General features: G+C 60.9%; 118 protein-coding genes, 4 tRNA genes and 6 pseudogenes (1 of these 128 running past the window's edge). 72 read left to right on the forward strand and 56 right to left on the reverse strand.

The window, feature by feature from the left end; genetic code table 11:
* The first annotated feature begins 341 nt into the window (after positions 1-341).
* Positions 342-530, forward strand: a complete 189-nt coding sequence (locus FQ668_RS12260) for a hypothetical protein (protein WP_003250541.1) — start codon at positions 342-344, stop codon at positions 528-530.
* A 4-nt stretch (positions 531-534) separates the two neighbouring features.
* On the opposite strand, the gene FQ668_RS12265 is transcribed toward FQ668_RS12260, so the two are convergent.
* The 3 genes from FQ668_RS12265 to nhaR all read right to left on the reverse strand — a co-directional run bounded on the left by FQ668_RS12265 (position 535) and on the right by nhaR (position 3,473).
* Complete coding sequence (locus FQ668_RS12265) at positions 535-1,182, reverse strand: YceH family protein (protein ID WP_014591571.1); 648 nt, start codon at positions 1,180-1,182, stop codon at positions 535-537.
* 88 nt (positions 1,183-1,270) lie between these two features.
* Positions 1,271-2,482 carry a serine/threonine transporter SstT gene (sstT, locus tag FQ668_RS12270; RefSeq protein ID WP_019438777.1) on the reverse strand — a complete coding sequence of 404 codons (1,212 nt, stop codon included), beginning with the start codon at positions 2,480-2,482 and terminating at the stop codon, positions 1,271-1,273.
* A gap of 97 nt (positions 2,483-2,579) precedes the next feature.
* Positions 2,580-3,473 carry a transcriptional activator NhaR gene (gene nhaR, locus FQ668_RS12275; RefSeq protein ID WP_003250547.1) on the reverse strand — a complete coding sequence of 298 codons (894 nt, stop codon included), beginning with the start codon at positions 3,471-3,473 and terminating at the stop codon, positions 2,580-2,582.
* A gap of 132 nt (positions 3,474-3,605) precedes the next feature.
* Here nhaR and FQ668_RS12280 point away from each other — a divergent pair, with 132 nt between their 5' ends.
* Together FQ668_RS12280 and FQ668_RS12285 are read left to right on the forward strand one after the other, a co-directional pair.
* Positions 3,606-3,845: a hypothetical protein gene (locus FQ668_RS12280; protein ID WP_003250549.1), complete on the forward strand. Its 240-nt coding sequence runs from the start codon at positions 3,606-3,608 to the stop codon at positions 3,843-3,845.
* A 28-nt stretch (positions 3,846-3,873) separates the two neighbouring features.
* Positions 3,874-4,626: a TerC family protein gene (locus FQ668_RS12285; RefSeq protein WP_003250551.1), complete on the forward strand. Its 753-nt coding sequence runs from the start codon at positions 3,874-3,876 to the stop codon at positions 4,624-4,626.
* A gap of 126 nt (positions 4,627-4,752) precedes the next feature.
* On the opposite strand, the gene FQ668_RS28540 is transcribed toward FQ668_RS12285, so the two are convergent.
* Positions 4,753-4,926: a hypothetical protein gene (locus FQ668_RS28540; protein ID WP_003250553.1), complete on the reverse strand. Its 174-nt coding sequence runs from the start codon at positions 4,924-4,926 to the stop codon at positions 4,753-4,755.
* Positions 4,927-5,092: 166 nt separating this feature from the next.
* On the opposite strand from FQ668_RS28540, the gene FQ668_RS12290 reads away from it, so the two are divergent.
* Positions 5,093-5,827 (forward strand): peptidase C39 family protein, encoded by a 735-nt coding sequence (locus tag FQ668_RS12290; protein WP_014591569.1) that lies wholly within the window; start codon positions 5,093-5,095, stop codon positions 5,825-5,827.
* Between the two features lie 111 nt (positions 5,828-5,938).
* On the opposite strand, the gene FQ668_RS12295 is transcribed toward FQ668_RS12290, so the two are convergent.
* Positions 5,939-7,222: an FAD-binding oxidoreductase gene (locus tag FQ668_RS12295; protein WP_003250557.1), complete on the reverse strand. Its 1,284-nt coding sequence runs from the start codon at positions 7,220-7,222 to the stop codon at positions 5,939-5,941.
* 202 nt (positions 7,223-7,424) lie between these two features.
* On the opposite strand from FQ668_RS12295, the gene FQ668_RS12300 reads away from it, so the two are divergent.
* The 5 genes from FQ668_RS12300 to FQ668_RS12320 all read left to right on the forward strand — a co-directional run bounded on the left by FQ668_RS12300 (position 7,425) and on the right by FQ668_RS12320 (position 9,364).
* Positions 7,425-7,501, forward strand: a tRNA-Val gene (locus FQ668_RS12300).
* Positions 7,502-7,673: 172 nt separating this feature from the next.
* A tRNA-Val gene (locus tag FQ668_RS12305) sits at positions 7,674-7,750 on the forward strand.
* A gap of 172 nt (positions 7,751-7,922) precedes the next feature.
* A tRNA-Val gene (locus FQ668_RS12310) sits at positions 7,923-7,999 on the forward strand.
* 131 nt (positions 8,000-8,130) lie between these two features.
* On the forward strand, positions 8,131-8,700 hold the full coding sequence (locus FQ668_RS12315; protein WP_014591568.1) for an SPOR domain-containing protein: 570 nt from the start codon (positions 8,131-8,133) through the stop codon (positions 8,698-8,700).
* A 238-nt stretch (positions 8,701-8,938) separates the two neighbouring features.
* Positions 8,939-9,364, forward strand: coding sequence for a bifunctional (p)ppGpp synthetase/guanosine-3',5'-bis(diphosphate) 3'-pyrophosphohydrolase (locus tag FQ668_RS12320; RefSeq protein WP_019438778.1), 426 nt, complete (start codon positions 8,939-8,941; stop codon positions 9,362-9,364).
* Between the two features lie 3 nt (positions 9,365-9,367).
* Here FQ668_RS12320 and FQ668_RS12325 read toward each other — a convergent pair whose 3' ends face one another.
* The 4 genes from FQ668_RS12325 to cynS all read right to left on the reverse strand — a co-directional run bounded on the left by FQ668_RS12325 (position 9,368) and on the right by cynS (position 11,840).
* A complete protein-coding gene (locus FQ668_RS12325) occupies positions 9,368-10,060 on the reverse strand; it encodes an endonuclease (RefSeq protein WP_019438779.1) in 693 nt (230 codons plus the stop codon).
* A gap of 6 nt (positions 10,061-10,066) precedes the next feature.
* Complete coding sequence (locus FQ668_RS12330) at positions 10,067-10,309, reverse strand: DUF1654 domain-containing protein (protein WP_019438780.1); 243 nt, start codon at positions 10,307-10,309, stop codon at positions 10,067-10,069.
* A gap of 201 nt (positions 10,310-10,510) precedes the next feature.
* Positions 10,511-11,335, reverse strand: a complete 825-nt coding sequence (locus FQ668_RS12335; RefSeq protein WP_019438781.1) for a formate/nitrite transporter family protein — start codon at positions 11,333-11,335, stop codon at positions 10,511-10,513.
* A 64-nt stretch (positions 11,336-11,399) separates the two neighbouring features.
* Positions 11,400-11,840, reverse strand: coding sequence for a cyanase (cynS, locus tag FQ668_RS12340; protein ID WP_014591564.1), 441 nt, complete (start codon positions 11,838-11,840; stop codon positions 11,400-11,402).
* 201 nt (positions 11,841-12,041) lie between these two features.
* Here cynS and FQ668_RS12345 point away from each other — a divergent pair, with 201 nt between their 5' ends.
* On the forward strand, positions 12,042-13,916 hold the full coding sequence (locus FQ668_RS12345) for a sigma 54-interacting transcriptional regulator (protein ID WP_019438782.1): 1,875 nt from the start codon (positions 12,042-12,044) through the stop codon (positions 13,914-13,916).
* Between the two features lie 124 nt (positions 13,917-14,040).
* Here the strand turns inward: FQ668_RS12345 and FQ668_RS12350 are convergent, their stop codons facing one another.
* Entirely contained in the window at positions 14,041-15,129 is a 1,089-nt protein-coding gene (locus tag FQ668_RS12350; protein ID WP_003250634.1) for an asparaginase, read from the reverse strand.
* Between the two features lie 367 nt (positions 15,130-15,496).
* Between FQ668_RS12350 and FQ668_RS12355 the strand changes: the two genes are divergently transcribed.
* The 7 genes from FQ668_RS12355 (at position 15,497) to FQ668_RS12385 (ending at position 22,434) form a co-directional block, all read left to right on the forward strand.
* Positions 15,497-16,456: a sugar ABC transporter substrate-binding protein gene (locus FQ668_RS12355; protein ID WP_014591562.1), complete on the forward strand. Its 960-nt coding sequence runs from the start codon at positions 15,497-15,499 to the stop codon at positions 16,454-16,456.
* Positions 16,457-16,476: 20 nt separating this feature from the next.
* Positions 16,477-18,030, forward strand: a complete 1,554-nt coding sequence (locus FQ668_RS12360; RefSeq protein ID WP_019438783.1) for a sugar ABC transporter ATP-binding protein — start codon at positions 16,477-16,479, stop codon at positions 18,028-18,030.
* Positions 18,027-19,022 (forward strand): ABC transporter permease, encoded by a 996-nt coding sequence (locus FQ668_RS12365; protein WP_014591560.1) that lies wholly within the window; start codon positions 18,027-18,029, stop codon positions 19,020-19,022. The genes FQ668_RS12360 and FQ668_RS12365 overlap by 4 nt, the downstream gene beginning before the upstream one ends.
* A gap of 4 nt (positions 19,023-19,026) precedes the next feature.
* Positions 19,027-20,049 (forward strand): LacI family DNA-binding transcriptional regulator, encoded by a 1,023-nt coding sequence (locus FQ668_RS12370; protein WP_014591559.1) that lies wholly within the window; start codon positions 19,027-19,029, stop codon positions 20,047-20,049.
* Positions 20,050-20,064: 15 nt separating this feature from the next.
* Complete coding sequence (gene rbsK, locus FQ668_RS12375; protein ID WP_014591558.1) at positions 20,065-20,973, forward strand: ribokinase; 909 nt, start codon at positions 20,065-20,067, stop codon at positions 20,971-20,973.
* Positions 20,970-21,368 (forward strand): D-ribose pyranase, encoded by a 399-nt coding sequence (gene rbsD / locus FQ668_RS12380; RefSeq protein ID WP_003250646.1) that lies wholly within the window; start codon positions 20,970-20,972, stop codon positions 21,366-21,368. The genes rbsK and rbsD overlap by 4 nt, the downstream gene beginning before the upstream one ends.
* Before the next feature lie 64 nt (positions 21,369-21,432).
* On the forward strand, positions 21,433-22,434 hold the full coding sequence (locus FQ668_RS12385; RefSeq protein ID WP_019438784.1) for a nucleoside hydrolase: 1,002 nt from the start codon (positions 21,433-21,435) through the stop codon (positions 22,432-22,434).
* Here the strand turns inward: FQ668_RS12385 and FQ668_RS12390 are convergent.
* Positions 22,406-22,618 carry a hypothetical protein gene (locus FQ668_RS12390; protein ID WP_003250649.1) on the reverse strand — a complete coding sequence of 71 codons (213 nt, stop codon included), beginning with the start codon at positions 22,616-22,618 and terminating at the stop codon, positions 22,406-22,408. The genes FQ668_RS12385 and FQ668_RS12390 overlap by 29 nt on opposite strands.
* Before the next feature lie 274 nt (positions 22,619-22,892).
* On the opposite strand from FQ668_RS12390, the gene FQ668_RS12395 reads away from it, so the two are divergent.
* A complete protein-coding gene (locus FQ668_RS12395) occupies positions 22,893-23,213 on the forward strand; it encodes an I78 family peptidase inhibitor (RefSeq protein ID WP_014591556.1) in 321 nt (106 codons plus the stop codon).
* A gap of 200 nt (positions 23,214-23,413) precedes the next feature.
* Here the strand turns inward: FQ668_RS12395 and FQ668_RS12405 are convergent, their stop codons facing one another.
* A complete protein-coding gene (locus FQ668_RS12405; RefSeq protein WP_003250656.1) occupies positions 23,414-23,626 on the reverse strand; it encodes a cold-shock protein in 213 nt (70 codons plus the stop codon).
* Between the two features lie 162 nt (positions 23,627-23,788).
* Positions 23,789-24,094 carry a hypothetical protein gene (locus FQ668_RS12410; protein WP_012052881.1) on the reverse strand — a complete coding sequence of 102 codons (306 nt, stop codon included), beginning with the start codon at positions 24,092-24,094 and terminating at the stop codon, positions 23,789-23,791.
* 338 nt (positions 24,095-24,432) lie between these two features.
* Between FQ668_RS12410 and thrS the strand changes: the two genes are divergently transcribed.
* The 9 genes from thrS (at position 24,433) to FQ668_RS12455 (ending at position 31,919) form a co-directional block, all read left to right on the forward strand.
* Positions 24,433-26,355 (forward strand): threonine--tRNA ligase, encoded by a 1,923-nt coding sequence (gene thrS, locus FQ668_RS12415; RefSeq protein WP_010953409.1) that lies wholly within the window; start codon positions 24,433-24,435, stop codon positions 26,353-26,355.
* Positions 26,355-26,906: a translation initiation factor IF-3 gene (gene infC / locus FQ668_RS12420; RefSeq protein WP_012052879.1), complete on the forward strand. Its 552-nt coding sequence runs from the start codon at positions 26,355-26,357 to the stop codon at positions 26,904-26,906. The genes thrS and infC overlap by 1 nt, the downstream gene beginning before the upstream one ends.
* A gap of 60 nt (positions 26,907-26,966) precedes the next feature.
* Positions 26,967-27,161 (forward strand): 50S ribosomal protein L35, encoded by a 195-nt coding sequence (gene rpmI / locus FQ668_RS12425; protein ID WP_003250667.1) that lies wholly within the window; start codon positions 26,967-26,969, stop codon positions 27,159-27,161.
* Between the two features lie 27 nt (positions 27,162-27,188).
* Entirely contained in the window at positions 27,189-27,545 is a 357-nt protein-coding gene (gene rplT / locus FQ668_RS12430; RefSeq protein WP_003250671.1) for a 50S ribosomal protein L20, read from the forward strand.
* 109 nt (positions 27,546-27,654) lie between these two features.
* Complete coding sequence (gene pheS, locus FQ668_RS12435; RefSeq protein ID WP_003250674.1) at positions 27,655-28,671, forward strand: phenylalanine--tRNA ligase subunit alpha; 1,017 nt, start codon at positions 27,655-27,657, stop codon at positions 28,669-28,671.
* Positions 28,672-28,702: 31 nt separating this feature from the next.
* Entirely contained in the window at positions 28,703-31,084 is a 2,382-nt protein-coding gene (pheT, locus tag FQ668_RS12440; protein ID WP_019438785.1) for a phenylalanine--tRNA ligase subunit beta, read from the forward strand.
* Between the two features lie 4 nt (positions 31,085-31,088).
* On the forward strand, positions 31,089-31,391 hold the full coding sequence (gene ihfA, locus FQ668_RS12445) for an integration host factor subunit alpha (RefSeq protein WP_003250679.1): 303 nt from the start codon (positions 31,089-31,091) through the stop codon (positions 31,389-31,391).
* A complete protein-coding gene (locus FQ668_RS12450; RefSeq protein WP_003250681.1) occupies positions 31,372-31,728 on the forward strand; it encodes a MerR family transcriptional regulator in 357 nt (118 codons plus the stop codon). Before ihfA ends, FQ668_RS12450 begins: the two co-directional genes overlap by 20 nt.
* Positions 31,729-31,842: 114 nt before the next feature.
* Positions 31,843-31,919 (forward strand) — tRNA-Pro (locus FQ668_RS12455).
* A 69-nt stretch (positions 31,920-31,988) separates the two neighbouring features.
* Here FQ668_RS12455 and FQ668_RS12460 read toward each other — a convergent pair.
* The 7 genes from FQ668_RS12460 to FQ668_RS29155 are packed head-to-tail and all read right to left on the reverse strand — an operon-like array spanning position 31,989 to position 34,769.
* A complete protein-coding gene (locus FQ668_RS12460) occupies positions 31,989-33,167 on the reverse strand; it encodes a tyrosine-type recombinase/integrase (protein WP_019438786.1) in 1,179 nt (392 codons plus the stop codon).
* The gene (locus tag FQ668_RS12465; RefSeq protein ID WP_023389776.1) at positions 33,109-33,435 is read right to left on the reverse strand and encodes a hypothetical protein; all 327 of its coding nucleotides are present in this window, start codon (positions 33,433-33,435) and stop codon (positions 33,109-33,111) included. The genes FQ668_RS12460 and FQ668_RS12465 overlap by 59 nt, the downstream gene beginning before the upstream one ends.
* 37 nt (positions 33,436-33,472) lie before the next feature.
* Complete coding sequence (locus FQ668_RS28545; protein WP_019438787.1) at positions 33,473-33,634, reverse strand: hypothetical protein; 162 nt, start codon at positions 33,632-33,634, stop codon at positions 33,473-33,475.
* Positions 33,635-33,684: 50 nt separating this feature from the next.
* The gene (locus tag FQ668_RS12470; RefSeq protein ID WP_019438788.1) at positions 33,685-33,885 is read right to left on the reverse strand and encodes a hypothetical protein; all 201 of its coding nucleotides are present in this window, start codon (positions 33,883-33,885) and stop codon (positions 33,685-33,687) included.
* Positions 33,882-34,253, reverse strand: a complete 372-nt coding sequence (locus FQ668_RS12475) for a phage protein NinX family protein (RefSeq protein ID WP_023389774.1) — start codon at positions 34,251-34,253, stop codon at positions 33,882-33,884. Before FQ668_RS12475 ends, FQ668_RS12470 begins: the two co-directional genes overlap by 4 nt.
* On the reverse strand, positions 34,210-34,503 hold the full coding sequence (locus tag FQ668_RS12480) for a hypothetical protein (protein WP_014591549.1): 294 nt from the start codon (positions 34,501-34,503) through the stop codon (positions 34,210-34,212). Before FQ668_RS12480 ends, FQ668_RS12475 begins: the two co-directional genes overlap by 44 nt.
* The gene (locus tag FQ668_RS29155) at positions 34,503-34,769 is read right to left on the reverse strand and encodes a hypothetical protein (protein ID WP_019438789.1); all 267 of its coding nucleotides are present in this window, start codon (positions 34,767-34,769) and stop codon (positions 34,503-34,505) included. Before FQ668_RS29155 ends, FQ668_RS12480 begins: the two co-directional genes overlap by 1 nt.
* A gap of 308 nt (positions 34,770-35,077) precedes the next feature.
* On the opposite strand from FQ668_RS29155, the gene FQ668_RS28980 reads away from it, so the two are divergent.
* From FQ668_RS28980 to FQ668_RS12530, 5 genes and pseudogenes are all read left to right on the forward strand, one after another.
* On the forward strand, positions 35,078-35,377 hold the full coding sequence (locus FQ668_RS28980; protein WP_019438790.1) for a hypothetical protein: 300 nt from the start codon (positions 35,078-35,080) through the stop codon (positions 35,375-35,377).
* Between the two features lie 942 nt (positions 35,378-36,319).
* A complete protein-coding gene (locus FQ668_RS12510) occupies positions 36,320-36,691 on the forward strand; it encodes a hypothetical protein (protein ID WP_019438794.1) in 372 nt (123 codons plus the stop codon).
* Between the two features lie 1,113 nt (positions 36,692-37,804).
* Positions 37,805-38,115: pseudogene (locus FQ668_RS12520) on the forward strand (peptidase M48, Ste24p).
* Positions 38,115-38,384, forward strand: coding sequence for a hypothetical protein (locus FQ668_RS12525; protein ID WP_014591546.1), 270 nt, complete (start codon positions 38,115-38,117; stop codon positions 38,382-38,384). Before FQ668_RS12520 ends, FQ668_RS12525 begins: the two are co-directional and overlap by 1 nt.
* A gap of 47 nt (positions 38,385-38,431) precedes the next feature.
* On the forward strand, positions 38,432-38,623 hold the full coding sequence (locus FQ668_RS12530) for a hypothetical protein (RefSeq protein ID WP_019438796.1): 192 nt from the start codon (positions 38,432-38,434) through the stop codon (positions 38,621-38,623).
* 6 nt (positions 38,624-38,629) lie between these two features.
* Here the strand turns inward: FQ668_RS12530 and FQ668_RS12535 are convergent, their stop codons facing one another.
* Positions 38,630-39,115: a GNAT family N-acetyltransferase gene (locus FQ668_RS12535; RefSeq protein ID WP_019438797.1), complete on the reverse strand. Its 486-nt coding sequence runs from the start codon at positions 39,113-39,115 to the stop codon at positions 38,630-38,632.
* A 252-nt stretch (positions 39,116-39,367) separates the two neighbouring features.
* Between FQ668_RS12535 and FQ668_RS12540 the strand changes: the two genes are divergently transcribed.
* The 3 genes from FQ668_RS12540 (at position 39,368) to FQ668_RS12550 (ending at position 41,497) form a co-directional block, all read left to right on the forward strand.
* Complete coding sequence (locus tag FQ668_RS12540; protein ID WP_026031959.1) at positions 39,368-39,601, forward strand: hypothetical protein; 234 nt, start codon at positions 39,368-39,370, stop codon at positions 39,599-39,601.
* Positions 39,602-39,927: 326 nt separating this feature from the next.
* Positions 39,928-40,404, forward strand: a complete 477-nt coding sequence (locus FQ668_RS12545) for a DUF2280 domain-containing protein (RefSeq protein WP_019438799.1) — start codon at positions 39,928-39,930, stop codon at positions 40,402-40,404.
* On the forward strand, positions 40,379-41,497 hold the full coding sequence (locus FQ668_RS12550; RefSeq protein ID WP_230678070.1) for a terminase: 1,119 nt from the start codon (positions 40,379-40,381) through the stop codon (positions 41,495-41,497). Before FQ668_RS12545 ends, FQ668_RS12550 begins: the two co-directional genes overlap by 26 nt.
* A gap of 10 nt (positions 41,498-41,507) precedes the next feature.
* On the opposite strand, the pseudogene FQ668_RS12555 reads toward FQ668_RS12550, so the two are convergent.
* The 3 genes and pseudogenes from FQ668_RS12555 to FQ668_RS12565 all read right to left on the reverse strand — a co-directional run bounded on the left by FQ668_RS12555 (position 41,508) and on the right by FQ668_RS12565 (position 43,893).
* Positions 41,508-42,283 (reverse strand): annotated as a pseudogene (locus tag FQ668_RS12555) (DUF2786 domain-containing protein).
* Between the two features lie 510 nt (positions 42,284-42,793).
* A complete protein-coding gene (locus FQ668_RS12560; protein WP_014591542.1) occupies positions 42,794-43,567 on the reverse strand; it encodes an SDR family oxidoreductase in 774 nt (257 codons plus the stop codon).
* Complete coding sequence (locus FQ668_RS12565; RefSeq protein WP_019438801.1) at positions 43,564-43,893, reverse strand: nuclear transport factor 2 family protein; 330 nt, start codon at positions 43,891-43,893, stop codon at positions 43,564-43,566. Before FQ668_RS12565 ends, FQ668_RS12560 begins: the two co-directional genes overlap by 4 nt.
* A gap of 116 nt (positions 43,894-44,009) precedes the next feature.
* Here FQ668_RS12565 and FQ668_RS12570 point away from each other — a divergent pair, with 116 nt between their 5' ends.
* A complete protein-coding gene (locus tag FQ668_RS12570) occupies positions 44,010-44,924 on the forward strand; it encodes a LysR family transcriptional regulator (protein ID WP_019438802.1) in 915 nt (304 codons plus the stop codon).
* Positions 44,925-44,955: 31 nt separating this feature from the next.
* Here FQ668_RS12570 and FQ668_RS12575 read toward each other — a convergent pair whose 3' ends face one another.
* Positions 44,956-46,395, reverse strand: a complete 1,440-nt coding sequence (locus FQ668_RS12575; protein ID WP_019438803.1) for an HD domain-containing phosphohydrolase — start codon at positions 46,393-46,395, stop codon at positions 44,956-44,958.
* An 89-nt stretch (positions 46,396-46,484) separates the two neighbouring features.
* On the opposite strand from FQ668_RS12575, the gene FQ668_RS12580 reads away from it, so the two are divergent.
* Entirely contained in the window at positions 46,485-47,258 is a 774-nt protein-coding gene (locus FQ668_RS12580) for an alpha/beta hydrolase (protein ID WP_019438804.1), read from the forward strand.
* 671 nt (positions 47,259-47,929) lie between these two features.
* Here FQ668_RS12580 and FQ668_RS28985 read toward each other — a convergent pair.
* Positions 47,930-48,042: pseudogene (locus FQ668_RS28985) on the reverse strand (universal stress protein); the annotation flags it as partial.
* 171 nt (positions 48,043-48,213) lie between these two features.
* On the opposite strand from FQ668_RS28985, the pseudogene FQ668_RS12595 reads away from it, so the two are divergent.
* Positions 48,214-48,471: pseudogene (locus tag FQ668_RS12595) on the forward strand (hypothetical protein); the annotation flags it as partial.
* Positions 48,472-48,522: 51 nt separating this feature from the next.
* Here FQ668_RS12595 and FQ668_RS12600 read toward each other — a convergent pair.
* The 5 genes and pseudogenes from FQ668_RS12600 to FQ668_RS12620 all read right to left on the reverse strand — a co-directional run.
* A pseudogene (locus FQ668_RS12600) lies at positions 48,523-48,738 on the reverse strand (helix-turn-helix domain-containing protein); the annotation flags it as partial.
* Positions 48,739-48,769: 31 nt separating this feature from the next.
* Positions 48,770-49,162, reverse strand: coding sequence for a hypothetical protein (locus FQ668_RS12605; protein WP_014591535.1), 393 nt, complete (start codon positions 49,160-49,162; stop codon positions 48,770-48,772).
* Positions 49,152-49,400, reverse strand: a complete 249-nt coding sequence (locus FQ668_RS29180; RefSeq protein WP_110159594.1) for a hypothetical protein — start codon at positions 49,398-49,400, stop codon at positions 49,152-49,154. The genes FQ668_RS12605 and FQ668_RS29180 overlap by 11 nt, the downstream gene beginning before the upstream one ends.
* Positions 49,401-49,644: 244 nt before the next feature.
* Positions 49,645-49,884, reverse strand: coding sequence for a hypothetical protein (locus tag FQ668_RS12615; RefSeq protein WP_019438806.1), 240 nt, complete (start codon positions 49,882-49,884; stop codon positions 49,645-49,647).
* A 127-nt stretch (positions 49,885-50,011) separates the two neighbouring features.
* Positions 50,012-50,938: a LysR family transcriptional regulator gene (locus FQ668_RS12620; protein ID WP_019438807.1), complete on the reverse strand. Its 927-nt coding sequence runs from the start codon at positions 50,936-50,938 to the stop codon at positions 50,012-50,014.
* Positions 50,939-51,051: 113 nt separating this feature from the next.
* Between FQ668_RS12620 and FQ668_RS12625 the strand changes: the two genes are divergently transcribed.
* Both FQ668_RS12625 and FQ668_RS12630 read left to right on the forward strand, forming a co-directional pair.
* On the forward strand, positions 51,052-51,783 hold the full coding sequence (locus FQ668_RS12625) for an SDR family NAD(P)-dependent oxidoreductase (RefSeq protein WP_014591532.1): 732 nt from the start codon (positions 51,052-51,054) through the stop codon (positions 51,781-51,783).
* Positions 51,784-51,852: 69 nt separating this feature from the next.
* Positions 51,853-52,062, forward strand: coding sequence for a 4-oxalocrotonate tautomerase family protein (locus tag FQ668_RS12630; protein WP_019438808.1), 210 nt, complete (start codon positions 51,853-51,855; stop codon positions 52,060-52,062).
* A 157-nt stretch (positions 52,063-52,219) separates the two neighbouring features.
* Here the strand turns inward: FQ668_RS12630 and FQ668_RS12635 are convergent, their stop codons facing one another.
* Positions 52,220-53,257, reverse strand: a complete 1,038-nt coding sequence (locus FQ668_RS12635) for a sensor domain-containing diguanylate cyclase (RefSeq protein ID WP_019438809.1) — start codon at positions 53,255-53,257, stop codon at positions 52,220-52,222.
* A 367-nt stretch (positions 53,258-53,624) separates the two neighbouring features.
* Here FQ668_RS12635 and FQ668_RS12645 point away from each other — a divergent pair, with 367 nt between their 5' ends.
* Entirely contained in the window at positions 53,625-54,110 is a 486-nt protein-coding gene (locus FQ668_RS12645) for a DUF2165 domain-containing protein (protein WP_014591530.1), read from the forward strand.
* A gap of 44 nt (positions 54,111-54,154) precedes the next feature.
* Positions 54,155-54,871 carry an SDR family oxidoreductase gene (locus FQ668_RS12650; protein ID WP_019438811.1) on the forward strand — a complete coding sequence of 239 codons (717 nt, stop codon included), beginning with the start codon at positions 54,155-54,157 and terminating at the stop codon, positions 54,869-54,871.
* A 171-nt stretch (positions 54,872-55,042) separates the two neighbouring features.
* Here the strand turns inward: FQ668_RS12650 and FQ668_RS12660 are convergent, their stop codons facing one another.
* The gene (locus tag FQ668_RS12660) at positions 55,043-55,306 is read right to left on the reverse strand and encodes a DUF3077 domain-containing protein (protein ID WP_003250694.1); all 264 of its coding nucleotides are present in this window, start codon (positions 55,304-55,306) and stop codon (positions 55,043-55,045) included.
* Positions 55,307-55,455: 149 nt separating this feature from the next.
* Positions 55,456-55,698 (reverse strand): hypothetical protein, encoded by a 243-nt coding sequence (locus FQ668_RS12665; RefSeq protein WP_014860884.1) that lies wholly within the window; start codon positions 55,696-55,698, stop codon positions 55,456-55,458.
* Positions 55,699-56,093: 395 nt separating this feature from the next.
* Here FQ668_RS12665 and FQ668_RS12670 point away from each other — a divergent pair, with 395 nt between their 5' ends.
* Positions 56,094-56,261 carry a hypothetical protein gene (locus FQ668_RS12670; RefSeq protein WP_019438812.1) on the forward strand — a complete coding sequence of 56 codons (168 nt, stop codon included), beginning with the start codon at positions 56,094-56,096 and terminating at the stop codon, positions 56,259-56,261.
* Positions 56,258-56,461 (forward strand): hypothetical protein, encoded by a 204-nt coding sequence (locus FQ668_RS12675; protein WP_230678071.1) that lies wholly within the window; start codon positions 56,258-56,260, stop codon positions 56,459-56,461. The genes FQ668_RS12670 and FQ668_RS12675 overlap by 4 nt, the downstream gene beginning before the upstream one ends.
* Before the next feature lie 589 nt (positions 56,462-57,050).
* Here FQ668_RS12675 and FQ668_RS12685 read toward each other — a convergent pair.
* Positions 57,051-57,245 (reverse strand): hypothetical protein, encoded by a 195-nt coding sequence (locus FQ668_RS12685; protein ID WP_144180263.1) that lies wholly within the window; start codon positions 57,243-57,245, stop codon positions 57,051-57,053.
* 122 nt (positions 57,246-57,367) lie between these two features.
* Between FQ668_RS12685 and FQ668_RS12690 the strand changes: the two genes are divergently transcribed.
* Positions 57,368-58,342, forward strand: coding sequence for a ThiF family adenylyltransferase (locus tag FQ668_RS12690; protein ID WP_026031960.1), 975 nt, complete (start codon positions 57,368-57,370; stop codon positions 58,340-58,342).
* Between the two features lie 15 nt (positions 58,343-58,357).
* A complete protein-coding gene (locus tag FQ668_RS12695) occupies positions 58,358-58,816 on the forward strand; it encodes an HIT family protein (protein WP_080590258.1) in 459 nt (152 codons plus the stop codon).
* A gap of 728 nt (positions 58,817-59,544) precedes the next feature.
* On the opposite strand, the gene FQ668_RS12700 is transcribed toward FQ668_RS12695, so the two are convergent.
* Positions 59,545-59,763: a hypothetical protein gene (locus tag FQ668_RS12700; RefSeq protein WP_014591528.1), complete on the reverse strand. Its 219-nt coding sequence runs from the start codon at positions 59,761-59,763 to the stop codon at positions 59,545-59,547.
* A gap of 176 nt (positions 59,764-59,939) precedes the next feature.
* On the opposite strand from FQ668_RS12700, the gene FQ668_RS12705 reads away from it, so the two are divergent.
* From FQ668_RS12705 to glsB, 5 genes are all read left to right on the forward strand, one after another.
* Positions 59,940-60,656, forward strand: coding sequence for a hypothetical protein (locus FQ668_RS12705; RefSeq protein WP_026031961.1), 717 nt, complete (start codon positions 59,940-59,942; stop codon positions 60,654-60,656).
* Between the two features lie 149 nt (positions 60,657-60,805).
* Positions 60,806-61,219 (forward strand): thiol-disulfide oxidoreductase DCC family protein, encoded by a 414-nt coding sequence (locus tag FQ668_RS12710; protein ID WP_080590259.1) that lies wholly within the window; start codon positions 60,806-60,808, stop codon positions 61,217-61,219.
* Entirely contained in the window at positions 61,204-61,764 is a 561-nt protein-coding gene (folE, locus tag FQ668_RS12715; protein WP_019438814.1) for a GTP cyclohydrolase I FolE, read from the forward strand. The genes FQ668_RS12710 and folE overlap by 16 nt, the downstream gene beginning before the upstream one ends.
* A 35-nt stretch (positions 61,765-61,799) precedes the next feature.
* A complete protein-coding gene (locus FQ668_RS12720) occupies positions 61,800-62,258 on the forward strand; it encodes a DUF3429 domain-containing protein (protein ID WP_019438815.1) in 459 nt (152 codons plus the stop codon).
* A 347-nt stretch (positions 62,259-62,605) separates the two neighbouring features.
* On the forward strand, positions 62,606-63,514 hold the full coding sequence (gene glsB, locus FQ668_RS12730; protein ID WP_014591518.1) for a glutaminase B: 909 nt from the start codon (positions 62,606-62,608) through the stop codon (positions 63,512-63,514).
* Positions 63,515-63,553: 39 nt separating this feature from the next.
* Here glsB and FQ668_RS12735 read toward each other — a convergent pair whose 3' ends face one another.
* Positions 63,554-65,965 (reverse strand): TonB-dependent siderophore receptor, encoded by a 2,412-nt coding sequence (locus tag FQ668_RS12735; RefSeq protein ID WP_019438816.1) that lies wholly within the window; start codon positions 65,963-65,965, stop codon positions 63,554-63,556.
* A gap of 253 nt (positions 65,966-66,218) precedes the next feature.
* Between FQ668_RS12735 and FQ668_RS12740 the strand changes: the two genes are divergently transcribed.
* Complete coding sequence (locus tag FQ668_RS12740) at positions 66,219-66,875, forward strand: HD domain-containing protein (RefSeq protein WP_014591516.1); 657 nt, start codon at positions 66,219-66,221, stop codon at positions 66,873-66,875.
* 29 nt (positions 66,876-66,904) lie between these two features.
* On the opposite strand, the gene FQ668_RS12745 is transcribed toward FQ668_RS12740, so the two are convergent.
* On the reverse strand, positions 66,905-68,068 hold the full coding sequence (locus FQ668_RS12745; protein WP_014591515.1) for an AAA family ATPase: 1,164 nt from the start codon (positions 68,066-68,068) through the stop codon (positions 66,905-66,907).
* A gap of 146 nt (positions 68,069-68,214) precedes the next feature.
* Here FQ668_RS12745 and FQ668_RS12750 point away from each other — a divergent pair, with 146 nt between their 5' ends.
* Entirely contained in the window at positions 68,215-68,688 is a 474-nt protein-coding gene (locus tag FQ668_RS12750; RefSeq protein WP_144180267.1) for an anti-virulence regulator CigR family protein, read from the forward strand.
* Positions 68,689-68,770: 82 nt separating this feature from the next.
* On the opposite strand, the gene FQ668_RS12755 is transcribed toward FQ668_RS12750, so the two are convergent.
* The 3 genes from FQ668_RS12755 to FQ668_RS12765 form a co-directional block, all read right to left on the reverse strand.
* Positions 68,771-69,535: a hypothetical protein gene (locus FQ668_RS12755; RefSeq protein ID WP_014591513.1), complete on the reverse strand. Its 765-nt coding sequence runs from the start codon at positions 69,533-69,535 to the stop codon at positions 68,771-68,773.
* 64 nt (positions 69,536-69,599) lie between these two features.
* Positions 69,600-70,877, reverse strand: a complete 1,278-nt coding sequence (locus tag FQ668_RS12760; RefSeq protein WP_019438818.1) for a bifunctional O-acetylhomoserine aminocarboxypropyltransferase/cysteine synthase — start codon at positions 70,875-70,877, stop codon at positions 69,600-69,602.
* A gap of 82 nt (positions 70,878-70,959) precedes the next feature.
* Positions 70,960-71,955, reverse strand: a complete 996-nt coding sequence (locus FQ668_RS12765) for a 5'-nucleotidase (protein ID WP_019438819.1) — start codon at positions 71,953-71,955, stop codon at positions 70,960-70,962.
* Positions 71,956-72,097: 142 nt separating this feature from the next.
* Here FQ668_RS12765 and FQ668_RS12770 point away from each other — a divergent pair, with 142 nt between their 5' ends.
* Entirely contained in the window at positions 72,098-72,583 is a 486-nt protein-coding gene (locus FQ668_RS12770) for a hypothetical protein (protein WP_014591511.1), read from the forward strand.
* A gap of 7 nt (positions 72,584-72,590) precedes the next feature.
* On the opposite strand, the gene FQ668_RS12775 is transcribed toward FQ668_RS12770, so the two are convergent.
* The 3 genes from FQ668_RS12775 to FQ668_RS12785 all read right to left on the reverse strand — a co-directional run bounded on the left by FQ668_RS12775 (position 72,591) and on the right by FQ668_RS12785 (position 76,551).
* Positions 72,591-73,586: a D-2-hydroxyacid dehydrogenase family protein gene (locus FQ668_RS12775; RefSeq protein WP_019438820.1), complete on the reverse strand. Its 996-nt coding sequence runs from the start codon at positions 73,584-73,586 to the stop codon at positions 72,591-72,593.
* A gap of 110 nt (positions 73,587-73,696) precedes the next feature.
* Entirely contained in the window at positions 73,697-74,854 is a 1,158-nt protein-coding gene (locus FQ668_RS12780) for a YbfB/YjiJ family MFS transporter (protein ID WP_014591509.1), read from the reverse strand.
* Positions 74,855-74,868: 14 nt separating this feature from the next.
* Positions 74,869-76,551, reverse strand: a complete 1,683-nt coding sequence (locus FQ668_RS12785; protein WP_178095686.1) for an amidohydrolase — start codon at positions 76,549-76,551, stop codon at positions 74,869-74,871.
* 129 nt (positions 76,552-76,680) lie between these two features.
* Between FQ668_RS12785 and FQ668_RS12790 the strand changes: the two genes are divergently transcribed.
* Complete coding sequence (locus FQ668_RS12790) at positions 76,681-77,301, forward strand: TetR/AcrR family transcriptional regulator (protein WP_019438822.1); 621 nt, start codon at positions 76,681-76,683, stop codon at positions 77,299-77,301.
* Between the two features lie 52 nt (positions 77,302-77,353).
* Here the strand turns inward: FQ668_RS12790 and FQ668_RS12795 are convergent, their stop codons facing one another.
* Positions 77,354-78,253: a LysR substrate-binding domain-containing protein gene (locus FQ668_RS12795; RefSeq protein WP_014591506.1), complete on the reverse strand. Its 900-nt coding sequence runs from the start codon at positions 78,251-78,253 to the stop codon at positions 77,354-77,356.
* Positions 78,254-78,347: 94 nt separating this feature from the next.
* Between FQ668_RS12795 and FQ668_RS12800 the strand changes: the two genes are divergently transcribed.
* Positions 78,348-79,523, forward strand: coding sequence for an MFS transporter (locus FQ668_RS12800; protein WP_019438823.1), 1,176 nt, complete (start codon positions 78,348-78,350; stop codon positions 79,521-79,523).
* Positions 79,524-79,576: 53 nt separating this feature from the next.
* On the opposite strand, the gene FQ668_RS12805 is transcribed toward FQ668_RS12800, so the two are convergent.
* Positions 79,577-80,200: a glutathione S-transferase family protein gene (locus FQ668_RS12805; RefSeq protein WP_010953466.1), complete on the reverse strand. Its 624-nt coding sequence runs from the start codon at positions 80,198-80,200 to the stop codon at positions 79,577-79,579.
* Positions 80,201-80,399: 199 nt separating this feature from the next.
* On the opposite strand from FQ668_RS12805, the gene FQ668_RS12810 reads away from it, so the two are divergent.
* The 4 genes from FQ668_RS12810 to FQ668_RS12825 all read left to right on the forward strand — a co-directional run bounded on the left by FQ668_RS12810 (position 80,400) and on the right by FQ668_RS12825 (position 83,501).
* Positions 80,400-80,702, forward strand: coding sequence for a DUF3077 domain-containing protein (locus tag FQ668_RS12810; RefSeq protein WP_014591504.1), 303 nt, complete (start codon positions 80,400-80,402; stop codon positions 80,700-80,702).
* Positions 80,703-80,781: 79 nt separating this feature from the next.
* The gene (locus FQ668_RS12815; protein ID WP_019438824.1) at positions 80,782-81,504 is read left to right on the forward strand and encodes a hypothetical protein; all 723 of its coding nucleotides are present in this window, start codon (positions 80,782-80,784) and stop codon (positions 81,502-81,504) included.
* Positions 81,505-81,630: 126 nt separating this feature from the next.
* The gene (locus tag FQ668_RS12820) at positions 81,631-82,557 is read left to right on the forward strand and encodes a LysR family transcriptional regulator (protein WP_014591502.1); all 927 of its coding nucleotides are present in this window, start codon (positions 81,631-81,633) and stop codon (positions 82,555-82,557) included.
* A gap of 167 nt (positions 82,558-82,724) precedes the next feature.
* Entirely contained in the window at positions 82,725-83,501 is a 777-nt protein-coding gene (locus tag FQ668_RS12825) for an SDR family oxidoreductase (protein WP_010953470.1), read from the forward strand.
* Positions 83,502-83,512: 11 nt separating this feature from the next.
* On the opposite strand, the gene FQ668_RS12830 is transcribed toward FQ668_RS12825, so the two are convergent.
* Together FQ668_RS12830 and FQ668_RS12835 are read right to left on the reverse strand one after the other, a co-directional pair.
* Positions 83,513-84,067: a WYL domain-containing protein gene (locus FQ668_RS12830; protein ID WP_026031962.1), complete on the reverse strand. Its 555-nt coding sequence runs from the start codon at positions 84,065-84,067 to the stop codon at positions 83,513-83,515.
* Between the two features lie 211 nt (positions 84,068-84,278).
* On the reverse strand, positions 84,279-85,187 hold the full coding sequence (locus tag FQ668_RS12835; protein WP_019438826.1) for a LysR family transcriptional regulator: 909 nt from the start codon (positions 85,185-85,187) through the stop codon (positions 84,279-84,281).
* Between the two features lie 273 nt (positions 85,188-85,460).
* Here FQ668_RS12835 and FQ668_RS12840 point away from each other — a divergent pair, with 273 nt between their 5' ends.
* The 3 genes from FQ668_RS12840 to FQ668_RS12850 are packed head-to-tail and all read left to right on the forward strand — an operon-like array spanning position 85,461 to position 89,055.
* The gene (locus FQ668_RS12840; RefSeq protein WP_014591499.1) at positions 85,461-86,765 is read left to right on the forward strand and encodes an MFS transporter; all 1,305 of its coding nucleotides are present in this window, start codon (positions 85,461-85,463) and stop codon (positions 86,763-86,765) included.
* A gap of 26 nt (positions 86,766-86,791) precedes the next feature.
* A complete protein-coding gene (locus FQ668_RS12845; RefSeq protein WP_014591498.1) occupies positions 86,792-88,033 on the forward strand; it encodes a Zn-dependent hydrolase in 1,242 nt (413 codons plus the stop codon).
* On the forward strand, positions 88,033-89,055 hold the full coding sequence (locus FQ668_RS12850) for a histone deacetylase family protein (protein ID WP_144180270.1): 1,023 nt from the start codon (positions 88,033-88,035) through the stop codon (positions 89,053-89,055). Before FQ668_RS12845 ends, FQ668_RS12850 begins: the two co-directional genes overlap by 1 nt.
* Before the next feature lie 116 nt (positions 89,056-89,171).
* On the opposite strand, the gene FQ668_RS12855 is transcribed toward FQ668_RS12850, so the two are convergent.
* Positions 89,172-90,596: a PLP-dependent aminotransferase family protein gene (locus FQ668_RS12855; protein WP_019438827.1), complete on the reverse strand. Its 1,425-nt coding sequence runs from the start codon at positions 90,594-90,596 to the stop codon at positions 89,172-89,174.
* Positions 90,597-90,920: 324 nt separating this feature from the next.
* Here FQ668_RS12855 and FQ668_RS12860 point away from each other — a divergent pair, with 324 nt between their 5' ends.
* Entirely contained in the window at positions 90,921-92,333 is a 1,413-nt protein-coding gene (locus tag FQ668_RS12860) for an amino acid permease (protein WP_019438828.1), read from the forward strand.
* Between the two features lie 3 nt (positions 92,334-92,336).
* Here the strand turns inward: FQ668_RS12860 and FQ668_RS12865 are convergent, their stop codons facing one another.
* Entirely contained in the window at positions 92,337-92,516 is a 180-nt protein-coding gene (locus FQ668_RS12865) for a hypothetical protein (RefSeq protein ID WP_019438829.1), read from the reverse strand.
* A gap of 114 nt (positions 92,517-92,630) precedes the next feature.
* Between FQ668_RS12865 and tam the strand changes: the two genes are divergently transcribed.
* Complete coding sequence (gene tam / locus FQ668_RS12870) at positions 92,631-93,407, forward strand: trans-aconitate 2-methyltransferase (protein ID WP_019438830.1); 777 nt, start codon at positions 92,631-92,633, stop codon at positions 93,405-93,407.
* Here tam and FQ668_RS12875 read toward each other — a convergent pair.
* Positions 93,397-93,768, reverse strand: coding sequence for a DUF2784 domain-containing protein (locus FQ668_RS12875; RefSeq protein WP_014591492.1), 372 nt, complete (start codon positions 93,766-93,768; stop codon positions 93,397-93,399). The two genes, tam and FQ668_RS12875, sit on opposite strands and share 11 nt — an antisense overlap.
* 57 nt (positions 93,769-93,825) lie before the next feature.
* Positions 93,826-94,695 (reverse strand): LysR substrate-binding domain-containing protein, encoded by an 870-nt coding sequence (locus FQ668_RS12880; RefSeq protein ID WP_014591491.1) that lies wholly within the window; start codon positions 94,693-94,695, stop codon positions 93,826-93,828.
* A 243-nt stretch (positions 94,696-94,938) separates the two neighbouring features.
* Here FQ668_RS12880 and FQ668_RS12885 point away from each other — a divergent pair.
* The 5 genes and pseudogenes from FQ668_RS12885 to FQ668_RS12905 all read left to right on the forward strand — a co-directional run.
* Positions 94,939-96,189: pseudogene (locus FQ668_RS12885) on the forward strand (MFS transporter); the annotation flags it as partial.
* An 80-nt stretch (positions 96,190-96,269) separates the two neighbouring features.
* Positions 96,270-97,661: an FAD-dependent oxidoreductase gene (locus tag FQ668_RS12890; protein ID WP_014591489.1), complete on the forward strand. Its 1,392-nt coding sequence runs from the start codon at positions 96,270-96,272 to the stop codon at positions 97,659-97,661.
* Positions 97,662-97,758: 97 nt separating this feature from the next.
* On the forward strand, positions 97,759-98,472 hold the full coding sequence (locus FQ668_RS12895) for a YebC/PmpR family DNA-binding transcriptional regulator (RefSeq protein WP_004575404.1): 714 nt from the start codon (positions 97,759-97,761) through the stop codon (positions 98,470-98,472).
* Between the two features lie 137 nt (positions 98,473-98,609).
* Positions 98,610-99,554, forward strand: coding sequence for a LysR family transcriptional regulator (locus FQ668_RS12900; RefSeq protein WP_014591488.1), 945 nt, complete (start codon positions 98,610-98,612; stop codon positions 99,552-99,554).
* A gap of 149 nt (positions 99,555-99,703) precedes the next feature.
* Positions 99,704-101,116: a DOPA decarboxylase gene (locus tag FQ668_RS12905; protein ID WP_014591487.1), complete on the forward strand. Its 1,413-nt coding sequence runs from the start codon at positions 99,704-99,706 to the stop codon at positions 101,114-101,116.
* Between the two features lie 113 nt (positions 101,117-101,229).
* Here the strand turns inward: FQ668_RS12905 and FQ668_RS12910 are convergent, their stop codons facing one another.
* Positions 101,230-102,603, reverse strand: a complete 1,374-nt coding sequence (locus tag FQ668_RS12910; RefSeq protein WP_019438974.1) for an MFS transporter — start codon at positions 102,601-102,603, stop codon at positions 101,230-101,232.
* Between the two features lie 289 nt (positions 102,604-102,892).
* On the opposite strand from FQ668_RS12910, the gene quiC reads away from it, so the two are divergent.
* The gene (gene quiC / locus FQ668_RS12915; RefSeq protein ID WP_014591485.1) at positions 102,893-104,800 is read left to right on the forward strand and encodes a 3-dehydroshikimate dehydratase QuiC; all 1,908 of its coding nucleotides are present in this window, start codon (positions 102,893-102,895) and stop codon (positions 104,798-104,800) included.
* A gap of 68 nt (positions 104,801-104,868) precedes the next feature.
* On the opposite strand, the gene FQ668_RS12920 is transcribed toward quiC, so the two are convergent.
* The 3 genes from FQ668_RS12920 to FQ668_RS12930 are packed head-to-tail and all read right to left on the reverse strand — an operon-like array spanning position 104,869 to position 107,782.
* Entirely contained in the window at positions 104,869-105,537 is a 669-nt protein-coding gene (locus tag FQ668_RS12920) for a bifunctional 2-polyprenyl-6-hydroxyphenol methylase/3-demethylubiquinol 3-O-methyltransferase UbiG (RefSeq protein WP_019438975.1), read from the reverse strand.
* Positions 105,538-105,548: 11 nt separating this feature from the next.
* Positions 105,549-106,901, reverse strand: a complete 1,353-nt coding sequence (gene chrA / locus FQ668_RS12925; RefSeq protein ID WP_019438976.1) for a chromate efflux transporter — start codon at positions 106,899-106,901, stop codon at positions 105,549-105,551.
* 17 nt (positions 106,902-106,918) lie between these two features.
* Positions 106,919-107,782: a sensor domain-containing diguanylate cyclase gene (locus FQ668_RS12930; protein WP_019438977.1), complete on the reverse strand. Its 864-nt coding sequence runs from the start codon at positions 107,780-107,782 to the stop codon at positions 106,919-106,921.
* Positions 107,783-108,078: 296 nt separating this feature from the next.
* On the opposite strand from FQ668_RS12930, the gene FQ668_RS12935 reads away from it, so the two are divergent.
* A protein-coding gene (locus FQ668_RS12935; RefSeq protein ID WP_014591481.1) for a hypothetical protein crosses the window boundary here: on the forward strand, positions 108,079-108,566 show its start. The gene runs 1,909 nt beyond the window's last position; only the first 488 of its 2,397 coding nucleotides appear in the window; the start codon lies at positions 108,079-108,081; its stop codon lies off the right edge, out of view.

A 108,566-nucleotide genomic window follows, 5' to 3' on the forward strand; every position in this document is an offset into this window, starting at 1 on the left:
CAGTCGTTCACCGTTGCTGCCGCTACCGTATTCGCGGGTAAACCCGCTCCTACACAGATCGGTGGTAGACACACATCCGAGGGTTGGACACAGGCCGTTGTAGGAGCGGGTTTACCCGCGAAGAGGCCGGGCCTGCTGGCCAATCTCCACCAGTCGTTCACCGTTGCTGCCGCTACCGTATTCGCGGGTAAACCCGCTCCTACACAGATCGGTGGTAGACACACATCGGAGGCTGGACACAGGCCGCCGTAGGAGCGGGTTTACCCGCGAAAGGGCCGGTGCAAGCAAAGCAGGACCTGAAGGTGTCTATGCTTACTGCAGACCTCTCAGGAATCACACCCATGACCCTGATCAGCCGCGAACCCTGGTGGCTAGTCCCCCCAAAGCCCGGGCAGCAAGAGCAGGACCTGCACTGGGGCTACCTGGAAATCTACGCCGACGGTCGCGCTGTGTTCGTCGACCAGCGCCCCACTGACCGGGAGCTGGCCGAGCGCAAGAGCTGCCGCAATTTCCCTGACCCCGAGCCGTGACGGCTCAGCCTTCCAGCTCGGCCAGGCGTGCTTCCAGCGCCGTAATGCGGGCTTCGAGGGCCTCGATGCGTTCTTCTGACACACTGCCGCCACTGGTGCGCACGCCGCCTTCCTGCTGCCGTGCAGCGAGAATCGCCTCGATTTCCGCCGGGTCGCCCAAGGCATGGGTGTAGCGGTCTTCACGCTGGCCGGCCTGGCGTGGCAGGTGCAAGGCCAGGTCCCGCGTGATCAGGCGCTCCAGCTGATGCTGGATCTGCTCGGTGTCGTCAAAGTCGTGCAGGCGGTTGCTACGGGTCAACAGTTCGTTGAGGGTTTGCGGGCCTCGCAGGAACATCAGGCCCATCAGCACCAACTGCGCTGGCACCAGCTCCAGTGCCTTGTCTACCCGATGTTCCCAGCGGTCGGCACGGCTGCCCATCTGCAGGCGGGTCATGCCCTGACCTTCGAGGGCGCGCAAGGCTTGGCCGACCTGGCCTTGGGTGAGGTTCATCACCGGCTCGCGGCTGGTCTTCTGGTTGCAGGCCAGGACCAGGGCATTGAGGGTCAGCGGGTAGCTTTCCGGGCTGGTGGCCTGCTTTTCGATCAGCGAGCCGAGAACGCGGATCTCGATGCTGTTGAAGCGGCCTTCACCTGCGGTTTCGTGTTCTGACATGGCCCTGTCTCGTGGCTGGGGAAAGGCCACTAGGGTAGGTAATGCCATCGCGTAAGGCAATTGGGGCCGCAAAGCGGCCCCGGCCCTCTTAGCCGTGGCGCTGCTCTTGAGCCTGACATGCCGCGGCAGTGAACAGCACATCGGTCGAAGAATTCAGCGCCGTTTCGGCCGAATCCTGCAACACGCCGATGATGAAGCCCACCGCAACCACCTGCATGGCAATTTCGCTTGGGATGCCAAACAGGCTGCATGCCAGCGGAATCAGCAGCAGCGAACCCCCGGCCACGCCCGAGGCGCCGCAGGCGCACACTGCCGCCACCACGCTGAGCAGCACGGCAGTCGGCAGGTCCACCTGGATACCCAGGGTATGCACTGCGGCCAGGGTCAGCACGGTAATGGTGATCGCCGCACCGGCCATGTTGATGGTCGCGCCCAGCGGGATCGACACCGAGTAGGTGTCTTCATGCAGGCCAAGGCGTTCCGACAACGCCAGGTTCACCGGGATGTTGGCGGCCGAGCTGCGGGTGAAGAACGCGGTAATGCCGCTTTCACGCAGGCACAGCAGCGTCAGCGGGTAGGGGTTGCGGCGGATCTTCCAGAACACGATCAGCGGGTTCATCACCAGCGCCACGAACAGCATGCAGCCGATCAGTACCGCCAGGAGGTGCAGGTAGCCGAGCAGGGCGTCCAGGCCAGACTGTGCCAGGGTGGAACTGACCAGGCCAAAAATGCCCAGCGGGGCGAAGCGGATGACCACGCGCACGATCAGGGTTACACCATTGGACAGGTCTTCGACCACGGTACGGGTCGTTTCGCCGGCATGGCGCAGGGCCACGCCCAAGCCGATGGCCCATGTCAGCACGCCGATGAAGTTGGCGTTGAGCAGGGCATTGACCGGGTTGTCTACCGCGTTCAGCAACAGGTTCTGCAGCACTTCGGCGATGCCGCCTGGCGCGCTCAGCGTGGCCTCGCTGGTGCTTAGCGCCAGGTGCGAGGGGAACAGCATGCTGGCAACCACGGCCACCACTGCAGCGGCAAAGGTGCCCAGCAGGTACAGCCAGAGGATCGGGCGAATGTGGGTTTCCTGGCCGTGACGATGGTTGGCGACCGAAGCCATGACCAGGATGAACACCAGCACGGGCGCAACCGCCTTCAGGGCGCTGACAAACACTTTGCCAAGAAAGGCCAGGTCGCGGGCGATGGCAGGTGCCAGCAGGGCGAGGGCGATGCCGGCGAGCAGGCCAATGACGATCTGGGTCACCAGGCTGGTGCGGTTGAGGATGCGGAGGAAAGGGGTCATGTGCAGCGGTATCTCGGAATCTGGAAAGGGCGGACTTTACCATAGAGCACCTATAGCGCATGTCGGGCCGTGTTCTTTGTCAATCAGGCTTTTGCGGCTACCAGTGAAACAACTCCCGCCGGGCCCCCTCGGTAATCGCCACGATCCCTGGGTGCTTGACCTTGCGCTCCACCGAAATGGCATAGAACGACTCGTGCACGGCCTCGGTCTGCCCGATCAGTTGCACGCCATACTGACGGCACACCTCCTCGGCGATTACGCTGGGCGCAACGAAAATGCCGCTGCCCGACTGCCCGAACGCTTGCATCAAGGCACTGTCATCGAACTCCCCCACGATCCGTGGCTGCACCTGCTGCTCGCCCAGCCACCGCAGCAGGCGGCTGCGTACCACGGTCTCCTGGCCGGGAACCAGCAGCGGAGCATCCTGCAGGCAAGCTGGAAAAGGACCTTCAAGCCGTTGTGCCAGCGCCGGGGTGGCGAAGAAGCTCAGCCCGCACTCGCCCAGCTTTTGGCTGTAGCACTTGATGTCCAGGTGGTTAGGCATGGGGCTGTCGGAAATCACCAGGTCCAGACGTTGAATAGCCAGGTCTGCCAGTAACCGCTCAAGTTTGTCTTCGCGGCAGTTGATGCGCAGCACCTCCTCCAGGTCCATGGTCGGTGCCAGCAGGCGGTAGACAATGGATTTGGGCACCACGTCAGCCACCCCCACACGGAACAGGATCTGCTCTTGAGGGCCGGCACGCAGCATGGCTTCAAGCTCGCTGCCGATCTGAAACATCTGCTCTGCATACACCAGGGCCTGACGGCCGGTTTCTGTCAGTTCCAGCTGCCGGCCGGCGCGCTGGAACAGTTCCAGGCCGTAGGTTTGCTCGAACAGGGTGATCTGCCCGCTAATGGTTTGTGGTGTAAGGTTCAGCTGTTGGCTGGCGCGGGTGATGCTGCCCGTCTTGGCCACGGCCCAGAAGTAATGCAGCTGGCGATAATTAAGCACCGTCGGTCGTTCCGATTCGTAAAAACCGAAGTATATGCCATGAAAATACGAATTTTCCTGAACTATTGCCGTCTCTAGAATGCACGGCTATCAGGCGCCATGCGCCGCCGGGTTATTTCAAGCGAGGACACCATGCTGCAACTCAAATCCATTGGCACCCCATTGGTGCTGGCTTTGGCCCTGTTCACCCTGGCAGGCTGCGACCAGGCCGAGAAATCCGCCCAGCAGATGCTCGACCAGGCCGCGCAGTCGGCCAAACAAGCCATCGACGACACCAACAAGGCTGCCCAGCAGGCGCTGAGCGAAGCCATCGGCGGCGAAGGGCAGAAGCCCAAGGATGCCGAGAAGAAAGAAGAAACCCAGGAAATCTGACCCCAACCGCTGCTGCAGGATTTGAACAATGGAATATTTGCTGGAACTCGCCGCTAGCCCTACCGCCTGGGTTGCCCTGGCTACGCTGGTGGCCATGGAAGTTGTACTGGGCATCGACAACCTGATCTTCATCTCGATCCTGACCAACAAATTGCCGGTGGAGTACCGCTCCAAGGCGCGGCGTATCGGTATCAGCATGGCCTTGGTCATGCGGCTGGCCTTGCTCAGCACCGTGGCCTGGATCGTCCAGTTGACCGACCCGGTGTTCGAAGTGTTCGGCAACGCCTTCTCGTGGAAGGATGTGATCCTGATTGCCGGTGGTCTGTTCCTGCTGTGGAAGGCGACCAAGGAAATTCACGAAAACGTCGACCCGCATGGCGCCAAGGAGGAAGCCAAAGTCTCCTCCACGGTTACCCTGGGCTTTGCTGCGGCGATCTTCCAGATCCTGCTGCTGGACATCGTCTTCTCGGTCGACAGTATCATCACCGCCGTGGGCATGACCGAGCACCTGCCCATCATGATTATCGCCGTTATCACGGCTGTGATCGTGATGATGGTGGCTGCCGACCCGCTGGCCAATTTCATCAACGACAACCCGACTGTGGTCATGCTGGCGCTGGGCTTCCTCATCATGATCGGCATGACGCTGATCGCCGAAGGCTTTGGCGCCCATGTACCCAAGGGCTATGTATATGCGGCCATGGCGTTCTCGACGGCTATCGAGGTCCTCAACATCCTGGCCCGCCGAGCGCGTTTGAAGCGTGAGGCGGCTGAAGGTTGATGTAAAAAAGGGCGCTTCGCGCCCCTCTTGCGGACAAGCCCGCTGCACAGGTATTCGCGTGGCACTGGCAACGCGAATACCTGTGCAGCGGGCTTGTCAGTCAGTGGGCTTCGGGAAATCCTGAGGTTAGCTCACCCCGGCATGCCGCCGCGGCCGTCTTACTGGCTGTGGCTTGGCGGGTGCCTGCGGTGGCAGGTGGTGCGCATGACGCCGCACGATACGCAGTACACCCCACAGCATGGCGGCTGCGACGCTCAGCCACATACCTACCAGCATGAGAATTGCCATGGTCAGGCTCATCTGTGCCTCCATCTTTGCGGCAAGCGCTTGATTGGGCCGCGTTTACCTTCCAGACACTGCTTTAGTCTAGCCCTTCGTCTGTGACGTTCCATCGAACAATGGTCTATCTCTAGGGCCGATTCGCTCCAAGGCGCTGTCGGACTATACCCGCGCCGCTGTCGGACCTATGATCGGTGGCCAGAGCCGGGCGCTGCCTGCCTGGCGTTGGAACAAGCGAGTGTCCATGGAGCAACATTCCTTCAAGGCTGCCCCCCGGCGGCTACTGGCTGCCTGTCTGCTGGCTGCCACCCTGGCCGGCTGCGCCAGCGCACCGCCCGGCAACCTCAAAGGCCTGCCGCAGCGAGTCGAGATCAGCAGCGTGCCGTTCTACCGTGGCAACGCCAACCACAGCGGGGCCATGGCGCTGGCGGCAGTGCTGTCGCAGCAGGGGGCGCCTATTACGCCGGGCTTGCTGGATAAGCCGCTCAACCTGCCTCAGGGGGCCGAAACGCTGGATACCGCTATTCCCCGTGTGGCACGGGATTACGGTAGGGTGGTGTACCCGCTGGACAAGCAACTGGACGCGCTGCTGACCCAGGTGGCGGCGGGCAACCCGGTACTGCTGCGTTACGAGGAAGGTTCGGCCTGGTGGAGCGAGCCGCGCTATGCGGTGTTGATGGGGTATGACCGTTACAAGCAGCGGGTGCTGCTGCGCTCGGGCATGCACCGGCGACAGGTGATGGCATTCGATGAATTTGCATCGGCATGGGAGAAGCAGGGGAGTTGGGCGGTGCTGGTGCAGCCACCTCGGCAACTGCCGGCCCAGGTTGATCGCCAGCGTTGGTTGCACGCTGCGGATGAGTTGGCCAAGGCGGGGCAAGAGAGTGCGGCGAAGCAGGCGGTCAATAGCCTGAACAGATAGCGTTGCCAGTGCCGGCCTCTTCGCCGGCAAGCCCGCGTCCACAGGATTTGTGCTAATTGCACACTCCGTGTGGGCGCAGGTTTGCCAGCGAAGAGGCCAGGCCTGCCTGAATCAGAAGCCCAGGCGATCGCGCAGGCTGTAGTACCAGGCACCGATGGCGCTGAAGGGGACGCGCAGCATCTGGCCACCCGGGAACGGGTAGTGCGGCAGGCCGGCAAAGGCGTCGAAACGCTCTGCCTGGCCGCGCAGGGCCTCGGCCAGCACCTTGCCCGCCAAGTGGGTATAGGTCACGCCGTGGCCCGAGCAACCCTGCGAGTAGTAGATGTTGTCGCCGATCCGGCCAACCTGTGGCAGGCGCGACAAGGTCAGCAGGAAGTTGCCGGTCCAGGCGTAGTCGATCTTCACGTTCTTCAGCTGCGGGAAGGCTTTGAGCATTTTCGGGCGGATGATCGCCTCGATGTTGGCCGGGTCACGCGCGCCGTACACCACGCCGCCACCGAAAATCAGGCGCTTGTCGCTGGTCAGGCGGTAGTAGTCGAGCAGGTAGTTGCAGTCCTCGACGCAGTAGTCCTGCGGCAGTAGGGTGCGTGCCAGTTCTTCGCCCAGTGGCTCGGTGGTGATCACCTGCGTGCCGCATGGCATGGACTTGGCGGCCAGCTCGGGTACCAGGTTGCCCAGGTAGGCGTTGCCGGCAACGATGATGAACTTGGCGCGGACCTTGCCCTGCGGGGTATGCACCACCGGGTTGGCACCACGTTCGATGCGCACGGCCGGGGTTTGCTCATAGATGATGCCACCCAGCGACTCGACCGCGGCAGCTTCGCCCAGGGCCAGGTTCAGCGGGTGGATGTGGCCGCCGCTCATGTCGAGCATGCCGCCGATGTAGCTGTCGCAGGCAACCACTTCGCGGATGCGCTTCTGGTCCATCAGCTCCAGCTGATTATGGCCAAAGCGTTCCCACAGGCGCTTTTGCGATTCCAGGTGGCCCATCTGCTTGCTGGTAAGGGCGGCGAATACGCCACCATCTTTCAGGTCGCACTGAATGTTGTACTTGGCTACGCGTTCACGAATGATGCGCCCGCCCTCGAAGGCCATGTGGCCCAGCAGCTGTGCCTGCTTGGGGCCAACGGTGCGCTCGATGACGTCAATGTCGCGGCTGTAGCTGTTGACGATCTGGCCGCCGTTGCGGCCCGATGCGCCGAAGCCGACCTTGGCCGCTTCGACGATGCTCACCTTGAAGCCGTTCTCCAGAAGGAACAGGGCGCTGGACAGGCCGGTGTAGCCAGCACCGATGATGCACACATCGGTTTCCACCTCACCCTGCAGCGCCGGACGTGGCGGCACCGGGTTGGCCGAGGCGGCGTAGTAGGACTGGGGGTAGGGGGTGTTAGCCATGCTGCAGGAACCTCGTGTTTTATATTTTTAACGAATGTACCGATGCTATCAATAATAATAAACACCCGCTAGTCGTCTGGTGAAAATCCTTTACGGGCCCCCCTCAGCCAGCCTCTCTATAAAGAGTTTAAGATTCAGTAGGTTAGCGCGAAAAAAAGTGTTGACAGGGTTTTTGTAATGCGTAGAATGCGCACCACACGACAGGCACATAGCTCAGTTGGTTAGAGCACCACCTTGACATGGTGGGGGTCGTTGGTTCGAGTCCAATTGTGCCTACCAAATCGAAAGAGGGGTGATCCGAAAGGGTCACCCCTTTTTTCATTGTCCATTGCCGCGTGTGCGGGAAAACCGCGGTCTGGACGCGAAGCGCTTGCATTCGAAAGTTTTTGATTTTTCTCAAAAAAAAGCTTTACAGGTACGCATCGGACCACTAATATGCGCACCACACGACAGGCACATAGCTCAGTTGGTTAGAGCACCACCTTGACATGGTGGGGGTCGTTGGTTCGAGTCCAATTGTGCCTACCAAATCGAAAGAGGGGTGATCCGAAAGGGTCACCCCTTTTTTCATTGTCCATTGCCGCGTGTGCGGGAAAACCGCGGTCTGGACGCGAAGCGCTTGCATTCGAAAGTTTTTGATTTTTCTCAAAAAAAAGCTTTACAGGTACGCATCGGACCACTAATATGCGCACCACACGACAGGCACATAGCTCAGTTGGTTAGAGCACCACCTTGACATGGTGGGGGTCGTTGGTTCGAGTCCAATTGTGCCTACCAAATCGAAAAAGGGCGATCAGAAATGATCGCCCTTTTTGCATTTGCCCCCGAAGCAGCGTGTAACGTTTGGTCGCGGTTCGGGCATACCCCGGCGTGCTAGAATCCGCCCCTTCGAATCTGGAGGTACACGCGTGCGCAAACTGGCTGTGGTAATGGCAGTGCTCGCCCTGGCGGGCTGTGAGAACGAGGTCGAAGGCGTGCACAAGCAGGTGGCCGAACACCTGCACAACCCCAAGACCGCCAAGTTCGGCAACGTGCGGATCGACACCCAGGGCACCATCTGCGGTCAGGTCCGCGGCAAGGACGATGCCGGGCAGTACGAAGCCTACCGCAGCTACGTGGCGATCAAGCGCGATGGCCAATACGACATCATCGTCGACGATACTGGCAATAACCTGCGTATCCGCGAGCTTTGCGGCGGAGCCGACCTGCAGCGGCGTGCCGAGGCGCTGGCAGACCAGCCGGCGCCCCAGGGTTGGGACGTGGAAGTGGTACAGGGCGCCAACATGGGCGCGCTCAGCGACATGACGGCGCGCCTGATCGAAAAGGGCATCCCGTCTTCAGTGGAGTACCGTGACGGCAAGCCGGTGGTGCTGCTGGGGCCGTTCCCCACCCGCGAAGAAGCGCAGGCGCGCAGGGATGAAGTCATGGCCAAGCTAGGTACCGATTCGGTGGTCATCCAGCACGGCGCAGCACGCTAGGGTCTGTTCGAAAAGTCTTGAGATGCAGGTCAGGCAAGGCGAAAACAGCTGGGGAAGCGGAGTGTACTTGAGTACATGAGCATCCGAGGCTGTTTTCAACGCAGCATGAACAAGTATCAAGGCTTATCGTACAGAGCCTAAGCCAGTACAGTGGCGCCGAAGCCAAGGCTTGTGTCAGGCGCTGTTCACACAAGTTTGGCTATGCTTGGGTTGGGAGATGCCAAACGGGGAGGGCCTCATGTCTACACTGGAACGGGCCATTGCCGTGGCCGCCAGGGCGCATGAAGGGCAATACGATAAGGGTGGGGTGGCTTATATCCTCCACCCGTTACGCGTGATGATGCGGGTTTCCACACCTGAGCAGCGGATAGTGGCGGTGCTTCACGATGTGATCGAAGACACCCCACTGACCCTGTCCGACCTGGCGCGTGAGGGCTTCGCGCTGAAGATCCTGGCTGCGTTGCTGGCGCTTAGCCGCCGCGAAGGTGAGCCTTACCAGGATTTCGTGGTGCGCCTGGGAGAAGACCCGTTGGCGCGCACCGTCAAGCTGGCCGATCTGGCCGACAACAGCGACCTCTCGCGCATCCCTTGCCCGGGTCCCGCCGACCTGGCGCGGCTGGCCCGTTACCGGCAGGCCACTGCCTATTTACAAGCGCTGGCCTGAGGATCAACCGCACGCCTTGAGGTTGACTGGCCCCACGAACTCGTTTCCCCGCCCCATCACGCAGGCTACCTGTTGGTTGCGTTGCTGCTCCCAGGCTTGCGGCGGGTAGGTCTTGTTCCAGGCTTCGAACAGCTGGCGGTCCTGTTTGGACAGGCGCAGGTTGTACTGCTTACTCATGTAGAAGTAGGTGCGGGCGATCATGCCGCGGATCGACGGCCGCGGCATTACCTTCTTGGCCTTGAAGTCGACCTGGGTCAGGCAGCGGCCATACTGGCCGCGTTGTTCTGGTAGCCAGCCGAAGCTGAAGTTGCTGCGGTCGCCGTTGACCTCGCCGATGCTTGGCACCAGGTTGTGCAGGTCGGCTTCGGCGCGTTTGTACACTTCGTCATGCTGCGAGCACTGCTTGCGCCCGCCGCTCTGCCAACACTGGCGCTGATGGCCGATCTGCCAGGCAGGTACGATGTGCTCCCACTCGATGCGCGACGCCCGCTGGGCATTCTTGCGTGGGGCATAGCCGCAAGATGCCAGGTCGACCTTGTTGCCTTTGTATTTACAGCCGCAATAGAACTCGGTCGATTGCGGCGCATAGAGCTTCCAGGCGACCTTCTTGGCCTCCTGGAAGGTGCGCGGGGCGTCGGCTTGAACAAGCGGAGTGGTCAGTAACAGGCAAGCTGCTGCGAAAAGCGAAACTCTCATGCGCAGTCAATCTTCCTTCGGTACAGTCCAGAAAATCTGCACACCGCCATCGTCGCGATGGGCGAGGGTGACGTTGTCGTTTTCTGCGATCTCCTGAAGCAGGGTCTCCCAGTCATCCGGGCTTTCCTGTTCCAGGCGGAAGATCAGCGCCGCACGGCTGCGCTGGGCGGTGGGGCTGTTGATGATCTTCTGGATGCGTACACCCAGCTGTTCATAGCTGCTCGGGCTGGCGGAGGCGATGCTGGACACAGGAGTTTCCTTGTTTTGCTGTATGTGCATACAGTATTTCACTGTAAGTAAATTCGCAACAGCTTGTCAGGGGAAATCCAGCGTTGGTCTGTAAGCCATGGCACCGATCTGAAATGTAAACGATGTTCGGGTTATAGCAGTGCAAAGCAAAACCTGAAGTGAGACAGGCGGCGACTGAGGCTGCCTGCCTTCTTTATCGCTTCAGCAGGCTGTTGCGCTGGTAACTTTCTTCGAGGCCGTACGGATGTGGGTGCCGTACAGCGTCAGGCCTGTAAAGGCCAGGCCGCCCACCAGGTTGCCCAGTACAGTAGGGATTTCGTTCCATGCCAGGTAGTCCATGAGCGAGAAATCGCCGCCCATGATCATTGCGGAAGGGAACAGGAACATATTCACGACCGAGTGCTCGAAGCCCATGAAGAAAAACAGCATGATCGGCATCCACATGGCGATCACCTTGCCGCTCACAGAGGTGGAGATCATCGCGCCGACCACGCCCATCGACACCATCCAGTTGCACAGTACGCCACGCAGGAAGATCGTCAGCCAGCCTGCCAGCCCGTATTGCTCGTAACCCAAGGTGCGGGCCTCACCGATGCTGGCAATTTTCTCTCCCACGGCACCGGGGGAAGCATGGAAGCCATAGGTAAAGACGAAGGCCATCATGCAGGCGACCGTAAGGGCGCCGGCGAAGTTGCCGACGAACACCAGGCCCCAGTTGCGCAGAATTCCCCTAACGGTGACACCGGGACGTTTGTCCAGTAATGCCAGCGGGGTGAGCATGAAGACCCCAGTGAGCAGGTCGAAGCCCATAAGGTAGAGCATTGAAAAACCAACCGGAAACAGAACTGCGCCTAGCAGGGCTGAGCCTGTCTGCACTGCGATGGTCACTGCGAAGACGGCTGCCAGGGCCAGAATTGCCCCGGCCATGTAGCTGCGGATCAGCGTGTCGCGAGTGGACATGTGGACCTTTGATGCGCCGGCATCGAGCATCTTGGTGACAAAATCGGTGGGTAGCAGATAAGACATGGCGGCTCCCTCAACTGCGGGTAATAGGCGGCACCCCCGGAGGGATGCCGAGGGTTGGATGGGTTTACCAGGAACGGTATGGCAAGAACTTGCCATTGAGGGTCAACAGAACCCGGTCGCCTTTGGGATCTTCGATTCGCTCGACATGCATGGAAAAGTCGATGGCACTCATGATGCCGTCGCCAAATTTTTCCTGGATCACGTCTTTCAGGGTCGGGCCATAGACGCCCACGACTTCGTACAGTCGATAGATCAGCGGGTCTTGAGGGATGGACTTGTCCCAGCCCTTGACTGGGAAAGCGGTTAAGGTGGTGGCGACTTGATCATCCAGCTCCAATACCTCGCAAAGATGCGTTGCAACTTCCAGCGGCGCGCTGTTCATGCCGTAGCAGACCGATGCAAGCCATACCGGGGCCTTGCCCACTGCGTTGGCAAGATCATCCCAGCTCAGGCCCTTGCGTGCTTTCGCGGCCATGATCAGGTGATGCATTTCAAGTTTGTCCATTATTTCTGCTCCCGCAGGTTGGTTTAAAGTGAACAAACCCATAGCGAGAGATGTGCCAACCTCCATTATTTTTTAACTATCTGATTTTATTAGTTTATTTTTTTATTGACAGCGAATTTGGTTGACGAAATTTCGTGAATTACGAACTGTCGTAATATTGTTTACGAAATTTCGTAAAAAACGGTTGAAGGATATGCATCAGTGACAGACACCGTCGCCCTCGGACTCGCGGCCGACTCCGCCGTTGCCATGCTGTTAGTCCACCCGGTAGACGATCGGGTACTGCAAGCCAACAACGCCGCGCTTGATTTACTGGGCTGCACCGTAAATGAGCTACCCGGTCATGCCTTTAGCCATTTTCTGCGAGGGGGAATCGCATTGTGGGTGAGCTTTACGGATGAGGTACTGACTCAAGGCGAAGCGTGGTCGGACGACCTGCTGCTGGTGGATCTGCAACTGCGGCAAATAGCGGTGGAGGTTGCGGCTAGCGCGGTTGAGGGTGGGAAAATTGTACTGACGGTGCAGCGCCGGGATCTTCTGGAGCAGCGCCGTAATCGTGCTGAGGCGCGCCGGCAACACCGTTTGGGCCACGTGGGGTGGGAGCGGATCAGCCAGGTGTTCGAGCGCATCCAGCAGCAAAACCGGCTGATTCTTGGTGCAGTTGGCGAGGGCATCTATGGGCTCGATACCCGGGGCCAGACCACGTTCATCAACCCCGCCGCCGAGCGTATCTTGGGGTGGAGTGCCGTCGACATGATTGGCCAGGATGCCCACCATTTGTTCCACCACAGCCATAGCGATGGACGTGCGTTCGAGGTCAATCAGTGCCCCATCCATGCTTCGTTCAGCGATGGACAAGTTCATCGCGTGGACCACGAGGTGTTCTGGCACAAGAGCGGCGAACCAATCGCCGTCGAGTACACCAGCACTCCAATCTTCGAGATGGGAAGGCTGGTGGGGGCGGTGGTGCTTTTTCGGGACATCCGCGAACGACAACGCACTGAAGCGCGCCTGCGCGATGCGCTAAGTGAAGTAGAGCAGTTGAAGACTCGGCTGGAGATGGAAAACCAATACCTGCAGGAGGAAATCAACGCTCACGGCAATCACCACGAGATCGTCGGCGAAAGCCCAGCGGTCAAGCATCTGTTACAGCAGATCGAGCTGGTCGCAGCTACCGACGCCAACGTGTTGGTCACCGGCGAGTCAGGCACGGGTAAAGAGCTTGTGGCTCGCGCTATTCATGCCAGCAGCCCCCGGCGCGACCGCCCTCTGATTCGGGTCAATTGCGCCGCGGTGCCCCGTGAATTGTTCGAGAGCGAGTTCTTCGGCCACCTCAAAGGGGCCTTCACCGGAGCGGTCAGCAACCGAGTGGGTCGCTTTGAATTGGCAGACGGCGGAACCTTGTTTCTCGATGAGGTGGGAGAGATTCCGCTGGAGTTACAAAGCAAGTTGCTCCGTGTTCTACAGGACCGCCAGTTTGAGCCTGTAGGCGACAATCGCACCAGGGCCGTTGATGTGCGAGTTATCGCCGCAACGAACCGTGACCTGCGCGATATGGTCGCCCGAGGGGCGTTCCGGGAAGATTTATACTTCCGTTTGAATGTGTTCCCTATACGCTCGGTGCCGTTGCGGGAGCGACTTGAGGACATTCCGTTGCTCGCCAGCCATTTTCTTGAAAGGGCTAGCCTGGCGTTCAACAAACCGGGCATTCGCATGTCGCTGACCCAAGTCGCGGTGCTTCAGCAGTACACCTGGCCAGGCAACATTCGCGAGCTTCAAAATGTGATTGAGCGACAGACCATAGTCTCCCGAGACGGTCGCGTGAGCTTTCATGAGGTTCTGGCGCCAAGCGCTCCGTCCAGTGGCCCAGTATCTTCAATTGCACAATGCGAGCCTGAACCGACTGCCGACAAAGACTGGGAGCGGCAGATGAAGCTGAATGCGATCTCTGTGCTCAAACGAACAGCGGGGAAAGTCTCCGGCGAGGGTGGTGCTGCGCAATTGCTGGGGTTGAAGCCCACAACCTTCGCGTCTCGACTCAAAAAGTGGGGCGTTGATCCGAGAGATTACAAATAAAGCCACTCGTGCAAGCCTGAGAAGAAACCCACTGATGCGAGCACCAGTTGAGTGGCGGCGGGGCGGGGTTGATCTGGAAAGGAAGAATGGCCGGTGACGTGGGGCACCGGCCATGGGTGGTTGATCAGTACTCCCAGAAGATGCGTTGCAGCTCTTTGCTGTCCTGGGTCTTGGTCATTGCCACCATCGCCAGGATCCGCGCTTTTTGCGGGTTCAGGTCGTGAGCCACGACCCAGTCATTCTTGTCATCCGGCTGTTCGGCGTTACGCAGTACGAAACCACCCTGGTTGACATGCGACGAGCGGATGATCTGCACGCCGTTCTTGCGCAGTTCTTGCAGCGCCGGGACTACCCGCGACGATACCGAACCGTTGCCGGTACCGGCATGGATCAGCGCCTTGGCGCCGTTCTGTGCCAACGCCTTGTAGGCGGTGTCCGTGACGTTGCCATAGCCATAGGCAATGTCCACCTGCGGCAGGCTGCTGATCTGCTTGATATCGAACTCGGAATTGACCGTATGGCGCTTTGCCGGCAGGCGGAACCAGTACGATTTGCCTTCCACTACCATGCCCATCGGGCCCCAGGCGCTCTTGAAGGCTTCGGTCTTGATGTTGACCGCCTTGCTCACATCGCGGCCGGACTGGATCTCGTCGTTCATGGTCACCAGCACGCCCTTGCCACGCGACTGCTTGTCGCTGGCTACGGCCACGGCGTTGTACAGGTTGAGCATGCCATCGGCGGACATGGCGGTGCCCGGGCGCATCGAGCCGACCACCACGATTGGCTTGTCGGTCTTCTCTACCAGGTTGAGGAAGTAGGCGGTTTCTTCGAGGGTGTCGGTGCCGTGGGTGATGACGATACCGTCGACGTCCTTGCTTTCGGCCAGCTCGGCGACGCGCTTGCCCAGCTTCAGCAGGTCGTCATTGCTGATGCTCTCGGAGGCGATCTGCATCACTTGCTCGCCACGTACATTGGCGATGTCGGCCAGTTCCGGCACGCCGGCGATGAGCTTGTCGACGCCCAGCTTGGCAGCCTGGTAAGTGGCGCTGTTGGCAGCGCTGGCACCGGCGCCGGCAATGGTGCCGCCGGTGGCGAGGATGACCACATTGGCCAGCTTCTGTTGGGTTTCGGCTTCTTTGGCCGAGGCGCTGGATGGCAGGATCAGCAGCAGGGCGAGTGCGCTTGGGGCGAAGGTTTTGAGTGCGGCATTCATCGTTATTGTTCTCGCTTCCTAGTGAGTTAGTTATTGAGTCGCGCAGGGCTATAGGCATTTTTCGTACCAAGGCACCACGCGTTGCCCGGGTTGGAGCGGCCTTGCGTTGCAATGGGCTGTGTAGCAGCCCCGACAATGTGTGATGTTGCACCGAGCCGCGCCTGCCAAAGGCGGCATTGCATTCGTAATTCCGAACAAATAAAGGAAAAGGTGTTCGGTTTTTCGGAAAAGACTGCATAATCGGCCCCAGCAGCACTTTGGCCTCCGAAAGCCAAACGGATTTGACAAACAACGGTCCTGTTACCATAGTTGGTCAACGCAAACGTTTGCGATCCGACAAAAAACACAAGATTCGGAGTCATCGTTCATGAAGCTGCCGTTCGCCGGTCGTCTGCTGGCCCTCGCTGTCATTTCCTCGCTTAGCCTCACCTTGCCATTGTCTGCCGCCCACGCTGAAGACAAGCCTAAGGTCGCCCTTGTCATGAAGTCGCTGGCCAACGAGTTCTTCCGCACCATGGAAGACGGCGCCAAGGACTACCAGAAAACCCACGCCGACGAGTTCGAGCTGATCGCCAACGGCATCAAGAACGAGACCGACACTGGCGAGCAGATCCGCATCGTCGAGCAGATGGTCAATGCCGGCGCCAAAGCGCTGGTGATTGCCCCGGCTGATTCCAAGGCGCTTGTGTCGGCGGTGAAGAAGGCCATGGACCAGGGCGTGGTGGTGATCAACATCGACAACCGTCTGGACCCTGATCTGCTAAAGAGCAAAGGCATCAGCGTTCCCTTCGTCGGCCCCGACAACCGCAAGGGCGCGCGCCTGGTTGGCGATTACCTGGCCAGCCAGAAGCTCAAGGCCGGCGACCAGGTGGGCATCATCGAAGGCGTGTCGACCACCACCAATGCCCAGCAGCGCACCGCCGGCTTCAAGGACGCCATGGACGCCGCGCAGATGAAAATCGTCTCGGTACAAAGCGGCAATTGGGAGATCGACAAAGGCAACGCCGTCGCCGCCTCCATGCTCAACGAATACCCCGACCTGAAGGCCTTGCTGGCCGGCAACGACAGCATGGCCCTGGGCGCTGTGTCCGCCGTGCGTGCCGCTGGCAAGACCGGCCAGGTGCAAGTGGTGGGCTATGACAACATCAATGCCATCAAGCCAATGCTTGAAGACGGTCGGGTGCTTGCCACCCTCGACCAGGCCGCCAGCCAGCAGGCGGTGTATGGCATTCAGGCGGCGCTGAAAATGGTCAAGGGCGAAAAGCCTGATGTGAATGCCGACAACGTCATTCAGACCCCGGTCGAACTCATCACCAAGAAGCCCTGATGCTGCCAGGAGAATCGGCCATGCCTGCATCGGCCAATGAAGTGGTGCTTGCCGCCAGCGGCCTGGGCAAGACCTACGCCCAGCCCGTACTTGGCGAGGTCAGCCTGAGCCTGCGCGCCGGCGAAGTGCTGGCCCTGACCGGCGAGAACGGCGCGGGCAAGAGTACGTTGTCCAAGCTCATCAGCGGCCTGGAGGTGCCCACCACCGGGCACATGACCTACCGCGGCCAGGCCTACGCGCCCGGCAGTCGCGGCGAGGCCGAACGCCTTGGGGTGCGCATGGTCATGCAGGAGCTGAACCTGCTGCCGACGCTGACCGTGGCGGAAAACCTGTTTCTCGACAACCTGCCCAGCCGCTTCGGCTGGATCAGCCACAAGCGCTTGCGCCAGCTCGCAACGGCTGCGATGGCTCGGGTCGGGCTCGACGCCATCGACCCGGACACCCCTGTCGGCGAACTGGGCATCGGCCATCAGCAAATGGTCGAGATTGCCCGCAACCTGATCGGTGACTGCCATGTGCTGATCCTGGACGAACCCACTGCCATGCTCACTGCGCGCGAGGTGGCGTTGCTGTTCACCCAGATCGAGCGCCTGCGCGCCCGCGGCGTGGCCATCGTCTATATCTCGCATCGCCTGGAAGAGTTGCAGCGTGTGGCCCAACGCATCGTTGTACTGCGCGATGGCAAGCTGGTGTGCGACGAGCCGATCCAGCGCTACAGCAGCGCCGAACTGGTCAACCTGATGGTCGGCCGCGAGCTGGGCGAGCATATCGACCTGGGTCGACGACAGATGGGTGCACCGCTGCTCAAGGTCGACAAGCTGTGCCGCGGCGACAAGGTGCGCGAGGTGTCGTTCGAAGTCAGGGCAGGGGAGATTTTTGGCATTTCCGGCCTGATCGGCGCCGGCCGTACCGAGCTGCTGCGCCTGATCTACGGTGCCGATCGCGCCGACAGCGGCGGTATCGCGCTGGGCCAGCCGCCGCAGGCGGTAAACATCGACTCGCCCAAGGCTGCAGTGCGGGCCGGTATCGCGCTGATAACCGAAGACCGCAAAGGCGAGGGCCTGCTGTTGACGCAGTCGATCAGCGCCAACATTGCGTTGGGCAACCTGGGCGCGGTATCGCGCGCCGGTGTGCTCGATGGTGAAGCGGAAAAGGCCTTGGCCGAACGCCAGATCCTGGCCATGCGCATTCGCAGTGCTGGCGCGCAGCAAGTGGTGGGTGAGCTGTCTGGCGGTAACCAGCAGAAGGTAGTGATCGGCCGCTGGCTGGAGCGCGATTGCCAGGTGCTGCTGTTCGACGAACCCACGCGTGGCATCGATGTGGGCGCCAAGTTCGACATTTATGGCCTGCTGGCCGAGCTGGCGCGTCAAGGCAAGGCCTTGGTGGTGGTGTCCAGTGACCTGCGCGAACTGATGCTGATTTGCGACCGCATCGCCGTGCTGTCCGCCGGCCGCCTGATCGACACCTTCGCGCGTGATCATTGGAGCCAGGACCAGTTGCTTGCCGCCGCCTTCGCCGGTTATCAGAAACGTGACGCGCTGCTGCATGATGCAGCCCCCAGGATGGATGCATGAAAACCACCCCGCTCAACAATCAGGAAGCCGCCCCCGTGCGCCGCAGCGGTACGTACTTTGGCCTGGGCACCTACCTGGGCCTGGCTGGCGCCTTGCTGGCGATGATCGTGCTGTTCTCGTTCCTCAGCAGCCACTTCTGGTCGTATGGCACCTTCAGCACGCTGGCCAACCAGATCCCGGACCTGATGGTGCTGGCGGTGGGCATGACCTTCGTGCTGATCATCGGCGGCATCGACCTGTCGGTGGGCTCGGTCCTGGCACTGGCCGCCTCGACGGTGAGCGTGGCGATACTCGGCTGGGGCTGGGGCGTGCTGCCCTCGGCGCTGCTGGGCATGGCCGTGGCTGCACTGGCCGGCAGCATTACCGGTGGCGTCACCGTGGCCTGGCGCATCCCCTCGTTCATCGTTTCGCTTGGTGTGCTGGAGATGGCCCGTGGCCTGGCCTACCAGTTCACCGACTCGCGCACCGCCTATATCGGCGACGCCTACGCCTGGTTCTCCAACCCGGTCGCCTTTGGTGTTTCGCCAGCGTTCATCATCGCCTTGTTGGTGATCGTGCTCGCCCAGTTGGTCCTGACGCGCACGGTGTTCGGTCGTTACCTGATCGGTATCGGCACCAACGAAGAGGCCGTGCGCCTGGCCGGTATCGATCCGCGCCCTTACAAAGTGCTGGTGTTCGCCCTGATGGGGCTGCTCGCCGGCCTGGCCGCGCTGTTCCAGATCTCGCGGCTGGAAGCGGCCGACCCCAATGCCGGCGCTGGCCTGGAGCTGCAGGTCATTGCCGCGGTCGTGATCGGCGGCACCAGCCTGATGGGCGGGCGTGGATCGGTCATCAGCACCTTCTTTGGCGTACTGATCATTTCCGTATTGGCCGCCGGGCTGGCGCAGATCGGTGCCAGCGAGCCGACCAAACGCATCATCACCGGGGCGGTGATCGTCATCGCCGTGGTGCTCGACACTTACCGTAGCCGGCGCGCAGGCCGGCGGAACTGACAACATGGCAACCATCAAAGACGTCGCGGCACTGGCGGGTATTTCCTACACCACCGTGTCCCATGTACTCAACAAGACCCGTCCGGTCAGCGAGCAGGTGCGGCTGAAAGTGGAAGCCGCCATCATCGAACTGGATTACGTGCCCAGTGCGGTGGCGCGCTCGCTGAAAGCGCGCAGCACGGCCACCATCGGCCTGTTGGTGCCCAACAGCGTCAACCCGTACTTCGCCGAGCTGGCGCGGGGTATCGAAGATGCCTGCGAGCGCAACGGCTATTGCGTAATCCTGTGCAACTCCGACGACAACCCGCAGAAGCAGCGCAGCTACCTGCGCGTGCTGCTGGAAAAGCGCATCGACGGCCTGGTAGTGGCCTCGGTGGGCCAGGACGACGACCTGCTGCAAAGCCTGGCCAGTGTGCGCACGCCAATGGTCATCGTCGACCGTGAACTGGAAGGCGTCGATGCCGACCTGGTGCGCATTGACCACGAGCAGGGGGCGTACCTGGCCACCCGGCATCTGCTGGAACTTGGCCATCGCGACGTCGCCTATATCGGCGGCCCCGCCGAAACCGGGGTTACCCAGCTGCGCCTGAGCGGCTTCCGCCGTGCCATGGCCGAAGCCGGTGCGCCCGTACCGGGCAGCCGTGTACTGCACTGCGACTTCACCAGCCCGGGTGGCCATGCAGCGGCGGCGCAGGTGCTGGAAGGCAAGCGGCCCTCGGCGATTTTTGCCGGCAACGACATGATCGGCTTTGGTGTGCTGCGCGCTGCAGCCGAACGCAATATCAGCGTACCCGGCGAGCTGTCGGTGATCGGCTTCGACGACATCGAACTGAGCCGCTACGTGTACCCACCACTGACCACCGTGGGCCAGTCGATCCGCGAACTGGGCGAGAGCGCTGCCTCGTTGCTGCTGACGCGTATCGCTACGCCCCGGCAAGGCGCGGCGGAGCAGCGCATTGTCGCCCCGCGTATCGTCTTGCGTGAGTCCACCGGGCCGCGCCCGGACCTGTTCAATGAATACCGCTAACGCTAAGGAAACGTCATGAATGCCAAGGTTGTGGTGGTCGGCAGCCTCAACATGGACCTGGTGGTCCGCGCCCAGCGCCTGCCACGGGCCGGCGAAACCCTCCCCGGCGATAGCTTTTTCACGGTGCCGGGCGGCAAGGGTGCCAACCAGGCGGTGGCGGTAGCGCGGCTGGGGGGCAGCGTGGCGATGATCGGTAATGTGGGGGATGATGATTACGGTCGGCAGCTGCACCGGGCATTGTATGTCGAGGGTATCGACTGTCAGGGTGTCAGCACCTGCCCGGGCACGTCCAGTGGTGTGGCGCTGATCACGGTGGATGCTGCCAGCCAGAACTGTATTGTCATCATTCCCGGCGCCAACGGCCTACTTACGCCGCAGTCGGTGCTGCACTTCGATGCACTGCTGCAGGCCGCCGAGGTGGTCATCTGCCAACTGGAAGTGCCCACTGAGACTGTGGCTTGCACACTGGCCAGGGCGCGTGAGCTGGGCAAGCAGGTCATCCTGAACCCGGCGCCTGCTACCGGCCCTTTGCCTGCGGACTGGTTTGCGCATATCGATTACCTTACCCCTAACGAAAGCGAGGCCGAAGCCTTGACCGGTGTGGCGGTGACCGACCAGGACAGTGCCCGGCGCGCAGGCGAGCGCTTGCTGCAACTGGGGGCAGGCAAAGTGATCATCACCTTGGGTGCGCAAGGTGCCTTGCTGGTTACTGCCCAAGGTCATCAGCACTATCCGGCGCCGCACGTGCAACCGCTGGACACCACCGCTGCCGGCGATACCTTCATTGGTGGCTTTGCTGCCGGCCTGGTGCGTGGGCTGGAGGAGGGGGAGGCGATCGCCTTTGGCCAGCGTGCCGCAGCATTGTCGGTTACCCGTGCTGGTGCCCAACCGTCGATTCCCTACCTGGCGGAGCTGACGCCATGAAGAAAACCCCGCTGTTGAACGTTGCCCTGTCGCGGGTCATTGCCGGCATGGGGCATGGCGATATCCTGGTGATTGGCGATGCCGGGCTGCCGGTGCCGCCGGGTGTGGAACTGATCGACCTGGCCATTACGCCTGGCCTGCCGGACTTCGCCAGCGTGCTGCGGGTGGTGCTGAGCGAATTGCAGGTGGAGCGGCACGTGCTGGCAGAAGAAATGCAGAAAGTGGTGCCACCCGCGCTGGTCGAAATCGAGCGACTGAAGGGCAAGCTGGGCAAGCGCGAATGGCTGACCCATGAGGATTTCAAAGTGCTGTCGCGCAGTGCTCGTGCGGTGGTGCGTACAGGCGAGTGCCAGCCCTACAGCAACATTGCCCTCATCTCCGGCGTCACCTTCTAACCGCTTCCACAAAGGACGTCGGGCTGTGTAAACGCATGATTCATAGGCAACAGGAGTGCCACCCATGCTCAAGTCCCTGCTACAAGGAGTCGTCTTCATGGCCACAGCCTCCACCCTCCAGGCCGCACCCATCGATCTGATCATCGACACCGATCCCGGCGCCGACGATGTGGTGGCGCTGTTTCTGGCCATGGCTTCGCCCAACGAACTCAGTATCCGCGCCATCACCACCGTGGCCGGCAACGTTCGCCTGGACAAGACCTCGCGCAATGCCCGCCTGGCCCGCGAATGGGCGGGGCGTGAAGACATCCCGGTGTACGCTGGTGCCGGCCGCCCATTGGTGCGCACGCCGATCTACGCCGCCGACGTTCATGGCGAAGAAGGCCTCACCGGCGTACAGGTGCACGAGCCGAAAGCGCCCCTGGCCCAGGGCAATGCCGTGCAATACCTGGTCGATACCCTCGGCGCAGCCAAACCGCACAGCATCACCGTCGCCATGCTCGGCCCGCAGACCAACCTGGCCCTGGCGCTGATCCAGCGCCCGAGCATCGCCAAAGGCATCAAAGAGGTGGTGGTCATGGGGGGAGCGCATTTCAACGGCGGCAACATCACCCCAGTGGCGGAGTTCAACCTCTACGCCGACCCGCACGCCGCCGAAGTGGTGCTGGCCAGCGGCGTGCAGCTGACCTACCTGCCGCTGGATGTCACGCACAAGCTGCTGACCAGTAACGCCCGCCTGAAGCAACTGGCAGCCGTGAACAACCAGGCGAGCAAGCGCGTGGTGGATATCCTCAATGCCTACATCACCCACGATATGGACGTGTATGGCATACCTGGTGGCCCTGTGCACGACGCCAGCGTCATCGCCTACCTGTTAAAGCCCGAGCTGTTCAGCGGCCGGCGTATCCACATGAGCATCGACAGCCGCGAAGGACCCACTTTCGGCCAGACAATCGCAGACTGGTACGGTGTACTCAAGCGGCCGGCAAATGTGCTGTGGGTGGAGCAGGGTGATGCCCAGGGGCTGTTCGACCTGCTCAGTGACCGTCTGGCGCGATTGGAATAGCCGCGTGCGGCGCGTAGCGCTCGAACACCTGGTCGATGAAGCTGCGTGCCGCCTCGGCACCGTTGTCGCGCACCAACAGGTCGATGGCGATCAACAGCAACTCTTCCGGTGTGCCAGGGCTGTACGCGCTCTGGCCCTCGGCCCATTTGACCTTGATATCGGCATCGATGCTGTGGGTGCTCATGAAAAGCTCTCGCTAGGGGCCCGGAACGAAGGAGGAACACCTGACCCTGGTGTTCGATGGAGGCGGGATGCGCTCCACTTCTTGCAGCAAATCATGGCTTTGCGCCGGTGACCGTGCGAGCTAAGCATATGGCAAACGCAGCGTGTTGTGCAAAATTCGGTCACGATTGCTTTTCGCCTCGCCGCTGCAGTTCAGGCAGACTTGACCGGTTTTGCAACAAATGATGAGCGGAGCTGTCGGATCAGGCAGTTCCCGGACCGATTTAGGAGGCTTCATGTTCCGTACCCGTGCTTACCTGGCAACTCTGGCTGTGGCTGCTGTCCTGGCGGGTTGCAGCACTGGTGGCAATGCTGATGGTGGTGCTGCGCCGGCCGCGCCAGTGGGCAACGATGGCCGCTGCGAAGCCAGTGGTGCCGACTTTGCCATGGGCAAGCAGGCCAGCGCTGAATTGCTGGAGCAGGCACGCAAGGCCAGCGGCTCGCAGATGGCGCGCATTCTCAAGCCGCACGACGTGGTCACCCTGGAGTACCGCTCCGAGCGCCTGAATCTGAACGTGGACGAGCAGGGCAGGGTAACCCGCGTCAACTGCGGTTGATGCACGCGCGGGCAACTGCCTTGCGCAAAATGTGAAAAGCCTGCGCGGTCGCCTGTAGGAGCGGGTTCACCCGCGAACACGGGCAAAGCCCGTGCCATTCACCCTACAATCTGTTTCGCAGGCAATCCCGCCCCACTCAGATGATGCATCACCCATAAAAAAACCCGCCACAAGGGCGGGTTTTTTTACAGCTATCCGAATTACTCCGGACGAACCTGTGCAGCCTGCATGCCCTTCTGGCCGCGCTCGGCGACGAAGGAAACAGTCTGGCCTTCTTTCAGGCTCTTGAAGCCGTCAGATTCGATGGCTTTGAAGTGTACGAACAGGTCGTCGCCGCCGCCTGCTGGGGTGATGAAGCCGTAGCCTTTCTCATCATTGAACCATTTGACGGTGCCTTGTTGGCGATTGGACATGGGTGAATCTCCAGAACATTTAGTTTTTTCAGTGGTGCAATGCGGCCGAGGCTACGGAGCACGAGATACATCATAGTCTAATTCTGCGCATCTAGCGCCTTTTACCTTCGCAGGATATTGATCCAGCTCAAAGAATGGCTGGCCATCACCGGCTTTAAGGTTTCAGCTCTTCGGTGCGCAGGCCTGTTTCACCACCGACTGCGCCTTCTGCATCAGCTTGGCGTCAACGCCGTCTTTACTGTCGAGGTCGGCAATCTCGGCGTCGGTGAAGTTCTTTTTGATGGCTTGCGCGCCGCAGTCGCAGTGTTTTTTCGCGGTGGCAGCGTCAACGCCCTGGCCGCTGGCCACTTGCGTGCACTGGGTCATGTAGGCGGCCTCCTTCCCGGCTGGGAAGTTGCCGGCGTTCGCGGCCACGGGCAGCAGCAGGGCGCCAGCGGCCGCCAGGGCCAGAAGAGACGGAACTCGCATCACCAGTTACTCCTTGGGTTTAGGTCTCATCAAGAGTAGGTTGCTTCCCAAAGTCTGAGCGGTATTTTTCCGCGTTAGTTCACCGCTGCGGTGCAATTTCCAAATATTTCTGCCTGGGGTGCAACCCGCGTGCTAGCATGCTCGGCTTGCGGTCGCGCTGTTGCCGGCTGCAGCTATCTTTTTTCTTTCCAGTCACTCTGGTTCGTCCCTGACAAGCCGAAAGGCTTCTGCCACTGTGGGGCAGGCTTCCTTTTACCGGAAGGCAGGTCGGATCTTGTACTGGCTCATCCCAACCCACGTGACCTTTGGTAGGGGTCACCACTAGGAGAGGAGGCGCCATGCCCGTTATTACTCTTCCCGATGGCAGTCAACGTTCGTTCGATCACGCCGTATCCGTAGCCGAAGTAGCCGCTTCCATCGGCGCTGGCCTGGCCAAGGCCACCGTTGCCGGCAAGGTCGACGGCAAGCTGGTCGATGCGTGTGACCTGATCAGCAACGACGCCACCCTGCAGATCATCACCCCTAAAGATGAAGAGGGACTGGAGATCATTCGTCACTCGTGCGCCCACTTGGTTGGCCACGCCGTGAAGCAGCTGTACCCGACCGCCAAGATGGTGATCGGCCCGGTCATTGACGAAGGCTTCTATTACGACATCGCCTACGAACGCCCCTTCACCCCAGAAGACATGGCCGCCATCGAAAAGCGCATGATGGAGCTGATCGAAAAAGACTACGACGTGGTCAAGAAAATGACCCCGCGCGCCGAAGTCATCGATGTGTTCAAGGCCCGTGGCGAAGACTACAAACTGCGTCTGGTCGAAGATATGCCGGATGAACAGGCCATGGGCCTGTACTACCACGAAGAATACGTCGACATGTGCCGCGGCCCGCACGTGCCGAACACCCGCTTCCTCAAGGCATTCAAGCTGACCAAGCTGTCCGGCGCCTACTGGCGTGGCGATGCCAAGAACGAGCAACTGCAGCGCGTGTACGGCACGGCCTGGGCTGACAAGAAGCAGCTGGCTGCGTACATCCAGCGCATCGAAGAAGCCGAAAAACGCGACCACCGCAAGATCGGCAAGCAGCTCGACCTGTTCCACCTGCAGGAAGAAGCCCCGGGCATGGTGTTCTGGCACGCCAACGGCTGGACCGTCTACCAGGTACTCGAGCAGTACATGCGTGGCGTGCAGCGCGAAAACGGCTACCAGGAAATCAAGACCCCGCAGGTTGTCGACCGCATCCTGTGGGAGCGTTCCGGCCACTGGTCCAACTATGCCGAGAACATGTTCACCACTTCGTCGGAAAGCCGTGACTACGCGGTAAAACCGATGAACTGCCCGTGCCACGTGCAGGTGTTCAACCAGGGCCTGAAAAGCTATCGCGACCTGCCACTGCGTCTGGCTGAGTTCGGTGCCTGCCACCGTAACGAGCCGTCCGGCGCACTGCACGGCATTATGCGCGTGCGTGGCTTCGTACAGGACGATGCGCACATTTTCTGCACCGAAGATCAGGTGAAGAAAGAAGCCGCCGACTTCATCAAGCTGACCCTGGACGTGTACAAGGACTTCGGTTTCAGCGACATCGCCATGAAACTGTCCACTCGTCCGGCCAAGCGTGTCGGTTCCGAAGAGTTGTGGGACCGTGCTGAAACAGCACTGGCCGACGCCCTGAACGAATCCGGCCTTGAGTGGGAATACCAGCCGGGCGAGGGGGCCTTCTACGGCCCGAAAATCGAGTTTACCCTGCGCGACTGCCTCGGCCGTAACTGGCAGTGCGGTACCCTGCAGTACGACCCGAACCTGCCAGAGCGTCTGGATGCCAGCTATATCGCCGAAGATAACAGCCGAGTTCGCCCGGTCATGCTGCACCGCGCTATCCTCGGTTCGTTCGAGCGCTTCATCGGCATGCTGATCGAGCACTACGCTGGCGTATTCCCGGCGTGGCTGGCCCCGACCCAGGCGGTGATCATGAATATCACCGACAAGCAGGCCGATTTCGCCCTTGAGGTTGAGAAATCTCTGAACGGAAGCGGTTTCCGTGCCAAGTCGGACTTGAGAAATGAGAAGATCGGCTTTAAAATCCGCGAGCATACTTTGCTCAAGGTCCCGTACCTTTTGGTTATAGGGGACCGCGAAGTCGAAACGCAAACCGTCGCTGTGCGTACTCGCGAAGGCGCAGACCTGGGCTCCATGCCCGTCGCCCAATTCGTTGAGCTGCTGACACAAGCGGTTTCCCGGCGTGGTCGCCAAGAATCGGAGTAATGACTATTAAGCGTGAAATGAGAAACGATAAGCGTGCTGTACCGAAGGCCCCGATCAACGAGAATATCTCGGCCCGCGAGGTTCGGTTAATTGGCGCAGACGGCGAGCAGGTTGGCATCGTCTCGATTGATGAAGCGCTGCGTATCGCTGATGAAGCGAAGCTGGACCTGGTAGAAATCTCTGCAGACGCGGTACCACCCGTTTGCAAGGTCATGGACTACGGCAAGCACCTCTTCGAGAAGAAGAAGCAGGCTAACGAAGCCAAGAAAAACCAGAAGCAGATCCAGATCAAAGAAATCAAGTTTCGTCCAGGGACGGAGGATGGGGATTACCAGGTAAAACTACGCAACCTGGTACGTTTCCTTACCGATGGGGACAAGGCCAAGATCTCTCTGAGATTCCGTGGTCGTGAGATGGCCCACCAGGAGCTGGGCATGGAGCTGTTGAAGCGGGTCGAAGCCGACCTCGCCGAATACGGCACCGTTGAGCAGCATCCGAAGATGGAAGGACGCCAGCTTATGATGGTCATCGCCCCCAAGAAAAAGAAGTAATCTCCCGGGCACGGCAGGCCTGATGATTATGTGTAATTTTATCGAATGCGGAGTTCCAACATGCCAAAAATGAAAACCAAGAGCGGTGCTGCGAAGCGCTTCCTGAAGACAGCTTCGGGCTTCAAGCACAAGCACGCTTTCAAGAGCCACATCCTGACCAAAATGTCGACCAAGCGTAAGCGTCAACTGCGCGGTGCCAGCTTGCTGCACCCGTCCGACGTCGCAAAAGTCGAGCGCATGCTGCGCGTTCGTTAATTCTGGTTAAGATAGAGGAAGTTACTCATGGCTCGTGTTAAGCGCGGCGTTATCGCTCGTAAGCGTCACAAAAAAATTCTGAAACTGGCTAAAGGTTACTACGGTGCACGTTCGCGCGTATTCCGTGTAGCCAAGCAAGCGGTCATCAAGGCAGGCCAATACGCCTACCGCGACCGTCGCCAGAAGAAGCGTCAGTTCCGCGCACTGTGGATCGCTCGTATCAACGCCGGTGCCCGCACCAACGGTCTGTCCTACAGCCGTCTGATTGCTGGCCTGAAAAAGGCTTCGATCGAAATCGACCGTAAGGTTCTGGCTGATCTGGCAGTGAACGAAAAAGCGGCGTTTGCTGCGATTGTCGAGAAAGCTAAAGCCGTTCTGGCTTAAGTACCCGCGACAATCACCCGGCGGTGCTAGCGCTGCCGGGCATTGAACGTCATCGATAGGGGAAGAGCCTTCAAAGCTCTTCCCCTATTTTCGTATCTGGAGTCTGTACATGGAAAACCTGGATGCGCTGGTCTCCCAAGCCCTAGAGGCCGTGGAGCGCGCTGAAGACATCAACGCCCTGGAACAGATCCGGGTTAATTATCTCGGCAAGAAGGGCGAACTGACCCAGGTGATGAAGACCCTGGGCAACCTGCCAGCCGAAGAGCGGCCGAAAGTCGGCGCGCTGATCAACGACGCCAAAGAGCGCGTCACCGTTGTGCTCAATGCCCGCAAGGCTGCCTTTGAAGAGGCTGAGCTCAGCGCTCGCCTGGCTGCCGAATGCATTGACGTCACCCTGCCAGGCCGCGGCCAGGCCACCGGTGGCCTGCACCCGATCACTCGTACACTCGAGCGCATCGAGCAGTTCTTCACCCACATTGGTTACGGCATTGCCGAAGGCCCAGAGGTGGAAGACGACTACCACAACTTCGAAGCGCTCAACATCCCTGGCCACCACCCGGCGCGGGCGATGCACGACACCTTCTACTTCAATGCCAACATGCTGCTGCGTACCCACACCTCGCCGGTGCAGGTGCGGACCATGGAGTCCACCCAGCCGCCCATCCGCATTGTGTGCCCGGGCCGCGTATACCGCTGCGACTCGGATATCACCCACTCGCCGATGTTCCACCAGGTCGAAGGCCTGCTGATCGATCGCGATATCAACTTCGCCGACCTCAAGGGCACCATCGAAGAATTCCTGCGCGTATTCTTCGAGAAAGAACTGGCGGTCCGTTTCCGCCCATCGTTCTTCCCCTTCACCGAGCCGTCTGCAGAAGTCGACATCCAGTGCGTGATGTGTTCCGGCAACGGCTGCCGTGTGTGCAAACAAACCGGCTGGCTGGAAGTGATGGGCTGCGGCATGGTGCACCCGAATGTGTTGCGCATGTCCGGCATCGACCCAGAAGAGTTCCAGGGCTTCGCCTTCGGCATGGGTGCCGAGCGCCTGGCCATGCTGCGCTATGGCGTCAACGATTTGCGTCTGTTCTTCGACAACGACCTGCGGTTCCTAGCCCAATTCCGCTAGGCCCAATCGACGCAACTTTCAGGAGAACAGCATGAAATTCAGTGAACAGTGGCTGCGCGGTTGGGTCAACCCGCAAGTCTCCCGTGACGAACTGGTCGCCCGCCTGTCCATGGCCGGCCTCGAAGTTGACAGCGTTACCCCCGCTGCCGGCCAGTTCAGCGGCATCGTCGTGGGCGAAATTCTCGCCACCGAGCAACACCCGGACGCCGACAAGCTGCGCGTTTGCCAGGTAAGTAGCGGCCAGGAAACCTTCCAGGTTGTGTGCGGCGCCCCTAACGCCCGCCCAGGCATCAAGATCCCGTTCGCCATGATCGGTGCCGAACTGCCAGGCGACTTCAAGATCAAGAAGGCCAAGCTGCGCGGTGTCGAGTCCTTCGGCATGCTGTGCTCGGCTGCCGAACTGCAGATCAGCGAAGAAAACGACGGCCTGCTGGAACTGGCTGCCGACGCTCCGGTTGGCGAAGACATTCGCACGTACCTGAGCCTGGATGATGCCAGCATCGAAATCGGCCTGACCCCGAACCGCGGCGACTGCCTGTCCATCGCCGGCCTGGCCCGCGACGTCAGCGCCCTGTACGACACCCCGGTCACCCGCCCGGTGGTGCCAGCCGTAGCGGCCGCCCATGACGAAGTGCGCCCGGTCGAAGTCAGCGCCCCGGCTGCCTGCCCGCGCTACCTGGGCCGCGTTATCCGTAACGTCGACCTGAGCAAGCCAACCCCACTGTGGATGGTTGAACGCCTGCGCCGCAGCGACGTTCGCAGCATCGACGCCGCCGTCGACATCACCAACTACGTGATGCTCGAACTCGGCCAGCCGATGCATGCCTTCGACCTGGCAGAAATCAACGGCGGCATCCGCGTGCGCATGGCCGAAGAGGGCGAAAAGCTCGTCCTGCTCGACGGCCAGGAAGTTGCCCTGCGTGCCGACACCCTGGTCATTGCCGACCACACCCGCGCCTTGGCCATCGCCGGCGTCATGGGTGGCGAGCACAGCGGTGTGAACACCGAAAAAACCCGCGACCTGTTCCTGGAAAGCGCCTTCTTCGAGCCGATTTCCGTCGCCGGTAAAGCCCGTTCCTACGGCCTGCACACCGATGCATCGCACCGCTACGAGCGCGGCGTCGACTCGCAACTGGCCCGCGAAGCCATGGAGCGCGCCACCCAGTTGCTGCTGGACATCGTTGGCGGCGAAGCCGGCCCTGTGGTCGAAGCGGTCAGCGAACAGCACCTGCCACAAGTAGCCCCGGTCACCCTGCGTGCCGAACGCATCACCCAGATGCTTGGCATGGAAATGGAGCCGGCCCAGGTCGAGCAGCTGCTCAACGCCCTCGAGCTGACCACGACCAAGAGCGGGGAAGGGCAGTGGACCGTCCGCGTGCCAAGCCACCGCTTCGACATCAGCCTGGAAGTGGACCTGATCGAAGAGCTGGCCCGTCTGTACGGCTACAACAACCTGCCGGTTCGTTACCCGCAAGCCCGCCTGGCCCCACAGGGCAAGCCGGAAACCCGCGGTGACCTGCCGACCCTGCGCCGCCTGCTGGTTGCCCGCGGCTACCAGGAAGCCATCACCTACAGCTTCATCGATCCGAAACTGTTCGAACTGTTCAGCCCGGGCGTAGAGCCGCTGCTGCTGGCCAACCCCATCTCCAGCGACATGGCCGCCATGCGCGCCTCGCTGTGGCCGGGCCTGGTCAAGGCACTGCAGCACAACCTGAACCGCCAGCAAGACCGCGTGCGCCTGTTCGAAAGCGGCCTGCGCTTTGTCGGCCAACTGGGTGACCTGCAGCAGCAGCCAATGATTGCCGGCGTCATCACCGGCAGCCGCCTGCCAGAAGGCTGGGCCAACGGCCGCGACGGCGTCGACTTCTTCGACGTCAAAGCCGACGTGGAAGCCCTGCTGGGTTACTCCGGCGCCCTGAGTGACTTCACCTTCAGCGCCGGCAAACACCCAGCCCTGCACCCAGGCCAGACCGCTGCCATCGAGCGTGACGGCAAACTGGTCGGCTACCTCGGCGCCATCCACCCAGAGCTGGCCAAGGCCTTGGGCCTGGACCGCCCGGTGTTCCTGTTCGAGCTGGTGCTGGGCGACGTGGTCGAAGGCCGCCTGCCGAAATTCAGCGAACTGTCCAAGTTCCCGGAAACCCGCCGCGACCTGGCTTTGATCGCAGGACGTGAGGTGGCTTCTAGCGCGGTGCTTGAATTAATTCGTGACAATGCAGGCGAATGGCTCACAGACCTCAGGCTGTTTGATGTGTACCAAGGTAAAGGCATTGATCCTGATAGAAAAAGCCTTGCCGTCGGCTTGACCTGGCAGCATCCATCGCGCACTCTTAACGACGATGAGGTGAACACTACCCTGCAAAACATCCTCACCTCGCTCGAACAAAGGTTGAACACCACGTTAAGGAAATAACGGCATGGGTGCTCTGACGAAAGCTGAGATGGCCGAAAGGCTGTACGAGGAGCTGGGGCTTAACAAGCGTGAGGCCAAGGAGCTGGTCGAGCTGTTTTTCGAAGAAATTCGGCACGCACTTGAAGAGAACGAGCAGGTCAAGCTGTCCGGTTTCGGCAACTTCGACCTTCGCGACAAACGCCAGCGGCCGGGCCGCAACCCCAAGACAGGGGAAGAGATCCCGATCACCGCACGGCGCGTCGTCACCTTTCGTCCAGGGCAGAAATTGAAGGCCCGGGTTGAGGCCTATGCTGGAACCAAGCCATAACGACGAACTGCCCCCCATACCGGGCAAGCGCTACTTCACCATTGGTGAAGTGAGCGAGTTGTGTGCCGTAAAGCCACACGTGCTGCGGTATTGGGAGCAGGAGTTCGACCAGCTGAACCCTGTGAAGCGGCGGGGGAACCGGCGGTATTACCAGCGCCAAGATGTGCTGATGATCCGCCAGATTCGTGCGCTGCTGTATGATCAGGGGTTCACCATTGGCGGGGCGCGGTTGAGGCTCTCCAGTGATGAGGCTAAAGATGAATCCAGCCAGTACAAGCAGCTGATTCGGCAGATGATTGTTGAATTGGAGGATGTGTTGGTGGTTTTGAAGAAGTAAGCCGGGTTTCTGATGAGTGGAAAATTTTTTGAGAAAAAGCTTTCATTTATCAGGAGGTTAGGGTACATTCTTCAACGTTCTCGGCAAGATTGAGAACATGCTTCAAAGCCCAGTCGGGGCGTAGCGCAGCCCGGTAGCGCACTTGCATGGGGTGCAAGGGGTCGAGTGTTCGAATCACTCCGTCCCGACCATATATTTCAACGACTTAGCCACCTTCGGGTGGCTTTTTCGTTTTTGCATGTGGGGAGTTTTTCGGGACTTCATCCGATTTTCCTCTTCAAGATCGTCAACACCGGCCCGCGAGAGTCAGTTGTTGATACCATGTTCGCAGCCTCAATCAGCTTGCCCAGCTCAGCGCCGGAGTAGTGGCTGGTGATGCTGCCGTTCTTGTGCCCGAGCAGTGACTTCCGATCCTCTTCAGTAACGCCTGCTGCCCGCAGTCGTCGACCGAAGGTGTGCTTCAAGTCGTGAATCCTGATCGAGGCATATCCAGGGTGAGCGGGGCGAAGGTTTTCCTCCTGCCAGAGTTTCGCCGCTCTCACCCGTGCCTTCTTCCATGCCGAGTCGTTCATCCGGTGCATCGCGGTGCCGTTGTATGGGAATACCCATTCCTTGCTGATCCCACGCTGCCTTTCAATAATCGACTTGGCTACGTTGTTCAGCACCACCAGGCGCTCGTCGCCATTCTTTACGCCCGACCGGGCGTGTCTCCCGCCGAAGTCAGCAGGGATCAGGAAAACACTGGTTCCCAGTTCCGGCACCGATATCTCCCAATCCCACCTCAGCTTGCACACCTCTTGCTCCCGACAGCCCGTGTTTACCTTGAACAGGGCCATCGTTTGTAGGTGGCCCGGTAACTCGTTGAAGAGGATCGACTGCTCTTCCCATGACATTGGGTAGGGCTTACGGCTCGACTTCTTCTCTTCGAGCTTCCTCAGCATGGGCACACTGTCCAGCCATGGCCGGCGATCGTCGTCTCGCCACTTCCTGGCGCATAGCGTCAAAACCCGGACCGCGCGCTCAATTGCGATGTTAATCGTCCGGTTGCTTACGGCCTTTTCAATGGTCCCATCCGGCAGAACCTTTTCTGTCTGCCGGTCCCTGATAAACGGCTCCAGCGCCTGGTCATCGATGTGCGTCAGCGGCAGATGGCCCAGGTATGGATGAAGCTGCTTCATGCACAAGGCAGTCAGGTGGATGGATGGCTGATCCTTGACCTCAAGGAGGTAGCGCATTGCCGCCTCCTCCCAGGTATGCACCTGCCGAACGCCATACACCTTCCTTTGACGCAGTTGCTCGAGCTTGTGGATCAGGTACTGCTCTGCTTCTTCCCGGTCACCAGTTCCAGTACTTTCTCGAATTCGCTCCCCTTTGTAGACTTTATCGATTTGCCAGACACCGCCCTTCTCGTAGAGGCCAGTGATCGTTTTTCGCGCCATGTATCATCTCCTCGGCGCTGCGGGGCCGATTGTTGTCCTGTCCGGTGGCTTTTTCGATCGCCTTGGCTTCGATGTAGGCGTCCGCCCACTCATCAAGCTCCTGGCGGTCAAAGGCCACGCCCTGTTTTCCGATGGGGAATTCCCGCACGTTCGGCCTGACCGTCTTGTTGAACTCATCCCGGCACATGCCGAGATATCCAGGTGCATCGCCGAACCGGATGAACCGCGGCTGAATGCTTGTGGGCTTTGCTGCTGTGGCATTCGCCATGTGTGTCTCCACACCGCCGGTGGCGGTAGGTTGGTGGTCAGGCTGCTGGCGCAGGCTCGACGCGGTAGTACTCGGTTGCCCTGCAGCGCGGGCAGACCATGGTGCTGAGGCCTTCCGCCCATTTGCATGGGGCTGGAATCCGCTCGCTCTCCTTGTGCTTGTTGCGGCAACGGCAGCACTTCACGGTGATATCGGACATAGGTCATCCTCGCCCGCGCAGGTCGGCGGGCTTGAGTAGTGGAGGGAGGGTTAGGCGAATTCGGCGGCGAACGCGTCGACCAGCGCCTGGCTGGTGAAGTTGATCGGGAGAGCGTCGGTGCTCTTTCCGTCGCTGATCAGCACCCACCCGTTCTTGTAGAGGGTGCAGGTGTTCCTGCCCTGGCAAACGCGGGCGATCGGCAGGCCGCCGAACGGCAGCCAGCGGTTGATGCGATAGACCAGCCTCCTCATGGCATCAGCTCCTTCGGCACCTGGACGGTATCGCCGAACTCAGTTGCGACCACTGCCTGACACGCCGCAATCAGGGCCGTGCCACAATAGTCCGTGCCGTAGTGCTCGCCGGCCTTGTAGTAAACACTGGCCCGCCAGCGCTCCGACATCTCAGTGCCCTCGGGCCCTTCATGGGCTTCTGGGATGAGCGAGACCTGATATTTCACAGCCAGGGGCCCGCCCAGCGCCCAGTCTTCCCACGGGTTGTAGCGTTTGGTGTGCTCGATGGCCTGGCCCTGGTACCGGGCGAACACGCGCCAGGGCACCCCGTTGTATCCGGGCGGCTCAAGGAACAGGGGCGAGACCTTGCGATGGCTGATACCTCTCATCAGTCCAGCGCCCAGGCGCCAGTGCGGGTGTAGGTTCGGGTTGTGTTTCGTGCGGGGAGAGCTGGCGCTCGTTGCCGGCCTGCAGCTGGCTGTCGGGGATCCAACTGATGCCGCCCTTGTAGTAGTGGCCGCTGTAGACCCAGCAGGTGACGGCGCGCTTGTCGTCGTGGATGACCTCGACATTGGGGGTGAACTGTTCTGCGCTGGCGCCGGTGGCCAGCAACAGGAGGCAGAGGGCGAGGCGGGTCATCAGCAGTCCACCCAGTTGAGTTCTCTGATGTAATCGCCGCCGGCGCACAGGTGCTCGTCGTTGATCGCTTCCAGATCCTTGATGTCTGCCAGGGCGGCCTTGGCCCGCTCTAGAGCCAGCTCGGCATGGCTTAGCTGTTGGCGTTTTCTGGCCTTGTAACTGCTCAGCGCCTCCTCTTTGCGGGGGGAGGCGAACCGGCGCCAGGAGTTTTTCGATACTCGTTTGGCGTTGCCCCAAACTTTCCCGGTGGCTTCCTGGCGCGCCATGGCATAACCCTCGCTGCCTCTTGCGGACCACCACGTAGCGCCGGCACACGATCGTGACGCCTTCGGGGGCCGATGGAATCGATGTAGCGGAAGTGGTCCGGCCAAGCCGGTTTCTTTTCTACGGGCATGACTTCGTCCTTGGCCGCCATATCGCGGCAGTAAGTTGTACAAGATTCTGTTTTGGTACAAGAAAATCGGCCGGTGGTCCGATTCAGTTCTCAATCTTGGGAACCGCGATTGCGTCTCGCCTCGCTTTCGCTAAGGTGAAGGTTCGCCATCACATACAACCAAAGTCGTAGGAGGTCGACATGAGAATTCGCGGTGATGTTTTTTGGTCTTGGGCTGACCCGACGCTTCACCATAGGACTCATGACGAAACGCTCGTTGACGGAACACTTATAGATGTACAGGTGCGACTGTCGCGGACAGGTAACACGCAGATGTTCATTGGGGTATATGCCGCAAGCGGTATGGCTCTGCATGAAGAGGCGTTCGACTCCCGCCCCGGTGAATCCATGACCAGGGCTTTGGCCTGGGGTGTTGGTCGGGCTCGCCGGATCGCCACTGATCCTCAACCAAAATTTGACCAGGTCGCCTGCTCGAACTAGTGGGAAGAGAGGTCAATGCCTGGCGGAGTACAAATGTGCTCCGCCGAGCATTCAGCGCGCATGAAAGCTGCCATGTGGCCCATCTGCTCAATGCGCTTGAGAACCACAGGAAGAGTTGCGTCCGCTTTGTCCCCATCCGTTGCCAGAGGGGTTGGCCAGCCGCACAGGTACGCTTGCCGCGGAAGCTGGTCCACTCGGTCCGTTCCATCCCGCTGAGCTGTCATTCCCGGCGTGTCCTTCCAGTCCCTGGTGGTCGGGGTGACCCAGCTGGCCAGCGCTGCGATCTGATTCAGCGGTCGCCCGGTATCCCACGGTCGAGCGTCCTTTGCCCCGCGATTTGCGTCCATAGCTGTTGGCGTGGGCCACCCAGTACGTGCGGTCTCGGATATGCGGAGCACTGACGCCCGCAGGCGTAGGACCAAACGCCGACGCCGGCGAAGAAGTGGCATTGGGTGTAGGGCTTGAGGTCATCTGGGTGAACATCCTCGATCGATCGATCGTCAACGTCACCTGGCGCGATGTGGCCCGCTGCGATCAGATTTCGGAGCCACTGCGCAGCGTATTGGTCGATTTCGTTGTAATACGCAGACATGGGTGGTCCTCGCCAAAGCGGCGTGAAGTTTTAAATGGAAAGGGTTATTCGCAGAGGCCGTAGGCCGATGAGCATCTGTTCTGGCTGTCAGTCCGAGCGATTAGATCAACCATGTCAAACTGGCGGCCGCCGCGCGCGGTGTTGGCCCAGTCGACCATGCGGTCGATGCCGTGGGTGGTGGCGCTAACCTTGTCATCAGGCCTGACGGTGGGATCGGTCAGCTCAGCCCGCGACACTGGAATGCGCTGGTGGCGAAGTACAGCACGCACAAGGGGCGCAAGATCGATTCAATTGGACGGCTCATTGCCATCGTGCCAACCCCGGCGCCTAAGCGCTTCACTCAGTAGGCCGTGCTGGTCTGGGCGGTTCCGCAGCAAACGAAGGGGATTCAGCGCAAGGTGCCTCAGTTCAAGGCGCCCGAACCACGCGAGAACGAGGAGGAAGGGCAGTGGGACTGGCGCAACAAGGCTGCCGCCGCCGCCGTTGAGCGCGCCAACAAGCACGCCCGTGCCGTGGCCGAGGTGAAGCCGGGGGAGATGATCGTCCTGGCCGAGTCGAATTACGACATGACTAACTGGGATTCCCAGGGCCTGACCGAGCGCACCTATCAGCGTTGGAATCGGGCCATCAAGGGCGCTCTGGAGTCTCTGGTAAACGAGGCGCTGGCCGAGGCTCAGCACATGCTTGAAGCGATTGGCGTGCTATTCGACGAGGCCGCGTGAAAGGGCCTCAAAAGGGCTTGCAATATCATGTCGCCATGTCGTAATTTTGCTTCATCCTGTCATTCATGCGCGTGTTGAGGAGTGACACACAGAACCCGGCCACCGCGCCGGGTTTTTTATTGCCCGAAATAGGCCCTCAAAATTTCCATAATTGCGCCGGTCTTTTTAATTACCCCGGTGGTCTGGTATTCCACCTTATGGCAACCTTAGGGCGCATACTCGCTTTAGCTCAGAATTTCTGAGTTAATGAGAGGTACTTATGTCTAGTGACATTTCCAAGCCAGATGGATCTCCGGGACTTGAATTGGAAGTCGGGTCAGGTACAGAAAAGCGTGAGGGGTTGGAAAAATCTAGCCCAGAGGATAGAGACGACTATATCGATCCCGACGCTACGCCTGAACTAGAACCTGAGTTTTATGAGCGTCCAAAAGCTTCAAATTCGGAAAAGTTCAGTAGTCAGCAGGCCGGCTGGACTTATCCTGGGCGCCGTTGGTAGAAGCGCCCAACCAAGTACGGCTCTTTCGCCACATACGCTCCTCGAAGCTGATGATCCACTGGGCTACACCCAGATGATGACGAGCTAGGCCTTGAAAAAGGTCCGGAGAGTGACCGTAGGCAGATGCGTACAAATGATGGATCACTCGCTGAGTAATTCATTTATCTGAGCTCGGATAATCGGGCTCATCAGAGGTTTATATGACAGATAAAACATCGCGCCAGGGGGAAAGAAGTTCTGGTGCAAATACATCTTCCCAAGGCTCAAGGGCGGAGGGAAGTAAGGGTGCCAACACCGAGCGGGCTTCAAAGGCAGAGCTCTACAGTCGGCACGACAAGGTTGCTGACAAAGATCTTAAAAGTGATCCGCGAAAGTCATGAAATAGAACATTTGAGCTGATTGACGCGCCCGATTGATTGGGATAGCGCTAATAATCACTAGCTAGCCGCCTTCGGGCGGTTTTTTGTTCAGGTGAATTAGCTCCCCATCAGATCAACGGATGTACGCTTACCATCCTAAGCTTCGGAACTTCCGGGGCTTTTCGTTATGTGCTGCTCCGCACGTTTGCCCGGTCCCTGAATAGGGCCTCGCCGGGCCTTTTCTTCTAGGATCCACACATGGCCGAACCAGCAAGCACGACTGCCGGCGTCCTGCTGGTAAGTACGGCGTGATCATTGGCGGCTTCGCAGGAGCGATCCTCTCGCTGACCTTTCTGCGAGGCCTCACCCGGGGCCAGGCGGTCGCCGCCTTCTTCACCGGTTTCGCTTCGGCAGTCTTCTGCACCCCGCTCGCCATCAGCTATTTCAGCCTTGGCGCGAGCGGAGAAACCCAATACGGCGTGGCCTTTCTGATAGGCCTTCTGGCAATGAACATCATCCCGGTGCTGAAGTCGCTCGTGGGGTCGTTCGGAGCCAAAGGAGCTACCTGATGAGCTCGACCCTGATTTCAGTTCTGATCGGCGCGAATGCTTTTCTGAGCGTGCTGGTGGTGATCGCTGCGTGCGACTACCTGCGCCGGATCAGACCAACGGATGCGCCGCTACTGGCCGTCGCGTTCTACCTAGTGGCCATTGGAGCGTTCGGCTCGTTCGTCCTGGCCATGAACGGCCATGTTCCCACCCTGTACGGCGTGATCCTCAAGCTGGGGATCGTCCTGTACGCGGTTGCCCGGCGCGGCCATGTGTTCCAGCCGGGGTAGGGGCGCCACCAATTCGAGATGCGCCGTTTCGTGGCGCGGGAGTGAACATGAGTAACGTAACCCGCATACGCCATGAGCTGCCGGCCAGCATGGATATCGTCCATGCGGTAGCCGAATTCGATACGGCCATCGTGAAGGCTATCGACGCAGCCAAAGAAGCTGGCCTTCCCCAAGGTCTGTTGGTCGGCCTGCTGCACGGTCATGCCCATGCCGAGACGCACAGGATGGTCGCCAGATAAAACAGGTTACGAGATTTTTGCGCTAGTGCTTGCGAGGAGTCGATAGCGTGCGAAGGGCGTACCGTCGATATCAACGTCTCCGTCGTGAACAAAACCTAGACGAAGTACACCTTTGATACGAGTTCTGGTGGGTGGGAGCAGTATGGTAATCGAGTCCAGGCCCAACTCTTGGAAAGCGCGCCGCACTATCTCATCGAAAATTACTCTGCCCAGCCCCCAGTAATCTGGGTGAAGCACTAAAGCAAGATCAGCGTCACCGTCTTCCTGCTGCAGGCCACCCCAGCCGGCGAATTTATCTTCCACGAAAAAAGCCCAGGGACCGTATCCATCAAGAGCCCATTGGGCCTCTTTTTGAGCGACCCATGCCTTGCACTTGCTTTCGTCAAAGTCGGGACGCCCCAAGGGCATTTGGCGTAAGACATCTGGGTTGTTGTTGAGCGCGATGATGTCTTCGGTGGAAACGTCGCTGAGATGCCTGAAGCGAAGCTGCATGATTGGCCTTTCGGGAGAGCTGATCTCAACCAATACCTTCAACGCGCTACCATTTCAAGTATCAGGATCTATCCATGACCATCAAGCAACCCGACTGGGAGGCGATGGAACGAGCCTACCGTGCCGGGTCGCCCCTTGCTGCATGAGCGTGCTCACGCTCAGACCAGCATCATATTCATGATTAACGCTCCAATACAGTGGATTGATCTGTTGGCACCCGCTACCTTGAGGCTTCACGCGAGGAGTCCGGACATGGCAGATAAATATGTTGGAAGAATAGTTGGGCTTGGCACGGATAATGTGGAGTACGTCATCTACATCTACCAAGACGAGACCGTTGAGCGCTCTTCGAGCGGAATGGTTCGACATGAAGGCTTGAAGCATTTCGAAATGCAAATGGGTGGTGCCGTGAACAAGATTTCCGAAACTGAGTACGAGATCGTGGCTACGGGAGTGAGGGTCACTGTGCATGATGATAAGAGTTAATCGGGTCGGCCTCTCGTGCGAGCGTTTGAAGTGGAATGCCGCATGGCAGGCAGATGGGGCAATCACCATGCATAGCTTGCGTTGAGCCAATCGCCTTTTGGCTTAGTACTCCCTCCTGCACTGAATAGACTGCTGCCGTCCCGGCACCGCAACATCATTTCAAGCACAAGGTGACCTATGGATAGGCCGTATCCTCCATCGTCACTGCTTGAACTGTCCGAGCTATCCGACTTCAGTATCCGCTTGGCTCCTGCCCCTGAAATATGGGCTTGGCTTAAGGCCGAGATTCTTGCCGACACCGGCAGCATCCATAACCCTGAAAGCCTATGGCAGCCCTCAGCAACGACGTGAAGGCCTTTATTGTTCAGGCCTTGGCGTGCTTCGACACGCCTTCACAGGTGGTAGAGGCCGTCCAGAAAGAATTCAGCATCGCAGTGACCCGCCAGCAGGTGGAGACGCACGATCCCACGAAGTACTCCGGCAAGGGCCTAGCCAAGCGCTGGGTGGCCTTGTTCGAGGACACACGCAAGCGGTTCCGCGAGGAAACAGCCGAGATTCCCATCGCGAACAGAGCTTTCCGGCTTCGCGGCCTAGGGCGAATGGCTGAGAAGGCCGAGAACATGCGCAACCTAGCGCTGACTGCCCAGCTGTACGAGCAGGCGGCCAAGGAATGCGGCGACATGTACGTCAACCGCAAGATCGAACCCGACAAGCCCCTGGGCTCCCAGGCGGACCAGCAGCACGCCGTTGCTGAGTACAAGCTGGAGCCAGATGAAGGTGTCCCGACTACCCCGTACCTTTGACCCACCGGTGAAGTTGACGCCGAAACAGGCGAACATTTACGTCTGGGGCTTCCAGCCTGAGGCGCGCTTCCGTGATGCAGTGTGCGGGCGACGATTCGGCAAAACCTTCCTCGGCAAGGCAGAAATGCGCCGCGCGGCCCGGCTGGCTGCTGAGTGGGGCGTGAGTGTCGAGGATGAGATCTGGTATGGCGCTCCGACGTTCAAGCAGGCCAAGCGGGTCTTCTGGCGCCGGCTAAAGCAGGCCATCCCCGAGACATGGCGCGCCGCCCGACCGAACGAGACGGAGTGTTCGATCACTCTAAAGTCTGGCCACATCATGCGTGTGGTCGGCCTGGACAACTACGACAACCTGCGGGGCTCCGGCCTGTTCTTCGTCCTGGTGGATGAATGGGCAGACTGCTCGTGGGCAGCCTGGGAAGAAGTGCTCAGGCCGATGCTCTCGACCTGCCAATACACGATTCCCCAGACCGGGGAGTCGCGTAAAGGCGGGCATGCGCTGCGCATCGGCACGCCGAAAGGGTTCAACCACTGCTACGACACCTACCGCGACGGGCAGCCGGGCGGAGAGCCTGACCACAAGAGCTGGCAATACACCTCACTGCAGGGCGGCAACGTTCCGGCCGTTGAGCTGGACGCCGCTCGGCGCAAGATGGACCCGCGCACGTTCCGCCAGGAGTATGAGGCCGGGTTCGAGAACTATGCCGGGGTCGTCTACTCCACCTTCGACCGGGCTGAGTGCCACACCAGCGAGCGCATCAAGCCGGGTGAGGCCATACACATCGGTGTGGACTTCAACGTCATGAAGATGGCCGCGGTTGTATACGTGGTCCGTGACGGCTTGCCGCTGGCGCTGGACGAGTTCCACTCGGTGCGCGACACGCCTGACATGATCGAGAAGATAAAGGTGCGTTTCTCAGGGCACAGCGTCTCCGTGTACCCAGACGCCAGCGGACAGAACACCAGCAGCAAGAACGCCAGCGAGTCGGACCTGTCGCTGCTCAAGAAGGCTGGTTTCACCGTTGTGGTCGACTCACAGAACCCCGGTGTGAAGGATCGCATCAACGCGGTGAACGCCATGTTCCTTAATACCTAGGGGTTCATGGTCATGCGCTTTCTAGCCTGAATTGACCCTGGCCAGCTGTGGCAAGCCCGGGGTTGAGTTCAACACGCTGGCCAGCGAGTAGTCCGGCGATCTGTGCGGTTAGATCCAGCTCAACCTTCGGTGCCTTCCTGGCTTTGCCGATCTCCTGACCTGCCAGGTACTGCTCTATTAATGCCTGGTCCTGCGCCTCAACAGCGACTAGGTTGCGACCATCCGAGCAATGGGTGAGGGCTGGATCTTCCTCTCCGCGAGGTAGCAGCTCATGGAGCTTGCCTTGAACCGCCGACACCCAGGCGAGAGCGAAATGATCACCGGCGGTCTCGGCCGAGTAGTCGCTGCGGCGCTTGCCTGAACGGACAAGTGCCACGTACTGACGGCGTGCTAAGGTCAGCTTTACCAGCAGAGCCTCGTAGGCATACATCGCCATCTGCGGGGCTGGTGAAACCCCAACAAACAGCGCCCGATCAACTCTGCGGCCGTACGTTTCGCACCAGTGCCGGTACGACAGAGGCCTGACCCCAAACACTTGGGCCACTATGCTGCTCAGGTGCCGGTCCCAGGCCGGCGGTTCGCTCTGGACTTCTCCGACTGGACCTCATCCACATCGCTCAGGCGCACATCCAGCTCGGTCAGACGATACTCGCGCATCAGCGCTTGGGCCTGGTGCATAGCAGTGGCGGCCTCGTTTTCGTTCGAGCTTTTGGATAGGGCCAGGCAGCGCTTGATCTTGCGGATGACCCGCTCGAGCTTGCTTTCGTCGTGCTGTTGTTCGGTCACGGGGTGATCCTCATTTTCAGAAACGCCTTTTTGGAGCCTACCGAAGCTATCCTGATGTTAACGCATGCCTTTATTTATTGGAAAACTAGTCGAAAGCGTTTTAGAAAGCATTTGGATGTTGGTTGCTATAAAGGTGAGTACTTCCTGAGTGATTGGATCTATAACTATTACACTGATGATGGGAAAGCAAAGAGTGTTTAGAAGGCATTGGACCGCTGGCTAGGAACGCTTGTCTGCCTTCTATTTACTAAGGTCAGTTACCCTAACCGCTGAAGCTGGAAGTTCGAATTTATAGTTTCGTACAGGCTGGTGGATGTGATTGCTGATTTGCTGTGGCTTGTTTGCTCGCGGCGCCGGCCTCCATCGCATCCACAAACCGCATTGCTGTGCGGTAGCTGAAGGCGAAGGGCTGCAATCGGCCAATAGGGGACGGTCAGCAGCAAATAAATCTGTCCCCTTTTCCATGTCCCCTTTTCCGGTGGTTGACGCGTATATGCGAAGCAACTACAGCTAGGCCGTTGGCACTGTCCCGCCGTCAATTACAAACTCGCTCCCCGTAATGGATGCCGCACGAGGCGATGCCAGGAAGGCAATCAGGTCAGCAACTTCTGACGGCGTGGAAGGGCGGCCGAGTGGAATACCACCGAGTGCATCCATGATAATGCGTTTGCCGCCTGCGTAGTCCGTACCGGCTTCCTGCGCCAGCCGCTCGGCCAAGGCGACCGACGCTTGGGTCTCGATCCAGCCCGGCGACACCCGTACAACACGCACGCCTTGTGGCGAGACTTCTTTCGACAGGCTTTTGCTGTAGGTCGACAGCGCCGCCTTGGCCGCTGCGTAAGCCGTAGTGGCTTCGGGCAAGGGCAGGCAGTTCTGAATCGAGGTTACATGGATGATCACGCCGCTCTTGCGCTGCAGCATCGATGGGAGCAGGGCGCGATCCAGGCGCACGGCCGGCATCAGGTTCAGGTCGAGCTCGCGTTGCCACTGCGCGTCATCCAACACCGCGAAGCCGCCGCTCGGTGCCGACGAACCACCCAGGACGTGGACGATGATGTCCATGCTGCCCAGCCGTTGCTTAGCTGCGGCTACCAGTGTTTCGCAGCCTTCTGGGGTCGCGAGGTCAGCCTGCACGAACAGCTCAGCCGGCAGATCGCTGGTTGCCTGCCGAGCCGAGGTCAGCACCTTGGCGCCCTCTGCGAGGAACAGCTCGACGACCGCGCGGCCGACGCCTTTGGTGCCGCCGGTGACCAGCACTTGCTTGCCGCCAAGATCAAGGTTCATGGCGCAATCTCCAGTGAGCGGATCTGGCCGTCGTGCAGCAGGAATAGATGATTCAGCTGCAGCGGGCTGCCAGGGAAGTTACCGACCAGACGCGCCGTTACGCTCAGCGAATCGTCATTCTGCGTCGCCGCCAGCGGCTCGACGCTGTAGGTGAATGCCTGGCGGGCCTCCTGTTGCCAGGCTTCGATGGCTGCAATGCCCTGGTGCGTGCGGTTTTCGTCGGTCACCCTGGCGTCCGCGCAGAAGCAGGCGGCAAGGAGCGAGATGTCGCCGCCATTGCTGACATCGAAGTAGGTTTGTACGGCGTCAGGCAGTTGCAGGTTCATGGCCTGATCTCCTCTCACAGTGGTTGGGGTTTACGACTGTGATCTTGCCGCTCAGTTGATAGTTTGCTCAACTGGGATAGACATTAACGACCTATCCCGAATATGAGGACAATTACGTGGCAGATTCGCGCCTTGGTCTCAATGAGCTGGAAGCTGTACTGGCCGTGGCGCGGAGGGCGTCGTTTCGACAGGCAGCCATTGATCTGGATGTTTCGACCACGGCATTGAGCAACACCATTGCCAAGCTGGAGGCGAGCCTCGAAACGCGGCTGTTCAATCGCACCACCCGCAGCGTGTCTCTGACCGCGGCGGGGGCTATGTACCTGGAGCAGGTCGGTCCGGCTCTGCAGGAAGTGCGAGCGGCGCTGGAAGCGGTGCGTTCGCACAATGCCGGGCCGTCAGGCGTGTTGCGCATCAATGCCTTCGCCAGTGCCGCCCGCGCCGCGTTGCTGCCGCTGGTGCTGGAGTTTCTGCAGCGTTACCCGAAGGTGCATATCGATTTGGTGACCGAAGGTCGCCTGGTGGACATAGTCGCGGACGGTTTCGATCTGGGCGTACGTTCTGCGAATCTTGTGCCCAGCGATATGATCGTTATTCAGCTCGGCCAGCCGCAATGCTATGCCGTGGTCGGCTCCTCTGCCTACTTCGCCAAGCACGGCCGGCCGCGTAGCCCGGCAGACCTGCTCCAGCATCAGTGCATGCGCATCCGCCTACCCAATGGGGCGATCTACCCCTGGCATTTTGAACGCGCGGGGGAGGTGACCCGGCTTGATGTGACTGGCCAGCTCACCCTGGACGAGCCTAGTGTCGCCAAGGCGGTGGTGCAGGCAGGCGTGGGGCTGGGCTTTTTTATGCAGCAGGACGTTCAGGCTGAACTGGACGCCGGACAGTTCGAGCGGGTGCTGGAAGAGTGGACGCCGCCCAGAGACAACCTGTGCCTGTACTACCCGAACCGGCGCAACCCCTCCGCTGCGCTCAAGGCATTCACTGCCATGGCCCGCGACAATCTGCCGAGCAAAGACCAGCTATGATAATTCACCGACTGCCCCCAAGCGCCTGCTTTCAGGCGATCAAGCCCAGGGTCAGCCCCTTCAAGGTGGCCGCCGCGCGGGTGGAGCAACCCAGCTTGCGGAAAATGCTTTCCATGTGGGTGCGTACGGTACTCGGGCTGATCTCCAGTCGCCGCGCCACTTCCTTGTTGCTGGCGCCACGGCTGATCTCCATGAGGATGGAGCACTCGCGGGTGGTGAGCAGCGTGCTTTTCGGCTGAGGCAGTCGGCGTTCGCCACGTGCGGCAGCGATTACCGCTGTGCAGATTTCAGCGTCAAACAGGCCGCGGCTGGCGTCCTGTTTGAGCAGCCGCGCCGCCTCCGATTCGCTATGCGCGGGTCGCCAGGGCCTGGCGCTTCTTAACGCTACCCAGGCGACAGCGCTGGCGAGCAAGCGATAGGCGGCGCACTGGGCATCGGCCGATGCACCGCGAAAGTAGCCGCTGCCGTCGAGCCGTTCGTAGGCATGGGCGGCAATTTCGCCAGGGATGGTCAGCTCAGTGATCTGCCGTGATGCCTTGTGCGTCCAGTAAGGGACGAGGTGGATACGTTCTGTGGCGCCGTAGGGTAGCGGCCCCGCGGTGTTCCACAATTGATTGGAGACGGCTGCCCGCCCCAGGCCATGGATCAGCGCGGCTTTGCCAATCTCCGTCTGGTCGGGCTCTGGCAGTCCCCACAAGCGGGCGGCCTCGACGGCAATCTGCGCCACCTGCCGGGAGTAACCTGCCAGCCAGGGCAACTTCAGATCGATCACATCACCCACCAGCGTCAGTGACACGGGACGTTCGAGCCGGGTGTCGTCCAGCCCACCGGGCGTTGTTTCCAGTTCCGCTAACCATACCTTGGCATTGCGCACCAGCAAGGCGGCGAGGGCGGCGGGGTAGCGGCGGTCGGCCTGTTCGTTGATCCAGCTCAGCGCCGTGTCCAGGCCATGGGCGCGGCTGAGGATGTCCAGGTCTCCGGCCAGTACCACTTGGTAGGCCGCGTCCGGAATGTGCACATGGTTCACACCAAACGGCCTGCCGGTTCCGTCAAAGGTTTCGAATATCCGGCACAAGCCGGCTTCGACCGCTGCGCCAAGTTCGAGCGTTTTCGCGATCTGGCCAGACACCTCGCAGTGCACCACGGCGAGCGGTGCCGCTTGATGCACGGCGTTCATCTGTTCGGCGCCCAGGGTCTGGTCGAGCATCGCGCGGCGGCCATCGACATCATTGCCCAGCAGATGGGCGAAGCCATCGGCGTTGGCGGTGCAGCCGGACCAGCGCAGCAAGGCGACCTGCTGCGCTGTCATCAGATGCTCGCCTTCGCCGTGCATGGCGCGGGCTAGCATCTGCGCCAGGCGGGCAACACGTTGGGAGTGGCCAAGGGGCTGGCCCATGCTGAGGTCGCCGACCTGGGAGATAGCCCCCAGTGCGCCGCTCAATGAGATGTCGAATCGTAGCGCGCTATCCATGAAAAAAGCCTCAGGGTCGGATAAATGACCGATACCCGCCAAGCATGTGGGTCCGCAGAATTTGAACTCCCAACACAGGAGTTCAGCCCATGAAAGCATTCAAGTCGCAACTCGTCACCGCCGCCTTCGCCCTGACCAGCACCCTTATGGTGAGTGTCAGCCAGGCTGCCGAGGCAACGCCTTCGGTGGTCATCGTACACGGCGCCTTCGCCGACGGCTCTGACTGGGCCAAGGTAGTGCCGTATTTGCAGGCTGAAGGGGTGGCGGTGACGGTGGTGCAAAACCCGCTGACCTCGCTGGCCGACGACGTTGCCGCCACGCAGCGCGTGCTGAACAACCAGTCAGGCAACGTGGTGCTGGTCGGCCACTCCTGGGGCGGCACCGTGATCAGCGAAGCCGGCGCCCATGAGAAAGTCAGCGCCCTGGTGTACGTCGCCGCCTTCGCACCTGATGCAGGCCAGTTCAGTGGCGAACAGGGCAAGGGCGCGCCTACCCCGCCTGGCATCAGCCAGATCAAGGCAGACGGCAACGGTTTCCTTTACCTGACGGCAGAAGGCATGGCCAAGGACTTCGCCCAGGATCTCCCGGCGGCACAAACCGCAGTGATGACCGCTACCCAAGGCCCGATCAAGGCATCGGCCTTCGATGATCGGACCACGGTCGCTGCCTGGAAGACCAAGCCGTCCTGGTACCTGCTCGCCACTGACGATCGCATGATCCACCCCGACATCCAGCGCTCCAGTGCCAAGCGTATCGGCGCCACCCTGACCGAACTGCGCGCCAGCCATGTGCCGCAGCAGTCACAGCCTGGCGAAGTGGCCAAGGTGATTCTCAAGGCGGTAAGCAGTGTTGGCGAGCAGTGATCGCTGCTCACGACACGCCTGAGCGCTCTTGAGTTTCACTCTGCATCGATAAGGCATCGACGCATGGATCATCTGTGTGATCGGAACTTCGATTTCATAGTCTGTGGTGTCGGCACGACGGGGTGCGTGGTTGCAGCCCGCCTGGCCGACAAGCAAAAAGCTCGGGTCTTGCTCATTCGAGTTGGCAGCGATGGGTCGAAAGCGGACTGTGAGAGCAGGGGGTAAGTGACGATGGAGGACGGATCGTGGTTGGCAGAACGCCTAGGTGGGAGGCTGAAACTGTCTAAAACTGCTCGAAAGCTTCTCGGTTTTACTGGGCCAAAATCGTTGAAACTGGCAGAGCTGTATTAGACAGGGGCGATGGACAGGCCGCTTGTGGCGCGGCCTGAGGTTCGAATCTCACACTACTGCTGCATTATTGGACGGTGAACCTACAGATCCAGTCTGATCAGGCTTGATAGGGTCGAACATTCCGTTTGCAAATAGTTCCTTTTTGTCGATAGATGCGGTTCACCACTGACCGCTTTCGACCCGATATAGCAGACTTTCATCGCTCTATTGTTCTTCAGATTGCCTCCTCAGGCAGCTTCACAGTTGCCGATTTTAAGTATCGACCTGATGCTGAACATGACACTGCGGTGCCGCGCTTGAGTTCCCAGCCATTGACGCTATTGTTGCACATATCCTTCACGCATCACTGCCGAAGCCTGATCCTTGTCTAGGCCGACCGTGGCCAAGCCCTTGAGATAGCCCAAAAAATAACGTTGTGCAGCGACATACCTTTGTGGACCAATTATTTGCCAGCGGCGCCTTCCAGATTTGATGTTTATTAGATTCCAGTGCGCACTGACCAACGGGCGTACCGGCTGGCGGTGTAACTGCCGCAGGCCAATACTTATTAGCTTTTTGGGCGCACTCTGTAACTGGAAAAAATAATTCTGAAATCTCCGGAGGCGTCAATGGCAACGACCACCTGTTGCTGGAACAAGCGCAGGAACGCCTGCAACGAACCCATGAACCAGACGTTATGGTAGACGTCAATCTGTCCACCCTGGAACTGCGTCTACCACCAGGTTATGGCCCGCTGTCCGACTGTCGAATGCGCGTCTACCTGGATTCGACCCTGCGTGGCCACTTCCATCTGATCGGTCACCGGGCCAACGACGGTAGCCTCATCTATAGCAACGCGGTACTGATCGATCAGCTGATCTAACGAAAGGCTTTGGCACCTGATGGTCTGAAGCGCGATGTGACCTTTGTACAGTCAAACGGCAGGGTACGGGAGCGACAGGTATGGCAGCAGCCGTTCAGTCTCTTTCTTCACCACGGCGTAGCATTCGCAGCTGAGCTGCTCCAAGCGGACTCTGTCGAGTACCTTGATGTTGCCCCGGCTGTATTCGATCACACCGAGACGCTGCAGTTTGCCCGCCGCCTCAGTTACCCCTTCACGACGTACGCCCAACATGTTGGCGATCAGTTCAAACAGCGGTGTGCAACCGCTGTCGGACGGTTCAGTTCGTAGGCAAGAGGCAGCGTTGGCACTGGGCGATTACCTGATGTAGCTTTCCATCATCCTTCACTTGCAGCGTGGCATGGACAAGCAACTGGCCATCCGGGCTGAGGGTCGGTTCGGGGCTGGCGCTGTTGCGCACTTCAATGCGGTAGTGGGTATTACCAAAACGGTAGTGCAGTACACAATCCGGCCAACCTGCCGGTAGCAGCGAGATGTCACCGCTGCGTTGCAGGAGCAGCAGGCTTTCGGTGATCAGGCGGTACGTCCTGCCCGTCGGACGCGTGTACCAGCTCCAGCCTTCCCGCCCTGCGTGGTGGAGTATGGCGTAGACGTCGGCGGCTACGACATAGGGTTCTACATTGTAGGTATCAATCAGTGCGCTACAGGACATGACACATCCATGGCACTGCGTTCTGCAGTGAGCGGGGGCACCGTGTGCAGAGGATGGCCTGCAGCGGTTGAATCAGCTTGGTCTGGATGAACAAATTGCTGATGGCCGGATGCAGCGCATCGCTCAGTGCCGGTGCCTGCACCACTTCGCAATTACCCGTGAGAAAAGCGCAGGGTGGACCGTCTTCTCTTACGTCCGCTTTTGGTTGATTGCAGACGCGACAATCTGCCGGCAGCATTCACCTGGCGTGGACCATCGATCTGCGAAATCAAGCCTCGAACAGTCAGCGCGAGAGGATCGGGTTGCGCAAAACCCTGGCTGCAGGCCGCGTGTTTTCGTTTGCAAAAAGCTCGAAAACCCTTAATTTTGGTGACTTATAGTAAGCTATATATTCAATAAAATCATAGGTTTACAAGGCTTAGATACGCTGCATGGGGTGCAAGGGGCCGAGTGTTCGAATCACTCCGTCCCGACCATATATTTCAATGACTTAGGCCATTTCCGAAAGGAGTGGCCTTTTTCATGTGCGTGACTTTTGCGTGACTGCTCACGGTAACACCACCGTGAATTCTCATGCCGTCAACCTCGCCAGGATCGGCGTGGGTGTAGAGCGGAATGCTGTAGTCGTTGACCGCCGAGGCAGGCGCTCCACCGAATTTGAGGTTGTGCTGCTTAACCTCGTTCGAGATCGTGACGTGCGCCTGAGGTGAGCGTGAGTCCATCCATGCCACCGGCTCGGCCCGGTGCTGGGCCGACAGGTGCTAAACCGGACATCGGTCCAAGGCCAACTACAGGCTGGCCCATCGGCGCCACATCCACCATGGCACTGATACAGAGTGATACGTCCCCTCAGCTGCCAGCGGCCCACTGGCGCCGCTTGTCCATGATGAAGTCGACGAAGGCTCGCAGGCGCAACGGCATGTGTCGGCCTTGGGGATACAGCAGGGTGAACGGCCGCGAGCGGCCCGCGAAGGGCCGCAGCACCTCGACCAGCGAGCCCTCGGCAAGCTCGCGCTCGACGATGAAGCGGTAGGTCTGGAACAGTCCCGCGCCGTGCTTGGCCAAGGTCACGCCACCGAGCACGTCGTCCGAGCAGACGTAGCCGCCCTCGGTGACGACTTCCCGTTCGCGGCCCTCCTCGTCGAACAGCCAGGCGATGCGCCGACCGCTGCTGGGCAGTTCGAACTGGATGCAGTCATGCTGCGCCAGTTCTTCAAGGCTCTGCGGTTCGCCCGCGTGTTCCAAGTAATCTGGAGTGGCCACCACCACCAGCCGGGCGTCTTCCAGCGGCCGGGCGATCAGGGTCGAATCCGGCTGTGCACGCACGCGGATGGCCACATCGTAGCCCTCGCCGACAAAGTCGATGTTGCGGTTGCCCAGGTGGATGTCGACCTGCACCTTCGGGTAGCGCCGTCGAAACTCGGGCAGCAGCGGCAGGATGCGGTGGTGCCCGTAGGTCGTGGGCAGGCTGATGCGCAGTGTGCCCGAAGGCTCCTGCTGCTGACCGGTCACCACCCGTTCGGCCTCCACCAGCTGGGTCAGCGCCTGACGACACTGTTCGTAGTAGCCTCGCCCGCCCTCGGTCAGGCGGATGCTGCGGGTGGTACGGACGAACAGTCTGGAGCCCAAGCGCTCCTCCAGGCGGCTGATCGAGCGACTGACCGCTGCCGGCGTCACGCCCGCCGCGAGACCGGCCGCGGTGAAGCTGCCCAGCTCCGCCGCCAGGCAGAACAGCTCGATGCTGCCGAGTAGGACGTCGTCGAAATGCCGCTGCATTGATTACACCATGTATCAACTGAAGTTCTCGCTGCCATATTTATCCTTATCTGAAGCAAAAATATAGTCCTCCCAACGGCGCTCTTCGGCGCCACCTGATTGGGAGAAACGACATGAGCAACAGCAAAACGGTAGTGATCACCGGCGCCTCCAGCGGCATCGGCTTCGGCCTGGCCAAGGCTTTCCTCGCCAGTGGCTTCAATGTGGTCGGCAATGCCCGCTCCGCCGGACGCCTCGCCGAGGCCAAGGCACAACTGGACAGCCCCGCCTTCATCGGCGTGGCCGGTGACATCGCCAAGCCTGAGACCGCCCGCCGTCTGATTCAGGCCAGCATCGACGCCTTCGGCCAGGTCGACGTGTTGGTCAACAACGCTGGCTTCTTCCTGCCCAAACCCTTCATCGAATATAGCCCGGAAGACATCCAAGGCATGCTGGAGACCAACCTCAAGGGCGTGGTCTACGCCTCCCAGGCCGCCGCCGCGCACATGATCGAGCGGCGCCAGGGTCACATCATCAACATCACCGCTGCTGTGGCGCTGCAACCCAACATCGCCGTGCCCGCCGCCCTGCCAGTGCTGATCAAGGGGGGCCTCAACCAGGTCACCCGCGCCCTGGCGCTGGAGCTGTCGTCGCACAACATCCAGGTTAACGCGGTGGCTCCCGGCATCATCGAGACGCCGATGCACGATCCGGCCAGCTTCGACTTCCTCAACGGCCTGCAACCGGCCGGACACATCGGCCGCGTCAGCGACATTGCCGACGCCGTGCTTTACCTGGCCAACGCCGGGTTCACCACGGGCGTGGTGTTGCCGGTCGACGGCGGTATGAGTGTCGGCAAATGGTAATAGGCTGAACGTAACGGGGAGGCATCCCGCCTCCTTGCCCTGATTTCCCCACCCCATAGGAGTAATACCATGCCCTTCGTCAACGTCCGCATCACTCGCGACGGCGTCACTCGTGATCAGAAAGCCCAGGTCATCAAGGAAATCACCGAGACCTTGCAGCGAGTGCTCGGAAAGAAACCTGAGCTCACCCATATCGTGATCGAGGAGGTCGACACCGATAACTGGGGCTACGCCGGCATGACCACCACCGAGTACCGCAGCAAAGAAACTCAGGGATGAGTTCCGAACTGCCCCGGCGGCGCGAATCAGCGCCTCCAGGGCGGCCTTGGCTCGATACGCTTGCGAAGGAGAACCCACTTGGAGACCGGGGTGGCCAATACGCTAGCGCATCTCGTATAGGGAGAGCCTTGCCCCATGTTACCGAGTCTCAACTTCCTCAGGATAACGCTGGCACATAGACAACCTGGTCACGCCCCCCATGTTTGGCCGCATAGAGACCGCCGTCAGCGCGCTTTATTGCATCATCAATCTGCTCACCCTGGGTGAGCAGGGCGCACCCAATGCTCATGGTCATCTTCCGAGGGCCGCCGGGCAACAAAAAAGGCGCGGTGCCGATTGACTGACGCAAGCGCTCCGCAATCTGCGCCAATTCTTGGCTATCTTTAACCCGTAGCAAGGCTACGAATTCCTCTCCTCCCTGGCGTACCAGCAGGTCATCTGGCCGCAGCGTAGCCCGCAGTCGGCGGGCACACTCGCAGAGCACTTTATCGCCAGCATCGTGGCCATGCTCGTCATTGACGGATTTGAAACGGTCGAGGTCTGCGTATACGGCACCTAGCTGTAAACCTCGCTCCTCAGCCAAACGAAGCTCTCGGTTCTGAAATGCTGCCAACGCCCCGCGGTTCCATAGTTGTGTCAAAGGATCAAGCAAAGCCCTGCGCTGCCCGCGATCCATTTCAACACGCAGAGCGCGATTGACCTGCGCTAGGCTCCGCAGTTGCAAATAACCCTCGGTGAGCGTGGCTAAGTCCCGAAAATTAGCCTGTTGCGCCTCGCTGAGCTTCCGCGGCCGAGGATCGAACATGCACAGGGTGCCGATGGCTTTGCCATTTGAGGCACGTAACGGGTGGCCCGCATAGAACCGGATATAGGGTGGGTTCAGCACGAGGGGATTGTCCTCGAAGCGTGAATCGCACCTGGCATCGGAAACCATCAAGGTATCTTCGCCGAGAATCGCGTAGCCGCAAAAGGACACATTGCGCTTCGTCTCGCTTACCTCGATGCCGATTCGAGCCTTGAACCACTGCCGATCCTGATCGATTAGGCTGATCAGAACGGTCTCCACCTGGGCTAGTTCTTGGGTGAGTCGTACCAAGGTATCAAGATAATGCTCGGCCGGCGTATCGACCAAGTCCATGTCATCAAGTGTGCGCTGACGAAGTGCTTCATCAGAGGGTAGGGGACAAGCTGGCATTTCTGTTACTCCACTCCTTGGTTCGTTTTTTCACAAACGCGGATAGAAAAATCTCAAGCATCTTGGCCAATGCCGCACACGCTCGGCGCCTTCAGGCCAGCCGAAGTAGAGAGCATAGCAAACCGGTTGGCTCTATCCCGGATCCTCCAGTGGGTCATACCTGTGGCGTTGATCGGCGCGGCTCGGTCGGTCGCCCAAGACCTCGACAAACTTCTAAGACTTACAGGCGGCTTTAACAAACGGTTGAGGTTGTCGCCCTTGGCTGCCTTATTGGTAAACCGGTATTGACCTCGAGTTAAGTCAAGGTTTTAGAGTGGCGTCCGGACGCTCTCGCTGCTTTCGGAAACGAACTCACAAAGGACCAGGAATGGACACTCCGACTTCACTGCTGATTTTCCAGATCACCTGCTGCATTGGCTTGAGCCTGTGGCTGAGTATCAGCCTGATCAACAACCTGCAGGCCTTTGCCAGCTCAGCCGGGGCGATCGGGGAGACCATGTCGATGGCGCCGCTGACCCAACCTCCCGGAATCAGCCTCCCTCTGCTGGTGCGAGCGATGACCTCTCACGCCATCCATCGCTTGGCCTTGTCGATCATCGTGCTGACACAGGCAGCCGCCGTTCTCGCGGCTTGGGTTGGCTGCTATGAACTGCTGCTTGGCGCCGGCTTGGAGGTGGCGCGGCCCTGGTTGAACCTGGCCTTGAGCGCAACGCTCGGGTTCTTGTTCGCGATGCTGCTTGGCGGGATATGGTTTGGCTACTGGATACGCCAGGAAGGGTTGCAACTGACCCATCTGCTGTTGATGGTCTGGATCCTGCTGCACTTCGTCGTACTGAATGTCCGGTGGATTTGAGCGGCCCAGGAAGCTTGGAGAATTCCAGCTAAAAGGAGCAACAGATGAAGATGATGATCGTAGGCGCCGGCAGGGGGTTGGGCCGGGCTTTGCTCGAAGGGCTCGGCAAGCCAGGTGACACGTTGATCGGCGTATCACGCAAACAGCCGTCAGACTTGGCCCTTGCCCCGGGCATCGATCTGCACTGGGTCGATGCCGACCTTGCCAGGCCAACGGCGGCTGTAGCACAGATCGCGGATCGGACACCTGCCGATCTGGATGTCCTGATCTACAACGTTGGCATCTGGGAAGAACACGCCTTCAGCGAACACTATGCATTCCTTGACGACAGCGACGAATCGATCACCAGGCTGGTCGAGGTGAATATTACGGCCACGCTGCTTTTGCTCAAGCGCCTGGTGCCCAAGTTGCTTGGTGCGCCCCGGCCGCAGTTGATCCTCACCGGTTCGACCTCAGCTCTTCGCCAGAGTGGGCGCCCGGAGGTAGCGTTCGGCGCCTCAAAGTTCGCCCTCAACGGCATGGCTGATGCGCTGCGCGAAGGTTTCAGGGATGACAACCTGGCGGTGACCGTGCTTCAACTGGGTTATCTGAATACCGACGACTCCCTGAACACGCCATTGGCGCAAGCCGCAGCACGTGGCGAGCGGCGCCAGGTACCGGTGCATGATGTGGTCACTATGGTCGACGCGCTGTTGCGCTTGTCCGGGGCTTCGTTCGTACGGGAGCTGATCTTGCCGGCTATCGGTGATGAGCGCTTCTGAGGCCAAAGCACCGGAGCCTTTGCGTGTGGGTTCGGCTTTGATGTCTCAGTCGATGGAACTGAATCTTGGACCGCGTCCAGCGAGAAAAGAGGCAAGGGGCTAGGTCGTTGGGTCGCCTTCAAAATCGGGAGTCGCATAGGTCTTGAAGGCACCCAGTCATTGATGAGTCATTCAGCGCATCATGCCCAGTTCCGCATCATCCATCAGTGCCTTGGCCAACGCGCAAAGGTAGTGCGAAGCCCAGATCAACTGAGGTTTGTCTTCCATCAATCCATCCAGGGTCATATCCCGTGCATAGCCCATCAGCTCCGAAGCCTGTTCACGGGCGCTTTGGCAAGGGATGCCGGCTTCGATGCGGAACAGCGGATGGGTCTGGTTTTCACCTTGGTAGAAGGTGGTTTTGCCGACGGTGAATTTGGTTTCTTCTGTGGACATTGTTCAGTTTCCCCAAGATTGCTTCAGCCTGTACGGGCCTATTCGCGGGTGAACCCGCTCCTACGGGAGCACGGCAGTCTTCAAGGCTGAGGGAGTGCCGGGGAGGGTATCCGCGAAGAGGCCGGCCCAGGCAGTACATCAGCGAGACGTCAGTGCGTAGTGCGAGGCTCAGTGGGCATCTGCACCTGGGCTATTGCGGACTCGAGCAAAGCTCTCAAGGTCTCCAGTTCATGCATCGAGGTCATCATCAGAATCGACGCGGGTGACTTGGGCTGCAGCAGCATTGCCTGATGCACGACAGTTGCAGCGCAAAGCGCGTAATCCGTGGCCTGGATGAGGGTGTCTTCAAGGCAGAGGGACCGGTGGGGTGGATCTGGAACGATCTTGAGCATGGTGAGGCTCCAACGTAGAAGGAGGAGCTACCACGCCATGCCGTCAAGCAATGGGTGGCAGCTGTACGCGGGTTGACGGACCGAGACGTTGGCACTCGGCGCACCACAGGGTGCCCGCACGTACAGCCACCATAAAAGTGTGCACATGAGGACAGCGTCATCGGTCCGTCAAAACCGGTCGCTGAATTGGCAGCGACGGATCGAGACTAGGGCTGACTATTTCCATGTGCAACGAAAATCAGGCGCGAGGAGTATCTTTGGGAAATGGCCTACAAGGAAGGGGTAATTTCTGATTTTTCGACCCGCTCCCGTTCCTCAAAACTTAAACAGGAAACAGGCGGGCAAAAGAAAGGTTGGGCTGCGGAATCAGGTCGATCAGTAGATTGTCGGTCTAAATGACCCCGCCGGTCACCGCCTGGCTTGCCCCAAAGCTTGAGCTTGCGGTCACCGATGATCTGCTGTGCGGGGTAGTGTTCGTACTCGGCCTCACCGCCATGAACATCATCCCCGCGATCAAGGCTGCCATGGGGGGCGTTCGTCACGGCGCGAGGTGCCTGATATGAAAAACATCCTGATTTCAGCGCTGACTGCCCAAGACTTGTTCCTGCGTGTGATGGTCTTGCTCGCGGCCTGCGACTACCTACGCAAGGTCCGCCCGGTGGATCAGCCACTGCTGAGTGCCGCCCTCTACCTGGTGGCTATCGGCAGCTTCGGCGCATTCATCACCGCCCTCAAGGTCATTGGGTTAACCCGTTCGGCGTGATGCTCCATTATTGGGGTGGTCACCTTTGCCTGGGCTCGTCGTGGACCCGTCTTCACGTAATTCACCCAACAAGCTTGAGAGGACGCTCATGAGCAGAGAAAGAAACAGCTTGCCAGGCGCCTCATACTATCCAGTGATGTTTTCTGCCGAGGAGGTCCGCCTGTGACAGTTACTTCAAGCCGACTGTCTCCAGATCATCCGATGTATGCCGATGCGGTGGAGGCAATGAAGCAGTACCACCAAGCTCAAGCCAATGGCCTTCGCCCTCGGAGGGTCGAGCGGCTTCGCCTGATTGCAGAATCGCAGTGCCAGGCAATCACCGACTACCAGCTTAGAGCTCTAGGTCGCCTTGGCGGCTCTCCTCACTGACCGGTTTAATCAGTTCTGGCCCTTGGTTACGCACGTTGCCGACTGCTTTACCTACGGGGAACCAGCGAAAACCCTGAGCGGGCCGGCATCCAGCCTTGACGATCTCCGCCGCCCGCTCAGGCGCCATGGCGTGCGGTAACTCATAAACGGCTAACGGCTGTGCGCTACTTATTCCAAAGCCAGAGTCGGCTCATACAGTTGACTCGTAGGCATCGAACGACTACAGTCCGTATGCGTCATGATAATCACTCGCAATAAATAAAAGGATTTTATATATTGGGCTAGCTGCGGTGCTACTTGGTGCTTCTGCTGTTGCGCAAGCAAGTGTTGGCAGCAACACCACTGCATCTGACAACCCGCCGCTGACGACGGTTCCTGCTGAAAAAAGTCTTAAGCCATTGACTGTTGCTTCCATCGGTCCTCACCCAGGCTGTCTCGTAGGCGCCATCTCAAAATCAGACCCTCGCTGTAACTAGTTGACCGGAAGGGGGGGGATGAAGCGTCATCACCCTCACAAAAAATAAAGGGAATTATTTGATGGCTGAAACCTTTGAAAACTATTGCCTATACGGCTTGGATGGGGTTGAAGTTGGAGTCGTCGCGCCTTCTACTTTTTATACCTTGGACAATGGTCAGACAGTTATAAATGGCCCAGATGGTGTTATCAAGCTCAATGAGCAGACTATACCTGCCTTGACTGAAGGGCTACAGCGTTCAGGTTCTTTGGTGTCTGGCACCCCTGCAGAAATTCAAGCTGTCTGTAAGCTTTTAAAGAATCCGGAGACTAGTCGTACCACTAGTTTCTTTTTATGCAAAGCAGAAAATTGTGCACATATTCTTGAAGATATTAACGCCATTCAATCGGCCAAAATTCTCCTCGTGGGATGTGGAGGCATAGGTAGCAGCGTCGCCTTATTGCTCGCGGGAAGCGGAATCAAGAATTTCACCTTTATAGACTCAGATGTGATCGAGAGAAGCAATCTGAATCGGCAGTTATTTTGGCGGAAGAAAGATATCGGGGAGTATAAGGTCGACATTCTTGCGAGGGAACTAAATGATCGGTTTGATGGGCTGGATATCTTGACTTTTAAAAAGGAAATGGATTTCGATGGGATTGTTGAACATTCAGATGAGGTATGCTATTCAGCGATAGTTATTACGGCCGACAATCCGCCAACATTAGTATCCCGTTCTGAAGAATTGGCTTCGAAAGTTCGCATTCCTGTGCTCAGTGGAGGTTACTTACATAGTAATTGTGTTGCAAATTTTTTCTCTGGAAAAGACAACGACAACATACTTTACAATGATGAACTCAAAACTCCTTGGGAAAGACTCCCTGATTCTATCATGCCTAGCTTTGGGCCGCTGAACTTTAACATTGCCGCGCTGTTGTCATCAGGCGTCATCGCCTTTATAGCGTCTCGGGTCTTCGGCAGTCATCGCTCAAGTTATATAGAATGGGATGCCGCTAGTATACCTTGTAAATATGTAACGAAATATTATTATGAATGATAAATGGGTGATTGAGTGAGTTGCATTTTTTGCCAGATTGTAAGCGGTGCTTCACCTTGCCATATTATATGGGAGGATGAAGATCATATGTCATTTTTGTCAATTTTTCCTAACACACCAGGCTTTACTGTAGTTATTCCTAAATTGCACTATGGTAGTTATGCCTTTGAGCAGTCCGACTCGGTTATTCGGGACTTAGTATTGGCTGCGAAAAAAACCGCGCTGTTGATTGATAGGGCGTTACCGGGCGTAGCTAGAACCGGTATGATCCTAGAAGGCTACGGTGTTGATCATCTACATGCGAAGTTGTTCCCCATGCACGGTACAGGCGTGGATAGTACGTTTAGAAAGATTAGCTCAAGTGTAGATAAGTATTTTGAGAAGTATGAAGGATATATTTCTTCACATGATTCGGTTAGGGCGGATGATAAAATGCTATCTGAACTTGCTGCCCATATAAGGTCTTGTAACTAATTGATTTGTTGCTCTAATGCGTTCAAGTCCCCCAATCCCCATCATTGCGTGCAAAGAACCAAGGATTCTCCGATCAAGTCAGCACAGGCGATCTGACCTGTGCTGAAATAGCCCTCCGTTCAACTGCCCTCTACAAGCCCGCCATACCATAAGGTCTCCAGTACGAGAACCCGTGGATTTCGAGTTCTCTCTGACGCACTCAGGCAGAAACTGCCCGTAGGTGGGGTACATGAATCGAATACATGTTCAGCATAAACCCTCTCAGTGCCTTACAGGGCCGCCGCAGTACCGCTGTCAAACGGAAGGGTGGCAGCTGTTTGTGGGTTGACAGACCGGGGGCACTGAGAATCCCTGCGCACACGAAGGTGCCCCACGCACAGCTGCCATAACTGGCATCGCACATGCTCTCAGTGAACCACGGTCTGTCAAAACCGTGCCGCCAATGGGTGGCGACAGGCCGAGACTAGGGCTGACTATTTCCATGTGCAACGAAAATCAGGCGCGAGGAGTATCTTTGGGAAATGGCCTACAAGGAAGGGGTAATTTCTGATTTTTCGACCCGCTCCCGTTCCTCAAAACTTAAACAGGAAACAGGCGGGCAAAAGAAAACCCGCCGAGGCGGGCTAAGTACTATCACGTAGGGATAGCTTCATCCTGCCCAAGCCACTGTGAAAATTGGGTGAAAGAAAGGTCCCCATAACGTGATCATCCAGAGGGCCCCGCGCCCTTCAAAGCTCGGCTTTCTGCCGCTGGTGGCGCTGAAAGCGGGTAACCGCGATCTGGACGGCAGCTGCCACGAGGCACAGCAGGCCGACCTTCCAGCTGCCCTCCAGGCCGTAATGCTCGGCGATCTTCCCCGTGATGATGACGCTAACGAAGATGGCGAAAGGCAGGATCAGTTTGTTCATCGGGTCTTCCAGCAGGCTGCAAATGGCTCGGGTGAACATGCAGTTCACCCAGCGGAAAGGCCGCGATCTTAGCAAATCCGGTTGCGGCGTTGTGGTCACTTCCAGAGCGGTTGCAAGGTGTGCTGCCTGTATCGCGATAATGGCAAATGGTCAGCATGGACTTGCGCGACCCAGCCCTCGAAACTGATCCATTCGCATCTGGACCAGGGCCGGTCATGAATAACCTGCAACGCACACTCTCTCTCATGCTGCTGCTGGCAGCCGCTTCGTTGACCGCCTGCGTCCCCTGGAAACGCGAACGCGCCGCCTACGCGGACCTTTGCGAATCCGAGTTCCAGTTCAAAGTGCCAGGCCCGCAGGGGGAGACCACCCTCTACCTGGAAACCTACCTATACGACCACGCCGCCCAATGGGGCGAAAAGCGCTATGAGCAAAGCCTGTACGTGCAGTACCCGGGCGAGAAGTACTCGCGGCAGGAATTCTTTGTGCAAATGATCGCCTACAACAAAGACCGCCAACGCCCGTCGACCGATGCCAAGCGTGGCGAACCGCCGATACCGGTGCTGTACGACAGCCGTCAGGCTTACATCACCTTTGAAGACGGCTCGCGCCTGAATGCGCGGCCCGAGGTGTACTTGGGCATCAACGAGACCTACGACTTTCCGTTGGTGAATGAGAAGACCGCCCGGCCATCGCCATACGACATCAACAGCGATGAAGTGCACCGGATGATTCCCAGGATGACCAACAACAAGCGCTATGGCTCGGCTTACGTGATCTTTCAGACGGACAAGTTCGAGGCAGATTCCAAGTGGACGATTCATCTGGGGGCACTGGATGTGCAGGGCCGCAAGGTGCAGATTCCGCCGCTGAAGCTCTGCTATCACCCAGTTAAGAAATGGATCGGGATCGAGCCGCTCATGCGGCCTTGAGTGGAAGGTGTCCGCCATGGGAGGTTTGGCGGCGCTCGATCTCACCGGCAACACAAACCCACCGGCGAACACCTCCCAGACCCCCCATTGCGAATTTCCTGGTTTCAGCTAACTTATACAAAAACCTGTACAAGCATGAGAGGTTGTACATGTATTGTAAGTGGCCCTTCACCCTGTACTTTGACGGCGCCTGCCCGTTGTGCGCTCGGGAGATAGCCTTCCTGCGCAGGCAATCGACCGGGGGAAAGCTCATCCTGGTTGACATCAGTGCTGATGATTTCGATGCAGGGGCGTTGGGCTTGACGGTTGAGCAACTGAGGTCATGCCTGCATGGAAGGTTCGCGAGCGGGCAGTGGGTTACAGGCTTGGACGCCACCTTGTGGAGTTGGCGTGCTGCCGATGTGGGCCTGTGGGTCGCGCCACTGGCTTGGCGTCCGTTACGTCCCCTGTTTTCGGTGCTTTACAGGCTGTTCTGTCGATTGAGGCCACACTTGGCCTGGCTACCACATCCCGCTGGCGGGCACCGTTGTAGCGGTGAGGAGTCCAAATGTCACATTCGTTAGTCGAGCACTATCATGAAATCCTCGTCGGTATTGGTGAAAACCCGCAGCGCGAAGGGCTTCTGGACACCCCCCAGCGTGCGGCCAAAGCGATGCAGTACTTGTGCAACGGGTATGAACAGAATCTTCACGAGGTGGTGAACGGTGCTTTGTTCGAGAGTGAAAACGATGAAATGATTGTGGTGCGGGACATCGAACTCTACTCCTTGTGCGAACACCACATGTTGCCATTCATTGGCAAGGCGCATGTCGCGTACCTGCCAACAGGGCGCGTGCTAGGGCTTTCCAAGGTTGCACGCGTGGTGGATATGTTCGCCCGTCGTTTACAGATACAGGAAAACCTCACGCGGCAAATTGCGTATGCCGTGCAGGAAGTCACGGATGCTGCAGGGGTGGGGGTCGTGATCGAAGCCAAGCATATGTGCATGATGATGCGCGGAGTAGAGAAGCAGAACTCGGTGATGATTTCATCCGTGATGTTAGGTGCATTTCGCGACGCCCCCTCGACGCGGCACGAATTCCTCAACCTCATTGGACGACACAACTGACATCCGGTCCTGAACCGTTGCGAAGGGGCGCCCAGATGAATACCGATGCTACTGCTTTATCTCCAAGCCGCTTCGCTGTTCTGGGTTACGGCGGTCTGCTGCCGTTTATTGGTTTGACGCTGCTCGTCCTTTTTTGGGCTGAATATCGAGCGTTTTTCTCGATGATGCTGGTCGGCTATGGCGCGGTGATATTGAGCTTCGTCGGTGCCCTGCACTGGGGGTTTGCCATGACGTTGCAGAGTTTGCCCGCGAAGCAGCGTCAAGAGCGACTTGTGTGGAGCGTTATACCCGCCCTGATCGGTTGGGTTGGCACGTTGCTGCCTGTGCCGGTGGGGTGTCTGGTATTGACCTTCGGTTTTGTCGGCCATCTTTGGCAGGATTGCAAACTGGCGCAAGCCGTGCCTGGGTGGTATCTGCCGATGCGCGTGCATTTAACGGCTGTCGCGAGCTTCTGTTTGCTGCTCAGTGCACTCGCCGTATTCATTGATTTTTGAAACCCCAATCCACGCTTCGATCCGTTCTACCCTGCCAGGGTGAGCGCTACGGATAACCCAGTCGGGGGGCTGCGCGGTTTGCTTTTCGTTCCATGAACAGACGCTCTCCCACTCAACCCTATGCATCCGTTCCCGGAGATAGCAGGCCTTTATCCCGCTGCCCGCATGTATCTTTCCTTCAGTTTGGGCGTGAGCGCTGTGCTTTTTTAAGGCCGTAACGCGCGGCGATCTTCCTGGAGATGATGGCGCTGACGGTGATTTGTTTCTGAATGTGTGATCTCTCCCGCTCAGTCTTCGTCAAGAAGACTGCCCCTCGCCGTCGTCTGGGGATTGATACAGGGCCTTCCATGCAAACGCTGTTGAACGAGATTCTCGAAGAAGTACGTCCCTTGATCGGCAAGGGCAAAGTCGCTGACTACATTCCCGCGCTGGCGGACGTGCCGGCGAACCAGCTGGGCATCGCTGTCTATGGCAACGATGGCAGTTACCACTGCGCAGGCGACGCGCAGGTGCCATTCTCGGTGCAGAGCATTTCCAAGGTGTTCAGCCTGGTTCAGGCCATTGGCCATTCGGGGGAAGCCATTTGGGAGCGGCTGGGGCATGAGCCTTCGGGGCAGCCGTTCAACTCGTTGGTGCAGCTGGAGTTCGAGCGCGGGCGGCCGCGTAATCCATTCATCAATGCGGGGGCGTTGGTGATCTGCGATATCAATCAGTCGCGCTTCGCGGCCCCCACGTTGTCGATGCGCGATTTTGTCCGGCGGCTTTCAGGCAACCCCCACATCTCGATCAATACCCGGGTCGCTGATTCGGAATATCAGTTCCGCGCGCGCAACGCTGCCATGGCGTACCTGATGCAGTCGTTTGGCAACTTCCATAACGAGGTCGAGACGGTGCTGCGCAGTTACTTCAGTTACTGCGCACTGCAAATGAATTGCCTGGACCTGGCGCGGGCATTCTGCTTCCTGGCCAATGATGGGTTCTGCAAGCACAGCGGTGAGCAGATCCTGACGCGGCGCCAGACCCAACAAGTGAACTCGATCATGGCTACCAGCGGGTTGTATGACGAGGCGGGGAATTTCGCCTTCAGGGTGGGTTTGCCTGGCAAGAGTGGCGTGGGTGGCGGGATCGTGGCGATCGTACCGGGGCAATTTACCGTATGCGTATGGTCGCCAGAGCTGAATGCTGCGGGCAACTCCCTGGCCGGGATGGCGGCGCTTGAGCTGCTCAGTTCGCGGATCGGATGGTCGGTGTTCTGATCTGCGAACTCAGGGGCCATCAGGCGTCGCCTTGGCGGGTCAGAACGCGTATACCAACGTGGCCGTGGCGCTGCGTGGGCTGCCATACCAGCCGCGGGCGCCAATCGCCGTGTAGTAGGTTTTGTCCAACACGTTGTTGAGGTTCAGTGAAACGCTGGTCTGCGGCGTGAAGGCATACTGAGCCATCAGGTCGACCACGCTGTAGGGGTCCTGGGTGAACGTTTCGTTGTTGGGCCCGGCGCTCTTGTAATATTCGGTACCCTGCCAGCGCACACCACCCCCTACCTTTAACTGTGGCAGGGTCGCCAGGCGGTAGCTGGTGAACAGTTTCAAGGTGTCTCGCGGTATTTCAGTGTTCAGGCGGTCGCCATCCGAATCCTTGCTCACCGCATAGGTGTAGCTGGCCGAGACCTGCCAATCAGGCAAAATCTCGCCCGCCATTTCCATCTCGAAACCACGTGTCTTGGTACCTGACTCGGCACGGTAGGCCTGGTTGCCGTCTGGCGCCAGGTTGCTTCCGTCGGCTACCGCGAGGTTGTCCTGGTGCACCTCGAATACGCTGAAAGCCGTGGTCAGGCGCTGGTCCCAGAACTCACTCTTCAGACCGAGCTCGTAGTTCACGCCTTCCAACGGGTCCAGGTAGGTACCGTTGATATCCTTGTTGCTCTGCGGTTTGAAAATGGTGGTGTAACTGGCATAGGCCGACCAGTGCTCGTTGAGGTCATACACCAGGCCAAGGTAGGGCGTGACGACCCCGGTTTCGCTACGTGAGGTGCGGCTTGTCGCGCCGGACGACAGGGTGGTAGAGGTTTCGTCGCGTTTCCAGTCGATCAGCCGCGCCCCGGTAATCAGCGACAGGTCATCGGCCAGGCTCCAGCGTACCGAAGCCACCAGGCCGTCCTGGGTTTCATCCAGCGCGTCTTCCGAGGACTTGGCATGGATGGCGTCCGGTATCGCCAGCGAACCGTCCCAAGTGTAAATGTTGTCGATGGTCTGGATCGTCCACAGCGGGTAACCGTTGTTGCGGTAGTAGGCGCGGTAGTGACTGGCCCCGAGGTAGGCCTGGTGCTCGCGTGACAACAGCTCGAACGGGCCCGACGCCGACAGGTCGAACGAGGTCTGCCGGGGCTCGCCGGCCCAACGCCCCGTCCAGGTGCTGATGCCACTGCCATCGGGCTTGACGGTGCCGCTGGCCGCGGTGGCAAAGGCGTCGTCATAGCTGCGACGGCTGTGTTCGGCATTCAGTTTCAATTGCCAGCCGTTGTCCAGTTGATGCTCCAGCGTAGTGAATAGCGTCTTGGTGCGACGCTTGTGATAGCTCCAGTCCGAAGCCGAGTTGAACGTACGGGAGGGGCTGAAGTGACTGCCATCTGAATTGAACATTGGGAAACCGTGGTTGCCTGCCCCGTCGTTGTCCATCTCCTGATATTCCGCACCTGCTGTCAGCATCGTGCTGTCGGTGATGTCCCACTCCAACACCCCATAGGCCACCTGCCGTTCCAGCGACTGGCGGTCGACGTAGCTCTGGCTGTCGGTATTGGAGGCGACAAAGCGCCCGCGGACATTGCCGCTTTGCGTCAACTTGCCAGAAACGTCCAGTTCGGTGCGGTAGTTGTCCCACGAGCCCGCTTTCAAGGTCAGCTTGCGTTGTGTTTCCAGGGTCGGCTTCTTGCGGATCAGGTTGACGGTGGCGCCCGGGTCGCCGGTGCCGGACATCAGGCCCGTGGCACCGCGCACCACCTCTACCCGGTCGTAGGACACCATGTCGGAGAGGTCGTCCCTGAAGCCAAAGGTATCGGGGCGGTTGATGCCGTCCACCTGGATGCTGCCGACCTCGAAGCCGCGCACGTAGATATGGTTGGCGTCGCTTCCGGCGGGCCCCATGCTGTCAACGACCACGCCTGGTGTCTGTTCAAGCACCTGGGCAACATCGTTCAGGTTCTGGTCTTCAATCTGCTGGCGGGTGACCACGCTGACCGATTGGGGTGTCTCGCGTGCCGACAGCCGCAGCCCGGTTGCGGTATTGACCGAGCCGGTGGTGTAGCTGCCGGTGCCTTCGGTGGTGGCACCCAGAGCCATGCTGGAGACGGTGGTGGCCGCAAGCTCCATGGCGCCATCCTGCTCAGCGCTAACCAGCATGAAGTGCTTGTCGCCCGCTGCCTGCACCTGCAAGCCACTGCCTTGCAGCAGCTCTGCCAACGCCTGATGCAGCGCGTAATTGCCGTGCAGCCCTTTGCTGTGCAAGCCTGCGACTTCTTCATGGCTGAAACTGATGACTGCCCCGCTGGCGTCGGCAAACTGGTCGAGTGCGTGAGCCAATGACCCTGCCGGGATGCTGTAACCCACAGGCTCGGCCCAGGCATGTGCAGTGCCCAGCAGCGAGCCCGCGAAGCTGACCGCTAGCGCGGTTTGGCGAATACGGGTGGCGGGGGAGGAAAAGCGAGCGGACATCCATTGACTCCTTGCTGATCGAATACAAGTGCTCCCAGTAACAAACGTGTTGTTGACGGAAATACTTAGTAGCAAGGTGCTGATAGGGCTGAGGATCTACTTTGGCAGTAACATCCTCATCGCAGCACAAGGCTGCTCCTGCCAGTGTTGTACAGGCTTTGAAACCGACATGCAGGCTCTCGGTACTTGCCCAGGCAGTGTCCGGACGGCGCCCGTGAGCCCGCGCATTCACCGGAAATGGAACCTACCGAAGATGACCCGCCAAGCGTTTGCCCCTTATCAGTGCCTTGCCACTGACTTGCTGAAGTACTTGCCGTCCGACCAGAGTGATGGCTCCCACGACTTGGCCCACATTCATCGCGTGTGGGTCAATGCGCACCGGATCCAGCGGGTAGAGGGTGGCGACCTTGAAATCTTGCTTGCGGCGACGGTGCTGCACGACTGTGTGGCGGTGGAAAAGCATTCGCCGTTACGTGGGCAGGCCTCGACGTTGTCGGCGAACAAGGCTGCATCAGTCCTTGCTGAGATGGGCTGGCCGAGTGTGCGTATTGAGCAGGTAGTGCATGCGATCAAAACGCACAGTTACTCGGCGGGGTTCGAACCGCTGACACGTGAGGCCTGCATCCTTCAGGACAGTGACCGGCTTGACGCCATCGGCGCGGTGGGTATTGCCCGGTGTTTTTACGTCTCCGGACGAATGGGGTCGGCGCTCTACGACTTCGAAAATCCTTTCGCGCAGGAGAGGGCGTACCAGGACGGGGCGTATGCCATCGAGCACTTCCAGACCAAACTGCTCAAGCTCGCCTCGGGCTTTAAAACTCACGAAGGGGCTCGCCTTGCTGCCGAGCGTCATACCCGTCTTGAAACCTTTCTTACCCAGTTCATGGACGAGATTAGCGGGGCCGGTTAGTCATGCCGGGCTCGTACCGCTACTTGAGTTCAGTCAGCCCACCGCCACAGCGGCTCATCCAGCAACCCAACCCCCCGCAGCTGGGTTTGCCCTTGTATTTTTTCCAGCTCTAGCACATTGCACCCGTCACAGGCTGCCAGCGCGTTGATTAATGGCGCACTGTGCGATACCACCCAAACCTGGCTACGGCTTGATGCACGAATGATCAGCCGTGCCAAGGCCGGGAGCAGGTCCGCGTGCAAACTGGTTTCCGGTTCGTTCAATACCATCAGCGATGGCGGCCGTGGTGTGAGCAGGGCAGCCATCAGCAGAAGATAACGCAGGGTTCCGTCCGACAATTCAGCACCCTCGAGCGGGCGCAAAAGACCGTGCTGGTGCAGCCGTACACTGAACAGCCCGCCAGGTGGCGCATTGACCTCCAGACGACTGCCGGGAAACGCGTCATTCAGCGCTTCCACCAGATCCTCCACATCGCCAATTTCGATGATGGTCTGCAGCGCCGAGGCAAGGTTGCGCCCATCGTGATGCAGAACCGGCGAGCGAGTGCCCAGTTGGGGTTGACGGCAAGGCGCATCACGGTCAATCCGGAAGTGGTCGTAAAACCGCCAGCTGTTGATGAACGCGCGCAGGTCACCAATCTCCGGTGCCTGGCGTGGCCGGCCGACAATGTTGAAAAAGCTCTCGCCGCTGTCAGCATGCTGATCGAGCACTGCCCAGCTGTTGCCCTCGCGGGCCCGCACCAGGGCATTCTTGCGTTCGACCAGCAAGGAAGCGGGCCGATAGGCGCCAGCGCCCCAGATGGCCTCGCACTTTATCTCAGGGTCGAGCATGAAGGCGGTAGGATACGGCAGGGGAATGGGCAGGCCGAGGGTGATGGCAAAACCGAGGTCCTCGGTGGCAAAGCCCAAGCGCAGGCGCCTGGCTTCGCTCGGATGCTGGCCTTGGATGGGCACTTCGCCACGCCGCATTCGTGCGCTGGTTTCTGGGCCAGCCCACCAGGTCGAATCCAGCCCGCCTTCACGGGCGAGGGCTTCGACCACACCGCCCTGTGCGGTTTCGGCCAGCAGGCGCAGCGCCTTGTACAGGTTGGACTTGCCGCTGCCGTTGGCACCGGTCACCAGGTTGAGTTGGCCCAGCGGCAGTACCAGGTGATTGATCGAGCGGTAGTTGCCGATGGCGAGGGTAGTGAGCATGCAGTGCTTCCCAGCGTGGACCAGGCGACCGATTGTGGCCGAAGCGTGCCTGCCTTGTCAGCCACCCCTGCTGAGGCTGTTGCAAGTGAAGCAGGTGTGCGCACCGTCTATAGTGAGGGGCAACCTCTCGCGCAAAGGATGCTCACATGGCCAGATCAACAATCATGACAGCTGTTGTCACCTCATTGGCTGTGGCCTCGGCCTCTGGCCCGGCGCTCGCCGACCCGGGTAACGGCAAAGGCCAGGGCCAAGGTCAGGGGCACGGCAAGGGCCAGGCTCAGCACGCCCAGGGCCAGGGCAATTCGGGCGGCCACAAGCAGAGCGCCGGCGGCAATGACTGGCACGGCGGCCCGTCCATCGACCGTGGCGATGTACTGGGCATTCTCGGTGGCCACCGCAACTACTGGAGCCCGGGCCCGGCATTGCCTCCAGGCATTCAGAAGAACCTGGCCCGCGGCAAGCCCCTGCCACCTGGTATCGCCAAGAAACTGGATGGCCGTCTGTTGGGGCAGCTGCCTCGCTATGACGGGTATGAGTGGATGCAGGCAGGCGCAGACCTGATTCTGGTCGCCGTGGCGACCGGGATCATCTATGAGGTGTTGAACGGGGCGTTCGACTAAAGCTACAGGTGCGAGCGGCGCGCTCGGTACCTGTAGGCGCTGGCTTGCCTGCGATGGGCTGCACAGCAGCCCCAACGGCCTATCAACGCCGCCGCAACACAGCGGCCAGCCCAATGGTCAGCACAACAGCGCCCAGCATGGCCAGGCCGATGGTAACACCAACGCCCCACGTTTCCAGCAGCCCCGCCAATACCAGATAGAACGCAATGACCCCCACCGCGCCGATCGCATTCCCCCGCACCATCGCGGCCATCCCGGCTCGCCCGCCCTGCACATGGGCGAACACCACCAGCGGCCAGGCAATCACAGGAATGGGCGCCAGCATCCCGCTGGTCGCCGGGCCTAGCCAGCTGGCCAAGCTGGTGGTGATCATCAGCAGGGAAGTGGCAGACACCATGCGCAACGGGATTTCCCAGTACCGGTGCCGGGGGCGGGCCAAGGTATCAGGTTTGGGCTCGCGGCCGCTGGCGCGGATCAGCACGCCGATCAGCACCAACGCTACCGCAATCGACAGGTACAGGCTGCCCCAGTGGGTAAAGGCATAGGCGGCCAGGCCATAGAACAGCAATGCCAGCAGCACGGTCACGGCGATGCCGAGTGCGCGCGTGGCCAGCAGGTAGACGGTGTAGGTGGCCTGCACCGCCGCCAGGCCGCCCAGTGCGCCGGGCAGTGCGCCCAGGGCAAAGGCCGTGCCTTGTTCCAGGCACAGGAAGGTCATCACCAGCGCCGAGGTGATCGGCAGGCCGGACAGCAATCCGCCTAGCAGGCCGCCCCAGCGCCGGGAGGCGAGGGAGATGGCCCACATCAGCAGGGGTGTGACGATGAGTTTCAGGTAAAACAGGGTCATTGCGGGTGCATCCAGGCTTGATGAAGGTGCGCCCGCCTTCGACATTGGGTAGGGCGCGGAGGCATCAGCCGCGGCTGGCCTCCAAGGCCTGGGCCAGGTCGGCGATGATGTCGTCACTGTGTTCGATGCCGATCGACAGGCGCACCATGTCCCGTGGCACGCCGGCCTTCTCCAGTTCCTCGTCGTTGAGCTGACGGTGGGTAGTAGAAGCGGGGTGGCAGGCCAGTGACTTGGCGTCGCCGATGTTCACCAGGCGTACCACCAACTGCAACGCGTCGATGAAGCGCGCGCCAGCCGCCTGGCCACCCTTGATGCCGAACGACAGGATCGACGCCGGCTTGCCGCCGGTGTAGCGCTGGGCCAGTTCATGTTCGGGGTGGTCGGGCAGCCCGGCGAACTTCACCCAGGCCACTTGCTCGTGGGCTTGCAGGTAACGGGCCACCTTTAGCGCGTTCTCGGTATGGCGCTCCATGCGCAGGGCCAGGGTTTCCAGGCCTTGCAGGATCAGGAAGGCGTTGAACGGCGACAGCGCGGCGCCGGTGTTGCGCAAGGGCACCACACGGCAGCGGCCGATGAAGGCGGCAGGCCCGAAGGCTTCGGTGTAGGTGACGCCGTGGTAGGACGGGTCGGGGGTGTTGAGCAGGGCGAAGCGTTCCTTGTTTTCGGCCCAGGGGAATTTGCCGGAGTCGATGACGATGCCGCCGATGCTGGTGCCGTGACCGCCGATGTACTTGGTCAGCGAGTGCACGACGATGTCGGCGCCGTGCTCGAACGGCCGGCACAGCACCGGGGTGGCCACGGTGTTGTCGACGATCAGCGGCACCCCGTGGCGGTGGGCGGCCTCGGCCAGCGCAGCGATATCAACGATATTGCCGGCGGGGTTGCCGATGGACTCGCAGAATACCGCTTTGGTTCGCGCGTCGATCAGCGCTTCGAGGGCGGCGATATCGTCATGGGCCGCGAAGCGGGTGTGGATCCCCATGCGTGGCAGGGTGTGCGCCAGCAGGTTGTAGGTGCCGCCGTACAGCTTGGCCACCGAGACGATATTGTCGCCGGCTTCGGCGACGGTCTGGATGGCGTAGGTGATAGCCGCCATGCCCGAGGCTACGGCCAGCGCGCCAACCCCGCCTTCCAGGGCGGCCATGCGCTGCTCGAGCACGTCGTTGGTGGGGTTCATGATGCGTGAGTAGATGTTGCCGGCAACCTTCAGGTCAAACAGGTCGGCGCCGTGCTGGGTGTCGTCGAAGGCGAAGGAGGTGGTCTGGTAGATCGGTACGGCCACCGCCTTGGTGGTCGGGTCGGGGCTGAAGCCCGCATGGATGGCAAGCGTTTCCAGCTTCATGCAATCGTTCCTTGAGCGTGGGTGGAAGCGTTCGAGCATGCGGCGGCGAGCGGGCGTGGGTCAAGGGCGACGCTCTGGCGGTTTATGGCTCGCGTGACAATTCACAGATCGGCAGTTGATCCTGCTTCACGTCGGGTTCCTGAGGCGAGCGCACTCTGTTCGCCACCCCAAACGGTACATGCACCATCGGCAGGTTCCCCGCTGGCGATTGCAGGTGCGTGCGCTGGTCGTCGAAAAACACATGCGGCTTCAATATCGACAACACCCTGGGTTTATCCATACCGCCTAGAAAAAAGCACTCATCCGGGGATACACCCCAATCCTTCAAGGTTGTCACCACCCGCTCATGCGAAGGCGCGTTGCGCGCCGTGACGATGGCAATGCGCAGAATCCGCTGGTACGTCGGGTCCTCGGCCAGCTTGCGGTCCTCCAGCATGCGTATCCGCGAAAGCTTGCGGTAAAGGTCTGCCAGTGGCCCCGGCGAATGCGGGGTGCCCTTGTGCATGCGCTCGTGTTCCTGAAAGTCGTCCAGGTTGTCGTTGCGCTTGTAAACACTCTCTGCCTCGTCGTCGGCAATCACGCCATCGAAGTCGAAGGCCACCCGCAGCTCAGTGTCGATTTCATCATCGTAGATGCGCGTAGGCAGTACACGCCCGGCAGGGTAGTTGGCGTCGATGGCCTTTTGCACATCTTCCTCGTTGGCGCTGAGAAACAGCGAGGCATTGAACGCCGGGATGTATTCGTAGGGCGAGCGGCCCGACATGAATGCCGCGCGGGTGATGTCCAGCTGATAGTGGCTGATGGAGCGGAACACCCGCAGGCCGGTTTCCGGCGAGTTGCGCGAGAGCAGCACCACCTCCACCGGCAACTGGTCGGGGAACGCCTTGTTGATACTCAGGAAGCGGCGAATGAACGGGAGCGCCACCCCTTTGGGGAAGGGCTCGTCAAGGTTCTGTTCCTGGTGTTGGCGGTAAGCCTCGACACCTTGTGTCTGGTAGATGTCATCAGAAACGGAGAGGTCGAACAGCGCACTCGAGGCAACGCCGATGACCAGTTTTTCTTCAATAGGGTAGGGCATGCAGCGGCTCCTGCGAGTGGCTTGAAGGCAAGTGTACGCGCACGCTCTGACGAAAGCCGTCAATTGCACGACTCATCAGTGGATCCAGCGATGTCATTTTGATAGCTTCTCGCCCCTTACCGCAGTATCCGGACAGTGATTGATGAACCAGCTACATGAACACGGCACCCTGACTCCGCTTGCCGAGGCAAATGGGAAGACGATGCACGAAAGCCACCTTGAGGCAGACGCGTCGACCCCGCAGGCCATCGAGCACGAAGCACTGCTGGCCAGTATCGAGATGCTGAACAAAAAGCTCGTGGCAACTACCCTGGCCCGCGTGCAGAAGGAAGGGGCGATTCGCAAGCACCTTGAGCAGTGCCAGCAGCAACTGGCCGCCAGCAATCAGGCTCGGGAGGGGCTGTCCATCACGGTGACCACGGCGCTGAAGAAGCTCGCGCTGGCAGCGAGCACCCAAGCAGACCGCCTGGACAGTGTGGAGGCACGCTTGACCCGCCTGGCTGAGCACCAATGTGAATGCATGTCGCAGTCAGCAGCCAGTTGGCCCGCGTATCTGGAGCGTCATGCCGTGTCGTTGGTTGCCTTGGCCGTGGCTGTGTTTACGCTGGGGCTGCACTTGCTCGGTTAGTGCAACTTCAAGGCGGCGCCGGGTTCAGGCGTTGAAGGGTCAAAGCTTGCGGGTTGGCGACGTTCTTCGGCACCCCGTCGAAAAACGCCAGCACATTGTCGAAGGCGTCACCGAAGTACAGCTCGTAGCCGTTCTTCTCCACATACCCCAGGTGGGGCGTGCTGAGTACCCGTGGGTGGCGCAGCAGTGGATGGGCCGGGTCGAGTAACGGCTCCTCCTCATAAACATCCACCGCCGCGTAGCCCGGCCGCCCGGCATCCAATGCCTGCAGTAATGCGCCTGGTGCAATCAGTTCTGCGCGGCTGACGTTCACCAGCAAGGCGTCGGGCTTCATGTGGGACAGGTCGTCGAAGGTCACCCCATGGCGTGTCTGATCCGAAAGGCGCAGGTTCAGGCTGACAATATCCGCCTCGGCAAAAAACGCCTCGCGCGAGGCGGCCGCAGCGTGGCCATCGGCTTTGGCTGCGGCGCGGCTGTTGTCGCTGCCCCACACCAGCACGGGCATGTCGAAGGCCTGCGCATAACGCGCCAGGCGCTGGCCGATCTTGCCATAGCCCCAGATGCCCAGCGTCTGCCCGGCCAGCGCCTGGCCCAGGTTGACCTGCCATTGGCCTTGGCGGAAGGCATCAATGGCCGGCAGCAGTTGCCGGCGTGCATTGAGGATCAGCGCCCAGGCCAGTTCGGCAGGCGCTACCGGCGATCCGCGCCCCTCGGTCACGGCAATGCCGCGCTCTGTGCAGGCAGCCAGGTCGAGGTGGCTGGACACCTTGCCGGTCTGGCTGATCAGCTTGAGGTTGGGCAGACGGTCGAGCAAGGCGGCTTCGATGCGTGTGCGTTCGCGGGTGAGGACCAAGGCGTCGGCATCGGCAAAACGTGCTGCAAGTTGTTCCAGCGTGGCAGGCGGGTGCTCATGAAGGACGCTGACAGCATGCCCGCTCAGCTTGCCGAAGCAATCGAGCGTACGGATTACATCCTGGTAGTCGTCGGGAATGACAATACGCATGTTGGTCTGGCCCGGTCGGTACAGTGAAGCGTCGAAGATAACCTAACGGGCGGTATCGGTGTCAGATCGGGCTGCAGTCGTTGCATACCATCACCGGCTCATGCGCTCCATCAGGCAGCTTCACGAACTGCCCGCCGATGAACCACGCCGGCCACGCCCTTCAGCACGCACCCCAACACCACCGCCGTCCCTGCACTGGCAAAGATCATTTCCCGCCCGGCACTCTGTTGCTGCAATGCCACTAACGCCGGCGCTGCCGCCGCGGCCCCCAGTTGCAGCGCACTGACCCAGGGTGTCAACGTGCCGCGTGGGTCATTGGTGGCAATTGCCCCCATGTAGTAGGTTAGCGCCAGCACCCAGCCGAAGTTCATCAGAAACAGTGCCATGCACAGCTGATCGGCATCATGTGTATACCGCGCCAGCAGGGTGATTGACACAAGCACTACCAGCGAGCCCAGGCCGATCATCGGGCCACGGCTCACCCGTGCGCCCAGCAGGCTGGGCAGGGCGCCGCCAGGCAAGCCACCCAGTATTCCCAGCCCGAACGCCCAGCCCACATCCACCGCCTCGATGCCACGTTCGCGCGCCAACTGTTCGACAAACCCCCACAACGAATAGATCGCCAACTGCAGGCACAGCATCCCCAGCAGGGCGTAGCGCCCGATAATCGCGGAGCCGCCGCCTGGCTGCGCCAGGCGCACGGGTGTTACACGCTGCAGCCGTACCGGAATGAACAACGCAGCCATAGCGATCAGCACGAACCAGAAACCCAGTGATGCAATCGCCGTGCGGTGACCGAACTGCTCTGCCAGTTGTGGCAGGCACGTCGCGTACAGGGCAAAGACAGCGGTTTGAATCAGCAGCGACAGGCCGTACGAGCGATCCTGGCCCGGCAGCCGGCCAAGCCCGCTGATCGACCCGGCATACAGCAGGCCCGCAGTGATACCACAGGCAAAACGGCACAGAATCAAGGTCGTCAAAGTGTCCAGCGCAGCGCTGAGGAGGTTCAACATCAGCGCTGCAAAGGCTGCCGCCAGGTACAGCCCACGGCCACTTGGATGACGCCTTGGTATCGATAGCAGCAGGCAACCGAGCAGTGTTCCGCTCATTTCACTGGAAAGTACCCAGCCCTGTTGGCTCAGGTCCAGATGCAACCGCTCGGCCAGCAGGCCGATGAAGATGGGTTGTACGCCAATGATGATCAAGGCCGTGGCGGCGATGTAGATCAGCGCAGCACGCAGAAGCAGGGTGTTGTTATTGTTGTGCATGGTCGGGTCCGGGGTCAGGCGCGGGGCAGGGTACCTGCGTCGTGGGTGATGCGGCCGTTCATTACGGTCAGCGCTACTTCGGTATTGCCGATCTGGTAGCGGTCCAGTTCGAACAGGTCCTGCTCCAGCACGATGATGTCGGCACGCTTGCCAACGGTGATCGAACCGATTTCCCGTTCCAGGCCCAGTTGGTAGGCACCGTTGAGGGTATAGGCGGCGATCAGTTGCGGGATACTCAGGCGCTCGTCGGCATCGGGCATCACAGGGGCATCGGGTTCGCCACTGAGCTGGCGGGTGTGGCCCGATTCGATGTGTTCCACAGGCTTGTGCTGGCATCGGCATTGGCACACCAGGCCGTCCATGCCGATGGACACGGTCACACCTTGGTCGATGAAGCTGCGGAATTTATACATCGACGCCCAGCGTGGGTAGCCATAGGTCTGCTGGATGGCCTCGGCGTAGGCGTCGACCACGCCCCACTGCAACTGGGTGTTGGCCATGACGCCGATACGGCGAAAGCGCGGGATGTCGTCGGGGTGGGTGAGAAAGGCGTGAGTGATGACGTGACGACGGTCGCGGGGCGGATTGCTGGAGAACGTGCGCTCGAACACGTCCAGCGCCATGCGCACGGCGGCATCGCCCACTGCATGCACCATCACGTCGATACCCAGGGCGTCGGCCTTGCGCACATGGCCCTCGAACACTTCCTCGGGCATGGTCGTCGATCCGCAGCTGTGTGGCTTGTCGCAATAGGGCTCGAGCAGGAACGCGGTGTGGTTCAGCTCGGTCCCGTCCAGCATCAGCTTGAGGGTCTGCGCCTTGACCAGCGGCGAGTCGTAGCGTTCGCGCAGGGCCTGCAGCCGCGTGACCGGATCGTCCTCGGTGCCCATGTTGATGTAGCTGCCGACCACCCGCAGTTTCAGGCGCTCCTCACGCTCCAGTTGCTGCAGGGTTTCATACAGCAGCGACTGGTCGCCAGCGGGGTCGAGGAAACCGGCATCGAATACCGTGGTAATCCCGGCCGCCACCAGTTTCTCTTGCCAAAAGGGGATCGAGCGCAGGTACAGGTCGATGCCTGTCGGTAGGTAGCCGGCTTCGCTCAGACGTTGCATCAGTAGCGAATAGGCGGCGCAGTCAATGATCACGCCCGTGGGCTCGCCGGTGATCGGGTCCTTTTCGAACCAGCTGGCGCCCTCTTCTAGTGGCGGGGTGTTGCGGTCGATGCCGGCAGCGTTCAGGGCGAAGCTGTTGACCCACATGGTGTGATAGTCGGTGGACAGCAGGCACACGGGCTTGTCCGCACAGATGGCATCCAGTACTTCGCGGCGCAACATATGCCCAGGCATCAATGGCTGGATCCAGCCCATGCCGGTAATGGCTTTTTCACAGGGGTTGGCCTCGACGTAGGCCTGGAGCAGGGCCAGCACCTGTTGCGGGTCTGTATGGTTGACCAGCGCCTGAAAGGCAAAGGCGGTAGAGGAAAAATGCCAGTGAGACTCGACGAAGCCCGGCAGCACCAGTTTGCCGCCGGCATCCAGCAGGCGTGTGGCAGGGCCGGCGTATGCCATGACGCTGCCGTGGTCGCCCACGCAAACGATGCGTTCGCCGCAGATGGCCACCGCCTCAGCCCAAGGCCTGTGCGGGTCGACCGTGTAGATGCGGGCATTGTGAATAATGAGGTCTGCGGCGGTGGACATGGCAACTCCCAGGTCAGAATGGAGCATTAGTTTTGAGTTCATTAAAACTTTTAGTCAATAAAATATTTTTACGACGCAGCTTTGCGTTATGCTGTGCGCCGACGTGTACGATTCGAAAAAGGTGTGAATGTGAGCGGACTGCGCGAGCAGCAGAAGGCGATGCGTCGTGAAACCATCAGCCGAACGGCGCTAGGCCTGTTTGAAACGCAGGGTTACCAGACCACCACCATGGAGCAGATCGCGCGCTTGGCCGCAGTGTCGGTGCCCACGGTGTTTGCCTATTTCGGCAGCAAGCAGGAAATTTTGCTGGAGAAGCTCCGCGAGGCCGACCACCGGGCGGTGACCGAAGCCCGGCGGCGCCTGCCGGAATTCGACGATGCGCTGGAGGCCCTGTGCTGCTACGAAGCGCACTTGACCGATTACGCATTCGAGGTGTTGCCTGCACCGCTCTGGCGCGAGATATTGCCGCCGTTGCTGCCGTTGCTGGGGGCTGAGCAGCAGGGCGTGCCGGATGCCTACAGGCGCGTCAACGACGCGTTGGTCAACGAGTTGAAATGCCTGCTACAGGACTTGTGCGACAGCGGCAGGCTGGCGGCTGGGCTGGACGTGGGCTATGCGGCGTTCCTGATCAACGATTACGGGCACCTTCAGTTGCTGCGCCTTTGCAGCCGCGAGCCGCTGGACATGGCGGCACACCGGGCGGATGTGCGGCGGTTCATGGGCTTTATCCTGGCCGGCATGCAAGCGTGATGAGACTGATCAGGGCGCGCGTGGGCGGCCCTGTCGCGACATGAGGCCGGCCCTACAGACCGCCAGATAGCTGTTCCACCAGAAAATCCACAAACACCCGCACCCGTGCCGGCATGGCCGGGCCGCCGACGAACACCGCATGAATCGGTTCCCGATCCCCAGGGTTGTAAGCCTCCAGCAACGGCACCAGTTGCCCGTTGGCCAGGTCATCGGCCACGGTAAAGGTGCCGATACGCGCCACGCCGGCGCCCAGCCTGGCCAGCTGCGCCAGCGCCTCGCCACTGCTGCATTCGATATTCCCTTTAACCTTCAGTGAGAACGTATGCCCGTCGCGGTGAAACGGCCAGTCGGGCATCGCGCGGCGGAAGTTGAAGCGCAGGCAGTTGTGCCGGGCCAGGTCTTCAGGTTCAAGCGGGGTACCGTGGCGTTGCAGGTATTCTGGCGAGGCCACCACTACCTGGCCGGTCTCGCCAATGGCGCGAGCGCTCAACGAGCTGTCCGGCAGGTGACCGAAGCGCAGCGCCACGTCGGCCTGGCCGCCGAGAATGTCGGCCACCTCGTCGCTGAGGGTCAGGTCAACCAGCACTTGCGGGTAGCGTGCGCTGAAGGCCGCCAGCAGCGGCACTACGGTCAACCGGGCATGGCCCAGCGCAGCGCTGACCCGCAATCGCCCGCGTGGCACGCCTTGGTCAGTGATGGCTTCTTCCACTTCGAGCATGTCCGCCAGCACCCGCCGTGCGCCGCGCAGGTAGGCCTCTCCCTCGGGGGTGAGGGTGAGCGCCCGGGTCGTGCGCAGTAGCAGGCGGGTACCCAGGCGCTGTTCGGTGCGGGCGAGAATGCGGCTGACCGCCGAGGGCGTCAGGCCTAGCGCCCGGGCGGCGGCAGACAGGCTGCCCGCTTGCGCCACCTTGGCAAAAATCTCCATCTCGCCGGATCTGCCACTGAAGTCCATTTGTGCCTATCAAGCAAAGGTGGTTCGCAAAATTGCAGTCTAGTGCGCATTTTAAACGGATCGTAGCATTTGCGGCATAGATAAGGAGCTTGCCATGCGTATCAATCCACCGCTTGTCGCACTCGCCATCGGTGCCTTCGGCATCGGCGTTACAGAGTTCGCCCCCATGGGCATGTTGCCCAGTATCGCTACCGACCTTGGCGTTTCCATTCCTGCTGCCGGGCTGCTGGTCAGTGCCTATGCCATTGGCGTGCTGATCGGCGCGCCGCTGATGACCCTGGCCACGGTGAAGATCCCGCGCCGTTACCTGTTGATCGGGCTGATGGCCATTTTCACCTTGGGCAACCTGATGTCGGCCGTGGCCAGCGACTACGCCAGCCTGCTGGTCGCCCGCGTGGTCACTTCACTCAACCACGGCGCCTTCTTCGGCATCGGCTCGATCGTCGCGGCCAGTGTGGTGCCGCCCGCGAAGCGCGCCGGGGCCGTGGCTGCAATGTTCATGGGTTTGACCCTGGCCACCATCGGCGGCGTGCCGTTGGCGACCTGGTTGGGTGAAATGCTGGGTTGGCGCACGGCGTTCTGGGGTATTGCCGGGCTTGGCCTAGTGGCGATGACCACACTCTGGTACGCACTGCCCAATGTTGCCTCGCCCAAGGGCGAGGGTGCCATGGCCGAGATCCGTGTGCTGGGCCGCAGGCCGGTATTGGCGGCCTTGTTGCTGACCGTGGTGGGTTCCAGCGCCATGTTCACGGTGTTCACCTACATTGCGCCGATCCTGCAGCATGAAGCGGCGGCGTCCACCCCCTTCGTGACGGCCATGCTGGTGCTGTTCGGTGTCGGCCTGACCTTGGGCAACGTGTGGGGCGGCAAGGCGGCGGACCGCTCGATCGATCGCACCCTGATCCTGTCACTGGCTGGGCTGATTGCCGTGCTGCTGGTGTTTCCGCTGGTACTGGACTGGCCGCTGCCGACCGGCCTGGCGATCCTGGTCTGGGGTGCGGCCAGCTTTGCCCTGGTGCCGCCGCTGCAAATGCGGGTCATGGAGGCGGCCAAGGATGCACCCAACCTGGCCTCGGCGGTGAACATTGGCGCGTTCAACCTGGGCAATGCGATCGGTGCGGCGCTGGGCGGCGCAGTGATCAATGCGGGGCTGGGCTACCCGGCGATTTCCTTGGCGGGGGCTGCGATGGCGACGCTGGGGTTGGTACTGGTGCTGCTGTTTGCCTGGCGTGGGCGAGGGGTGGTAGCAGGGGGGCAGGTTGCGCTGTAGCAGGCCGGAACCTTGGGGCGCTTTGCGCCCCTCGATTCACGTCCTTGCCGGTATTACGGCGTACCGTTTCGGCCATGCAAGTGATAGGCAGGGCGCTCGCTCAGGCGCTCGTAGTAATCGCGCACAGCAGGCAGGTGCGGGTGCTCGAACGGCGTTTCGAACCAGCGGTTGACCGACAGGCCGATCGGGATGTCGGCCAGGGTGAACTGGCTGCCGGCCACATAGGCACCGGTGCTGGCCAGCTGGCGGTCGAGGATGCGCATGTAGCGTGACCACTCGGCACAACCGGCAGCCAGTGCTTGCGGGTCCTGGTGAGCGGGCGAATGCCTGACCAGCGACATGAACGCGTAGCTCCACGAGCGGTTCAGGTCCGAGGCCTGCCAGTCGATCCACTGGTCGATCCGCGCTCGCGCCTGGGCTTCGCCGGGATAGAACGCGGTGGCGCCGTAGCGGCTGGCCAGGTAACGGATGATGCTATTGGATTCCCACAAGGTGAAGTCGCCGTCCTGGATCACCGGAATCATGGCGTTGGGGTTCAGCGCGAGGAACTCGGTGCTGTCAGTGGCCTTGAAGCCAGAACCCCAGTCTTCGCGCTCGAACGCGATCTCGAATTCGGCGCAGGCCCACAGGACTTTTCGCACATTGATGGAAGAGGCTCTTCCCAGTATCCGCAGCATGGTGTTCGTCCTTGTGTGGGGGAGGTTGATCGTCCGCCACTGTCGGGGGCGGGTCAAGGGGGGCTGAGCGGTGGCTCGGCGCTACCTGTGCAGGGTTCTTGTAGTCCATTTCCTAAAGTGACCCTTTCCACCCCTTTGTCATTGTAATGGGGTAGGCAGCGGCCTAGCCTCGGCTAGCACCTAACCTTGAGGAATGGACATGGACAGCGAAAAGCCGAAAAACAGCAGCAAGCCCTATGTCGTGCAAGCCGCGAGCCGCTTTGGCAACAGCGATGCCGAACTGGTGCAAATGAAACCGCAACTGCCAATACGCACCGCACTGATGGAAGCTTCGGGCATCATGGGCTGCATCACCGAAATCACCCGCAAGGCCATCGACAGGCCTGACGACCGCCAGGTGATGATGAAGGCCACGTACTACCTGGCGGGGATGGCCAAGTCACTGATCGACGGCCAGTTGCTGCAGATGCGTCAGGCGCGCGAAGGCGGGGGCGAAGCCTAGCCAGGCTTGCCTGGGGGGCGCGAACTTGGCACCCTTGGGCGGTTTTAATCGTCTGTAACACGACAGAAGGAAGCATGCATTGAGCTGGGACAAGGTGGGGAAGCTTCTCGTCGCCGTGCTGATCGGCCTGATGGTCCTGTTGGCCGCCTACGCGTTGCTCAGGGGCAATCCGCGCCTTGAGGCGTCACTGACCTATGCCTACCTCACTTATCCCAGCCAGTTCAGCGAGCGGATCAGCAAGGCCAGCGAGCAGCTCAAGTACGAGCAGTTGCAGGGGCGAATCAACGGTATCGTTCAAGGCCAGCTGGGCCATGATCAGGTCGAGCGGCTCATCGAAATGGCGCAGGCCCCTTATGCCCAGCTGTTCGCCAAGCCTTTCGAGGCAGGGCTGGTCGACCACCGTACCGGCCTGCTGATCGAACTGCACAACAGTGGTGATGCGCAGGTCCGGCAGGTGAAAATCCGCCTGCCAGCCAAGGGCCTGGTGCAGGTGCGCGATGCTGCCGGCAACGACACGCTGCTGGAAACCGCCATCGCCCAGGTTGATATCCCGGCCATCGAGCCAGGTGGCACCTGCAAGGTGTGGGTGTATTTCGATGCCGACTACTCGCAGATCCGCCATGGCGGGGTCAGTATCAGCCACGCCGACGGTGAGGCCCATGTGCAGGTGTATCGCGAGGTCATCGGTTTTCCGGCCATGGTAGCCCGTTACAGCCGTGAGCTGATGATACTGCTTGGCATACTGGCGGCCAGTGTAATGGCCTTGGCCTATGCCTGCCTGGCACGTCGTGACCCGCGGTAAAACAGCCTGCAGAAAAATCCGTGCATTCGTTCTGCGATCGAGGGTCATTTGCGGAAAACTCAATACGCCCCCGCAGACGACCCTCTATAGTGCTCGGCATGACGAAACCCCTGCCGAGCCTGCCTGATGATCCCTTCTCTGGATTCCATTTTTTCTCGCCTGCGCCTGCGCCAGTTGCGCTTGCTGATCGAGCTGGACCGCTGTGGCTCGCTGCACAAGGCAGCTGAAGCCATGGCCATTTCCCAGCCCGGTGCCACCAAGGCCCTGCGTGAGGTCGAGGAGATACTGGGCGTACCGTTGTTCCAGCGAATGCCCAGCGGCCTGGTTGCCAACGACGTGGGCCGATGCGTGGTGCGCTACGCGCGGCTGATCCACAGTGACCTGGGGCATCTGCGCGAAGAGGTGTTGGGCATCGTCCAAGGCCAGGGCGGGCGGCTGGCGGTGGGCAGTATCATGGGGGCTATGCCCACACTGGTCAGCGCCCTCGGGCGCTTGCGCCGCAAACAGCCGCAACTGGCAGTGGAAATCGCCGAGAATACCAGCGCCAACCTGCTCGTCCAGCTGGACGAAGGGCGCCTGGACCTGGCCATCTGCCGGCCAGGGCTGGGCCGCAACGCGGCGGAATATGGCTTTGTCGAACTGGCCCAGGAGCCGTTGACGGTGGTCGCGCATCCGCAGCATCCGCTGGCCGGGGCGGCGGCACTCAAGATCAGCGACCTGAGCCATTATCGCTGGGTGGTTTATCCGGCCAACATGCCCATGCGCCAAGCGCTGGAACGCGAGTTGAGCGAGGCGGGGGTGGAGGTGTCACGGTACCCACTGGAGACCTTTTCCACCTTCGCCACCTTCATGCTGCTTGAAGATGACCCGACGTTGGTGGCAGTCATTCCCCGTGCAGTGGCGGCCTTTGCCGAGCAGCGCGGGTTGCTGGTGTCGCTGGCGGTGCCGCTACGGGCGTTGAGCGAGCCGTTCGGCATCGTGCACCGGGTCGCGGCGCCGTTATCGCCTGCGGCACGATTGCTGGTGGAGGAACTGACGGCGGGTGAAGTGTGACGGTCCCCATTGATTTCCAGTCCGTTGCCGAAGCGCTGGCAGGGATAAGCGGCGGTTATCGGTGGATCAGTTCTTTTCATTATCGGTGGCCCTGTCCTGTCCTCTAGATTGCCCCGGCAGCGCCTGTCAGTCACCCTGTCACCCTGATTGCATCAAGGAGTAAACCAATGGATCTAGGCATCACCGGCCGCTGGGCCATCGTCTGCGCGGCCAGTCAAGGCCTTGGCAAAGGCTGCGCCGAAGCGTTGGGCAAAGAAGGCGTCAACCTGGTCATCAATGCCCGTACCCAAGCCACCCTGGAGCAGACCGCCAGCGAGTTGCGCAGGGCCTGCCCGGGCATCGAGGTCCATACCGTGGCAGGGGATGTTGCCGATCCCAAGGTGCGCCAGGCGCTGTTGGCGGCCTGCCCGCAGGTCGACATTCTGGTCAACAACGCCGGTGGCCCGCCACCGGGGGACTTCCGTGATTGGGGGCGTGATGACTGGCTGAAGGCGCTGGACGCCAACATGCTCACGCCCATCGAGCTGATCAAGGCGGTGGTAGATGGCATGGCCGAGCGTGGTTTTGGCCGGGTGGTGAACATCACCTCCGGCGCGGTGAAGGCACCGATCGACATGCTGGGTTTATCCAACGGTGCCCGCAGTGGCCTGACCGGATTCATTGCCGGCCTGGCCCGGCAGCAGCGTTTGGCGGGCTGCAATGTGACACTCAACAACCTGTTGCCTGGGGCGTTCGACACGGCGCGTCTGCAAAAGACCTTGAAGGCTGCGGGTGGTGATGTGGAAGTCACTGCCCAGGCGCGGCGCAAGGCCATTCCGGCGTCGCGTTTTGGCGATGCCGCGGAGTTTGGCGCGTATTGCGCATTTCTGTGCAGCGCGCATGCCGGCTACATCACCGGGCAGAACCTGCTGATCGATGGCGGGGCGTATCCGGGAACCTACTGACGCCGTTGGCGCTATTGCTTGCAGCCGCCTTCGCCCTCATGCAGCGCCAGGCTCTGGCGCAATTGTTCAATCATGGCCGTGCGCAGCGCCTGCGGCGCCTGGATGCGGATCGACCCCGCCTGGGACAGCAGCCAGCCCATCAGCGCGCGGTTGTCGTCGACGGTGGCCACCAGCGCGGCGCCGCCGCCAGCCTGGGGCGTCAGTTGCATATCGACGGACAGGGGTGATTGCTCCAGGCGGCGGGCCAGCGCGTCATCGACCCAGGCATACAGTACGACGTGTGTCGGGGGGGCAAGTGCGTCGGGTTGCAGCTGCTGCGCTTCGCCCAAGCTCAAGCCCGGTTGCCAGTACCAGCCATAAGGCATGCCTTTACTGTTGCACTGAAGCGGGAACAGTGCGGCGAGCTCGACCAGGTCGCGCTCGACGGTGCGTTTGCTGGTGGTATGGCCCACGGTTGTCAGGGCAGCCTGCAACTGGGTGGAGCTCATTCCCGGGTGGCGGCCGGGCAGCAACTTGAGCAGTTGCCACTGGCGGGCGATGGTGTGGCGGGTCGGGTGGCTGGGCAAAGGCTCGTCCTTGAAAGCAGGCACTGAGCCTGCCTGGGTAGTGGCGTTTAGCTATTGCCTAGCATACTCCGTCACAAGATGGGATCCAAGTTGTGGCGTAAGGCCTCGGGCAAGTGGTGCGCCGCCAAGTCAACGACGAGCGTGTCGTTGTGGTAGTGGTAATCAGTTGGCAAGCGCGAATGCTGAGCGGCCTATCGAGCGGCTCAGCGCGTCAGGTGATGACCCGCTGCAACGCCTCGATAAACATCTCCTCCGCCCGGCTGAATCGCTGCTCTCTGTTCCACAGCAGGTGAATGTCCACATCGGCAATCCCTTCGTGCGGCGACAGCTTCCAAAGCAAGCCCGCCCCAACATCCGGTGCCACCACATGTTCGGGCAGGCAGCCGATGCCAAACCCGGCAATCACCAGTCGGCGCACTTCCTCAAGGCTTGGCGATGACGCCACGATGCGCCCGGCAAACCCTTGTTGGTCGCGGAAAATGGTCAGCGGCGACAACATGCCGCCAATTTGGTCGCTGGTGAAACTGACAAAGTTCTCCCGCTGTAAATCGCCTTCGGCCTGGCCGAACAAGGCATGGTGCTTGCCACAGAAGAATGCATATCGTTGGCGCAGAAACAGCCGCTGCTCCAGCCGTGGCTGTGCACGCCGGTTGAGGCTGAGGCCCGCTGTAGCGGTTTTCTCCTGCAGGGCGGCGACGATATCGGAGCTGCGCATCACGTCGATTTCCAGCTCGACCCTTGGGTGCTGGCGATGGAGGTTGGCCAGGAAGTCATCGAAACGTTCGCTGACGATGCGACTGATCATCAGCAGGCGCACTTTGCCCACCAGCTCGTCCGCCGGTTGTTCCAGCAAGCCGCCGATCTGCGACATCTGCCCGTACACCTCGCCAGCCAGCTGGAACAGCTGCTCGCCCATTTCTGTCAATACGAAGCGCGGTCCGCGACGGGCAATGAGCTGGCGGCCAAGCTGCTCTTCAAGGCGTTTGAGCGCCTGACTCACTGCCGGCTGGGTGAGGTGCAGGCGGGCGGCGGCACGGCTGATGGACAGCTCCTGGCCGATGACCCGGAAGGTGCGCAGCAGGTTCCAGTCGAGGCGGTCGTTGAGCAAGCGGTCAGGCATGGCAGGGCTCGATGATAAGCATGGCTAATAGTGCGCATAATAAATAGAAAATTGACTAATCATAGCCTCCGGCCGATAAATCGCAGTCATCGAAACCTGTTGCATCGACGTTGGCCCTCTTCGCGGGTGAATCCCCGCCTGCAGTGATCGCGCAGACGCTGTGGAAGCGGGTTGTCCCGCTGAAAAGGCACCATCGAGTCAACAGGCCAAGCGCCAGCAGAGCGCCCCGTGACCCTTGCAACTCCTGCCAGAACAACAAGCAAAGGAGCCCCCATGAAGCCGACCGCTTCCGCTCAACCGCGTCGTGCCGCCGCCGCCGCATTCATCGGCACCATGATCGAGTGGTACGATTTCTACATCTACGCCACCGCCGCCGCGCTCGTCTTCGGTGCCTTGTTCTTCCCCTCCGACGACAGCCTGTTCAGCACCATGGCCGCGTTCGGTACCTTCGCCGTGGGCTTCTTCGCCCGGCCGCTTGGCGGCATCATCTTCGGTCACGTGGGCGACCGTATCGGTCGCAAGAAGTCGTTGGTCATCACCCTGCTGATGATGGGCATCGTCACTGTCTGCATCGGTCTGCTGCCGACTTACGCACAAATCGGCGCGGCCGCGCCGGTGCTGTTGATCCTGCTGCGCATCGTCCAGGGGATTGCCGTGGGCGGCGAGTGGGGCGGGGCGGTACTGATGGCCGGCGAGCATGCGCCCAAGGGCCGCCGCAACTTCTTCGCGTCGTTCGCCCAGTTGGGTAGCCCGGCGGGCCTTATCCTGTCGCTGCTGGCGTTTGGTGCGGTCACCCGACTGCCTGAAGAGGCGCTGATGAGCTGGGGCTGGCGCGTGCCGTTCCTGGCCAGCGCACTGCTGCTACTGGTGGGGCTGGCTATTCGCCTGGGCGTGAATGAGTCGCCTGAGTTCATGGCCAGCCGCGAGCAGGCAGAAAAGGCCAGGTGCAAGGAGCAGGCTCCGGCCCTCGAGGTGCTGCGCACCGCCTGGCGCCCGCTGTTGCTGTGTATCGGCGCCAATACCCTGGGCATTGCCGGGGTCTACTTCACCAATACCTTCATGATCAGTTACACCACCCAGCAATTGCACCTGGAGCGCTCGTTGATTCTGGAATGCCTGTTCTTCGTGGCAATCATCCAGTTCTGTGTGCAGCCCCTGGCGGCCTGGCTGTCGGAGAAGATTGGTGCAACTCGCTTCCTGGCCCTGGTCGCCCTGCTGGCGATGGCCTCGCCCTACCCAATGTTTGTGCTGGTGAGCTCGGGCCACGGGCCCCTGATTGTGCTAGGCATCGCCTTGGCCGCTGCCTGCATGGCCTCTTTCTACGCGGTGATCGCCGGCTACGTCAGCGGCATGTTCGAAACCCGCGTGCGCTACACCGCCATTTCCCTGGCTTACCAGATCTGCGGCGCCCTTGCCGGCGGCCTGACCCCGCTGATCGGCACCTGGTTGGCCCACACCTTTAGTGGCCAGTGGTGGCCGATGGCAGTGTTCTACACCTTGATCGCCACCCTTTCGCTGGTCTGCGTGCTTGCCCTGGCGCGCCAGTACGCCCGTAGCCAGCACCTGGAACTGGCCTGATCCGATCGACTCTGGAGTACCCGCACATGTTGAAAAGCAATGGCGAACGCCTGTGGGCGAGCCTGATAGCCATGGCCGAAATCGGCGCCACCGCCCGCGGCGGTAGCTGCCGCCTGGCGCTCAGCGACGAGGACAAGGCGGGCCGTGAACTGTTCAGCCACTGGTGCCGCGAAGCCGGCCTGACGCTGACGGTGGATGCCATAGGCAACCTGTTCGCCCGTCGTCCAGGTAGTGACCCGAATGCCGCACCGGTAATGATGGGCAGCCATCTCGACACTCAGCCCGAAGGCGGTCGTTTCGACGGTGTCTATGGCGTGCTGGCCGGGCTTGAAGTGGTGCGCCGCCTCAACGAGCTGAACATCCACACTCGCAAGCCGCTGGAAATTGCCGTGTGGACGAACGAGGAGGGCGCGCGCTTCACGCCGGCCATGTTTGGCTCGGCAGTGTTCACGGGCAGCCTCGCGCTGGCCGAAGCGCTGGCTATCCGCGATGCCGATGGCCTCAGCGTCGCCGACGAACTGCAGCGAACGGGCTTCGCCGGCCAGCGCCCTTTAGGTGGCCCGGTGGATGCCTATTTCGAAGCGCATATTGAGCAAGGTCCGATCCTTGAAGACAACGCCAAGGCCATAGGTGTCGTCAGCGGCGGGCAAGCGATTCGCTGGCTGGACGTCACGGTCGAAGGCATGGCGGCCCACGCGGGTACGACACCGATGCCCCTGCGCAAGGATGCCCTGTATGGCGCGGCGCGGATGATCCAGGCGGTCGAGCAGTTGGCAGCGGACTTCGCACCCGAAGGGCTGACCACCGTGGGCGAGTTGTCGATTGCCAAGTCCTCGCGCAACACCATTCCTGGCCTGCTGCGCTTTACGGTCGACTTACGCCACCACTGCGATGAAGCCATCGAAGCCATGGAGCGCGACCTGAGCCTGAAGCTGCAAATCATTGCCAGCCAGCGCGGCCTGCAGGTACGCATCGAACGCCACTGGGTCAGCCCGGCCACGCCGTTCGACCCTGCATGTGTGGCTGCCGTGCAGCAGGCGGTGGACGAACTGGGCTACGCCCAGCAATCAATCGTCAGCGGTGCCGGTCACGATGCCATCCTGCTGGCCCGATACTGCCCGACGGCCATGGTGTTCATCCCCTGCGTCGGCGGCCTGAGCCACAACGAAGCCGAAGACGTATTACCCGACGATGCCCGACAGGGTGCCGATGTGCTGCTGAACGCCGTGTTGGCCCGTGCGGGCCGTGTCGAACAAGGAGAAGGCTGATGCGTTGCTACTTCCACCCCGAACAACTGCTGCACCACCCACGCAGTTACTACTCGCGCGGCGCCATGCGCACCCCGCAGGAAGTCCCCGAGCGCGCCCAGCGCCTGCTGAAGGCGGCCAAAGACCTGGGTTTCGACATCCGCCAGCCCGACGATGCCGGCCTTGAACCGCTAAAGGCCGTGCATGGTGAGGCCTACCTGGCCTTTCTCGAAGAGGCCCATGCACGTTGGAAAGAAGTGCCCGAAGACTGGGGTGACGAGGTCATGTCCAACATTTTCGTGCGTGAGCCCAACGCTCTGCGCGGCATCCTCGCCCAGGCCGGCCGCTACCTGGCAGACGGTAGCTGCCCGGTGGGCGAACACACCTGGCACTCGGCCTATTGGTCGGCGCAAAGCGCGGTTGCAGCGGCCAAGGCCATCCTCGACGGGGAGCCCGCCGCCTATGCCTTGTGCCGACCACCGGGGCACCATGCGCGGTTCGATGCCGCTGGCGGCTTCTGCTACATCAACAACGCCGCCGTGGCCGCCCAGGCCCTGCGCAGCCGCTACAACCGTGTAGCGATCCTCGATACCGACATGCACCATGGACAAGGGATTCAGGAGATCTTCTACGATCGCCGTGATGTGCTGTATGTGTCGACCCATGGCGACCCGACCAACTTCTACCCGGGCGTGGCCGGGTTCGCGGACGAGCGTGGCCGGGGTGATGGGGAGGGGTACAACCTCAACCTGCCGATGGCGCATGGGGCGAGCGAGGCGGACTTCATGGGGCAGCTGGAGGTTGCGCTGTCTGCAGTGACGGACTTTGGTGCCGAGGTACTGGTGCTGTCGCTGGGGTTCGATATCTACGAACTGGACCCGCAGAGCAAGGTGGCTGTGACCACTGAAGGGTTCGCTGCGTTGGGTGAGCGAATTCGGGCGTTGCGCTTGCCTTGCCTGATTGTCCAGGAGGGGGGCTATCACCTGGAGAGCCTGGAGGTGAATGCGCAGGCGTTCTTTGCTGAACAGGCGGACTGGCGATAAGTGCCAGAGGCCGGCATCGGTGGTTTGGCTGCCGGCCTTTTCGCGTGTGAACCCATTCCCATGGGCGCTTTGCGGCTTTCGAGTTTTTGCCCTCCATCGATCGGGGTCGACACCCCCTACATCCCACCCCGCCGCACGTGCTTCACCAACACCTTCTCCAACAACTCCCACATCGCCGGATCCGTACTGAACGCCACGTTGAACCGCATCCACCCGGTCGCCTTGGCGTCGACCATGAACAACTGCCCAGGGCCGAGCATGATGCCTTTCTCCAGCGCATCGTCCAGCAACGCGGCACTGTCGGGAATCGCCGGGTGGCGGGTCCAGATGTACATGCCTTCATCCGATTCGGTGAACAGTTCGAAGCCCAATCGATGCAGATGCCGGCCAACTTCCTGATGCGCCTCGGCCAGGCGCTGGCGCAGGCGCTTGAGGTGCTTGCGCCAGCGCCCGTCGATGATCGCCGCATACACCACGCGCTCCATCACCTGCGAGGTGGTCAGGCCTGAGCGCATCTTCAGGTGCAGCAGTTTTTGCATCAGCTCGGGGTTGGCCAGCATGTAGCCGACCCGCACGTTGGGCGAAATGCTCTTGGAATAGCTGCCCACGTACACCACCTGCTGCAGATGGTCGAGGCTGGCCAGGCATGGCTGCGGCTCGGCGACCATGTCGGCGTACAGGTTGTTCTCCACCAGGCGGAAGCTATGCTGGCTGGCAAGCTGCAGCAGGCGGTGCAACTGCGGCAGCGGGGTGCGCGAGCACGTCGGGCTGTGCAGGTGCGGCTGGGTGAAGAACGCCGTCGGGCGATGGTGGGTGAGCAATTGCTCCAGCTGGTTCAGGTCGTAGCCGGCCGGTGTACGTGGCACGCCTACCAGGGTTGCGCCTTGGGTGCGCAGGATGCTCATGAGGTTCGGGTAGCCGGGGTCGTCCACCAGCACCACATCGCCCGGGCGCACCAGTGTGCGTGCGGCCAGGTCCAGGGCCTGGCTGGCGCCGTGGGTGAGCATCAGCTGTGCCGGGTTGGCGACGATCGACAGCTCTTGTTGCAGGTTCTGTGCGGTCAGCGCACGCAGCTCCATCAGGCCCATGGGGTCGCCGTACCCCGACAACTCCAGCGGGCTACCCGCCACCTGGCGCAGGCCGCGGCGCAGGCCGTCTTCGTACATCCAGTCGTTGGGCAGCCAGCCGCACCCTGGTTTGTACGGCAACTGGCGGATTTCGAAAATCTGCTGCAAGTACCACTCGGAGTTGAACGTTGGTCGACTGGTGTCGGCCTCGGTGTTGTGCTGCTCCAGCAGTTCGCCCGCCGCACGGTTGACGAAGAACCCCGCATTGCCACGGCTCACCAGCAGCCCTTGGGCGACCAGGCGGTCGTAGGCCTCGACCACGGTGAAGGTACTCACCGAATAGCTGGCGGCAAAGGCGCGGATCGACGGGACCTTGGCGCCTGGCTTGAGGGTTTGGTTGTCGATCAGCTCGCGCAGCCCATCGATGATCTGGTTGACCAGCGGGGTAGAGGAGTCTGGATGTAATTCGAACATTCGGGGCCTTCAGGGTGCGTATCGCCTGGCGTCTGCAGGGTGTACTGCATGGGCGACCTATACAGTGCAGTGCGAGATTCATGCCACTGTGCATGGCTCTCTGCGTCGGACATTTTTACATTAGGTGTCGGATATCGCCACATAAAGCATGTTCAGTTCGCCTCAGGCAGTCGCCCTGGGGCGCGTCAGCAGGCCGCCATGGAAGGCCTGCGTGTGTAATTCACACCATCCTGCCCGCATTAGCACTGATGTACAGGTGAAATCGCCAGCCATCGGGATTTCACAGTTTTCCTTGGATAAGAAGAAGCACGGGGTACACAACTGATGGACGCAACATCCACAACCACCACCGCGAAAAGCGGGCACGAGAGCAAGCTCAGTGCCTCGCTGAAGTCGCGCCACCTGACGATGATGTCGATCGCCGGGGTTATCGGCGGCGCCTTGTTCGTCGGTTCCGGCAGCGTGATCCACAGCGCCGGCCCAGCCGCTGTCCTGGCCTACCTGGCAGGCGGCATCCTGGTGGTGCTGATCATGCGCATGCTGGGTGAAATGGCGACTTCCTCGCCTGACACCGGCTCGTTCTCGACCTACGCCGACCGCGCCATTGGCCGTTGGGCCGGTTTTACCATCGGCTGGCTGTACTGGTGGTACTGGGTCATCCTCATGGCCTGGGAAGCCTATGTGGCGGGCAAGATCCTGCATGGCTTCTTCCCCGACGTCAGCGTCAACGTGTTCGTGCTGGCCACGACCTTGTTGCTGATCACCGTCAACTTCTTCAACGTCAAGCACTACGGTGAGTTCGAGTTCTGGTTCGCCTTGATCAAGGTGATTGCGATCGTCTGCTTCCTGATCGTGTGTACGGCTGCCGTGATGAACATCTGGCAGTTCGGTGAAGTGCGTGGCATCAGCCACCTCACCGCCGAAGGCTTCATGCCCAATGGCATCACCACTGTAATCGGTGCCTTGCTCGGGGTGATGTTCGCCTTCCTCGGCGCCGAAATCGTTACCATCGCGGCCTCCGAAGCCAAGGACCCGGCTGCGCAGATCGTCAAGGCGACCAACTCGGTGGTCTGGCGTGTGTGCCTGTTCTACGTCGGCTCGATCTTCCTGATCGTCTGCCTGGTACCGTGGAACGACCCGCACCTGGGTGTTTCTGGCTATGGCGCTTATCGCCGTACCCTGGAGCTGCTGGGCGTGCCGTATGCCGAGCTGTTGATGAACTTCGTGGTGCTGACTTCCGTGAGCAGCTGCCTGATCTCTGGCCACTACACCGCATCGCGCATGCTGTTCTCCCTGGCCCAGCGTGGCGACGCGCCGTCGTTCTTCAAGATCACCCGCGCCGGTACCGGTGTACCGGTGTACGCGATCATGGGTTCGTGCGCCGTGGCCGTGGTGTGTGCATTGATCAACTTCAGCGAGACCCTGCGCCCGAAAGACGTGCTGGACACCCTGATGAACACCACCGGCATGATCGCCCTGCTGGTGTACCTAGTCATCGCCTTCTCGCAGCTGCGCATGCGCCGCAAGCTGATTGCCGAGGGCAAGGAAGTACGCCTGAAGATGTGGCTGTTCCCGTGGCTGACCTACCTGGTGATCGCGTTCATCGTGGCTGCTCTGGTCACCATGGCCTTCATGCCTGACTACCAGATCCTGGTCATTTCCACCGGTATCGCTGCGGCGGTCGTGGTGGTGATGGGTGTGGTGCACCAGATCCGCTCTGGTAGCAAGCAGCACTAAGCGTCACTCGCGTCTGGAAACGGCCGGCTCCCTTGGGGACCCGGCCGTTTCGCGTTGTTGGGCCTGGGCTTTTTCTGCGGGCATGTGGAAACGCTGGTTCATCCACGGTGAGCCGAGCAGGGCGGCCGCAGCGATCAGGGCCAGGATGGCGAGGGCGATGTAGGTCTTCACAGGCGTGTGCATGCAAGGACTGACTTCAAGCACAGGTGATCAGTTCCGGGGTAATCCGTTCGCAACCGTCCCGCCGGGCGACAGATGGCATATGCTAGGCACATTGCCCGCCCAAAGGAGCCGCACATGGCCTGGTCCGCCAACCAGTATTCCCTGTTCGAAGACGAACGCACACGCGCCGTACGCGACCTGATTGCCGCCATCCCGCCACGGCCGGTGCGCCACGCCACCGACCTGGGGTGCGGCCCCGGTAATTCGACCGAAGTGCTGCTGCAACGTTACCCCGATGCCCAGGTGACGGCGCTGGACAGCGACCCGGACATGATCGACAAGGCCCGTGAGCGCAAGCGGCTGTGCATTCCGCGTGTGCGCACGGTGATTGCCGACATTGCCGGCTGGACTGCCCCCGAGCCGCAGGACCTGATCCTGGCCAATGCCTCGCTGCAATGGGTGCCTGACCACGCCTTGCTGTATCCGCACCTGGTGCGCCAGCTCAGCGAAGGCGCCAGCCTGGCCGTGCAGACCCCGGACAACCTCGACGAGCCGGCCCACCGGCAGTTGCGCGAGATCGCAAGCCAAGGCCCCTGGGCGGCGAAATTCGCCGACTTGCAGCTGCCGCCACGGCACAACGCGGCGTTCTACTACGACTTGCTCAGCCCGCTGTGCGCGCGGGTGGACGTGTGGCGCACCACCTATCATCACCCGTTGGTGGGGGGCGCCGAAGCGGTAGTGGAATGGTTCAAGGGCTCGGCGTTGCGGCCTTATCTGGCCAGGCTTGATGAGCAGGAGCAGGCCGACTTCCTGCAGATGTACCTGCAGGCCATGCAGCGCGACTATCCGCCGGCCTCTGATGGCAAGGTCCTGTTGCCCTTCCCGCGGTTGTTCGTGATCGCTACCCGCTAGGGCGGCGCCAGCGCCAGGCCACGTAGCTGTAGATGCCAAGGTTCAGCACTAGCACGAGGGTGCCCAGCAGCAGCTGGATCTGCGGGGTCAGGCCGGCGGGGTAGATCATTGGCCAGACGTAGTGCTCGACGAAGCTGCCCTGGTAACCTGCGTCACCGGCGGCATTGCGCATGCGGTTTTCCCAGGTGGTGAGCGGGCAGCCAAGGTGCAGACACTCCACCGCCAGGCCCCAGGCCAGGACCGGCAGGTGCAGCAACAGGGCAGGGCGCCAGCGCAGCACCAGCAGGCCGCCGAACAGCACCAGCAGGATGAAGGCCAGGTGCAGCAGCACCAGGGTGTCGGCGGCAAGGCGGTAGAGCATGGGGTGGGGGCCCGGGGATTGGGGTTATCCCAGCATAGTTGGGTTGCCTGATCTGGCCTACACCCCTTCCTCGACCATCTGCAGGAAAGTCGCCACCACCCGGCGCGTACGCTGCTCGCTCAGGCACACCAGGGTCTCGGTCAAATGCCGCTGGCAATCGACAATCGGCAACGCACACACCCGCGCATCGGCACCGAACTCCGCCGCCGACACCACGCCCACACCAATCCCTACCACCACCGCTTCACGCGCCGCTTCCCGGCCTTCCACCTGGATCGCTGCGCGTATCCGCAGCCCGGCACGTTGCATCTCTTCCTCCAGCGTCTGCCGCGTCACCGAACCGGGCTCGCGCAGCACCAGCGGCATGTCATCGAGGTCGGCCAGGCAGATCGAGCCACGGCTGGCCCATGGGTGGTGGTGGGAAACGAACGCCACCATCGGGTCACGACGCAGCGGCAGGCAATGCAGGCGCTCATCGTCGACATCCCGCCCCAGCAGGGCCAGGTCGGCCTGATAGCTGAACAGCCGCGCCAGCGATTCGTCGGTATTGCCGGTTTCGATCTTCACCTGGATACCCGGATAGCGCTGGCAGAAGCGGGCGATCTGCGGCAGCACGTGCACCGGCGCATCCACTGCCAGCACCAGGCTGCCGGTGTGCAGCGCACGCGAGTCGTGCAACAGCTCCTGGGCTTCGGCCTCGCAGGCGAACAGGCGCTGGCTGATGCCCAGCAGCCGCTCGCCAAGGTCGGTGAGCTGCACCGAGCGTTTGTTGCGGTGGAACAGTAATACACCGAAGCGCTCCTCCAGTTTGCGCACCTGGTCGGACACCGCAGGCTGGGTAAGAAACAGCTTTTCGGCGGCGCGGGTAAAGCTGCCGTGCACGGCCACCGCGTGGAAAGCCTTGAGTTGAGCGTGGGAAACCGACATGACAACCTCAGTAACAAGCTGGGCTTATGTGTGTAATACGATAAATCGATTTTATTTATCTTACAGCAACTGTTTCCATAGATTTCAGCCCGACGCTGGCACCACGAATGCCGCCAGGGCCATGGCGCTCACACGGCGCCACCTGACCCGATGACAGCCTCGTCATCGCTGTGCGTAACACAAGAACAAGACAGGCGTTTCTTCACATTCTGCCGGCACACTTGAGCAAGAGGTCAGACTTACATGAACCAATCCCTAGCCGCGTTCAAACGCTGGCGCATTCAGATTTTCGCCATCACCTGGCTGGCTTACGCCGCCTTCTACTTCACCCGCAAAGCCTTCTCGGTGGCCAAGCTGGGCATCGCCGAAGACCCAGGTTTCATGCTCGACAAGGCCGCCATGGCCAACCTGGATGCCATCTACCTGGCCGCCTATGCCGTGGGCCAATTCACCTGGGGCATGCTTGCCGACCGCTTCGGCCCGCGCGTGGTGGTGCTGGGCGGGTTGTTGATTTCTGCGGCGGCGGCAGTCGTGATGGGCAGTTACGCAACCTTCCCGATCTTTGCTACCTGCATGCTGGTACAGGGCCTGGCGCAATCCACCGGCTGGGCCGGCTTGTGCAAGAACATCGGCAGCTTCTTCCCGGCTTCGCAGCGCGGGCGGGTGCTGGGCCTGTGGAGTTCCTGCTATGCCTTCGGCGGCCTGGTGGCCTCGCCGTTCGCGGGCTGGTGGGCCTACACCCTGGTGGGCAACTGGCATGCGGCGTTCTTCTCAAGCGCGGCAGTGGTGGCGCTGGTGGCGGTGCTGTTCTTCTTCCTGCAGCGCAACAAACCCGAGGACGTCGGCTTGCCAGCGGTTGAGCCCGAGCCGCAAAGCATGGCCCCGGCCGGCAGCCTGTGCAGCGTATGGGCACCCCTGCGGGAGATCCTGCGCAACCGCACGGTGTTGACCCTGGGCCTGGCGTACTTCCTGCTGAAGCCGGCGCGCTACGCCATCTTGCTGTGGGGCCCTGTGATCGTCTTCGAGCAGATGCCCTCGGTGGGCAAAGTGGGCGCGGCAATCATCCCGACTGCTTTCGAACTGGCCGGGCTGCTTGGCCCGATCATGATCGGCCTGGCCTCGGACAAACTGTTTGGCGCCCGACGCATGCCGGCCTGCGTGATCAGCCTGGTGCTGCTGACCGTGACACTGGCGTTGTTCATGGCGGCCATGCACACCGGCAGCGTGCTGCTGGTGGTGGCCCTGCTGTTCGTCATGGGCCTGACCCTGTACGGGCCGGACTCGATGATCAGCGGCGCTGCAGCCATCGACTTCGGCACCGCCAAGGCCGGCGCCACCGCAGCAGGTTTTGTCAATGGCTGTGGCTCGGTGGGCGCGGTGCTGGGTGGGCTGCTGCCGGGTTACTTCGACGGCGTCACGGTGTTCATCGTGTTCGCAGGCTGTGCGCTGTTCTCGGCGCTGGTGTTGCTGCCGCACTGGAACAGCCGCCCGGCCAGCAGCGCGCAAGGCACCGACGTGGCACCGAACACCAGCATGGCAATCAAGCCACTGCGTACTTAAAGGAAAGCGAGCGAATGAGACCCTTCTGGCTGCAACAGGCCCTGGATTCGGCGCAGGAGGCGGTATGCCCGCCGCTGCAAGGCGATACCCGTTGCGATGTGTGCATTGTCGGCGGCGGCTACACCGGCCTGTGGACGGCACTGATGCTCAAGGAAGCGGTACCGGCCCTGGATGTGGTGCTGATCGAGGCCGACATCTGTGGTGCCGGTGCCAGCGGCCGCAATGGGGGGTGTGCGTTGTCCTGGTCGGCCAAGTACTTCACCCTCGAACGCCTGTTCGGGGCGGCGGAGGCGGTGCGGCTGGTGCGCGAGTCGGAGCGCAGCATCGCAGACATCGGTGTGTTCTGCGCGGCCAATGGCATCGACTGCGACTTCCGCCTGGACGGCACGCTGTACACGGCCACCAACGCAGCGCAGGTCGGTGCCACCGACGCGGTGATCGCCGCGTTGGAGCACAAGGGCATCAACTCGTTCCGCCGCTTGCCGCTGGAGCAGGTGCAGCGCCTGGCCGGTTCGGCACGGCACCTGGAGGGCTGGTTCTCGCCGGCCGCCGCCACCGTGCAGCCTGGCAAACTGGTGCGCGGCCTGCGCCGCGTGGCCTTGCAGCGCGGCGTGCGCCTCTACGAAGGCACCGCCATGACCGGCCTGGAACACGGCGCCCCGGTGCAGGTACGCACGGCCCACGGCACGCTGCGCGCCGACCGTGTAGTGCTGGGCCTCAATGCCTGGATGGCGCGCGTCTTCCCGCAGTTCGAGCGCAGTGTGGCGATCGTTTCCAGCGACATGGTCATTACCGAACCGTGCCCCGAGCTACTGCGCCAGATCGGCCTGGACAGCGGCATCAGCGTGCTCGACTCGCGTATTTTCGTGCACTACTACCACAACACCTCCGATGGCCGGCTGATGCTCGGCAAGGGCGGCAACACGTTTGCCTATGGCGGGCGCATGTTGCCGGTGTTCGACCAGCCGTCGCCGTATCGGCGTTTGCTGCGCGAAAGCCTTGGCGGCTTTTTCCCGGCCTTGGCCGAGGTGCCACTGGCGGCCAGCTGGAACGGGCCGTCCGATCGCTCGGTGACCGGCCTGCCGTTCTTTGGGCGGTTGGACGGGCAGGGCAACGTGTTCTATGGCTTTGGTTACTCCGGCAGCGGTGTTGGCCCGTGCCACATGGGCGGGCAGATTCTTTCGTCGCTGGCGCTGGGGCTGGACAACCCGTGGACCCGGTCGCCGCTGGTCAAAGGCCCGCTGGGGCTGTTCCCGCCCGAGCCGATCCGCTACCTGGGCTCGCTGGTGGTGCGCAATGCCATTCGCCGCAAGGAGCAGGCCGAAGATCGTGGTGTGCGCCCACGAAGGCTGGATGTGCGGTTGGCGCGGTTTGCCGCGGCGGCGGGCAAAGCCGATAAAGGCTGATGAGATTTCTTGTCGATCCCATGCTCGAGGGCGTATAAAATGCACCCACTTTTGGCCGGTCGCTTCCTGAACCGGCCGCTGAAACAAGAGAGTCGACATGGGCGCACAGTGGAAAGCCAAACATAGAGAAACAGCGGCCAATGCCAAAGGCAAGATCATGGGCAAGCTGTCCAAGGAAATCCAGATCGCTGCCAAGTCGGGTGCCGATCCCGACATGAACCCGCGCCTGCGCCTGGCCATCGTGCAAGCCAAGAAGGCTTCGATGACCCGCGAGACCCTGGATCGGGCAATCCGCAAGGGCGCAGGCCTGGACGGTGATGCCGTGCAATACCATGCGGTGAGCTATGAAGGTTTCGCTCCGCACCAGGTGCCGCTGATCGTCGAGTGCCTGACCGACAACATCAACCGCACCGTCGCGCAGATCCGCGTGCTGTTCCGCAAGGGCCAGCTCGGTGCCAGCGGTTCGGTAGCGTGGGACTTCAACCATGTAGGCCTGATCGAAGCCACGCCTGCGAGCGCTGACGCTGATCCGGAAATGGCCGCGATCGAAGCCGGTGCCCAGGACTTCGAGGAAGGTGAAGAAGAGGGCTCGACCCTGTTCATTACCGACACCACCGACCTGGACGCGGTGCAGAAGGCCCTGCCGGAGCATGGTTTCACCGTAACCGCGGCGAAAATCGGCTACACCCCTAAAAACCCGGTAAGCGCGGCCAGCCTGAGTGCCGAAGCGTTGGCCGAGGTCGAAGCGTTTCTCGAGGCGATCGACGAGCACGATGACGTGCAGAACGTCTATGTTGGCCTGACCGAGTAATCGTCGGGGCCGCGTTGCGGCCTGTTCGCGGGCAAGCCCGCTCCCGCAGGTTTTTCACGATGCTGAACGATGTGAGAACCCTGTGGGAGCGGGCTTGCCCGCGAATAGGCTTTTGAATTCCACCGCAGGGAGCCTGCATGAACCCCACCTTCGCCTCCCTCAGCCTCGCCCACCTGCGCACCCTCGACCACCTGTTGCAGCTTAAAAACCTCAGCCACGCGGCCGAGCGCCTGGGCGTCAGCCAATCGGCCCTGAGCCGCCAGTTGGCCCACCTGCGTGAAGCCTTCGATGATCCGTTGCTGGTGCGCCAAGGGCGTGGTTACGTGCTTAGCGAACACGCCGAAGCCCTGGTCGAGCCTTTGCGCCAGGTGCTCGAAGAACTGCACGCGCTGCGCCAGCCCGCCATCTTCGACCCGGCGCGTTGCGAGCGGCGGTTCTGCCTGGCCGCTTCGGACTATGTGGCCGAGCACATGCTGCCGCTGCTGGTGGCGGCGCTGGAGCGCGAAGCGCCAGGTGTATCGCTGGAGTACCGCACCTGGCAGGCCGGCCAGTACGCCTTGCTGGCCAGCGGAGAAATCGATCTGGCGACTACCTTGTTCGACGAGTCGCCGCCCAACCTGCACGGACGGCTGTTGGGTGAGGACCGCGCGGTATGCCTGATGCGCCAGGATCACCCGCTGGCCGCGCAGGCCGCGCTCAGCCAGGCCGACTACCTGGCGTACAAGCATGTGCGCATTTCGGGCGGTGGCGACAAGGACAGCTTCATCGATCGGCACTTGCGTGCACAAGGCCTGCAGCGGCGGGTCAGCCTCGAAGTGCCGTTCTTCTGCGCCACGGTACAAGTGATTGCCAACAGTCAGGCGGTGGCCACGGTCCCCGAGCACATTGCCCGACAGCTGAGCCGTTTGCATGACCTGGCCTGGCGACCACTGGGCTTCATCGACCACAGCCAGCGCTATTGGGTGGTGTGGCACCAGCGCCTGCAGGCTTCGGCCGAGCACCGCTGGTTGCGCAACCGGGTGTTCGAGCTGTGGCGCCAGTCGCAGTTCGGGGTGCAGGGTGGGCATGCGGGTTTGCCATAGCAGCTATGCGTGATGCGGGGTTATTCGGCTGGGGATAGGTGCCTAGACTGGGGCATTGTGTTGATTGTGCGGCTTCTTCGCGGCTGTAGGAGCGGGTTTACCCGCGAAAGGGCCTGCACAGGCAATGGATAACTCCCAGGAGAGCTAGCGTGACCCCCGAACAATTCCGCCAGTACGGCCACCAACTGATCGACCTGATTGCCGACTACCGTCAGACCGTCGGCGAACGCCCGGTCATGGCCCAGGTCGAACCTGGCTACCTCAAGGCTGCCTTGCCGCAAACCGCGCCCCGCCAAGGCGAACCCTTCGAGGCTATCCTCGATGATGTCAACCAGTGGGTCATGCCCGGCCTGTCCCATTGGCAGCACCCGGACTTCTATGGCTATTTCCCTTCCAATGGCACCCTGTCCTCGGTGCTGGGGGACTTCCTCAGCACCGGTCTTGGGGTGCTGGGCCTGTCATGGCAATCCAGCCCGGCCCTGAGCGAACTGGAAGAAACCACCCTCGACTGGCTGCGCCAGTTGCTTGGCCTGTCTGGCCAGTGGAGTGGCGTGATCCAGGACACCGCCTCGACCAGCACCCTGGTGGCGCTGATCAGCGCCCGTGAACGCGCCACTGACTACGCCTTGGTACGTGGTGGCCTGCAGGCCGAGCCCAAGCCTTTGATCGTGTATGTCAGCGCCCACGCCCACAGCTCGGTGGACAAGGCTGCACTGCTGGCAGGTTTTGGCCGCGACAATATCCGCCTGATTCCCACCGACGAACGCTACGCCCTGCGCCCAGAGGCACTGCAGGCGGCGATCGAACAGGACCTGGCTGCCGGAAACCAGCCGTGCGCCGTGGTTGCCACCACCGGCACCACGACGACCACTGCCCTCGACCCGCTGCGCCCGGTCGGTGAAATCGCCCAGGCCAATGGGCTGTGGTTGCACGTTGACTCGGCCATGGCCGGGTCGGCGATGATCCTGCCCGAGTGCCGCTGGATGTGGGACGGCATAGAGCTGGCCGATTCGGTGGTGGTCAACGCGCACAAATGGCTGGGTGTGGCGTTCGATTGCTCAATCTACTACGTGCGCGATCCACAGCACCTGATCCGGGTAATGAGCACCAATCCCAGCTACCTGCAGTCGGCGGTGGATGGCGAGGTGAAGAACCTGCGCGACTGGGGGATTCCGCTGGGCCGTCGGTTCCGTGCGTTGAAGCTGTGGTTCATGTTGCGCAGCGAGGGTGTCGACGCATTGCAGGCGCGACTGCGGCGTGACCTGGACAATGCCCAATGGCTGGCGGGGCAGGTCGAGGCGGCGGCGGAGTGGGAAGTGCTGGCGCCAGTACAGCTGCAAACCTTGTGCATTCGCCATCGACCGGCCGGGCTTGAAGGGGATGCGCTGGATGCGCATACCAAGGGCTGGGCCGAGCGGCTGAATGCATCCGGCGATGCTTATGTGACGCCGGCTACACTGGACGGGCGGTGGATGGTGCGGGTTTCGATCGGTGCGCTGCCGACCGAGCGGGGGGATGTGCAGCGGCTGTGGGCACGTCTGCAGGACGTGATCAAAGGCTGAAGCCTTCGCGGGCAAGCCCGCTCTCACAGCATCGCATCAGGGCTGAAGCCTGTACGGTGCCTGTGTGAGCGGGCTTGCCCGCGAAGGGGCTGCAAAGCAGCCCCTGCAATCTATCAGTGGCTCACCGCCTGAAAGCTACCTTTACGGCTGGCTTCATAGGCTGCCTTTTCCATCGGCTTGGCGTCCGGGTTGCCCAGGTCGTCCATCGCCAGGCGGTGGGTTTCCGGGGCAATGTAGGCCGCCAGGGCGCACACGCCGGTGATGAAGAAGGCCAGCCCACCGACTACCAGCGGAATGTTGTCCGAGCCGGGTGGGGCAACCATTGCGAACAGCGCGGGCAGCATGGCGGTCAGCATGGTGCCGATGTTCTGCGCGATGGCCATGGCCGTAACGCGGTAGCGGGTGTGGAACAGCTCTGGGTAGAAGCTTGGGAACACCGCGTTGTAACCCTGGTAGACCATGCCCCACATGACGATCGAGGCGGCGAATGCCATTGGCACGTTCTGGATGCTGATCGCATACAGGTAGACGAAGGCCAGCAGGCCAGAGCCCAGGCAGCCAGCGATCATGGTCGGGCGACGGCCGATCTTGTCCGACAGGTTGCCCACGAACGGGATCACCAGCACCGCGACGATGTTACCGACCACCGGAATCCACAGGTACACGCTCTTGTCGAAGCCGATGCCATACGCCGGCTGCACCGCGTAGGCCGCACCGAAGATGGTGGCCACGACCGGGATCACGTTCATCAGGGCCATGAACATCACCAGCACCATGTGCTTCCAGCTGTGGCGGAAGGCCTCGCTGATGGGCGACTTGGCAACCTTGTCCTGTTTCTCTTCTTGAACGAACGCTGGGGTTTCGTGCACTTCCTTACGGATGATGAAGCCGGCAATCAGCACGACTGCGCTCATCAGGAACGGAATGCGCCAGCCCCATTCGGTAAAGGCTTCGCTAGGCATGAAGTAAGCCAGTGGCAGGAATACCGCCGCCGCCAGAACCTGGCCCGCTTGCACACCTTGCAGGGTGAAACTGGCGTAGTAGCCTCTTCGGCCGAACGGCGCGTGCTCCATGATCATGGAACTGGCACCGGAAATTTCCCCGGCCACGGCAAAGCCCTGGATCAGGCGCAACACCACCAGCAAGGCCGGTGCGAGGTAGCCGATGTCGTGGTAGGTGGGTAGCAGGCCGACAGCCATGGTCGACAGGCCCATCAGGAACATGCACAGCAGCAGGACGTTCTTGCGACCGCGGGTGTCACCCCAGTGGCCCAGTACGAAGGCGCCGATCGGGCGTGCCAGGTAGCCCACGCCATAGGTGGCCAACGAGGCAATGATGGCCATTTTCGGGTCGGTGTTAGGGAAGAAAATCTGCGGGAAAATCAGCGCAGCGGCCTGGGCGTAGATGAAGAAGTCGTAGTACTCGAGTGCCGAGCCTATCCATCCACTGGCGGTCGCTTTCTTTGCTTGCGAGCTGGAGTGAGCCATCGTTGTCTCCGTTGTTATTGTTGTTTGCGCAGGTTCCGCCAGAGGTTATGCCAAGGCAGGAGGCAACGGTCGGTGTGCCTGCGTCTGTGGTCCATGTTGACCACGGGCCCGCGGTCTAGCAATTCGCTAAAACGGGTTTTGTGCGATAATCGAACGCAAAACTAACCATTCCGTACAAAGAGATTGAAGCGACGACTTTACCTGCGAATAATCGATCGTGCCATAAACTGTGACAGGGCTTGTTTGCCCGAATGGCACCGTATTCCTCCAACAACAAGGAACTCCCGCCATGCAGCGTTCGATCGCTACCGTGTCCTTGAGCGGCACTCTGCCGGAAAAGCTCGAAGCCATCGCCGCCGCCGGTTTTGACGGCGTCGAGATCTTCGAGAACGATCTGCTCTATTACGCTGGCAGCCCGCGCCAGGTGCGCCAGATGTGCGCCGACCTGGGCATTGCCATCACCTTGTTCCAGCCTTTCCGCGACTTTGAAGGCTGCCGCCGTGACCGCCTGCAGAAAAACCTCGACCGCGCCGAACGCAAGTTCGACCTGATGCAGGAACTGGGTACCGACCTGGTGCTGGTGTGCAGCAACGTCCAGGCCGATGCCCTGGGTGACGAGCAACTGTTGGTCGACGACCTGCGCCTGCTGGGCGAACATGCCGGCAAGCGTGGCCTGCGCATTGGTTACGAAGCGCTGGCCTGGGGCCGCCACGTCAACACTTACCAGCAAGTGTGGAACCTGGTGCGCCAGGCCGACCACCCGGCACTCGGGGTGATCCTCGACAGCTTCCACACCTTGTCGCTCAAAGGTGACCCCAGCGCGATCCGCGACATCCCCGGCGACAAGATCTTCTTCGTGCAAATGGCCGATGCGCCGATCCTGGCCATGGATGTGCTGGAGTGGAGCCGCCACTTTCGCTGCTTCCCGGGGCAGGGCGAAATGGACATGGCCGGTTTCCTGGCGCCGATCCTCGCCACGGGTTACCGTGGCCCGCTGTCGCTGGAAATCTTCAACGACGGCTTCCGCGCCGCACCGACCCGGCAGAATGCCGCCGACGGCTTGCGTTCGCTGCTGTACCTCGAAGAGCAGACCCGCTTGCGCCTGGAGCAGGAAAACACGCCGATCGAACCTGGCGTACTGTTCACCCCGCCGCCGGCCAGTGCTTACGACGGCGTGGAGTTCCTGGAGTTCGCGGTCGACGAAGCCGTCGGCGCGCGCCTGGGCAACTGGCTGAAGCGCCTAGGCTTTGCCGAAGCCGGCAAGCACCGCAGCAAAGAAGTGCAACTGCTGCGCCAGGGTGATATCAACATTGTGTTGAACGCTGAACCGTATTCCTTCGGCCACAACTTCTTCGAGGCCCATGGCCCGTCGCTGTGCGCCACTGCGCTGCGGGTCAAGGACCAGCAAGCGGCCCTGAAGCGGGCCACCGCCTTCCGTGGCCAGCCGTTCCGCGGCCTGGTCGGCCCCAACGAATGCGAAGTGCCGGCGGTGCGAGCGCCCGATGGCAGCCTGCTGTACCTGGTGGAGCAGGGCACTGCCGGCCACACCCTGTACGACACCGACTTCAGCCTGGACAACAACGCAACCGCTACCGGCGGCCTGCGCCGCATCGACCACATGGCCCTGGCCCTGCCGGCCGAGTCGCTGGACAGCTGGGTGCTGTTCTACAAGAGCTTGTTCGACTTCGCCGCCGACGACGAAGTGGTGCTGCCCGACCCGTATGGCCTGGTCAAGAGCCGCGCCCTGCGCAGCCAGTGCGGAACCTTGCGCCTGCCGCTGAACATCTCGGAAAACCGCAACACCGCCATTGCCCATGCGCTTTCAAGCTACCGTGGTTCGGGCGTGCATCACATCGCCTTCGATTGTGACGATATATTCCGCGAAGTGGCGCGGGCCAAGCTGGCAGGGGTACCGCTGCTGGAAATCCCGCTGAACTACTACGACGACCTGGCGGCGCGTTTCGATTTCGACGACGAGTTCCTCAGCGAACTGGCGTACTACAACGTGCTGTATGACCGCGACGCTCAAGGTGGCGAGCTGTTCCACGTCTATACCGAGCCGTTCGAGGAGCGTTTCTTCTTCGAGATCATCCAGCGCAAGGCGGGGTACGCTGGTTACGGCGCTGCCAACGTTGCGGTGCGCCTGGCAGCCATGGCCAAGGCCCGTAGCGGGGCGGCGCGCAAGCCGGTGCTGTAGTCGCCTGCACCGGCCTGTCTTGTGGGAGCGGGGTGAACCCTGCTTCCACAGGATTGTTACGGCCCGATTCAGTGACGCTCAGCCACCATCAACAACGACTGCGGCACCGCGCTCTGCGGATGCTGCGGTTCCTGCAGACTGACCAGTCGCAACCCCGCCATGTCCAGCGCATTCAGCCAGCTGGCCAGGGTGCGGAAATACCAAGGCATCGGTTGCCAATTCCCGGCGAACCCGGCAAAAGACTCCTCTCGCCAGCCATCCTGATAATCCCCATCGGCCACGCTCCACGGGTGCAGGGTCTGGATCACCAGCGCACCGCCGGGTACCAGCAAAGCACGCATGGCCGACATCAGTTCAATGATGTCCTGGTGCAACAGCGCGAAGTTGGCGCAGATCAGTTCATAGTCCTTGCCAACATGCACCTTCGCCTCAGCCAACTGCGCATAGCTGGCCAGGTGCACCTCACCCGCGCCCGCAGCCCGCGCAGCATCCACCAGCGTTCTGTCGCCGTCGACGCCCACGGCCTCGATACCCCGGTCGGCCAGCGCGCGCAGTAGCCAGCCCTCACCACAGCCCAGGTCGAGCACCCGTTCGGGCTGGCGGCCGAGGATGGCCAGCAGGATGGCCTGGTCAGTGACCTGGCGACGGCTCTCGATGGTGCCGTTACGTACGGCGTCGATCCAGGCCTGGGCGTTATGGTGCCAACTGTCGAGCAAGGCGTCTTCAGGGTTGCGCATGATCGCGTCCATCAGCGGAGAAGGTGAATGGCAAGCCCGGCAACGGCGCAGCCGATCAACACGTGTATCACCCCGCGCTTGTAGCGGAACAGCGCCACAGCCGCCGCGAGCGCTATCACAGCCGAGGACCAGTGGAACGCGCCATCGAACCCGGCCGGCCACAGCACGTGGTAGCCGAAGAACAGCGCAAGGTTGAGGATTACCCCCACCACCGCCGCAGTGATCCCGGTCAGTGGGGCGGTGAACTTCAGTTCGTTGTGGGTCGACTCCACCAGCGGGCCTCCGGCGAGGATGAACAGGAACGAGGGCAGGAAGGTGAACCAGGTCACCAGGCCCGCTGCCACTGCGCCCGCGAGGAACGCCTGGTGGGCGCCGAACATCGGCTGCAGGTAGCCACCGACAAAACCGACGAAGGCCACCACCATGATCAGCGGCCCAGGCGTGGTCTCGCCCAGCGCCAGGCCATCGATCATCTGTGTGGGCGACAGCCAGCCATAGTGGCCGACAGCCCCTTGATAGACATAGGGCAGCACCGCATAGGCACCGCCGAAGGTCAGCAGCGCCGCCTTGGTGAAGAACCAGCCCATTTGCGTCAGTGTGCCGTGCCAGCCAAAGGTTGCCATCAGCAGGCTCATGGGCAGAAGCCAAAGCGCCGCAACCGTCAGCAGCAAGGTCACCAAGCGGCCCCAGCTGAAGCGGGCGTGCGCGGGTATCGGGGTATCGTCGTCGATCAGTGCCGGGCGCTGGCTGGCCCTGGCTGCGTTGTGGCCCCCTCCGGGCGCGAACTGTGCCGGCAGTAGCCGGCCGCCGACATAACCCAGCAGTGCGGCCGCCAGCACGATCAGCGGGAAGGGGACGTCAAGCGCGAAAATGGCCACGAACGAGGCAGCGGCAATGGCCCATAGCCAGCCGTTCTTCAGCGCTCGCGTGCCAATGCGGTGGGCGGCATGCACGACGATGGCGGTCACGGCCGGCTTGATCCCTTCGAAAATCCCGGCGACCACCGGAACTTCGCTCCAGGTCAGGTAGACCCATGACAGGCCGATCAGGATGAACAGCGACGGGAGCACGAACAGAGCGCCGGCAATCACTCCGCCCCAGGTGCGGTGCATCAGCCAGCCGATGTAGGTGGCCAGTTGCTGGGCTTCGGGCCCGGGCAGCAACATGCAGTAGTTGAGGGCATGCAGGAAACGCCGCTCACTGATCCAGCGGCGCCGCTCCACCAGCTCCTGGTGCATGATCGCAATCTGCCCGGCCGGGCCGCCGAAACTGACGAAGCCCAGCTTCAGCCAGAACAGCAATGCCTGGCCCAGGCCGACTGAGGCGGGTGTTTGCCCGGCAGTTGCTTGCGGTTGTTCAGCCATGCGGTGTGCCCTTGCCTTCAGCCAGTTGCAGCGCGTTGGCGCTTGATTCGATACATGTGCCCGTCAGCATGGCGCAGTAACATGTCGGCATCGTTGCCGTCTTCGGGAAAGCGGGCTACGCCAATACTGCAGGACGGTGCATCGATGCCGGCAAACTCGGCGTCGAGCGGATCGGCCATGACCGCGAGAATGTGCTGTACGTGCGTGGCAATGGCCTCCGGCGATGGGCAATCGGGCAACAGCACGGTGAATTCGTCGCCGCCCATCCGCGCTACCGTGCCAGCCGCCCCAACGCAGCGTTCCAGGCGGCGGGCCAGCGTGCACAGTACCCGGTCACCCACGCTATGGCCGTGGTTGTCGTTGATCTGCTTGAAGTCATTGATATCGAGGAACAGCAGGGCCAGCCTGCGGTTGTGACGCCGGGCCGCGGCCAGGGCGGTGTCCAGCCGTTCATTGAACATGGCGCGGTTGGCCAGCCGGGTCAGCGGGTCATGATGGGCGAGGAAGCGCAGTTCGTCTTCGGCCTTGCGCTGGGCGGTAACGTCCCGCGCCACGCCGATACGCGCCTGGGCCTCATCAGACCAGCAGGCCGCCCACAGAATGTGCACCACGCTGCCGTCCTTGCGAAGGTAACGGTTGCAAAAGTCGTAGTGCGGCTGGCCGTTCATCACCCGCATGATCGAGGCGCGCGTGGCCGCGAGGTCGTCAGGGTGCATGTAGCGGGTGATCGGCGTGCCGATCAGTTCGCAGGCCTCGTAGCCCAGCAGTGTCTTGCAGGCATCACTGACGAACACAATCTGGTTGTCCCTGTCGACCACGAATACCGTATCCAGCATCAGGTGGATCAGCCTGGGGTACAACGCTTGCAGGTCTACGGGCATGGCTCAGGGTGTCCGCGGCAGGGTGACCGATCATAGCCTGAAGGAATACGTCGCAGCTACGGCAGCCTGCAGGGCTGGTGCCCCCTTCCTTGAAACTGGCAACGATCGCATCGAAAGGGGCGGCCTCTACATCGGTGGTTCGGGCCTAGGCAGGGGAAAAATGAGCCACGTAAAAGGCATGGCACCTGACAAAACTGCCAGTTGTAGCGAAATCCGTCTGCACATCAAATGAAGCGCGAGTGTTCTGAACAGTCGTTCGAGTGTTTGGCGCCAACAATGGACATGCGGAGAGAAACATGGATTATTCAACCGCTGAACTGGTCAAATGGTTAGGTGAAGAAACACGCCTGTTGGGCTGGGACATGGTTTTCTTCATTGATGGAGGAAAGATTAATGCGCTATTGAAGCAAACGTCCATTCGGCGCTTCAATACAGCGAATCGTTTACCGCCCATTTCCGGATTCATCGGCAACGGGCCTGACTATCGTTTTGCCTTGTCCAATTGTAGTCTCACGTTGCCTAGATTGATTTTCGATGTGAACCTTGCTGGTAACAAGGCGCACCTGCTGATTACAATTGCCGAAGCCAATGCGTACGCGCTGATGTTCAAGAGTCAACAGTGGCAGGTGCGCCAGTTGGATGTGCTAGGGGGTGTGCAAAACGCGGATCTGAGTCTGGACATTGACCTGGAGGCGTCTGGTGGCCACGTGGATGAAACTGACACGATCCGTCTGGATCTCAGTGAAACGGAAAATTTTTCAATGCCGTGCTACACCGGCGAGAC

Origin of the sequence: Pseudomonas sp. Kh14 (assembly GCF_900291005.1) — a bacterium.
Classification (GTDB): domain Bacteria; phylum Pseudomonadota; class Gammaproteobacteria; order Pseudomonadales; family Pseudomonadaceae; genus Aquipseudomonas; species Aquipseudomonas alloputida.

Coding starts and splice junctions, on each gene's coding strand:
- FQ668_RS12615 (WP_019438806.1), bottom strand. CDS start 49,884: ATGGACTCACGCTCACCTCAGGCGCACGTCACGATCTCGAACGAGGTT.
- quiC (WP_014591485.1), top strand. CDS start 102,893: ATGCAGCGTTCGATCGCTACCGTGTCCTTGAGCGGCACTCTGCCGGAA.
- folE (WP_019438814.1), top strand. CDS start 61,204: ATGTCACATTCGTTAGTCGAGCACTATCATGAAATCCTCGTCGGTATT.
- glsB (WP_014591518.1), top strand. CDS start 62,606: ATGCAAACGCTGTTGAACGAGATTCTCGAAGAAGTACGTCCCTTGATC.
- FQ668_RS12480 (WP_014591549.1), bottom strand. CDS start 34,503: ATGACCCGCCTCGCCCTCTGCCTCCTGTTGCTGGCCACCGGCGCCAGC.
- FQ668_RS12850 (WP_144180270.1), top strand. CDS start 88,033: ATGCGTTGCTACTTCCACCCCGAACAACTGCTGCACCACCCACGCAGT.
- FQ668_RS12920 (WP_019438975.1), bottom strand. CDS start 105,537: ATGCGCAACCCTGAAGACGCCTTGCTCGACAGTTGGCACCATAACGCC.
- FQ668_RS12775 (WP_019438820.1), bottom strand. CDS start 73,586: ATGCGTATTGTCATTCCCGACGACTACCAGGATGTAATCCGTACGCTC.
- FQ668_RS12860 (WP_019438828.1), top strand. CDS start 90,921: ATGGACGCAACATCCACAACCACCACCGCGAAAAGCGGGCACGAGAGC.
- FQ668_RS12690 (WP_026031960.1), top strand. CDS start 57,368: ATGGCTGAAACCTTTGAAAACTATTGCCTATACGGCTTGGATGGGGTT.
- FQ668_RS12865 (WP_019438829.1), bottom strand. CDS start 92,516: ATGCACACGCCTGTGAAGACCTACATCGCCCTCGCCATCCTGGCCCTG.
- FQ668_RS12370 (WP_014591559.1), top strand. CDS start 19,027: ATGGCAACCATCAAAGACGTCGCGGCACTGGCGGGTATTTCCTACACC.
- FQ668_RS12335 (WP_019438781.1), bottom strand. CDS start 11,335: ATGTCTTATCTGCTACCCACCGATTTTGTCACCAAGATGCTCGATGCC.
- FQ668_RS12760 (WP_019438818.1), bottom strand. CDS start 70,877: ATGAAGCTGGAAACGCTTGCCATCCATGCGGGCTTCAGCCCCGACCCG.
- FQ668_RS12810 (WP_014591504.1), top strand. CDS start 80,400: ATGGACAGCGAAAAGCCGAAAAACAGCAGCAAGCCCTATGTCGTGCAA.
- FQ668_RS12700 (WP_014591528.1), bottom strand. CDS start 59,763: ATGTTCACCCGAGCCATTTGCAGCCTGCTGGAAGACCCGATGAACAAA.
- FQ668_RS28540 (WP_003250553.1), bottom strand. CDS start 4,926: ATGAGCCTGACCATGGCAATTCTCATGCTGGTAGGTATGTGGCTGAGC.
- infC (WP_012052879.1), top strand. CDS start 26,355: ATGACTATTAAGCGTGAAATGAGAAACGATAAGCGTGCTGTACCGAAG.
- rplT (WP_003250671.1), top strand. CDS start 27,189: ATGGCTCGTGTTAAGCGCGGCGTTATCGCTCGTAAGCGTCACAAAAAA.
- FQ668_RS12390 (WP_003250649.1), bottom strand. CDS start 22,618: ATGAGCACCCACAGCATCGATGCCGATATCAAGGTCAAATGGGCCGAG.
- FQ668_RS12670 (WP_019438812.1), top strand. CDS start 56,094: ATGACCCCGCCGGTCACCGCCTGGCTTGCCCCAAAGCTTGAGCTTGCG.
- FQ668_RS12735 (WP_019438816.1), bottom strand. CDS start 65,965: ATGTCCGCTCGCTTTTCCTCCCCCGCCACCCGTATTCGCCAAACCGCG.
- FQ668_RS12705 (WP_026031961.1), top strand. CDS start 59,940: ATGAATAACCTGCAACGCACACTCTCTCTCATGCTGCTGCTGGCAGCC.
- FQ668_RS12835 (WP_019438826.1), bottom strand. CDS start 85,187: ATGCCTGACCGCTTGCTCAACGACCGCCTCGACTGGAACCTGCTGCGC.
- FQ668_RS12805 (WP_010953466.1), bottom strand. CDS start 80,200: ATGCTGCGGATACTGGGAAGAGCCTCTTCCATCAATGTGCGAAAAGTC.
- FQ668_RS12460 (WP_019438786.1), bottom strand. CDS start 33,167: ATGGCGCGAAAAACGATCACTGGCCTCTACGAGAAGGGCGGTGTCTGG.
- rbsK (WP_014591558.1), top strand. CDS start 20,065: ATGAATGCCAAGGTTGTGGTGGTCGGCAGCCTCAACATGGACCTGGTG.
- FQ668_RS12895 (WP_004575404.1), top strand. CDS start 97,759: ATGGGCGCACAGTGGAAAGCCAAACATAGAGAAACAGCGGCCAATGCC.
- tam (WP_019438830.1), top strand. CDS start 92,631: ATGGCCTGGTCCGCCAACCAGTATTCCCTGTTCGAAGACGAACGCACA.
- FQ668_RS12820 (WP_014591502.1), top strand. CDS start 81,631: ATGATCCCTTCTCTGGATTCCATTTTTTCTCGCCTGCGCCTGCGCCAG.
- FQ668_RS12470 (WP_019438788.1), bottom strand. CDS start 33,885: ATGAGGAGGCTGGTCTATCGCATCAACCGCTGGCTGCCGTTCGGCGGC.
- FQ668_RS12855 (WP_019438827.1), bottom strand. CDS start 90,596: ATGTTCGAATTACATCCAGACTCCTCTACCCCGCTGGTCAACCAGATC.
- FQ668_RS12625 (WP_014591532.1), top strand. CDS start 51,052: ATGAGCAACAGCAAAACGGTAGTGATCACCGGCGCCTCCAGCGGCATC.
- FQ668_RS28980 (WP_019438790.1), top strand. CDS start 35,078: ATGAGAATTCGCGGTGATGTTTTTTGGTCTTGGGCTGACCCGACGCTT.
- FQ668_RS12635 (WP_019438809.1), bottom strand. CDS start 53,257: ATGCCAGCTTGTCCCCTACCCTCTGATGAAGCACTTCGTCAGCGCACA.
- FQ668_RS12450 (WP_003250681.1), top strand. CDS start 31,372: ATGCTGGAACCAAGCCATAACGACGAACTGCCCCCCATACCGGGCAAG.
- FQ668_RS12765 (WP_019438819.1), bottom strand. CDS start 71,955: ATGCCCTACCCTATTGAAGAAAAACTGGTCATCGGCGTTGCCTCGAGT.
- sstT (WP_019438777.1), bottom strand. CDS start 2,482: ATGACCCCTTTCCTCCGCATCCTCAACCGCACCAGCCTGGTGACCCAG.
- FQ668_RS12350 (WP_003250634.1), bottom strand. CDS start 15,129: ATGAATGCCGCACTCAAAACCTTCGCCCCAAGCGCACTCGCCCTGCTG.
- FQ668_RS12295 (WP_003250557.1), bottom strand. CDS start 7,222: ATGGCTAACACCCCCTACCCCCAGTCCTACTACGCCGCCTCGGCCAAC.
- FQ668_RS12630 (WP_019438808.1), top strand. CDS start 51,853: ATGCCCTTCGTCAACGTCCGCATCACTCGCGACGGCGTCACTCGTGAT.
- pheS (WP_003250674.1), top strand. CDS start 27,655: ATGGAAAACCTGGATGCGCTGGTCTCCCAAGCCCTAGAGGCCGTGGAG.
- FQ668_RS12780 (WP_014591509.1), bottom strand. CDS start 74,854: ATGCACAACAATAACAACACCCTGCTTCTGCGTGCTGCGCTGATCTAC.
- FQ668_RS12360 (WP_019438783.1), top strand. CDS start 16,477: ATGCCTGCATCGGCCAATGAAGTGGTGCTTGCCGCCAGCGGCCTGGGC.
- FQ668_RS12265 (WP_014591571.1), bottom strand. CDS start 1,182: ATGTCAGAACACGAAACCGCAGGTGAAGGCCGCTTCAACAGCATCGAG.
- FQ668_RS12475 (WP_023389774.1), bottom strand. CDS start 34,253: ATGAGAGGTATCAGCCATCGCAAGGTCTCGCCCCTGTTCCTTGAGCCG.
- FQ668_RS29180 (WP_110159594.1), bottom strand. CDS start 49,400: ATGCTGCCGGCAGATTGTCGCGTCTGCAATCAACCAAAAGCGGACGTA.
- FQ668_RS12745 (WP_014591515.1), bottom strand. CDS start 68,068: ATGCTCACTACCCTCGCCATCGGCAACTACCGCTCGATCAATCACCTG.
- FQ668_RS12930 (WP_019438977.1), bottom strand. CDS start 107,782: ATGCCCGTAGACCTGCAAGCGTTGTACCCCAGGCTGATCCACCTGATG.
- FQ668_RS12650 (WP_019438811.1), top strand. CDS start 54,155: ATGAAGATGATGATCGTAGGCGCCGGCAGGGGGTTGGGCCGGGCTTTG.
- FQ668_RS12280 (WP_003250549.1), top strand. CDS start 3,606: ATGCTGCAACTCAAATCCATTGGCACCCCATTGGTGCTGGCTTTGGCC.
- cynS (WP_014591564.1), bottom strand. CDS start 11,840: ATGGACAAACTTGAAATGCATCACCTGATCATGGCCGCGAAAGCACGC.
- FQ668_RS12880 (WP_014591491.1), bottom strand. CDS start 94,695: ATGTCGGTTTCCCACGCTCAACTCAAGGCTTTCCACGCGGTGGCCGTG.
- FQ668_RS12785 (WP_178095686.1), bottom strand. CDS start 76,551: ATGTCCACCGCCGCAGACCTCATTATTCACAATGCCCGCATCTACACG.
- FQ668_RS12560 (WP_014591542.1), bottom strand. CDS start 43,567: ATGAACCTTGATCTTGGCGGCAAGCAAGTGCTGGTCACCGGCGGCACC.
- FQ668_RS12325 (WP_019438779.1), bottom strand. CDS start 10,060: ATGAGAGTTTCGCTTTTCGCAGCAGCTTGCCTGTTACTGACCACTCCG.
- FQ668_RS12825 (WP_010953470.1), top strand. CDS start 82,725: ATGGATCTAGGCATCACCGGCCGCTGGGCCATCGTCTGCGCGGCCAGT.
- FQ668_RS12740 (WP_014591516.1), top strand. CDS start 66,219: ATGACCCGCCAAGCGTTTGCCCCTTATCAGTGCCTTGCCACTGACTTG.
- pheT (WP_019438785.1), top strand. CDS start 28,703: ATGAAATTCAGTGAACAGTGGCTGCGCGGTTGGGTCAACCCGCAAGTC.
- ihfA (WP_003250679.1), top strand. CDS start 31,089: ATGGGTGCTCTGACGAAAGCTGAGATGGCCGAAAGGCTGTACGAGGAG.
- FQ668_RS12910 (WP_019438974.1), bottom strand. CDS start 102,603: ATGGCTCACTCCAGCTCGCAAGCAAAGAAAGCGACCGCCAGTGGATGG.
- rbsD (WP_003250646.1), top strand. CDS start 20,970: ATGAAGAAAACCCCGCTGTTGAACGTTGCCCTGTCGCGGGTCATTGCC.
- FQ668_RS12410 (WP_012052881.1), bottom strand. CDS start 24,094: ATGCGAGTTCCGTCTCTTCTGGCCCTGGCGGCCGCTGGCGCCCTGCTG.
- FQ668_RS12605 (WP_014591535.1), bottom strand. CDS start 49,162: ATGTCCTGTAGCGCACTGATTGATACCTACAATGTAGAACCCTATGTC.
- FQ668_RS12535 (WP_019438797.1), bottom strand. CDS start 39,115: ATGCAGCTTCGCTTCAGGCATCTCAGCGACGTTTCCACCGAAGACATC.
- FQ668_RS12285 (WP_003250551.1), top strand. CDS start 3,874: ATGGAATATTTGCTGGAACTCGCCGCTAGCCCTACCGCCTGGGTTGCC.
- FQ668_RS12405 (WP_003250656.1), bottom strand. CDS start 23,626: ATGTCCAATCGCCAACAAGGCACCGTCAAATGGTTCAATGATGAGAAA.
- FQ668_RS12290 (WP_014591569.1), top strand. CDS start 5,093: ATGATCGGTGGCCAGAGCCGGGCGCTGCCTGCCTGGCGTTGGAACAAG.
- FQ668_RS12620 (WP_019438807.1), bottom strand. CDS start 50,938: ATGCAGCGGCATTTCGACGACGTCCTACTCGGCAGCATCGAGCTGTTC.
- FQ668_RS12845 (WP_014591498.1), top strand. CDS start 86,792: ATGTTGAAAAGCAATGGCGAACGCCTGTGGGCGAGCCTGATAGCCATG.
- FQ668_RS12890 (WP_014591489.1), top strand. CDS start 96,270: ATGAGACCCTTCTGGCTGCAACAGGCCCTGGATTCGGCGCAGGAGGCG.
- FQ668_RS12660 (WP_003250694.1), bottom strand. CDS start 55,306: ATGTCCACAGAAGAAACCAAATTCACCGTCGGCAAAACCACCTTCTAC.
- FQ668_RS12465 (WP_023389776.1), bottom strand. CDS start 33,435: ATGGCGAATGCCACAGCAGCAAAGCCCACAAGCATTCAGCCGCGGTTC.
- FQ668_RS12530 (WP_019438796.1), top strand. CDS start 38,432: ATGAGTAACGTAACCCGCATACGCCATGAGCTGCCGGCCAGCATGGAT.
- FQ668_RS12320 (WP_019438778.1), top strand. CDS start 8,939: ATGTCTACACTGGAACGGGCCATTGCCGTGGCCGCCAGGGCGCATGAA.
- FQ668_RS12385 (WP_019438784.1), top strand. CDS start 21,433: ATGCTCAAGTCCCTGCTACAAGGAGTCGTCTTCATGGCCACAGCCTCC.
- FQ668_RS12900 (WP_014591488.1), top strand. CDS start 98,610: ATGAACCCCACCTTCGCCTCCCTCAGCCTCGCCCACCTGCGCACCCTC.
- FQ668_RS12710 (WP_080590259.1), top strand. CDS start 60,806: ATGTATTGTAAGTGGCCCTTCACCCTGTACTTTGACGGCGCCTGCCCG.
- FQ668_RS12685 (WP_144180263.1), bottom strand. CDS start 57,245: ATGGAAGCAACAGTCAATGGCTTAAGACTTTTTTCAGCAGGAACCGTC.
- FQ668_RS12675 (WP_230678071.1), top strand. CDS start 56,258: ATGAAAAACATCCTGATTTCAGCGCTGACTGCCCAAGACTTGTTCCTG.
- FQ668_RS12755 (WP_014591513.1), bottom strand. CDS start 69,535: ATGACCCTGTTTTACCTGAAACTCATCGTCACACCCCTGCTGATGTGG.
- FQ668_RS12750 (WP_144180267.1), top strand. CDS start 68,215: ATGGCCAGATCAACAATCATGACAGCTGTTGTCACCTCATTGGCTGTG.
- FQ668_RS29155 (WP_019438789.1), bottom strand. CDS start 34,769: ATGGCGCGCCAGGAAGCCACCGGGAAAGTTTGGGGCAACGCCAAACGA.
- FQ668_RS12575 (WP_019438803.1), bottom strand. CDS start 46,395: ATGGATAGCGCGCTACGATTCGACATCTCATTGAGCGGCGCACTGGGG.
- FQ668_RS12260 (WP_003250541.1), top strand. CDS start 342: ATGACCCTGATCAGCCGCGAACCCTGGTGGCTAGTCCCCCCAAAGCCC.
- thrS (WP_010953409.1), top strand. CDS start 24,433: ATGCCCGTTATTACTCTTCCCGATGGCAGTCAACGTTCGTTCGATCAC.
- FQ668_RS12580 (WP_019438804.1), top strand. CDS start 46,485: ATGAAAGCATTCAAGTCGCAACTCGTCACCGCCGCCTTCGCCCTGACC.
- FQ668_RS12525 (WP_014591546.1), top strand. CDS start 38,115: ATGAGCTCGACCCTGATTTCAGTTCTGATCGGCGCGAATGCTTTTCTG.
- FQ668_RS12800 (WP_019438823.1), top strand. CDS start 78,348: ATGCGTATCAATCCACCGCTTGTCGCACTCGCCATCGGTGCCTTCGGC.
- FQ668_RS12665 (WP_014860884.1), bottom strand. CDS start 55,698: ATGCTCAAGATCGTTCCAGATCCACCCCACCGGTCCCTCTGCCTTGAA.
- FQ668_RS12545 (WP_019438799.1), top strand. CDS start 39,928: ATGGCAGCCCTCAGCAACGACGTGAAGGCCTTTATTGTTCAGGCCTTG.
- FQ668_RS12355 (WP_014591562.1), top strand. CDS start 15,497: ATGAAGCTGCCGTTCGCCGGTCGTCTGCTGGCCCTCGCTGTCATTTCC.
- FQ668_RS12795 (WP_014591506.1), bottom strand. CDS start 78,253: ATGGACTTCAGTGGCAGATCCGGCGAGATGGAGATTTTTGCCAAGGTG.
- FQ668_RS12395 (WP_014591556.1), top strand. CDS start 22,893: ATGTTCCGTACCCGTGCTTACCTGGCAACTCTGGCTGTGGCTGCTGTC.
- FQ668_RS12840 (WP_014591499.1), top strand. CDS start 85,461: ATGAAGCCGACCGCTTCCGCTCAACCGCGTCGTGCCGCCGCCGCCGCA.
- FQ668_RS12645 (WP_014591530.1), top strand. CDS start 53,625: ATGGACACTCCGACTTCACTGCTGATTTTCCAGATCACCTGCTGCATT.
- FQ668_RS12770 (WP_014591511.1), top strand. CDS start 72,098: ATGAACCAGCTACATGAACACGGCACCCTGACTCCGCTTGCCGAGGCA.
- FQ668_RS12875 (WP_014591492.1), bottom strand. CDS start 93,768: ATGCTCTACCGCCTTGCCGCCGACACCCTGGTGCTGCTGCACCTGGCC.
- FQ668_RS12540 (WP_026031959.1), top strand. CDS start 39,368: ATGGCAGATAAATATGTTGGAAGAATAGTTGGGCTTGGCACGGATAAT.
- FQ668_RS12565 (WP_019438801.1), bottom strand. CDS start 43,893: ATGAACCTGCAACTGCCTGACGCCGTACAAACCTACTTCGATGTCAGC.
- FQ668_RS12720 (WP_019438815.1), top strand. CDS start 61,800: ATGAATACCGATGCTACTGCTTTATCTCCAAGCCGCTTCGCTGTTCTG.
- FQ668_RS28545 (WP_019438787.1), bottom strand. CDS start 33,634: ATGTCCGATATCACCGTGAAGTGCTGCCGTTGCCGCAACAAGCACAAG.
- FQ668_RS12365 (WP_014591560.1), top strand. CDS start 18,027: ATGAAAACCACCCCGCTCAACAATCAGGAAGCCGCCCCCGTGCGCCGC.
- chrA (WP_019438976.1), bottom strand. CDS start 106,901: ATGGCTGAACAACCGCAAGCAACTGCCGGGCAAACACCCGCCTCAGTC.
- rpmI (WP_003250667.1), top strand. CDS start 26,967: ATGCCAAAAATGAAAACCAAGAGCGGTGCTGCGAAGCGCTTCCTGAAG.